At 67.5% G+C, this 111061-nt stretch carries 113 protein-coding genes and 2 other RNA genes (2 of these 115 running past the window's edge); 72 read left to right on the top strand and 43 right to left on the bottom strand.

What is annotated here, in order from left to right:
- Window positions 1-802, bottom strand: partial view of a LysR family transcriptional regulator gene (locus AC3WLC_RS26025; RefSeq protein WP_493686803.1) — the 5' portion only. 134 nt of this gene lie to the left of the window's left edge; only the first 802 of its 936 coding nucleotides appear in the window; the start codon lies at window positions 800-802; the stop codon falls past the left edge of the window.
- 117 nt (window positions 803-919) lie between these two features.
- Here AC3WLC_RS26025 and AC3WLC_RS26020 point away from each other — a divergent pair, with 117 nt between their 5' ends.
- Window positions 920-2119 (top strand): MFS transporter, encoded by a 1200-nt coding sequence (locus AC3WLC_RS26020; RefSeq protein WP_493686802.1) that lies wholly within the window; start codon window positions 920-922, stop codon window positions 2117-2119.
- Window positions 2120-2318: 199 nt separating this feature from the next.
- Here the strand turns inward: AC3WLC_RS26020 and AC3WLC_RS26015 are convergent, their stop codons facing one another.
- From AC3WLC_RS26015 to gstA, 4 genes are all read right to left on the bottom strand, one after another.
- Complete coding sequence (locus tag AC3WLC_RS26015) at window positions 2319-2783, bottom strand: hypothetical protein (protein ID WP_493686801.1); 465 nt, start codon at window positions 2781-2783, stop codon at window positions 2319-2321.
- Between the two features lie 178 nt (window positions 2784-2961).
- A complete protein-coding gene (locus tag AC3WLC_RS26010; protein ID WP_493686800.1) occupies window positions 2962-4671 on the bottom strand; it encodes a Na/Pi cotransporter family protein in 1710 nt (569 codons plus the stop codon).
- Window positions 4672-4913: 242 nt separating this feature from the next.
- Window positions 4914-5297, bottom strand: coding sequence for a nuclear transport factor 2 family protein (locus AC3WLC_RS26005; protein ID WP_493686799.1), 384 nt, complete (start codon window positions 5295-5297; stop codon window positions 4914-4916).
- A gap of 4 nt (window positions 5298-5301) precedes the next feature.
- Window positions 5302-5913: a glutathione transferase GstA gene (gene gstA, locus AC3WLC_RS26000; RefSeq protein WP_493686798.1), complete on the bottom strand. Its 612-nt coding sequence runs from the start codon at window positions 5911-5913 to the stop codon at window positions 5302-5304.
- 122 nt (window positions 5914-6035) lie between these two features.
- On the opposite strand from gstA, the gene AC3WLC_RS25995 reads away from it, so the two are divergent.
- Window positions 6036-6401 (top strand): winged helix-turn-helix transcriptional regulator, encoded by a 366-nt coding sequence (locus tag AC3WLC_RS25995; RefSeq protein WP_493686797.1) that lies wholly within the window; start codon window positions 6036-6038, stop codon window positions 6399-6401.
- A 57-nt stretch (window positions 6402-6458) separates the two neighbouring features.
- Here the strand turns inward: AC3WLC_RS25995 and AC3WLC_RS25990 are convergent, their stop codons facing one another.
- Both AC3WLC_RS25990 and AC3WLC_RS25985 read right to left on the bottom strand, forming a co-directional pair.
- Window positions 6459-6929, bottom strand: a complete 471-nt coding sequence (locus tag AC3WLC_RS25990; protein WP_493686796.1) for a VOC family protein — start codon at window positions 6927-6929, stop codon at window positions 6459-6461.
- A gap of 153 nt (window positions 6930-7082) precedes the next feature.
- Window positions 7083-7415, bottom strand: coding sequence for a hypothetical protein (locus AC3WLC_RS25985; protein WP_493686795.1), 333 nt, complete (start codon window positions 7413-7415; stop codon window positions 7083-7085).
- A 316-nt stretch (window positions 7416-7731) separates the two neighbouring features.
- Between AC3WLC_RS25985 and AC3WLC_RS25980 the strand changes: the two genes are divergently transcribed.
- Both AC3WLC_RS25980 and AC3WLC_RS25975 read left to right on the top strand, forming a co-directional pair.
- A complete protein-coding gene (locus AC3WLC_RS25980; protein ID WP_493686794.1) occupies window positions 7732-8205 on the top strand; it encodes a hypothetical protein in 474 nt (157 codons plus the stop codon).
- A 52-nt stretch (window positions 8206-8257) separates the two neighbouring features.
- Complete coding sequence (locus AC3WLC_RS25975; protein WP_493686793.1) at window positions 8258-8698, top strand: hypothetical protein; 441 nt, start codon at window positions 8258-8260, stop codon at window positions 8696-8698.
- A 33-nt stretch (window positions 8699-8731) separates the two neighbouring features.
- On the opposite strand, the gene AC3WLC_RS25970 is transcribed toward AC3WLC_RS25975, so the two are convergent.
- The 7 genes from AC3WLC_RS25970 to AC3WLC_RS25940 form a co-directional block, all read right to left on the bottom strand.
- Window positions 8732-9688 (bottom strand): diguanylate cyclase domain-containing protein, encoded by a 957-nt coding sequence (locus AC3WLC_RS25970; protein WP_493686792.1) that lies wholly within the window; start codon window positions 9686-9688, stop codon window positions 8732-8734.
- A 90-nt stretch (window positions 9689-9778) separates the two neighbouring features.
- Window positions 9779-11011, bottom strand: a complete 1233-nt coding sequence (locus AC3WLC_RS25965) for an ABC transporter permease (RefSeq protein WP_493686791.1) — start codon at window positions 11009-11011, stop codon at window positions 9779-9781.
- Window positions 11008-11757, bottom strand: a complete 750-nt coding sequence (locus AC3WLC_RS25960) for an ABC transporter ATP-binding protein (RefSeq protein ID WP_493686790.1) — start codon at window positions 11755-11757, stop codon at window positions 11008-11010. The genes AC3WLC_RS25965 and AC3WLC_RS25960 overlap by 4 nt, the downstream gene beginning before the upstream one ends.
- Window positions 11758-11767: 10 nt before the next feature.
- Window positions 11768-13441: a hypothetical protein gene (locus AC3WLC_RS25955; RefSeq protein ID WP_493686789.1), complete on the bottom strand. Its 1674-nt coding sequence runs from the start codon at window positions 13439-13441 to the stop codon at window positions 11768-11770.
- A 125-nt stretch (window positions 13442-13566) separates the two neighbouring features.
- Entirely contained in the window at window positions 13567-14355 is a 789-nt protein-coding gene (locus tag AC3WLC_RS25950; protein WP_493686788.1) for an N-acetylmuramoyl-L-alanine amidase, read from the bottom strand.
- Window positions 14352-15098, bottom strand: coding sequence for a TerB family tellurite resistance protein (locus tag AC3WLC_RS25945; protein WP_493686787.1), 747 nt, complete (start codon window positions 15096-15098; stop codon window positions 14352-14354). Before AC3WLC_RS25945 ends, AC3WLC_RS25950 begins: the two co-directional genes overlap by 4 nt.
- 55 nt (window positions 15099-15153) lie before the next feature.
- Window positions 15154-15456, bottom strand: coding sequence for a YMGG-like glycine zipper-containing protein (locus AC3WLC_RS25940; protein WP_493686786.1), 303 nt, complete (start codon window positions 15454-15456; stop codon window positions 15154-15156).
- 314 nt (window positions 15457-15770) lie between these two features.
- On the opposite strand from AC3WLC_RS25940, the gene AC3WLC_RS25935 reads away from it, so the two are divergent.
- Window positions 15771-16436: a lytic transglycosylase domain-containing protein gene (locus AC3WLC_RS25935; RefSeq protein WP_493686785.1), complete on the top strand. Its 666-nt coding sequence runs from the start codon at window positions 15771-15773 to the stop codon at window positions 16434-16436.
- A gap of 154 nt (window positions 16437-16590) precedes the next feature.
- Window positions 16591-16997, top strand: an RNA gene (gene rnpB / locus AC3WLC_RS25930) — RNase P RNA component class A.
- 47 nt (window positions 16998-17044) lie between these two features.
- Here rnpB and AC3WLC_RS25925 read toward each other — a convergent pair.
- Together AC3WLC_RS25925 and AC3WLC_RS25920 are read right to left on the bottom strand one after the other, a co-directional pair.
- The gene (locus tag AC3WLC_RS25925) at window positions 17045-17998 is read right to left on the bottom strand and encodes an MBL fold metallo-hydrolase (protein ID WP_493686784.1); all 954 of its coding nucleotides are present in this window, start codon (window positions 17996-17998) and stop codon (window positions 17045-17047) included.
- Window positions 17999-18118: 120 nt separating this feature from the next.
- On the bottom strand, window positions 18119-18544 hold the full coding sequence (locus AC3WLC_RS25920; protein ID WP_493686783.1) for an organic hydroperoxide resistance protein: 426 nt from the start codon (window positions 18542-18544) through the stop codon (window positions 18119-18121).
- Window positions 18545-18774: 230 nt separating this feature from the next.
- Between AC3WLC_RS25920 and AC3WLC_RS25915 the strand changes: the two genes are divergently transcribed.
- The 16 genes from AC3WLC_RS25915 to murB all read left to right on the top strand — a co-directional run bounded on the left by AC3WLC_RS25915 (window position 18775) and on the right by murB (window position 34904).
- Window positions 18775-19239, top strand: coding sequence for a MarR family winged helix-turn-helix transcriptional regulator (locus tag AC3WLC_RS25915; RefSeq protein WP_493686782.1), 465 nt, complete (start codon window positions 18775-18777; stop codon window positions 19237-19239).
- Between the two features lie 385 nt (window positions 19240-19624).
- On the top strand, window positions 19625-20080 hold the full coding sequence (locus AC3WLC_RS25910; RefSeq protein WP_152013021.1) for a division/cell wall cluster transcriptional repressor MraZ: 456 nt from the start codon (window positions 19625-19627) through the stop codon (window positions 20078-20080).
- On the top strand, window positions 20077-21081 hold the full coding sequence (gene rsmH / locus AC3WLC_RS25905) for a 16S rRNA (cytosine(1402)-N(4))-methyltransferase RsmH (protein ID WP_493686781.1): 1005 nt from the start codon (window positions 20077-20079) through the stop codon (window positions 21079-21081). The genes AC3WLC_RS25910 and rsmH overlap by 4 nt, the downstream gene beginning before the upstream one ends.
- Before the next feature lie 2 nt (window positions 21082-21083).
- Window positions 21084-21473 (top strand): cell division protein FtsL, encoded by a 390-nt coding sequence (gene ftsL / locus AC3WLC_RS25900; RefSeq protein WP_493686780.1) that lies wholly within the window; start codon window positions 21084-21086, stop codon window positions 21471-21473.
- A complete protein-coding gene (locus tag AC3WLC_RS25895; protein WP_493686779.1) occupies window positions 21470-23263 on the top strand; it encodes a peptidoglycan D,D-transpeptidase FtsI family protein in 1794 nt (597 codons plus the stop codon). The genes ftsL and AC3WLC_RS25895 overlap by 4 nt, the downstream gene beginning before the upstream one ends.
- 137 nt (window positions 23264-23400) lie before the next feature.
- Window positions 23401-24873 carry a UDP-N-acetylmuramoyl-L-alanyl-D-glutamate--2,6-diaminopimelate ligase gene (locus tag AC3WLC_RS25890; protein WP_493686778.1) on the top strand — a complete coding sequence of 491 codons (1473 nt, stop codon included), beginning with the start codon at window positions 23401-23403 and terminating at the stop codon, window positions 24871-24873.
- The gene (locus AC3WLC_RS25885) at window positions 24870-26297 is read left to right on the top strand and encodes a UDP-N-acetylmuramoylalanyl-D-glutamyl-2,6-diaminopimelate--D-alanyl-D-alanine ligase (RefSeq protein ID WP_493686777.1); all 1428 of its coding nucleotides are present in this window, start codon (window positions 24870-24872) and stop codon (window positions 26295-26297) included. Before AC3WLC_RS25890 ends, AC3WLC_RS25885 begins: the two co-directional genes overlap by 4 nt.
- Window positions 26298-26314: 17 nt before the next feature.
- A complete protein-coding gene (gene mraY / locus AC3WLC_RS25880) occupies window positions 26315-27397 on the top strand; it encodes a phospho-N-acetylmuramoyl-pentapeptide-transferase (RefSeq protein ID WP_493686776.1) in 1083 nt (360 codons plus the stop codon).
- A 213-nt stretch (window positions 27398-27610) separates the two neighbouring features.
- Complete coding sequence (murD, locus tag AC3WLC_RS25875) at window positions 27611-29038, top strand: UDP-N-acetylmuramoyl-L-alanine--D-glutamate ligase (RefSeq protein ID WP_493686775.1); 1428 nt, start codon at window positions 27611-27613, stop codon at window positions 29036-29038.
- 54 nt (window positions 29039-29092) lie between these two features.
- Window positions 29093-29380 (top strand): type II toxin-antitoxin system RelE/ParE family toxin, encoded by a 288-nt coding sequence (locus tag AC3WLC_RS25870; RefSeq protein ID WP_493686774.1) that lies wholly within the window; start codon window positions 29093-29095, stop codon window positions 29378-29380.
- The gene (locus tag AC3WLC_RS25865) at window positions 29380-29682 is read left to right on the top strand and encodes a HigA family addiction module antitoxin (RefSeq protein WP_326875075.1); all 303 of its coding nucleotides are present in this window, start codon (window positions 29380-29382) and stop codon (window positions 29680-29682) included. Before AC3WLC_RS25870 ends, AC3WLC_RS25865 begins: the two co-directional genes overlap by 1 nt.
- Window positions 29683-29723: 41 nt before the next feature.
- Window positions 29724-30185: a cupin domain-containing protein gene (locus tag AC3WLC_RS25860; RefSeq protein ID WP_493686773.1), complete on the top strand. Its 462-nt coding sequence runs from the start codon at window positions 29724-29726 to the stop codon at window positions 30183-30185.
- 131 nt (window positions 30186-30316) lie between these two features.
- Window positions 30317-31456: an FtsW/RodA/SpoVE family cell cycle protein gene (locus AC3WLC_RS25855; RefSeq protein ID WP_493686772.1), complete on the top strand. Its 1140-nt coding sequence runs from the start codon at window positions 30317-30319 to the stop codon at window positions 31454-31456.
- On the top strand, window positions 31453-32550 hold the full coding sequence (gene murG / locus AC3WLC_RS25850; protein ID WP_493686771.1) for an undecaprenyldiphospho-muramoylpentapeptide beta-N-acetylglucosaminyltransferase: 1098 nt from the start codon (window positions 31453-31455) through the stop codon (window positions 32548-32550). Before AC3WLC_RS25855 ends, murG begins: the two co-directional genes overlap by 4 nt.
- A 21-nt stretch (window positions 32551-32571) precedes the next feature.
- Window positions 32572-33984 carry a UDP-N-acetylmuramate--L-alanine ligase gene (gene murC, locus AC3WLC_RS25845; protein ID WP_493686770.1) on the top strand — a complete coding sequence of 471 codons (1413 nt, stop codon included), beginning with the start codon at window positions 32572-32574 and terminating at the stop codon, window positions 33982-33984.
- On the top strand, window positions 33981-34904 hold the full coding sequence (murB, locus tag AC3WLC_RS25840) for a UDP-N-acetylmuramate dehydrogenase (protein ID WP_493686769.1): 924 nt from the start codon (window positions 33981-33983) through the stop codon (window positions 34902-34904). Before murC ends, murB begins: the two co-directional genes overlap by 4 nt.
- A 26-nt stretch (window positions 34905-34930) precedes the next feature.
- Here the strand turns inward: murB and modA are convergent, their stop codons facing one another.
- The 3 genes from modA to AC3WLC_RS25825 all read right to left on the bottom strand — a co-directional run bounded on the left by modA (window position 34931) and on the right by AC3WLC_RS25825 (window position 37370).
- Window positions 34931-35776, bottom strand: a complete 846-nt coding sequence (gene modA / locus AC3WLC_RS25835; RefSeq protein WP_493686768.1) for a molybdate ABC transporter substrate-binding protein — start codon at window positions 35774-35776, stop codon at window positions 34931-34933.
- Window positions 35777-35899: 123 nt separating this feature from the next.
- Entirely contained in the window at window positions 35900-36751 is an 852-nt protein-coding gene (locus tag AC3WLC_RS25830) for a DMT family transporter (protein WP_493686767.1), read from the bottom strand.
- A 34-nt stretch (window positions 36752-36785) separates the two neighbouring features.
- The gene (locus AC3WLC_RS25825; protein ID WP_493686766.1) at window positions 36786-37370 is read right to left on the bottom strand and encodes a nitroreductase family protein; all 585 of its coding nucleotides are present in this window, start codon (window positions 37368-37370) and stop codon (window positions 36786-36788) included.
- Window positions 37371-37483: 113 nt separating this feature from the next.
- Here AC3WLC_RS25825 and AC3WLC_RS25820 point away from each other — a divergent pair, with 113 nt between their 5' ends.
- The 8 genes from AC3WLC_RS25820 (at window position 37484) to recN (ending at window position 47231) form a co-directional block, all read left to right on the top strand.
- Window positions 37484-37999 carry a MarR family winged helix-turn-helix transcriptional regulator gene (locus AC3WLC_RS25820; protein WP_493686765.1) on the top strand — a complete coding sequence of 172 codons (516 nt, stop codon included), beginning with the start codon at window positions 37484-37486 and terminating at the stop codon, window positions 37997-37999.
- Between the two features lie 110 nt (window positions 38000-38109).
- Window positions 38110-39024, top strand: a complete 915-nt coding sequence (locus tag AC3WLC_RS25815) for a D-alanine--D-alanine ligase (protein WP_291671921.1) — start codon at window positions 38110-38112, stop codon at window positions 39022-39024.
- Window positions 39021-39956 (top strand): cell division protein FtsQ/DivIB, encoded by a 936-nt coding sequence (locus AC3WLC_RS25810; RefSeq protein WP_493686764.1) that lies wholly within the window; start codon window positions 39021-39023, stop codon window positions 39954-39956. The genes AC3WLC_RS25815 and AC3WLC_RS25810 overlap by 4 nt, the downstream gene beginning before the upstream one ends.
- The gene (gene ftsA, locus AC3WLC_RS25805; protein ID WP_346356535.1) at window positions 39953-41278 is read left to right on the top strand and encodes a cell division protein FtsA; all 1326 of its coding nucleotides are present in this window, start codon (window positions 39953-39955) and stop codon (window positions 41276-41278) included. Before AC3WLC_RS25810 ends, ftsA begins: the two co-directional genes overlap by 4 nt.
- A 130-nt stretch (window positions 41279-41408) precedes the next feature.
- Window positions 41409-43121, top strand: coding sequence for a cell division protein FtsZ (gene ftsZ / locus AC3WLC_RS25800; RefSeq protein ID WP_493686763.1), 1713 nt, complete (start codon window positions 41409-41411; stop codon window positions 43119-43121).
- Window positions 43122-43450: 329 nt separating this feature from the next.
- The gene (lpxC, locus tag AC3WLC_RS25795; RefSeq protein ID WP_493686762.1) at window positions 43451-44398 is read left to right on the top strand and encodes a UDP-3-O-acyl-N-acetylglucosamine deacetylase; all 948 of its coding nucleotides are present in this window, start codon (window positions 43451-43453) and stop codon (window positions 44396-44398) included.
- 168 nt (window positions 44399-44566) lie between these two features.
- Window positions 44567-45481: an outer membrane protein assembly factor BamD gene (locus tag AC3WLC_RS25790; RefSeq protein ID WP_493686761.1), complete on the top strand. Its 915-nt coding sequence runs from the start codon at window positions 44567-44569 to the stop codon at window positions 45479-45481.
- Between the two features lie 61 nt (window positions 45482-45542).
- On the top strand, window positions 45543-47231 hold the full coding sequence (gene recN / locus AC3WLC_RS25785) for a DNA repair protein RecN (protein ID WP_493686760.1): 1689 nt from the start codon (window positions 45543-45545) through the stop codon (window positions 47229-47231).
- A gap of 5 nt (window positions 47232-47236) precedes the next feature.
- On the opposite strand, the gene aidB is transcribed toward recN, so the two are convergent.
- Entirely contained in the window at window positions 47237-48055 is an 819-nt protein-coding gene (aidB, locus tag AC3WLC_RS25780) for an AidB family quorum-quenching N-acyl homoserine lactonase (protein WP_493686759.1), read from the bottom strand.
- A gap of 232 nt (window positions 48056-48287) precedes the next feature.
- On the opposite strand from aidB, the gene AC3WLC_RS25775 reads away from it, so the two are divergent.
- The 6 genes from AC3WLC_RS25775 to AC3WLC_RS25750 all read left to right on the top strand — a co-directional run bounded on the left by AC3WLC_RS25775 (window position 48288) and on the right by AC3WLC_RS25750 (window position 54387).
- Complete coding sequence (locus AC3WLC_RS25775; protein WP_493686758.1) at window positions 48288-50342, top strand: DEAD/DEAH box helicase; 2055 nt, start codon at window positions 48288-48290, stop codon at window positions 50340-50342.
- 82 nt (window positions 50343-50424) lie between these two features.
- Complete coding sequence (locus AC3WLC_RS25770; RefSeq protein WP_493686757.1) at window positions 50425-50781, top strand: type II toxin-antitoxin system RelE/ParE family toxin; 357 nt, start codon at window positions 50425-50427, stop codon at window positions 50779-50781.
- Window position 50782: 1 nt separating this feature from the next.
- A complete protein-coding gene (locus AC3WLC_RS25765) occupies window positions 50783-51073 on the top strand; it encodes a helix-turn-helix domain-containing protein (RefSeq protein WP_493686756.1) in 291 nt (96 codons plus the stop codon).
- A 362-nt stretch (window positions 51074-51435) separates the two neighbouring features.
- Window positions 51436-52662: an ABC transporter substrate-binding protein gene (locus AC3WLC_RS25760; RefSeq protein ID WP_493686755.1), complete on the top strand. Its 1227-nt coding sequence runs from the start codon at window positions 51436-51438 to the stop codon at window positions 52660-52662.
- Window positions 52663-52717: 55 nt separating this feature from the next.
- The gene (locus AC3WLC_RS25755; protein ID WP_493686754.1) at window positions 52718-53587 is read left to right on the top strand and encodes a carbohydrate ABC transporter permease; all 870 of its coding nucleotides are present in this window, start codon (window positions 52718-52720) and stop codon (window positions 53585-53587) included.
- On the top strand, window positions 53584-54387 hold the full coding sequence (locus AC3WLC_RS25750; protein WP_493686753.1) for a carbohydrate ABC transporter permease: 804 nt from the start codon (window positions 53584-53586) through the stop codon (window positions 54385-54387). The genes AC3WLC_RS25755 and AC3WLC_RS25750 overlap by 4 nt, the downstream gene beginning before the upstream one ends.
- A 124-nt stretch (window positions 54388-54511) precedes the next feature.
- Here the strand turns inward: AC3WLC_RS25750 and AC3WLC_RS25745 are convergent, their stop codons facing one another.
- Window positions 54512-55291: a DUF2189 domain-containing protein gene (locus AC3WLC_RS25745; protein WP_493687151.1), complete on the bottom strand. Its 780-nt coding sequence runs from the start codon at window positions 55289-55291 to the stop codon at window positions 54512-54514.
- 221 nt (window positions 55292-55512) lie between these two features.
- Between AC3WLC_RS25745 and ligA the strand changes: the two genes are divergently transcribed.
- Window positions 55513-57663, top strand: a complete 2151-nt coding sequence (gene ligA / locus AC3WLC_RS25740) for an NAD-dependent DNA ligase LigA (RefSeq protein ID WP_493686752.1) — start codon at window positions 55513-55515, stop codon at window positions 57661-57663.
- Window positions 57664-57773: 110 nt separating this feature from the next.
- On the opposite strand, the gene pepT is transcribed toward ligA, so the two are convergent.
- Entirely contained in the window at window positions 57774-59003 is a 1230-nt protein-coding gene (gene pepT / locus AC3WLC_RS25735; RefSeq protein ID WP_493687150.1) for a peptidase T, read from the bottom strand.
- Window positions 58978-60048, bottom strand: a complete 1071-nt coding sequence (locus tag AC3WLC_RS25730; protein WP_493686751.1) for an AraC family transcriptional regulator — start codon at window positions 60046-60048, stop codon at window positions 58978-58980. Before AC3WLC_RS25730 ends, pepT begins: the two co-directional genes overlap by 26 nt.
- A 72-nt stretch (window positions 60049-60120) precedes the next feature.
- Between AC3WLC_RS25730 and AC3WLC_RS25725 the strand changes: the two genes are divergently transcribed.
- The 5 genes from AC3WLC_RS25725 (at window position 60121) to AC3WLC_RS25705 (ending at window position 64281) form a co-directional block, all read left to right on the top strand.
- Window positions 60121-61332 (top strand): MFS transporter, encoded by a 1212-nt coding sequence (locus AC3WLC_RS25725; protein WP_493686750.1) that lies wholly within the window; start codon window positions 60121-60123, stop codon window positions 61330-61332.
- 85 nt (window positions 61333-61417) lie between these two features.
- Window positions 61418-62281 (top strand): AraC family ligand binding domain-containing protein, encoded by an 864-nt coding sequence (locus AC3WLC_RS25720; protein WP_493686749.1) that lies wholly within the window; start codon window positions 61418-61420, stop codon window positions 62279-62281.
- A 10-nt stretch (window positions 62282-62291) separates the two neighbouring features.
- On the top strand, window positions 62292-63002 hold the full coding sequence (locus tag AC3WLC_RS25715; protein ID WP_493686748.1) for an AzlC family ABC transporter permease: 711 nt from the start codon (window positions 62292-62294) through the stop codon (window positions 63000-63002).
- A complete protein-coding gene (locus AC3WLC_RS25710) occupies window positions 62999-63298 on the top strand; it encodes an AzlD family protein (RefSeq protein ID WP_493686747.1) in 300 nt (99 codons plus the stop codon). Before AC3WLC_RS25715 ends, AC3WLC_RS25710 begins: the two co-directional genes overlap by 4 nt.
- Window positions 63299-63318: 20 nt before the next feature.
- Window positions 63319-64281 carry a PLP-dependent cysteine synthase family protein gene (locus AC3WLC_RS25705; RefSeq protein ID WP_493686746.1) on the top strand — a complete coding sequence of 321 codons (963 nt, stop codon included), beginning with the start codon at window positions 63319-63321 and terminating at the stop codon, window positions 64279-64281.
- A 195-nt stretch (window positions 64282-64476) separates the two neighbouring features.
- Here the strand turns inward: AC3WLC_RS25705 and AC3WLC_RS25700 are convergent, their stop codons facing one another.
- Complete coding sequence (locus AC3WLC_RS25700; protein WP_493686745.1) at window positions 64477-66309, bottom strand: aminopeptidase P family protein; 1833 nt, start codon at window positions 66307-66309, stop codon at window positions 64477-64479.
- 304 nt (window positions 66310-66613) lie between these two features.
- On the opposite strand from AC3WLC_RS25700, the gene AC3WLC_RS25695 reads away from it, so the two are divergent.
- Both AC3WLC_RS25695 and AC3WLC_RS25690 read left to right on the top strand, forming a co-directional pair.
- The gene (locus tag AC3WLC_RS25695) at window positions 66614-66859 is read left to right on the top strand and encodes a hypothetical protein (protein ID WP_493686744.1); all 246 of its coding nucleotides are present in this window, start codon (window positions 66614-66616) and stop codon (window positions 66857-66859) included.
- A 58-nt stretch (window positions 66860-66917) separates the two neighbouring features.
- The gene (locus AC3WLC_RS25690) at window positions 66918-67046 is read left to right on the top strand and encodes a hypothetical protein (protein ID WP_493686743.1); all 129 of its coding nucleotides are present in this window, start codon (window positions 66918-66920) and stop codon (window positions 67044-67046) included.
- A 46-nt stretch (window positions 67047-67092) separates the two neighbouring features.
- Here the strand turns inward: AC3WLC_RS25690 and AC3WLC_RS25685 are convergent, their stop codons facing one another.
- A complete protein-coding gene (locus AC3WLC_RS25685; RefSeq protein WP_493686742.1) occupies window positions 67093-68040 on the bottom strand; it encodes a 50S ribosomal protein L11 methyltransferase in 948 nt (315 codons plus the stop codon).
- Window positions 68041-68190: 150 nt separating this feature from the next.
- Between AC3WLC_RS25685 and AC3WLC_RS25680 the strand changes: the two genes are divergently transcribed.
- Window positions 68191-68682 (top strand): RICIN domain-containing protein, encoded by a 492-nt coding sequence (locus AC3WLC_RS25680; RefSeq protein WP_493686741.1) that lies wholly within the window; start codon window positions 68191-68193, stop codon window positions 68680-68682.
- 135 nt (window positions 68683-68817) lie between these two features.
- On the opposite strand, the gene AC3WLC_RS25675 is transcribed toward AC3WLC_RS25680, so the two are convergent.
- Complete coding sequence (locus tag AC3WLC_RS25675) at window positions 68818-69573, bottom strand: SDR family oxidoreductase (protein ID WP_493686740.1); 756 nt, start codon at window positions 69571-69573, stop codon at window positions 68818-68820.
- Between the two features lie 124 nt (window positions 69574-69697).
- Here AC3WLC_RS25675 and AC3WLC_RS25670 point away from each other — a divergent pair, with 124 nt between their 5' ends.
- Window positions 69698-70093, top strand: coding sequence for a winged helix-turn-helix transcriptional regulator (locus tag AC3WLC_RS25670; protein WP_493687149.1), 396 nt, complete (start codon window positions 69698-69700; stop codon window positions 70091-70093).
- Between the two features lie 29 nt (window positions 70094-70122).
- Here AC3WLC_RS25670 and AC3WLC_RS25665 read toward each other — a convergent pair whose 3' ends face one another.
- From AC3WLC_RS25665 to AC3WLC_RS25640, 6 genes are all read right to left on the bottom strand, one after another.
- Window positions 70123-70611 carry a hypothetical protein gene (locus tag AC3WLC_RS25665; RefSeq protein ID WP_493686739.1) on the bottom strand — a complete coding sequence of 163 codons (489 nt, stop codon included), beginning with the start codon at window positions 70609-70611 and terminating at the stop codon, window positions 70123-70125.
- Window positions 70612-70734: 123 nt separating this feature from the next.
- Entirely contained in the window at window positions 70735-71319 is a 585-nt protein-coding gene (locus AC3WLC_RS25660; protein ID WP_493686738.1) for a TetR/AcrR family transcriptional regulator, read from the bottom strand.
- 100 nt (window positions 71320-71419) lie between these two features.
- Window positions 71420-71839 (bottom strand): GNAT family N-acetyltransferase, encoded by a 420-nt coding sequence (locus AC3WLC_RS25655; RefSeq protein ID WP_493686737.1) that lies wholly within the window; start codon window positions 71837-71839, stop codon window positions 71420-71422.
- 114 nt (window positions 71840-71953) lie between these two features.
- On the bottom strand, window positions 71954-72124 hold the full coding sequence (locus tag AC3WLC_RS25650; protein ID WP_493686736.1) for a hypothetical protein: 171 nt from the start codon (window positions 72122-72124) through the stop codon (window positions 71954-71956).
- A gap of 189 nt (window positions 72125-72313) precedes the next feature.
- On the bottom strand, window positions 72314-74686 hold the full coding sequence (locus AC3WLC_RS25645; protein ID WP_493686735.1) for an ATP-dependent helicase: 2373 nt from the start codon (window positions 74684-74686) through the stop codon (window positions 72314-72316).
- 132 nt (window positions 74687-74818) lie between these two features.
- The gene (locus AC3WLC_RS25640; RefSeq protein WP_493686734.1) at window positions 74819-75745 is read right to left on the bottom strand and encodes an alpha/beta hydrolase; all 927 of its coding nucleotides are present in this window, start codon (window positions 75743-75745) and stop codon (window positions 74819-74821) included.
- 152 nt (window positions 75746-75897) lie between these two features.
- Between AC3WLC_RS25640 and AC3WLC_RS25635 the strand changes: the two genes are divergently transcribed.
- Both AC3WLC_RS25635 and AC3WLC_RS25630 read left to right on the top strand, forming a co-directional pair.
- Window positions 75898-77538, top strand: coding sequence for an acyl-CoA dehydrogenase family protein (locus AC3WLC_RS25635; protein WP_493686733.1), 1641 nt, complete (start codon window positions 75898-75900; stop codon window positions 77536-77538).
- A 116-nt stretch (window positions 77539-77654) separates the two neighbouring features.
- Complete coding sequence (locus tag AC3WLC_RS25630; RefSeq protein ID WP_493686732.1) at window positions 77655-79682, top strand: PAS domain-containing protein; 2028 nt, start codon at window positions 77655-77657, stop codon at window positions 79680-79682.
- 21 nt (window positions 79683-79703) lie between these two features.
- Here the strand turns inward: AC3WLC_RS25630 and msrB are convergent, their stop codons facing one another.
- On the bottom strand, window positions 79704-80135 hold the full coding sequence (gene msrB / locus AC3WLC_RS25625; RefSeq protein WP_493687148.1) for a peptide-methionine (R)-S-oxide reductase MsrB: 432 nt from the start codon (window positions 80133-80135) through the stop codon (window positions 79704-79706).
- A gap of 216 nt (window positions 80136-80351) precedes the next feature.
- On the opposite strand from msrB, the gene AC3WLC_RS25620 reads away from it, so the two are divergent.
- The 4 genes from AC3WLC_RS25620 (at window position 80352) to AC3WLC_RS25605 (ending at window position 83804) form a co-directional block, all read left to right on the top strand.
- On the top strand, window positions 80352-81602 hold the full coding sequence (locus AC3WLC_RS25620; RefSeq protein ID WP_493686731.1) for a BtaA family protein: 1251 nt from the start codon (window positions 80352-80354) through the stop codon (window positions 81600-81602).
- The gene (locus tag AC3WLC_RS25615; protein ID WP_493686730.1) at window positions 81599-82264 is read left to right on the top strand and encodes a class I SAM-dependent methyltransferase; all 666 of its coding nucleotides are present in this window, start codon (window positions 81599-81601) and stop codon (window positions 82262-82264) included. Before AC3WLC_RS25620 ends, AC3WLC_RS25615 begins: the two co-directional genes overlap by 4 nt.
- A gap of 46 nt (window positions 82265-82310) precedes the next feature.
- Entirely contained in the window at window positions 82311-83111 is an 801-nt protein-coding gene (locus AC3WLC_RS25610; protein ID WP_493686729.1) for an ion channel, read from the top strand.
- A gap of 99 nt (window positions 83112-83210) precedes the next feature.
- Window positions 83211-83804 (top strand): YdeI/OmpD-associated family protein, encoded by a 594-nt coding sequence (locus tag AC3WLC_RS25605; protein WP_493686728.1) that lies wholly within the window; start codon window positions 83211-83213, stop codon window positions 83802-83804.
- 21 nt (window positions 83805-83825) lie between these two features.
- On the opposite strand, the gene AC3WLC_RS25600 is transcribed toward AC3WLC_RS25605, so the two are convergent.
- Window positions 83826-84392: a thioesterase family protein gene (locus AC3WLC_RS25600; protein ID WP_346359452.1), complete on the bottom strand. Its 567-nt coding sequence runs from the start codon at window positions 84390-84392 to the stop codon at window positions 83826-83828.
- 152 nt (window positions 84393-84544) lie between these two features.
- Between AC3WLC_RS25600 and AC3WLC_RS25595 the strand changes: the two genes are divergently transcribed.
- Window positions 84545-85984, top strand: coding sequence for an FAD-binding oxidoreductase (locus tag AC3WLC_RS25595; protein WP_493687147.1), 1440 nt, complete (start codon window positions 84545-84547; stop codon window positions 85982-85984).
- Between the two features lie 96 nt (window positions 85985-86080).
- Entirely contained in the window at window positions 86081-89833 is a 3753-nt protein-coding gene (locus AC3WLC_RS25590) for an AsmA family protein (protein ID WP_493686727.1), read from the top strand.
- Window positions 89834-89927: 94 nt separating this feature from the next.
- Here AC3WLC_RS25590 and AC3WLC_RS25585 read toward each other — a convergent pair whose 3' ends face one another.
- Window positions 89928-90536, bottom strand: coding sequence for a LysE/ArgO family amino acid transporter (locus tag AC3WLC_RS25585; RefSeq protein WP_493686726.1), 609 nt, complete (start codon window positions 90534-90536; stop codon window positions 89928-89930).
- Window positions 90537-90629: 93 nt separating this feature from the next.
- Between AC3WLC_RS25585 and AC3WLC_RS25580 the strand changes: the two genes are divergently transcribed.
- Entirely contained in the window at window positions 90630-91538 is a 909-nt protein-coding gene (locus tag AC3WLC_RS25580; protein ID WP_493686725.1) for a LysR family transcriptional regulator ArgP, read from the top strand.
- Here the strand turns inward: AC3WLC_RS25580 and AC3WLC_RS25575 are convergent.
- The 6 genes from AC3WLC_RS25575 to AC3WLC_RS25550 all read right to left on the bottom strand — a co-directional run bounded on the left by AC3WLC_RS25575 (window position 91522) and on the right by AC3WLC_RS25550 (window position 94913).
- A complete protein-coding gene (locus AC3WLC_RS25575; RefSeq protein WP_454024400.1) occupies window positions 91522-91764 on the bottom strand; it encodes a ribbon-helix-helix domain-containing protein in 243 nt (80 codons plus the stop codon). The two genes, AC3WLC_RS25580 and AC3WLC_RS25575, sit on opposite strands and share 17 nt — an antisense overlap.
- A complete protein-coding gene (locus AC3WLC_RS25570) occupies window positions 91761-91961 on the bottom strand; it encodes a DUF4169 family protein (protein ID WP_493686724.1) in 201 nt (66 codons plus the stop codon). The genes AC3WLC_RS25575 and AC3WLC_RS25570 overlap by 4 nt, the downstream gene beginning before the upstream one ends.
- A 4-nt stretch (window positions 91962-91965) precedes the next feature.
- Window positions 91966-93360 carry a class II fumarate hydratase gene (gene fumC, locus AC3WLC_RS25565; RefSeq protein ID WP_493686723.1) on the bottom strand — a complete coding sequence of 465 codons (1395 nt, stop codon included), beginning with the start codon at window positions 93358-93360 and terminating at the stop codon, window positions 91966-91968.
- An 18-nt stretch (window positions 93361-93378) separates the two neighbouring features.
- Window positions 93379-93981, bottom strand: a complete 603-nt coding sequence (locus AC3WLC_RS25560) for an SspB family protein (RefSeq protein WP_493686722.1) — start codon at window positions 93979-93981, stop codon at window positions 93379-93381.
- Window positions 93982-94141: 160 nt separating this feature from the next.
- Window positions 94142-94526, bottom strand: a transfer-messenger RNA (tmRNA) gene (ssrA, locus tag AC3WLC_RS25555).
- Window positions 94527-94616: 90 nt separating this feature from the next.
- Entirely contained in the window at window positions 94617-94913 is a 297-nt protein-coding gene (locus tag AC3WLC_RS25550; protein ID WP_493686721.1) for a PepSY domain-containing protein, read from the bottom strand.
- 295 nt (window positions 94914-95208) lie between these two features.
- On the opposite strand from AC3WLC_RS25550, the gene AC3WLC_RS25545 reads away from it, so the two are divergent.
- From AC3WLC_RS25545 to AC3WLC_RS25510, 8 genes are all read left to right on the top strand, one after another.
- Window positions 95209-96003: a thymidylate synthase gene (locus tag AC3WLC_RS25545; RefSeq protein ID WP_493686720.1), complete on the top strand. Its 795-nt coding sequence runs from the start codon at window positions 95209-95211 to the stop codon at window positions 96001-96003.
- Complete coding sequence (locus AC3WLC_RS25540; RefSeq protein ID WP_493686719.1) at window positions 96000-96482, top strand: GNAT family N-acetyltransferase; 483 nt, start codon at window positions 96000-96002, stop codon at window positions 96480-96482. The genes AC3WLC_RS25545 and AC3WLC_RS25540 overlap by 4 nt, the downstream gene beginning before the upstream one ends.
- A gap of 4 nt (window positions 96483-96486) precedes the next feature.
- Complete coding sequence (locus AC3WLC_RS25535) at window positions 96487-97002, top strand: dihydrofolate reductase (RefSeq protein WP_493686718.1); 516 nt, start codon at window positions 96487-96489, stop codon at window positions 97000-97002.
- Between the two features lie 169 nt (window positions 97003-97171).
- Window positions 97172-98365 carry an FtsH protease activity modulator HflK gene (hflK, locus tag AC3WLC_RS25530; RefSeq protein WP_493686717.1) on the top strand — a complete coding sequence of 398 codons (1194 nt, stop codon included), beginning with the start codon at window positions 97172-97174 and terminating at the stop codon, window positions 98363-98365.
- Window positions 98362-99288, top strand: a complete 927-nt coding sequence (hflC, locus tag AC3WLC_RS25525; protein ID WP_493686716.1) for a protease modulator HflC — start codon at window positions 98362-98364, stop codon at window positions 99286-99288. The genes hflK and hflC overlap by 4 nt, the downstream gene beginning before the upstream one ends.
- Before the next feature lie 25 nt (window positions 99289-99313).
- Complete coding sequence (locus tag AC3WLC_RS25520) at window positions 99314-99499, top strand: DUF2065 domain-containing protein (protein WP_346363073.1); 186 nt, start codon at window positions 99314-99316, stop codon at window positions 99497-99499.
- A 247-nt stretch (window positions 99500-99746) separates the two neighbouring features.
- A complete protein-coding gene (locus AC3WLC_RS25515) occupies window positions 99747-101285 on the top strand; it encodes a DegQ family serine endoprotease (protein ID WP_493686715.1) in 1539 nt (512 codons plus the stop codon).
- A 139-nt stretch (window positions 101286-101424) separates the two neighbouring features.
- Entirely contained in the window at window positions 101425-101766 is a 342-nt protein-coding gene (locus tag AC3WLC_RS25510; RefSeq protein WP_493686714.1) for a DHCW motif cupin fold protein, read from the top strand.
- A gap of 3 nt (window positions 101767-101769) precedes the next feature.
- Here AC3WLC_RS25510 and serB read toward each other — a convergent pair whose 3' ends face one another.
- Complete coding sequence (gene serB, locus AC3WLC_RS25505) at window positions 101770-102660, bottom strand: phosphoserine phosphatase SerB (protein ID WP_493686713.1); 891 nt, start codon at window positions 102658-102660, stop codon at window positions 101770-101772.
- Here serB and miaA point away from each other — a divergent pair.
- The 9 genes from miaA to AC3WLC_RS25460 all read left to right on the top strand — a co-directional run bounded on the left by miaA (window position 102628) and on the right by AC3WLC_RS25460 (window position 110926).
- The gene (gene miaA / locus AC3WLC_RS25500) at window positions 102628-103611 is read left to right on the top strand and encodes a tRNA (adenosine(37)-N6)-dimethylallyltransferase MiaA (protein WP_493686712.1); all 984 of its coding nucleotides are present in this window, start codon (window positions 102628-102630) and stop codon (window positions 103609-103611) included. The genes serB and miaA overlap by 33 nt on opposite strands.
- A 222-nt stretch (window positions 103612-103833) precedes the next feature.
- Window positions 103834-105597, top strand: a complete 1764-nt coding sequence (locus AC3WLC_RS25495) for an acetolactate synthase 3 large subunit (protein WP_493686711.1) — start codon at window positions 103834-103836, stop codon at window positions 105595-105597.
- Window positions 105598-105734: 137 nt separating this feature from the next.
- Entirely contained in the window at window positions 105735-106442 is a 708-nt protein-coding gene (locus tag AC3WLC_RS25490) for an aspartate/glutamate racemase family protein (protein WP_493686710.1), read from the top strand.
- A gap of 103 nt (window positions 106443-106545) precedes the next feature.
- Window positions 106546-107259 (top strand): glutathione S-transferase family protein, encoded by a 714-nt coding sequence (locus AC3WLC_RS25485; RefSeq protein ID WP_493686709.1) that lies wholly within the window; start codon window positions 106546-106548, stop codon window positions 107257-107259.
- Window positions 107256-107792 carry an acetolactate synthase small subunit gene (gene ilvN, locus AC3WLC_RS25480; protein ID WP_110489027.1) on the top strand — a complete coding sequence of 179 codons (537 nt, stop codon included), beginning with the start codon at window positions 107256-107258 and terminating at the stop codon, window positions 107790-107792. The genes AC3WLC_RS25485 and ilvN overlap by 4 nt, the downstream gene beginning before the upstream one ends.
- Before the next feature lie 20 nt (window positions 107793-107812).
- A complete protein-coding gene (locus AC3WLC_RS25475; RefSeq protein ID WP_493686708.1) occupies window positions 107813-109087 on the top strand; it encodes an FAD-dependent oxidoreductase in 1275 nt (424 codons plus the stop codon).
- Entirely contained in the window at window positions 109084-109302 is a 219-nt protein-coding gene (locus AC3WLC_RS25470) for a hypothetical protein (RefSeq protein ID WP_493686707.1), read from the top strand. Before AC3WLC_RS25475 ends, AC3WLC_RS25470 begins: the two co-directional genes overlap by 4 nt.
- A gap of 67 nt (window positions 109303-109369) precedes the next feature.
- Window positions 109370-110107, top strand: a complete 738-nt coding sequence (locus AC3WLC_RS25465; protein WP_493686706.1) for a helix-turn-helix domain-containing protein — start codon at window positions 109370-109372, stop codon at window positions 110105-110107.
- Between the two features lie 99 nt (window positions 110108-110206).
- A complete protein-coding gene (locus AC3WLC_RS25460) occupies window positions 110207-110926 on the top strand; it encodes a haloacid dehalogenase type II (RefSeq protein WP_493686705.1) in 720 nt (239 codons plus the stop codon).
- A gap of 6 nt (window positions 110927-110932) precedes the next feature.
- Here AC3WLC_RS25460 and AC3WLC_RS25455 read toward each other — a convergent pair whose 3' ends face one another.
- On the bottom strand, window positions 110933-111061 hold the end of the coding sequence (locus AC3WLC_RS25455; RefSeq protein ID WP_493686704.1) for a DUF924 family protein. The gene runs 426 nt beyond the window's last position; the window shows 129 of its 555 coding nt (coding positions 427-555); its start codon lies beyond the right edge, outside the window — the gene reads right to left on this strand; its stop codon occupies window positions 110933-110935.

The following is a 111061-nucleotide window of genomic DNA, read 5'->3' as shown; positions in this document are numbered from 1 at the left end:
TGATCTTGGTCTGCACCTCGACATAGCCAGCGAGGATGCGGACGAGCGAGCCGCGCTGCAGGTGCTCGGCGACGGACAGGTCGGGAACGCAGGCGATGCCGAGCCCGCTTTCGGCGAGGCCGATCTGCGCTTCGAGCGCGTTCGTCACTACGCTGGGCTGGATTTCGACCTGCGCGGGCTTGCCGCCTCTGGACAGTGGCCATTGGTGGAGCTTGCCCGTATTGGCGTAGCGATAGACGAGGCAGGTGTGCCGGGCGAGGTCTTCCGGCGCCTCCGGCGTGCCCATCCGGCGGAAATAGTCGGGTGAGCCGACCAGCGCCTGGCTGAAATGGCCGAGCGTGCGGGTCATCAGCCGGGAATCGGCATGCTCGCCGGTGCGGAGCACGACATCGAAGCCTTCGCCGATGACGTCGACCACCCGGTCGGTGGCATCGAGCTCGAGCTCGATCTCCGGGTGGCGCCGCTTGAAGGCTGCGAGCTTGGCCATCGGGATCATGCTCATCGACGGCAGGCTGACGCGTAGCTTGCCTTGCGGCGTCGCCCGGCTGCGCGACAATTCGAGCTCGGCGGCTTCGTATTCGCAGAGGATGCGCCGGCAGCGTTCGAGGAACATCGCCCCCTCCGGCGTCAGCGTTACGCTGCGGGTCGAGCGGTGGAACAGCCTGGCGCCGAGCCGCTCTTCCAGCCGCGCCACGGCCTTGCTGACGGCCGAGGCGGAGATGCCGAGCTTGCGGCCGGCCTCGGTGAACCCATCGGCTTCTGCCGCATGCACAAAGGCGAAGAGCGCTCCGAGACTGTCCATGCGGCGGTCACCCAGTCATGACGAGAATGTCCAAAGTGTCGTGAGTTGTGTCCTGTTTTTCGCTCATTGGGAACCAGCTACCTCAAGCGCCGACCCATCTTCGAAGGCGCTACAGCCATGACATCAGCGACAGATACGATCTCGACCGGCACGAGCGAGGCGAGGCTGCCCCTAGGGGGCTTGCTGGCGCTCGCCATGGCGGCCTTCATCACCCTCCTGACCGAAATCCTGCCATCGGGGCTGCTCCCGCAAATGGCGGGGAGCCTCGGACGATCCGAGGCGCTGATCGGCCAGCTCGTCACCGCCTATGCGGTCGGCTCGCTCGTCTCCGCCATTCCTCTGACGATCGCCACGCAGAGCTGGCGGCGGCGCACATTGCTGCTGCTCGCCATTGGCGGCTTTGCCGTCGTCAACACGGTGACCGCCATCTCCGAGAGCTATGCCGTCACGCTGATCGCCCGTTTCGTCGCGGGCATGAGCGCGGGGCTGCTCTGGGCGCTGGCGGCCGGTTATGCAGCGCGCATGGTGCCGGACCATCTGCAGGGCCGCGCGATCGCCATCGCCATGGTCGGCGCGCCGCTCGCCCTCTCGCTCGGCATCCCAACGGGAACCTTCCTCGGCACGCTGCTGGGCTGGCGCTGGACCTTCGGCGTGATGAGCGGGCTGACCGTGCTGCTCGTCGCCTGGGTGCTGGCCAAGGTGCCCGATTTCCCTGGCCAGAAGCGGGGCCAGGAATTCGGACTGAAGGCGGTGTTCACGCTGCCGGGCGTACGGCCGGTCCTGTTCGTGGTCTTCGCCTATGTGCTCGCCCACAACACGCTCTACACCTTTATCGCGCCCTTCCTTGAGCCGGCCGGCCTCAAGGAACGGACCGATGTCGTGCTGCTGGTCTTCGGCCTGGCCTCCTTGCTCGGCATCTGGATCACCGGCGCCCTGATCGATCGCTGGCTGCGCGAGTTGGTCCTGGCGAGCGTCGCGCTGTTCGGCCTCTCTGCATTGGCGCTCGGGATCGCAGGGACCGCGCCCGCGGTGATCTATGGCGCAGTCGCTGCCTGGGGGCTGGCCTTCGGCGGGGCAGGGACGCTGTTCCAGACTGCTTCCGCCAAGGCTGCCGGCAAAGCCGCCGACGTCGCCCAGTCGATGCTGGTGACGACGTGGAACCTCGCCATCGCCGGCGGCGGCATCCTCGGCGGGCTGCTGCTGAGCGGGTTCGGCGTTGCGCCATTCCCGTGGGTGCTGGCGGCGTTGCTGATCGCCACATTCGCGGTCGTGTGGGCCGCGAAGCGCCACGGCTTTCGTGCGGCCACGACCAGATGACCCCATTGGTGTCGTGAAAGGGCAGGCGCGCGGAACCCTCTCCTGTAAGGAGAGGGCAGGGTGAGGTGTAGGCCGCCTGACCAACTCCGCGAGCGCCAACCGCGCGGTCGAGTTCAAGCCAACGTTTTCAGTCCGAACACCTCACCCCTGCCCCTCTCCTTCCAGGAGAGGGGTTCCCGCGCACTTGAAATGAAGCTGCTCACCCGCCGCAGCGCTGCGCCAGCACGGCAAAGCCCTTCTGTCCGGTGGCGAGCGGGAAGTTCTGCGTCTCACCCTCGACGCGCAAGGTGAGGCTCTTGCCCTTGCGCAGCACTGCCTGGAGTGCTGGCGACAACGTCGTCGTCGCCTCGAAATGGTTGCCCATCTCGTCGCTGATCAGCTTCATGCTGACGTCGGCCTGTCCGCCGCTCGAGGAGAATTTGGCGGTGGTGACGGCGTTGTCCTTCATGCCTTCCTTGAAGAACGGGATCCGCACGGTCAGGCTCTTGCTGGCGAAGTCGCAGGAGAAGAACAGGCGCTGGTCGTCGCTCTCCGGCATCTCATAGGCGACGACGATTCCATCCGCATCCTGCCGGACGCCCCAGGTCAGGCCGTCATCGGCGAGAGCGGCGGCTGTCTGCAGCGCCAAAGCGGGTGCCAGGAGAAAAATCGCCTTCGACGTCATGTAGCTGTCCTCGTATCCGGTCGTCGCCGCGCTCTTGCGCAGAGCAGGCACCAATTCGCGTATTGCACTGCCATTGCGGCTGCTTGGTTTCACCTGCAATCGCGACAAAAAGTTGAGCGGAAAAAACAAACAGGCCGCCCGGAGGCGGCCTGTCCACAATCTGGGTATGGCGACCTGTTCAGGCCGGCACGGCGGCGGTGCCGAAACCGCCGACTTCGCGGCTTTGCGAGCTGGTTTCCGAGACCGGCACGACACGCGAGACGGAGCGGCGCTCGGCGTCGATGCGCTCGATCAGGAAGAAGGCGCGTTCGGCCGAGCCGAGCAGCGCCAGGATCGCGCCGCGCTCGACCCAGGGCAGCTCCGCACCGAGGCGCAGGCAGCGCTCGCGGACCGCGGACAGGGCGGCGATGCGCGGCTCCGCCTGCGCGGAGACGAGCGGCATATCCGGCCCGGCCGGGACGATGGCGCGCATCGCCTCGGCGACCTGGTCGACGATGCTGTCGACGACCTCGCGGCCGGGCTGGCCGAAGGGCTGGCGCTCGATGCGGCGGGCGATCTGGTAGAGGGTCTCGCCGAGGCTGGCGGTGAAGTCCTCTTCCTCGATCAGGCTCGCGACGAGATCGGCGCGGGCATAGGGCATCTCCGGCGTGAACATGCCGGAGGTGTAGGCGCGGATGTCGCGATTGAGGACGTCGATCGCGGCGTAGTGCTCCTCGCTCTTCTGCGGCGCGTCGGGCTTGTTGCGGGCGATGTCGAGGAAGAGCTGGGCGGCCTGGAGATAGCGCCCGGTCTCCTTCTGGATGTTGCCGACGGCATGGGCGTGGTCGGTCGCCCTGGCGAGGAAGCGCGGAGCCGAATAGTCCTCGATATCGTCGGCCGAGGAGGCGCCGACGCGGGAGAGAACCCGCTCGAACACGCCCACGAAGGGGAAGAGCAGGACGGTGTTGAAGATATTGAAGAAGGTCGAATAGAGGCCGATCGCGACGGGAACGAGGGGGAAGGTCTCCTTGCCGTCCTTGACGACCGGGATGCCGGGATTGCCGCCGAACCACTGCATCGCCCAGGTCAGCACGTCCATCGAGACGAAGAACAGCGGGATCGTGACGGCGACGCCGATGATGTTGAAGGATATATGGGCGTAGGCGGCGCGCTTGGCGTTCTTGGAGAGGTTGAGCGAGGCCATCCAGGAGGTGATGGTGGTGCCGAGATCGGCGCCGAGCGAGAAGGCGACGGCAGTCTTCCAGTCGAGGATGCCGGCCGCGCCGAGGCCCATGACGATGCCGATCGTCGCCGAGGAGGAGTGGATCATCGCGGTGATGCCGGCGGCGATCAGCACGCAATAGATCAGGTTGAGATAGGTGTCGGCCTTGAGCGAGGAGATGACGCTCATCACCTCGGGCATCGCGCGCAGCGGACGCAGGCCGCCGGTCATCAGGTTGAGGCCGTAGAAGATCAGCGCGAAGCCCATGCAGGCGAGGGCGATGTTCTTGACCTTGTCGGTCTTGGCGAAGATGTGGACCAGCGCGAAGATGCCGGCGAGCAAGAGGCCGAGCGGGCCGAGCGGCAGGGCGATCAGGCCGTTGCCCAGCGTCGTGCCGATATTGGCGCCCATGATCACCGAGATCGCGGGCCGCAGGCCGATGACGCCGGCATTGACGAGACCGACGACCATCACGGTCATCGCGGTCGAGGACTGGATCACGCCGGTGATGAAGGTGCCGGCCATGACGCCCTTGACCGGGGTGCCGGCGATCTTGGCGAGCAGCGCCCGCATCTTGTTGACGGCGAGATTCTGGATGCCGTTGCTCATGAATTCGAGGCCGAGCATGAAGATGCCCAGGCCGCCGATCACAGGCACGATCACCTGCGTGAAAATGTCGACTTGCATGCTCTCGACTCCGACAAGGGTGCGCGGTCGCGTCTGCGGCCGGGTCGAGGCGGCACGGCGCGCATCTGCACGCAGGTCCGGCACCGGACGCGCGCGCTTCTCCGTGCCGGTTTCCCCACCTGGCTGCCGGGAGTCCTAGGCAGGTCGTACGACATTCGGGTGACTATGCGTCACAAGGCTGGCGGAGCCGCTGCCCAGCTGTCGGCGTCAAGTTTCGCCGACGGCCGTGCCTCTCAACCCCTTCAGGTGGCTGCCGGATCGAGGTCGAAATGGAAGACCTTGGCGATCAGGCGCCAGCGCCCATCCAGCTTGATGAAGCTGAGCAGGTCGATGAAGCGCTTCGGCCCGATCGCGCATTCGACCCGGGCCAGCGCCGTGACCGGCCCGGCGAACTCGATCGAGAGGATGCGGTCGCGGCGCGCTTCGCCCCGACTGGCAGGCGAGGGCCGCTTCGCCACCATCGGCAGGTACTCCGCCATGGTGAGATGGGTCAGGCTGCCCTCCGTGCCGCAGGCGTAGATCGCCTGCGGGTGGAAGAGCTGCCCGAGCCTGTCGGCGTCGCTGTGGTGGAGCCCGTCGAAATAGTCGCCGAGCGCCGCGACGATCTCGGCAAAGCGCGGTTCCATGGCCCTATTTCACCAGGCCTTCGGCCTTCATCGCGGCCTGTACCGTCGCGCGCTCCGCGACGCGGGCCATCAAGGCCTGGACCTTCGGCCAACGGTCGAGTGGGAAGCCGACATGGCCGCCCCAGTTCGCCACGGTGAACAGATAGCCGTCGGCGACGCTGAAACGCTCACCCAACAGATAGGAGCGGCCATCGGCGAGCTTCGCCTCGACGTTGTCGAAACGGCGTGAAAGCTTTTGCTTGGCAGCCTCTCTGCTCGCCTCGCTGTCTGTGGTGTTGAACAGCGGGCTGAAGCCCTTGTGCAGTTCGGACGAGACGAAGTTGAGCTCTTCCTGCAGCCGCGCGCGGGCGAGCGTGCCGGCTTTCGGTGCGATCTCCGCTTCCGGCTTCAGATCGGCGATGTACTGCACGATCGCGGCGCCCTCGGTGAGCACTTCGCCGTTGTCGAGTTCCAACGCCGGGACATAGCCGCGCGGATTGACGGTGGTGAAGTCAGCGCCGGTCTCGGTTGTCTTGGTCTTGGTATCGACCTTCTCGAGCGCAAAGGGCAGGCCGGCCTCGCGCAGCGCGATATGCGGCGAAAGCGAGCAGGCGCCGGGGGCGTAGTAGAGTTTCATGCTGATCCGTCTCCGTGTTGGCGGGCGGCTCAGGGGTAGGAGGCGAGATAACTTTTGTATACTGGGTAACTTGTTGTTACTGAATTTTCCGGTATCCTCGCGGTAACCGGAGAATCCCCTTCATGGCGTTGAAGATACGGAAGAATCGGGCGAAAAACCCTCCGCCGACCTGCGCGGTCGGCACCTGCATGCAGGTGCTCGGCAAGGCCTGGACGCCGAACGTGATCTGGTATCTGAGCGCCGGGCCACGCCGCTTCGGCGAGCTGCGGCATGACATGCCGCTGATCTCGGCCAAGATGCTGAGCGAGCGCCTGCGCGATCTCGAGAACAAGGGTGTGGTCGAGCGGTGCGTCGTGCCGAGTTCGCCGCCATCGGCCGAGTACGGGCTGACCGAACTCGGCCTCGAGCTGATGCCGGCGATCGAGGCGATCGTCGCAGTCGGCAAGCGCCTGAAGGAGCGCATGCGGCAGGCGGCAGAAGCCGCCTGAGGTTTCTTTGGTGTAATTCCGGACGCGAAACCGCTTCGCCCCTTCGCTGGAATGGCGTTAGCCTTCTGCGGCTGCTTCCAGCGCGGCGATGTCGAGCTTGACCATCTTCAGCATCGCCTCGGCGACGCGCCTGGCCTTGGCGCGATCGGGATCGCGCGTCAGCTCGCCCAGCCGCTTCGGCGAGATCTGCCAGGACACGCCCCAGCGATCTTTCAGCCAGCCGCACTGCTCGAACTTGCCGCCTTCGCCGAGCGCCTCCCAGAGCCGGTCGATCTCGGCCTGGGTGTCGCATTCCACGACGATCGAGAAGGTGTGGTTGAAGGTGTCGGAGCGCCAGGCCTCGAAGGCCTGGTAGCGCTGGCCGCCAATGGTGAAGGCGGCGATCTTGACACTGCCGGCCGGCCCGCTGGGCGATTCCGCCGGCAAGGCGCTGGTCCATTCCAGCGCGGAATTCGGGATCAGCGAGGTGTAGAGGCTGATCGCAGCCTCCATGTCCTTGTCGAACCAGAGATTCTGGGTGACCTTCATCGCTATGCTCCTTGCTGCCTCATCAGACCAGATGATGGCCTGTCGCCTCAAGGACGAAGGAGGACGGAAGGTTCCGACAGAGGGCGTGCTTTTTTGTGAAGAGGGCGTTTGCCGGCAGAACGGCCCCGCGTTCCGGCGAGGCCGCTGCCCGGGTCACCAGCGGTCGTAGCGCGGGCGGCCGTAGCCGTCGCCATAGCCGCGCCGGTAACCGTAACCGTCCCTGTAGCCGCCATAGCCGCGTCCGTAGCCGCGACCGTAACCGCCGCCATAGCCACCGCCACGCCCGTAGCGCTGGCGATCGATATTGTCCTGGATCATCTGCATCCGCCGCAGCTTGGCGTCGCTGGCGGTGAACTCGGCGGGCAGCTTGTCGAGCTGCTGCGCGATCGTCGGCGCGAGCGCTCCATCATGAGTGGCGGCCGGCGCGGCACTGACCGCAGTGAAAGAGCCCATGAACAGGGCTGCCGCGATCACGAGATGTCGCATGAGGTGTCTCCTGGTTAGCCGAGGCGATCATCGCCTATGCGATTGCAACGCCACCTGAACGGAAATGTTCGCTGATGTTCAGCGAGCGGGGCCGAGCCGCCACTTCGGGCAGGCGCGAGGCTGTCAGCCGGAGCTGTCCCGCCGGGGGGAGGTTGGTCAAAGAAGGTTGCGGAAAGATTGCCGGGCCTGTGGTGGGGCTTTGGCGCAGCCTCGGAAACCGTGATGTCAGCGAAAGGTCGACAGCGGTCCTATTCCCCTTCGCGGCTTGTGCTAGAACAGGTCAACTATGGAGGATCATGTGTCGCGGAGAGAGGTATTGGTCCTCATTGTCGGCTTGGTGATCTTCTGCGGGCTTGGCTTTGTTGGGCCTACAGAGGTGCGCGCACAAAACCCGCACGATTACGCACTTCACAAAGCCATCGTGGCGGCTCAGAGTAAAATAGCGGCGGCAGCTAGAAACGGTGATGACGACGCTCTCGGAATCACCTACCATAATTCGATGATTGAGCTTTTTCTTTATAAGAAGAAGTATAATATCTCGGATGGGGTAGCGCAAAATCCTTGCCAAAGATCATATGAAGAGCTTTCCGCATCCGCGATGTTTCTTTCGAGTTACATTCGGCCAAGTCGACAGATTTCGGGGCCGGCAGATAGGGCCGGGGACGGGCGCGAAGCGGACAAGTGGTGGGATAGCCATAAGGAAGCCCTTGTTGAGTGCGAACGCCTCCTCAAGCTTCCTCAATCACCAGCCGCCGGACCGGATCGCTTAACGAGCATCGTTTCGCGCTAAGGTGTCCGCTACGGGTCGGAAGCGGGCGCGCGATCAGAGTATAATCCAGCCCATGATCGACAGGGACGCTCGCGATCGCGCTGCCGCATTGGTCGAAGGCTTCTGGAGCGGAACGACCACGAACAGGCAGCTGGAAGCCGCCTGGCCAAGCGGCGAAGACCGAGGGCTCGACGCGGTCTTCGATTTCGTCTGGGGCCTCTATGACGACTTCAAGGAGCATGCCGCTCGCGAGGCCGATCGCGCCAATCCAAAGCTCAACGATCTGATTGCGAATTGCGTCCGCTTCCTCCAGTCGGATGAGCCTTACACATGGCCCCATTCCGGCAGCGTGCCGGGCGGTGGGCGGTATCCCCGCTGGGCAGTCCGGGCCTCTTGCGGCCTGCTCGGTCTCTGGAACAGGGCCGCAGCCGTGCGGGAGGAGAGATATTGGCGCGATATGCGCGCGCATGGCGATGTGACCGCCTGGCCCTTCAGGATGTCTCAGGCCGGCTAGGAGCCACGAGCCAGCGCTCCTTGCGCTACTCGCTCAGACCACGTGCATCTCGCCGGCGCGGACCATCGCGACGTCGCCCGCGACCTCCACGGGATCGCCAAACAGGCGCAGGCAGTTGCGGCCGGCGGCTTTGGCGACGTAGAGCGCCGAATCCGCCTCGGCGAAGCGCCGCTCGGGATCGTGCAGCAGGCCAGGCCGCAGGATGGTGGCGCCGATCGAGGCGCTGACCTCGATGGTCGTGCCGCGCCAGACGACCGGGCGCGACAGCGCCGCTTGCGCCTGCTCCAGCCGGTGCAGCAGATAGGGGCGGCCGGCGGCGGAGCAGATGAGCAGGCCGAATTCGTCGCCGCCGATGCGGGCAATGATCGCGGCGTCGCTGAGCGTGCTCTCCAGCCGCATGGCGATCTGGCGCAGGCATTCGTCGCCGGCGGCATGGCCGAGCCGGTCGTTGATCGGCTTGAGATTGTCGAGATCGACGATGGCGAGCAGGCCGAGCGCGCAGGCGTCGCCGGTGTGGCGGCGGAGATCCGTGAGCTGCATCTCGAAGGCGCGGCGATTGGCGAGGCCGGTCAGCGGGTCGCTATAGGCGAGCCGCCGCAGGCCCATCCACATGTCCTTCTCGCCGGTGATGTCCTGCTTGGCGCCATGGATGCGGGCCGGCCGGCCATGCTCGTGCGTGACCGAGGCGGAGAGGCGCATCCAGCGCTCGGCGCCGCTGGCGGTGCAGATGCGGGCGTCCATGACGAAGCCCTGGCCGCTGGCGATCAGCCGGCCGCGCAGGCGCTCCATCTCGGCGCGGGATTCGTCATGGTAGAGCTCGACGATCGAGCGGCGGTTGATGACGCAGCCGCGCTGCAGGCCGAACAGGTCGTAGATGCCGTCGGTCCAGCTCAGGCGCGTATCGGCGAGCCGGCATTCCCAGGCGCCGATGCAGGCCATCAATGCGGCCTGGTCGTAGAGGCGCCTGGCTTCGGCGTCGGAAAGCGACATGGTCTGGCCCTATGCGCTCGCCCGGTGATCGGTTGAGTCCGGTGACGCTAGGGCCGAAGAGTTAACGAAGCTTACCGCGTGGGCAGGTTCTCACTCGCGCCGGAGCGCCTCGATCGGGTCGAGCCGCGCCGCCTGCCTTGCCGGGTAGAAGCCGAAGAAGACGCCGATCAGTCCGGAGACGCCGACGGCGATCAGGATGGTCTGCGGCGAGATCACGAAGGGCCAGCCGGCAAAGCGCGCGATCGCGGTGGCGGCCCCGATGCCGAGCGCGATGCCGACGGCGCCGCCGATCGTCGCCAGCGTCGTCGCCTCGATCAGGAACTGCGAGAGCACGTCGCGCTGGCGGGCGCCGACGGCGAGCCTGAGGCCGATCTCGCGGGTGCGCTCGGTCACCGAGACCAGCATGATGTTCATGATGCCGATGCCGCCGACCAGCAGCGAGACGCCGGCGACGGCGGCGAGCAGCCAGGACAGGGTGCTGGCGGCGGCTGTCGCGGTGTTGGCGATCTCGGTCAGGTTGCGGACGATGAAGTCGTCCTCCTGGTCCTCTGTCAGCCGGTGGCGCTGGCGCAGGAGCGCGCGCGTCTGCTCGATGCCGGGATTGATCGCCTCCTCGCTGGCGAACTTGACCATGATGGTCTGCACCGAGCGGTCGCGGGCATAGTTGCGGCCGACGATGCGGCGCCGGCCGGTGTCGAGCGGCACGAAGATGACGTCGTCCTGGTCCTGGCCGAGCGCCGATTGGCCCTTGCCCGACATCACGCCGATGACCTTGAACGGCACGTTGCGGATACGGAACATCTGGCCGAGCGGATCGCTCTCGCCGAACAGGTTCTTCGCCACGGTCTGGCCGATGATGGCGACGATCTCGCCGCGGCGCAGTTCCTCCGGCTCGAATAGCCGCCCTTCGGCGAGGCCCCATTCGCGGGCGGTGAAGAAATCGAGATCGGTCGCGGTGATCGTCGTCGACCAGTTGGTGCCGGCGTAGACGGCCTGGGCGCGGGTGGTGATCACCGAGGCCGAGGCGACGACGTCCTCGACCTCGGCCAAGACGGCTTTTGCGTCCTCGTCGGTCAGGGTCGAGGAGGCGCCGGCGCCCAGCCGCACGCCGCCCTGGGTGACGTTGCCGGCCTGGATGATGGCGAGATTGGCGCCGAGCGACTTGATCTGGCTGTCGACGCGTTCGCGGGCGCCCGAGCCGATCGCGACCATGGCGATGACGGCGGCGACGCCGATGATGATGCCGAGCATGGTCAGCGCCGAGCGCAGCGCGTTGGCGCCGATGGCGGAGAGGGCCGAGCGGATGGCTTCGATGAGGCTCATTCGGCGGCCTCCGGCAGCGGGGCGGCGCTGTCATGCGCGGCGAGCGCCGCGCGAGCGTCGGCCGGCTCCTGGCGGGTGTCGGCGATGACATGGCCGTCGCGAAAGCGCACGACGCGGCGGGCATGGCGGGCGACCTCGGCGTCGTGCGTCACCAGCACGACGGTGACGCCTTCGCGGTTGAGGTCCTGGAAGAGGGCAAGGATTTCCAGCGCGGTACGGCTGTCGAGCGCGCCGGTCGGCTCGTCGGCAAGGAGGAGGCGCGGCTGGTTGACCAGCGCGCGGGCGATGGCGACACGCTGCTGCTGGCCGCCGGAGAGCTGCATCGGGCGATGGTGGGCGCGGTCGGCGAGGCCGACGCGGGCGAGGGCATTGAGCGCGCGTTCGCGCCGCGACTTGCCGTCGAGCCCGGCATAGACCATCGGCAATTCGACATTAGCGCAGGCATCGACGCGCGGCAGCAGGTTGAACTGCTGGAAGACGAAGCCGAGCTTGCGGTTGCGCAAGGTCGCGAGGCCGTCGCTGGAGAGCGTCTCGACTGCGACGCCGTCGAGCCGGTAATGCCCGCCGGTCGGCCGGTCGAGGCAGCCGACCAGATTCATGAAGGTCGACTTGCCCGAGCCGGATGGGCCCATCACCGCGACGAGTTCGCCCGCCTCGATGTCGAGCGAGACCCCGGCGAGCGCGGTGACGCGGCCGGAGTCGAGATCGTAGACCCGAGAGAGATCGCGCACCTCGATCAGGGCCATGGCAACGACCTCAGAACAGCCGCGGGCCGCGCGGGGCCGGGCCGCGGCTGGTGGAGGCGGGCTCGGCATTGCGCGGGCCGCCGCCGATCACGACCTCGACGCCCTCGGCGATGCCGGCCACCGGCAAGACCTGCGTGAAGGCGCCGTCGCTCGGGCCAAGCCGGATCGCGACCGGCTTGGGCTGACCCTCGCCGTCGAGCACGTAGACGCGCCCCGGGGTGACATCGCTCTGCGCCGCCGGGCGGCCTTCCTGCATCAGCGCCTCGAATTTGGCGCGGCGCTCGGGATCGAGCACGGCGGCGATCTTGGTGCGGACTTCGGTGCGGGCAGCGCGGAAGGCGACGCGGCGTTCCTCCTCGGAGAGGCCGGCCATGGCCTGACGGTTGCCGGCGCGCTGCTCGGACATGATCGCGGCGATCGCCTGCTTCTGCTCGGGCGTCGGCTGGACCTCCTCCTCGATGCGCTCGCGCAGGGCACCGGCAGCGCGCGCGCCACCTCCGCCTCCGCTGCGACCGGCTTGCGCCTCGGCCGGCGCTGCTGCGGGCAGGGCGGTCGGCCCTCCGAGCGGGCGGAAGCGCAGGGCGGCATTGGGCACGCGCAGCACGTCCTGCCGGTCGTCGGTGACGATCTGGAGGTTGGCGGTCATGCCCGGCAGGAGCGCGAGATCGCGGTTCGCGACCCTGACCACGCCGGTATAGGTGACGACGTTCTGGATGGTCTGGGCGCCCAGACGGACCATCTGCACCTTCCCCTGGAAAGTGCGGTTCGGATAGGCGTTGACGCTGAACGAGACGTCCTGGTCGACCTTGAGCCGACCGACATCGGCCTCGTCGATATTGGCGTAGATGTCGATGGTGCGCAGGTCCTGCGCGATCTGGAACAGCACCGGCGCCGAGAGCGAGGCGGCGACCGTCTGGCCGAGATCGACCTGGCGCTGGACGACGACGCCGTCGACCGGCGAGCGGATGTCGGTGCGTTCGAGATCGATCAGGATGTCCTTGAGCTTGGCGTCGCGCTGGGAAATCGCAGCCTCGCCGGACTGGACCTGGCCCTCCGCCAAGGCGATGTCGGCGTCGAGCCCGCCGATCTCGGCCTTGAGCGAGGCGATCTGCGCCTCGTTCGAGGCGAGGGTCGCGGTCTGGATCTCGACCTGGGTGCGGGCGCTGTCGAGGCCCTGCTGCGCGCCGGCACCGCGCGTGAACAATTCGTTCTGGCGATCGAAGGTGCGCCTGGCGTCGGCGAGCTGGGCGCGGGTGCGGTCGCGCTGCGCTTCGAGATCGTTGACGGTCGAGTTCGCCTTGGTCCGCGCCACCTTGGCCCGATCGAGCTGGGCGCGCTTGACGACGAGGTCGGCCCTGGCCTGCTGCAAATCTGCGGCGGCGGCATCGCGGCGGGTCTTGATCTGGTCGCTGTTGAGGCGGGCGACGACCTGGCCGGCCTTCACCTGCGAATTATAGTCGGCGAGGATCTCGACGATCTGGCCGGAGAGCTGCGAGCCGACCACGACGGTCGTCATCGGGGTCAGCGTGCCGGTGGCGCGGACGGAAGCGGTGATCCGGCCGCGGTCGATCGCGGCGGTGCGGTAGGGCGTATCGTTGGCGGCGCCGCCGGTCGGCCGCAGCGCGAAATAGCCGGCTGCCAGCGCGCCCGCGCCGACCACCGCACCGATTGCCCAGAGACGCACGTCCGTTCACCCTCCGAGGCCGGGAACAATCCCAGCCTTCCATTGCCGCACATCATGCCAGATTCAGGCGGGTGAGACGAGTTAACTCGCTGCAATGTTGCGGAAAGCTTGCCGGATGCGGGGATTCAGCCCGTCCGGGCGTCCTGGGTCAGCGCCAGGAGGTCACGCAGCGTGGTGATGGTCGAGCCGTCGGCGACGCCGTCGACCTTGTCCGGCCGCCAATGGCGCTGGAAGGCAGCGACGACCGCCTCGAAACGCTCGTCATAAGTGCCGTCGACCGCAACGCCGTAACCGAGCATGGCGAACATCGCCTGCAGCGCCTCGACCGGCGGGCCGGCATCGCCGCGGGCGAAGAAGCGGCCGCCCTTGATCGGCGCCGGCAGGGTCCAGAGGCCGACGCCGCCCTCGGCGAAACGGCGCCAGGGGAATTTCTCGCCGGGATCGATCTTGCGGCCTGGGGCGATGTCGGAATGGGCGAGCACGCGCTCGGGCGGAATCTGCCAGCGCTCGCAGATGTCGCGGCAAAGGTTCAGCGTCGCGGCGATCTGTGCTTCGGGAAAATCGGGCAAGCCGGCGGGATGGCCGGGATGGGCGATCTCGATGCCGATCGAGGCCGAGTTGAGATCGGTCTCGCCGGCCCAGTGCGAGGCGCCGGCATGCCAGGCCCGGCGCTCCTCCGGCACGAGCTGGAGGGTGTGGCCGTTCTCGAAGACGAAATAATGCGAGGAGACCTGCGAGGCCGGATTGCACAGCCACTGCAGCGCTTCTCCGGCATCGGCCATGCCGGTGTAGTGCAGGATCAGCGTGTCCGGGCGGCGTCCAGTCGCGCCGTCGCGGAACTTGCGCTCGCCATGGTTGGGCGAGGGGAAGACCTTGGCGGCGAAGCGGCTGTCGGGTGCGAGGGTGAGGCTCACGCCGGCTCCGGTTCTCTGCGGCCGATGCCGCGTTCCTTCTCGATCGCGTCCCAGGCGGCGTTGATGGAGGCAAGACGGCGCGTCGCGATACAGACCGCTTCTTCGGGCAGGCCGCGGGCGATCTCGCGATCGGGATGGTTCTCCAGGACGAGGCGGCGATGCAGCTGCTTGAGCTCGCCGTCGCTCATCTCGCGGCTGGCGCCGAGCACGAGATAGGGATCGTCGCGGCGGCGCAGGTGCCGCGCCTCGATGCGGGCGAAGCCGGCCTCGTCGATGGCGAAAATCGTGGCGACGTCGCGCAGATAGGCGTGCTCGCGCTCATGGATCGCGCCGTCGGCGGCGGCGATCAGGAACAGACCGTCGAGCACGTCCTCGAGCAAGGCCGGTTCGTCGCGGAAGGCCTCGGCGATCTGCTGGGCATAGGCCTCGAAGCCGGCGCTGGTCTGCTTGGCGAGGTCGAACAGGCGCTCGACCTGGGCCTTCTGCTCCTCCGGCACCTCGACGATGCGCTCGAAGGCGGCGATCTCCTCACGCGTCACCACCCCGTCGGCGCGCGCCATCTTGGCGGCGAGCGCGACGAGGCCGGTGGTGAAGATCAACTGCTTGGGGGCAGGGCCGAAGAGCGCGCCCTCCCGGTCGATCAGGACGTGCCCTGCGAGCGCGCCGACGAGCGCGCCAAGCGGCCCGCCCAGCGCGAAGCCCAGGCCACCGCCGCCCAGAAGCCCCCAGAATGATGAGGTCATCGTTCATCCAGCCACGGCCGGATCGGCCGCGGCTCCTGCGTAGAATGCAACCGGCTCAGCGGCAATACAGCTGGCCCCAGCGGTCGCGATAATAGCCATAGGGGCAGCCGCCGTAATAGCCGTCGTCATAGTAGTAGCCGCCGCGGCGATAGGGCGAGGTGGCCGAGCCGATGATGGCGCCGCTGGCGCCGCCGATCGCCGCTCCGGCGAGGGCTCCGCCGGCGCGGCCGGTGGCGAGCCCGCCGATGACGGCGCCCGTCGCAGCGCCGAGCACGGCACCGCCGCCGACGCGTTCCTCATGCGGCGTGCAGGCGCCCAGCGCCAGCCCGACGGCCGCCATTGCGATCAACTTCTTCATCTCGTTCCCCCTTCGCGGGTCGCATCCAGCAGCACGGTCTCGGCCGGAGCCGACTTTATTGCATTGCGACCGGTAATTGCGGTCGCAATGCGGCGATGATTTGGCCTGCCGCCATGACTGCGTCAACGCCCGCGAGGATGAATCGTTCCGCCGCTCAATACATGATAATTACTGCTTTCGGAGCGAGGCTAAAGTAATCGATCTTCTTTCGGAATCGATTGAAATTTGTTCGTATCGGCCAGATTGTCGTCACATTCATCTATCATTTCGCCGCACCGTTCTTGGCTCGTGCCGATAGATGAGGCTCCTCCTGCATGATGAAAATCTCTGGTAGCGGCTGCGCCGCCTTCGCGATTTGCCTGGCCTTTCTTCAACCCGCTTTTGCCCAGGTGAACGCCGAGACCGACGCCCGCGCCTTCATCGTGCGAGAGGCCGAAATCAGGCGCCAGGCCGCCGCTGCCGAGCAGGGCCAGGATTCGCAGAAGGCGACCCCGGAGACCGCCGAGACGAAGGGCGGGCGCAAGGCCTCGGCGAAGGCCGAGAGGGGCGTGCGCGAGGCCCGCAAGCCGCTCGCGGCGCCGGCCGGTTCGGAGGGCCTGCGTGCGCTGGTCGCCCGCCATGCCGCCGCCAATGGCGTGCCGTTCGCGCTGGCCGATGCCGTGGTCCGCGTCGAGAGCCGCTACAACCCGCGTGCCGCCCATGCCGGCAATTTCGGCCTGATGCAGATCCGCCACCAGACGGCGCGCGGCGTCGGCTATGCGGGCGGTGCTTCCGGTCTGCTCGATGCCGAGACCAATGCCCGCTACGGCATGAAATATCTCGGCCAGGCCTATCGCCTCGCCGGCGGCGACACCTGCCGCACCGTGATGAAGTACCAGAGCGGCCATCTCGCTAACCGCATGAGCGGCGCCAACCGCACCTATTGCGCCAAGGTCCGCAGCATCTCCGGCAGTGCGCACACCATCTCCGCCAGCAACTGATCTCGTATTCCGGCAGATCGCTTCGCGATGCCGGATTCATCCATCGTTGAAAATCAGGCACTTGCGTGATTTTCAACGAGCGGAACACGCAATCCCCTGACGGGATTGCGTATGTGCTTGACGGCTCCGGCCTTTCCAGCGCAGAGGGAGCCCGCCAGTCGGCCGGACGGCCGCTCCTGCTTCGGCAGGGGAGGAAAGTCCGGGCTCCACGGAAACACGGTGCCGGATAACGTCCGGCGGGGGCGACCCCAGGGAAAGCGCCACAGAGATCGAACCGCCGCGGGCTTCGGCACGTGGTAAGGGTGAAAAGGTGCGGTAAGAGCGCACCGCGGACCCGGCAACGGGGACGGCATGGCAAGCCCCACCGGGAGCAAAACCGAATAGGGACGATGCTCGCCCGCAAGGGAGGAGGGGCCGGTTTCCAGGTCCAGTCGTCCGGGTTGGTTGCTCGAGGCACGCAGCAATGCGCGTCCCAGAGGAATGGCCGTCACGTCGGGGGCAAGTTCCTGCGGGAGCCTGCTCCCGGCCGTCCAGAACCCGGCTTACAGGCCGGCTGGCACCCCTTCTGTTACGAAAAGGGCCGGGAGCGATCCCGGCCCTTTCGCTATTCAGAGCGTATAGCTCCATTCCGCCGTGGCGAAGCGATAGCCGTTGCCTTCCTTGCTCACCCTGCCGAAGCCGGGGAAGGGCATGTGCGCTCCGGTGAACACAAGCTTGTCCGCCGCCGCCATGTCGAGCACGCGCTGGCGCGAGGCCGCGGCCTGCTTGCCGTCGGTGTCGAAGACGAAGGTGATCTCGGGCTGGGCCGTCTGCAGCACGACATTGTGGATGCTGTCGCCGACGAGCAGGAGCTGCTGGTTGCCGGAGGAGAGCCGCAGGATGCTGTGGCCCGGCGTATGGCCGGGGGCGTGCTCCAGCGTCAGGCCGGGAGCGACCTCGCCCGCCTTCACCTTGCGGGTGCGGGCAGTATAGGGCGCGAGTGCGCCGCGGGCCGAGGCGAAGAACGGCTTGGCCTCGGCCGGCGCCTGGCTGAGGATGCCGTCATCGTGCCAGAAGGCGTATTCGGTTTCGTGGATGACGAGCTCGGCATTGGGGAAGCGCGCGGTCTTCTCGGCCGTCAGCAGGCCTTCGTGATGGTCGGGATGGGCATGGGTCAGGATGATCGTGTCGATCTGCGCCGGCTCGATGCCGGCGGCGCGCAGATTGGCCTCGGCCCGGCCCATGGTGTTGCCCATGCCGTTCCAGGCGCCCGAGCCGGAGTCGATCAGATAGGTTCGGTCCTTGCTGTTGACGACGAAGGCGTTGACCGAGGTCGGCAAGCTTTCGTCGAGACCGGCGCCGGCGACGAGCTGGCCGACAGTCGCCGGGTCGGCGCTGCTGAAGGATTTGGCGCCGAGCGGGACATAGCCGTCGAGGATCGCGGTGATCTCGAGATCGCCGAGCTTGCGGCGATAGATGCCCGGAACCTGGTTGCCGGAGAGGGGCGCGCGGGCTGTGGCCGGCAGAACGGGCGCGAGCGCAGTGGCGGCGGCCGCTGCGAGGAAATGGCGGCGATCGATCATGGGGATGTTCCAGAGGCTTTGAGGTTGAGGCTTCCGGAAACGAGGCTCGCTCCGGGCGGGCCAAATCGTCTCACGGCCGGAGGAATGTCCGGCCGTGAGGATCAGATGGGTTGCGTAGGGTCAGGCCGCAACCGTCAGCTGGACGTCGATGTTGCCCCGGGTCGCGTCCGAGTACGGGCAGACGATGTGGGCCTTCTGGACGAGGTCCTCGAGCTTGGCCTTGTCGATGCCGGGCGCCGAGATCGTCAGCTTGGCGGCGATGCCGAAACCCTTGCCGTCATCGCGCGGGCCGATGCCGACATCGGCGCTGACGCGGGCGTCGTCCGGGATCTTCACGCCCTCCTTGCCGGCGGCGAACTTCAGCGCGCCGAGGAAGCAGGCGGAGTAGCCCATGGCGAAGAGCTGCTCGGGATTGGTGCCGTCGCCGCCGCCGCCGCCGAGCTCCTTCGGGGTGTTCAGCACGACCTTGACGTTGCCGCTGTCGGTCGCGGCCTGGCCTTCGCGGCCGCCGGTGGCGGAACCATGGGCGGTGTAGAGGATCTTCATCTCTGCTCTCCTTGGTTGGCGGTCCATCCGCCGTGGTCGATGAGAATTAGATTGTGTACAATTGAATTGTCTGCAATTCACATTTCCGTGAACGAGGCGGTATTCGATGCGATGAGAGGGTATCTTGGATTCATCGCAGGGGAGACTGTTTCATGGGCGGGTTGTTCCGATCCGATCGGATCGCTCCCCCTGCCCACCGAGCCATGATGCGGGCAACAGGCGGCAAGGTCATGACGAAGGATGCGAAGGCGACGACGGTGCGCGGGCTCGACGAGCAGATCTGCTTTGCGGTCTATTCGGCCGCCCATGCCTTCAACCGGGCCTATCGGCCGTTCCTGGCCGAGCTCGGGCTAACCTATCCGCAATATCTGGTCATGCTGGTGCTGTGGGAGCAGGACGGCCAGAGCGTTAAGGCGATCGGCGAGCGATTGGGGCTCGACTCCGGCACGCTGACGCCGCTGCTGAAGCGCCTGGAGGGCAATGGCCTGATCCTGCGCAAGCGCGGCCGGGAGGATGAGCGCCAGGTGCTGGTCGAGCTGAGCGAGGCGGGCCAGCTCCTGCGTGAGAAGGCGGGTAGCGCACCCAATCCGGTGCCTTGCGCGGTCGAGGACAGCGGTGTCCCGGCGGGCCGTCTGCTCGGTGATGTCCAGGCTTTGCGCGAGGCGCTGCTGCGCCGGGCTACGGCCGAGGACTGAGGCCAGCAGGGCAGGGCCCAGCCGCCCCAAAAATATTTCCGCGCAGCTTGGTCCAGCCGGCCGGCTGAAGGAGCGCTACGCGCCGGCTTTCGCGCGCCAAAATCCTCGTGTTTACGGATAGTTAACCTTAACGGGCTGTGATGTCCGCAGGCTCGGGCAGACCCGCGTCCGCAGCGTTGGATCCGTTGACGCCCATATTGTCCCATGCTATCCCAAATCATCCCGTCGAGACCGACAGGCAAGCAGCAAGTCAGGGCCCGTGTGCCGCGCGGATCCTGGCTGACGGCCCCGCCATGTCGGGATCGGCGGGACTATCGATCGCCGGTTCCTGCCGGCTCGCTTCGCGCCCTGGCGGCGCGGCTGGAAGTCCGACCTGGAGGCGGCGTTGACGGACCGCTTCGTCTCCCATTTCACCAACAAGCTCGATGCCAAGGGGCGGGTCTCGATCCCGGCTCCGTTCCGCGCCGTGCTGGCGAAGGATGGCTACGAAGGGCTCTACGTCTATCCGGCGCTCGACCAGTTCAGTCTCGACTGCGGCGGCCATGCGCTGCGCGCGACGATCGACGAGATCCTGTCGCGCTTCTCGCCGTTCTCGGAGGAGTGGGAATCGCTCTCGACGGCGCTGAACGGCACCTCGGAAGTGTTGAAGGTCGACCCGGAAGGGCGGATCATGCTGAGCGAGACGCTGAAGGCGCATGCCGGCATCGGCGATACCGTCACCTTCGTCGGGCAGGGCCACAAGTTCCAGATCTGGGAGCCGGAGCGCTTCAAGGCGCATCTCGAGGAGGCCAGGGCGAAGCTGCGCGACGTCCGGCGGACATTGGGCGCGAGGCCGGCATGAGCAGCGAACCGCATATCCCAGTGCTGATGAACGAGGCGCTCGACGCGCTCGACCTGAAAGCAGGAGGCCGCTATCTCGACGGCACCTTCGGCGCCGGCGGCTATTCGCGCGCGCTCTTGGAGCGCGAGCCGAAGGCGACGCTGCTCGCACTCGACCGCGATCCGAGTGCGATCACCGGCGGTGCCGGCCTCGTCGCGGCGATGGGCGGGCGATTGACGCTGGCCGAAGCGCGCTTCGGCGCACTGGCCGAGGAGGCCGAGCGCTTCAAGATGACGCCGCTCGACGGCGTCGTGCTCGACATCGGCGTCTCCTCGATGCAGCTCGACCAGGCCCAGCGCGGTTTCTCGTTCCGCTATGACGGGCCGCTGGACATGCGGATGGAGGCGGGCGGCCAGAGCGCGGCCGAGCTCGTCAACGAGGCCGATGAGGGCGTGCTCGCCAACATCATCTATCACTATGGCGAGGAGCGCCGCTCGCGCGCCGTTGCCCGCGCCATCGTCGAGGCCCGGCGCAAGGCGCCGATCACGACGACCAAGCAGCTCGCCGATCTCGTCGCCGGCATCGTTCGGGGCGAGCCCGGCGGCGCCCATCCGGCGACGCGGACCTTCCAGGCGCTGCGCATCGCAGTCAACGACGAGCTCTGCGAGCTGGTCCGGGCGCTGCACGGCGCCGAGGCCGTACTCGGACCGGGCGGGCGGCTCTCGGTCGTGACCTTCCATTCGCTCGAGGACCGGATCGTCAAGCAGTTCTTCGCCGAGCGTTCGGGCAGGGCGCCGGGCGGCTCGCGCCACGCCCCGGCGACGGCTGCCCCGCAGGCGACGTTCAGGCTGGTGACCAAGGGGCCGGTCGCGCCATCCGAAGCCGAGACGAGAGCCAATCCGCGCGCCCGCTCGGCCAAGTTGCGCGCCGCCGAGCGCACCGAGGCGCCGCCGCGCGCGCCCGATCCCGACCTCGTCGAACTCGCCGTCGTTCCCGCGCCGCAAACCCGCCGGAGGAGCTGAGCGTGATCAAGCTCTTGCACATCATCGCCATCGGCGCGCTGGTCTCCTCGGCGCTCTATGCCTACTCGATCAAATACGAGACGACGCTGCAGGCCGAGCAGCTGCAGAAGCTCAAGGCCAAGGCCCAGCGCGAGCGTGAGGCGATCGCGGTGCTGAAGGCCGAATGGCAGTTCCTCAATCGCCCGGAGCGACTGCAGGCACTGGCCGACAAGCATCTCGACCTGCAGCCGTTGCAGACGAACCAGATCGTGCGCCTGTCCGACATCCCCAATCGCGGACCGAAGGTGGATTCGATCGGCCGCAAGCTCGAGGATCTCGGCCTCGGCCTGCCGACCGAGACCCCCAGGGACCGCAAGAGCAACACCGCGACGACGCCGGGAGCCCGCCCATGAGCCAGGAGCCCAACCAGCCGTCGGCGCCCGAGATCGCCGCCGCCCCGATCGCCCAACCCGAGGCCGTGAAGCGCAAATGGCGCTTCCGCACCGAGTGGCTGCGCGACATCTTCCGGATGAGCGGCGAGAAGAGCGAGCCGCGCGTCGGTCTCGTCATCCTCGGCTTCAGCGGCCTGTTCCTCGCGATCGTCGGCCGGCTCGTCATGCTCGGCGCCTTCCCGAGTGACCAGGTCGGCCTGCGCCGGGCGACCTCGAACGCGATCTCGGCGGCGCGGCCCGACATCCTCGACCGCAACGGCGTCCAGCTCGCCACCGACATCCGCACCGTCTCGGTCTTCGCCGAGCCGCGCAACATCCTCGACAAGGACGAGGCGACCGAGCTCCTCACCGCAGTCCTGCCCGATCTCAACGCCAAGGAGCTGCGCGACAAGCTCGGCACCAAGAAGGGGTTCGTCTGGGTCAAGCGCGAGATCACGCCGCGCCAGCAGGCCGAGGTGCACCGGCTCGGCATCCCCGGCGTCGGCTTCGTGCCGGAGAACAAGCGCGTCTATCCGAACGGCAATGTCGCGGCCCATGTGCTCGGCTTCGCCAATGTCGACAATATCGGCATCGCCGGCATCGAGAAGTACATCGACTCGCAAGGTCTGCAGGACCTGAACGGGGCGGGCTTCGCAGTGCAGGCCTCCGACCTCAAGCCGGTGCAGCTCTCGATCGACATGCGCGTCCAGCACCTGCTGCGCGACGAACTGGTCAAGGGCATCGAGAAATACCGGGCGATCGCGGCGGCCGGCGCCGTCATGGACGTCAACACCGGCGAGATGATCGCGCTGGTCTCGCTGCCCGATTTCGACCCCGGCAACCCGGTCGACGCGCTGGAGAAGGACCGGATCAACCGGATGAATGTCGGCGTCTACGAGATGGGCTCGACCTTCAAGGCGCTGACCATCGCGATGGCGCTCGATTCCGGCAAGGCCAACATCAATTCGAGCTATTCGACCGCCGGCGGCATGATGCGGTTCGGCCGCCAGGTCATCAAGGAATACCACGGCACCGGCCGCACCCTGACCGTGCCGGAAGTGTTCCTGCACTCGTCGAACATGGGCTCGATCAAGATGGCGCTCTCGGTCGGCGTCGAGGGCCACAAGGCGTTCCTGAAGAAGATGATGCAGCTCGACCGGATGACGACCGAGCTGCCGGAGAGCGCCTCGCCGATCGTCCCGCAGCGCTGGGGCGAGATCAACACGGCGACGATCGCCTTCGGACACGGCCTCGCGGTCGCGCCGATCCAGGCGCTGGCGGCGGTGGGCGCGCTGGTCAATGGCGGCTACCTGATCAAGCCGACCTTCCTGAAGCGCTCCGAGGAGGAGGCCAAGAAGGACGCGATCCGGGTGATCAAGCCGGAAACCTCCGAGGCGATGCGCTTCATCATGCGCATCAATGGCGAGAAGGGCTCGGCCCGCTTCGCCGACATTCCCGGCTACTTCGTCGGCGGCAAGACTGGCACTGCCGAAAAGGTCATCAACGGCCGCTACGCCAAGAACAAGAACTTCACCACCTTCACGGCGATCGCGCCCTCGGACAAGCCGCGCTACGTCTTCCTCGCCATCTATGACGAGCCAAAGGGCTATGCCGAGAGCGGCGGCTACTCGACCGCGGCCTGGAACGCCGGCAAGACCACCGGCAAGGTGATCGAGCGGGCCGCGCCGATCCTCGGCATGGCGCCGCGCTTCGAGCCGCCGCCGTCGCCGTTCCCGCTGATGGCCAAGCTCGGCGCCTGGGGCTCGCGGTAAGGGGGAGCCATGCTCGGGCCCGGCCCGAGCATCTCTGGACGGAAGGGAGCTTGATCCTGCATGAGCTTCTCGGGTCTACGCTCTGCTTCGCCCGAGACTGACGCGCGGGGTCCCGCGCCCGGCAAGGATATGCGCTTGTGACTGATACCGGCTTCAGCCTCGACCAGCTCTTCCCGGGAGCCTTCGCCGACGCAGGCGAGCGCCGCGTCGGCGGCGTCTCCTTCGACAGCCGCAAGGCCGCGCCCGGCGAAGCCTTCGTCGCGCTCGCCGGCGCCAAGGCCGATGGCGCGCGCTTCATCAGCGATGCAGTTCAACGTGGAGCGACTGCGATCGTATCGAGCGGGCAGCGTCCCGCCGATCTGCCCGCCGGGGTCGCTTACGCGCAGGTGGCAGATCCGCGTCTTGCCCTCTCGCTGGCTGCAGCCAAGGTGCATCCGCGCCAGCCCGGCACGGTCGTCGCCGTCACCGGCACCAGCGGCAAATCCTCGGTCGCCGAGTTCACCCGCCAGATCTTCATGGCACTCGGCCGCAAGGCGGCGAGCGTCGGCACGATCGGCATCGTCACCGAGGCCGGTGCCGATTACGGCTCGCTGACCACGCCGGACCCGGTCTCGCTGCACGCCTCGCTCGACCGGCTGGCGGGCGATGGCGTCACGCATCTTGCGATGGAAGCCTCCTCGCATGGGCTCGACCAGCACCGGCTCGACGGGGTCAGGCTTGCGGCTGGCGCCTTCCTCAATCTCGGCCGCGACCATCTCGACTACCATCCGAGCATCGAGGACTATCTTGCGGCCAAGCTGCGGCTCTGGACATTGCTGCCGGCCGGCGCGCCGGTGGTGATCAACCGCGACGAGCCCTATGCCGATAAGGCCGAGGCGGCGGCGAAGGCCGGTGGTCATCTCGTGATCGGCATCGGTCGCGGCGGCGATCGCCTGAAACTGCTCGACGTCGTCCGCGAGGGCTTTTCGCAGCGCCTGACGATCGACGTCGATGGCGTGACGACCGAAGTGCTGCTCCCGCTGGTCGGCGATTTCATGGCCGGCAATGCGCTGGTCGCAGCCGGGCTCGCGATCGCGACGGGCGAGGATGCGGCAGCTTCGGTGCGTGCCATCGCCGGCCTGCAAGGTGTTCCCGGCCGGCTGGAACGGGTCGGCGAACATAGTGGCGGACTTGTCGTCGTCGACTATGCCCACAAGCCCGATGCGCTCGCAGCCGTGCTGAAGACCTTGCGCCCTTACGCCAGCGGCCGGCTGATCTGCGTCTTCGGCTGCGGCGGCGACCGTGACCGTGGCAAGCGCCCGCTGATGGGTGGCATCGCCGCTGATGGCGCCGACATCGCCATCGTCACCGACGACAATCCGCGCAGCGAGGATCCCGCTGCGATCCGCGCCGAGGTGCTGGCCGCGGCGCCCGAGCGTCTCAAGGAGATTGGCGACCGGGCCGAGGCGATCGCGGCCGGTGTCACCATGCTGCAGCCTGGGGATGTCCTTGTCGTAGCCGGAAAAGGCCATGAAACTGGCCAGATCATCGGCGATCGGACGCTGCCGTTCTCGGACCATGAGGTGGTCCGCGAGGCGATCGCAGCCTTGGCTGGGGGAAGACTGGGATGACCACCGAACCGCTGTGGACCGGCGCGCGCCTGATCGAGGCGATGGGCGCCCGTTCGCAAGGGCCCGTGCCGGCCGCCGTGAACGGCGCTTCGATCGATACGCGCACGCTGGAACCCGGCGAGGCCTTCTTCGCCATCACCGGCGAGGCGCGCAACGGGCATGACTTCGTGGCGGCGGCGCTCGACAAGGGCGCGGCGCTCGCGGTGGTCGACGAGGCGCATGCTGGCGCCTTCCCGGCCAACGCGCCGCTCGCCATCGTTCCCGATGTTCTACGCGGCATGGAGCAGGCCGGCATGGCGCGCAGAGCCGAGCTCAGCGCCAAAGTCGTCGCCGTCACCGGCTCAGTCGGCAAGACCGGTACCAAGGAAGCGTTGCGCCTCGTGCTCTCGCGCCAGGGCAAGACCCATGCGCCGGTCGCCTCCTACAACAACCATTGGGGCGTGCCGCTCACCCTGACCCGGACGCCCCGCGACGTGCGCTACGGCGTTTACGAGATCGGCATGAACGCGCCCGGCGAGATCCTGCCGCTGGCGAAGATGGTCCAGCCCGATGTCGCGGTGATCACCACGATCCAGCCGGTGCACCTCGCCGCCTTCGAGTCGCTGGAGGGCATCGCCCGCGAGAAGGCGGCGATCTTCAATGGGTTGAAGGCGGGCGGCACCGCGATCATCAACGCCGACATCCCGCAGGCCGGCCTGCTGCGTGAGCTGGCGCTGGCAGCCGGGGCAGGGCGGGTCATCTCCTTCGGCGAGAGCGAAGCCGCGGATGTCCGGCTGATCGGCTGCTCCTTGAAGCCCGATGTCTCGACCGCCGAGGCCAATGTCATGGGCCGGCCGGTGACCTACAAGCTCGGCAGCCCGGGCAAGCATATCGTGCTCAACTCGCTCGCGGTGCTGGCGGCGGCCGAGGCGCTCGGCGCCGATCTCGCTCTGGCCGCGCTGGCGCTCGCCGATCTGGTGCCGCCATCGGGCCGTGGCGCCCGGCAGGTGCTGCATGCGCCGGCCGGTCCGTTCACGCTGATCGACGAGAGCTATAACGGCAACCCGGCCTCGATGCGGGCAGCGATCGAGAATCTCGGCCGCATGCCGGTGTCGGGCAGGGGGCGGCGCATCGCCGTGCTCGGCGACATGCTGGAGCTCGGCGAAACCGCACCGGAGCTGCACAAGGGGCTCGCCGACGCGGTCACCGGTAACGGCATCGACCTCGTCTTCGCCTGCGGTCCGCTGATGAGAACCCTCTACGACGCCTTGCCATCGCACCGCCGCGGCGCTTATGCCGCACAGGCGAGCAGCCTCGAGCCCTATGTGCTCGATGCGGTCCGCGCCGGCGACGTCGTCACGGTGAAGGGCTCGCTGGGTACGCGCATGGGGCCAATCGTCAAGGCGATGACGGCCCGTTTCCCGGTCGTCCAGGCCGACGACTGAGTAAGGAACAAGGTTCGATGCTGGTTTGGCTTGCCGAGTTCGCGGGATCGTTCCCGGTCCTCAACGTCTTCCGCTACATCACCTTCCGCGCCGGCGGGGCGACCGCGACGGCGCTGCTCTTCGTCTTTTTCTTCGGACCGGCGGCGATCTCCTGGCTCAGGATCAAGCAGGGCAAGGGCCAGCCGATCCGCACCGACGGGCCGGAATCGCATCTCGCCAAGCGCGGCACGCCGACCATGGGCGGCCTGATGATCCTGACCGGGCTGTTCGTCGCGACGCTGCTCTGGGGCAATCTGCGCAATCCTTATGTCTGGATCGTGCTCGGCGTCACCGCGAGCTATGGCGCGATCGGCTTCTATGACGACTTCCTCAAGGTGACGAAGCAGTCGCACAAGGGCTTCTCCAGCAAGGCGCGCCTCGGCCTCGAGATCGTCATCGCGCTCGCCGCCTGCACGGCGATCATGCAGGTCAGCCCGCCCGCGATCGCCAGCGGCTTCGCCCTGCCGTTCCTGAAGGAATGGATGATCCCGCTCGGCATCCTGTTCCCGGTGGTCACCGCCTTCGTCGTGGTCGGCGCCGGCAATTCGGTGAACCTGACCGACGGGCTTGACGGGCTCGCCATCGTTCCGGTGATGATCGCGGCCGGTACCTTCGGCTTCATCGCCTATCTCGCGGGTAACGCCATCTTCGCCAACTACCTGCAGATCCACCATGTGCCTGGTGTCGGCGAACTCGCCGTGATCTGCGGCGCCATGATGGGGGCGGGGCTCGGCTTCCTCTGGTTCAACGCGCCGCCGGCCCAGATCTTCATGGGCGACACCGGCTCGCTCGGCCTTGGCGGCATGCTCGGCACCATCGCGGTCGCGATCAAGCACGAGATCGTCCTCGCCATCGTCGGCGGCCTGTTCGTGGTCGAGGCGCTCTCGGTGATCATCCAGGTCGCGGTGTTCAAGCGCACCGGCAAGCGCGTCTTCCTGATGGCGCCGATCCACCACCATTTCGAGAAGCTGGGCTGGACCGAGCCGCAGGTGGTGATCCGCTTCTGGATCATCTCTGTGGTGCTGGCGCTGGTCGGCCTCGCCACGCTGAAGCTGCGTTGAGGCTGTATTGACATCTGTCGGATCGTTGTTGGTCGGACCCACTTTTGTCATTCCGGGGCTTCGCGTAGCGAAGAACCCGGAACCCACGGCTGGGCGAGGCGCCCGCGACTGGGCATTTGATATCTCACCCGGTCGTGGGTTCCGGGTTCGCGCCTGTGGCGCGCCCCGGAATGACAAAGGGGGCGTGCGCTGGCTTATGAAAGCGAGAAGACTATGACGCCCGTCACCGTTTTTGCCGGGCGCAAGGTCGCCCTGTTCGGCCTCGGTGGTTCGGGCCTGGTAACTGCGCGCTCGCTCGTCGCCGGCGGCGCCAAGGTCGCCTGCTGGGACGATAATCAGGCGAGCCGCGACAAGGCGGCGGCCGAGGGGCTCGACGTCGTCGATCTTACCAGCGCCGACTGGTCGGGCTTTGCCGCCTTCGTGCTCTCGCCCGGCGTGCCGCTGACCCATCCCGCGCCGCATTGGACGGTCGAGAAGGCGAAGGCTGCGAATGTCCCGGTGATCGGTGACATCGAACTGTTCTTCCTGGAGCGGGCGAAGATTGCGCCCGCCGCGCCGGTGATCTGCATCACCGGCACAAACGGCAAATCGACCACCACGGCTCTGATCGCCCATGTGCTCGAGGCCGCCGGCCGCGACGTGCAGATGGGCGGCAATATCGGCACCGCCGTGCTGGCGCTGGAGCCGCCGGCTCTCGATCGCATCCATGTCGTCGAGTGCTCGACCTTCCAGATCGACCTCGCCCCCTCGATCAAGCCGACGGTCGGCATCCAGATGAACCTGACGCCGGACCATCTCGACCGGCATGGCACCTTCGAGGCCTATGGCGCGATCAAGGAGCGGCTGGTCGCCGCCTCCGACATCGCCGTGATCGGCGTCGACGACGAGCCGTCGAAGCAGATGGCGCGCCGCCGCGCCGCTTCGGGCAAGCTTTTGGTCAAGATCAGCGGCGAGCAGCCGCTGGACGAAGGCGTCTTCGCTGGCGTCACCGCCAATGCCGGCCAGCTCGATACCCGTATCGTCGAGGTCAAGGACGGCAAGCCCAGGGTCGTCGCCAATCTCGCCGGTATCGGCAGCTTGCGCGGCAGCCACAATGCCCAGAACGCGGCGGCCGCCTTTGCCGCCTGCACAGCGCTTGGCCTGACAGCTGAGGAGATCGCCGCCGGCTTCAGGAGCTATCCCGGCCTGAAGCACCGGATGGAGGAGCTCGGCCGCATCGGCCGCGTCGTCTTCATCAACGATTCCAAGGCGACCAATGCCGACTCCACCGAGAAGGCGCTGACCTCCTTCCGCGAGATCTTCTGGATCCTCGGCGGCAAGGCCAAGGAGGGCGGCATCGAGTCGCTCAGGCGATATTTTCCCAACATCGCCTCCGCCTATCTGATCGGCGCGGCGAGCGACCTTTTCGCCGGGACGTTCGACGAAGACGGCCGCGTGACTTACGAGCGGAGCGGCACGCTCGACGTGGCGGTCGCTGCCGCGACGAAGGCGGCGCTGGCGCAGCAGGGGAGCGGCGAGATCGCCGTGCTGCTCTCGCCGGCCTGCGCGTCTTACGACCAGTTCCCGAATTTCGAGGTCCGGGGCGATGCTTTCCGGGCGCTGGTCAAGGCGCTGCCCGGTTTCGAGGCGGTCGGTCGATAACTTGACTGTCAAGTGACAATTGACGCGCGACGTGCTCCGCGCTAGTCTCCTCCGATGGAGATCGCGGGCATCAGGCACAAAGCGCTTCGACAGTTCGCAGAGACCGGGAAAAGCAAAGGCCTGCCCGGAAATCTCGTCGATCGGCTGCGGAACATGCTCGCCTATCTGGTTGCGATCGATGCTGCGGACGAGCTCAAGCACCCGCCCAATTACGGGGCTCATCAGCTCACGGGCGACCGAGCCGGCGAATGGTCACTCGTCGTGACGAAGAACTGGCGCATGACGTTTCGCGTCAATCAAGCTCTCGCGATCGAAGATATCGATCTGGAGGATTATCACTGATGGCCATCAAGCTTCATTCGAGCTTTGCCGTTCATCCCGGCGCGTGGCTGCGGACCGAAATCGTCGAGCCCTATGGCTTGAGCGTGACCGTCGCTGCCGAGAAGCTGGGCGTGACGCGACAGGCGATGAGCAACCTCCTCAACGGCAAGGCGGCCTTGTCGGCCGAGATGGCGATCCGCTTCGAAAAGGCATTCGGTGTCCGGGCTGAGACGATGCTGCGGATGCAGGCCGCCTATGATCTTGTCGAAGCCCGCGCCCATGAGGACGAGATCAAGGTGGAGCGCGTCGCAGCGCTGGCGTAGCCACCGGCTCCGCGGCGCTGCCAGGTATCCGGAGCATCCCCATGCCCAAGATCGACGTCGCAGCCGTTCCCGAGCGCAAGGGCTCGGGCTATCCGAAGCCGTTCGACGCTCCTTGCGCGAACCGCATCCGCAGGCGGCTCGGCAATGCCGGCGGCCTGACCGATTTCGGCGTCAACCTGATGCGGCTGCCGCCGGGCGGCTGGTCGAGCCAGCGCCACTGGCATTCGCATGAGGACGAGTTCGTCTATCTGCTCGAAGGCGAGCTGGTGCTGGTCGAGGACGAGGGCGAGACCGTGCTGCGCGCCGGCGACTGCGCCGCCTTCGCCAAGAACAGCGGCAACGGCCATCACATGATCAACCGCTCGGACAAAGTCGCCGTCTATCTCGAAGTCGGCAGCCGCTCTCCCGACGACGTGATCACCTGTTCCGATATCGACATGATGAGCCCGAGCAGCGACGGGCGTTTCCTGCACAAGGATGGAAGCCCCTATTCCGAAGGCTGAGAAGCCCGTTGGCAGGCGCGTCCGACCGCCGGCAAAGCTCGACTCGGAATCAATCGGTTAACCATTCATTGACAGAGTGATTCGCCGGAGCGGGCGCCTCGATCTGCCCGCCCGTACGGAGCCTTTGAACGATGGTCTCGCGCGCAGAACCGAGCCTGAGCGGCCGCTGGTGGTGGTCGATCGACCGCATCATCCTGACGACGCTGGTGGCGCTGATGGTCTCCGGCGTTGTGCTGCTGATGGCGGGCGGGCCGCCGGTCGCCGAGCGCCTCGGCCTGTCGACCTTCCATTTCGTCAACCGCCAGGTGGTCTATCTCCTGGTCGCGCTGGCGATCTTCCTCTCGACCTCGCTGCTGGCGCCGCGCCAGGTGCGGCGGATTGCGCTGATCATCTTCCTGTTTTCGCTCGCCGGCGTGGTCGCCACGCTGTTCTTCGGCGTCGAGGTCAAGGGCGCCAAGCGCTGGTTGACGCTCGGGCCGCTCGGCTCGATCCAGCCTTCCGAATTCGTCAAGCCGGCCTTCGTCGTGCTCGCCGCCTGGGCTTTCGCCGAAGGGCATCGCCGGCCCGAGCTGCCGGGCACGATCATCGCCTTCCTGCTGCTGCCGATCACGATCGTGCCGCTCGTGCTGCAGCCGGATTTCGGCCAGACCATCCTGATCACCCTGGTCTGGGCCGGGCTGTTCTTCGTCGCCGGGCTGCACTGGTTCTGGGTGATGGGGCTTGGCGGCATCGGCGCGGTCGGCCTGTTCATAGCCTATGAGCTGGTGCCGCACGTGCGCGCCCGTATCGAGCGCTTCATGGACAAGGGCTCCGGCGACACCTTCCAGGTCGACACAGCGCTGGAAAGCTTCGCGCAGGGCGGCTGGTTCGGGAAGGGCCCGGGCGAGGGCACGGTCAAGCGCATCCTGCCGGACGCCCATACCGACTTCATCTTCGCGGTGACGGCCGAGGAGTTCGGCATCGTCGTCTGCATGGTGCTGGTGCTGCTGTTCGCGATCATCGTCCTCAGGGCGCTATTCGTGGCGCAGCGCGCCGAGGACCCGTTCGTGCGCCTCGGCGTCACCGGGCTTGCTCTGCTGTTCGGCATCCAGGCCGCGATCAACATGATGGTGAACCTGCACATGATGCCGGCCAAGGGCATGACCTTGCCGTTCATCTCCTATGGCGGCTCCTCGCTGATCTCGCTGGCGCTCGGCACCGGTTTCCTGCTGGCGCTGACTCGCAAGCGGCCGCGCTCGGAGAGCCTCAACGGGACGGGGCGGCGCTCGTGAGCACTGGGCAGGCACCGCTCGTCGTGCTCGCCGCCGGCGGCACGGGCGGACATCTCTTTCCTGCGGAGGCGCTGAGCCATGCTTTGCACCGCGCCGGCGCCAGGGTCGCGCTGATCACCGATACGCGGGCCGCCGAATACGCCGGCAACTTCCCGGCGGAATCGATCCATGCGGTGCCGGCGGCGACGCCGTCGGGCAAGTCGCCGGTCGCGATGGCGAAGGCGGCGCTGGTGCTGCTGAAGGGTGGGCTCGCTGCGCGTCAGGCAATCAAGCAGCTCGGGCCGGCGATCGTCGTCGGCTTCGGCGGCTATCCGACGGTGCCGCCGGTCTTCGCGGCGGCGCTGATGGGCGTGCCGACGCTTCTGCACGAGCAGAACGCGGTGATCGGGCGGGCCAATCGCTTCCTCGCCAGCCGGGTCAAGGCGATCGCCACCGGCTTCGCCGAGGTCGGCGGGCTGACGCCGGAGCAGGCCAAGAAATGCACGCAGGTCGGCAATCCCGTGCGGCCGGCGGTGATCGAGGCGACCTCGCCCTATGCCGAGCCGGAGGGGCGGCTCAATCTGCTCGTCTTCGGCGGCAGCCAGGGCGCGCGGGTGATGGCCGACATCGTACCGCCGGCGATCCAGCTGCTCTCAGCCGAGGAGCGCTCCCGCCTGTCGATCGTCCAGCAGGCGCGGGCCGAGGACGACGAGCGTGTCAGGAAGATCTATTCCTCGCTCGGCATCAAATTCGAACTGGCACCCTTCTTCAAGGATCTGCCGGCGCGGATGGCGGCATCGCAGCTGGTGATCGGGCGCTCGGGCGCCTCGACAGTCGCCGAGCTCACGGTGATCGGCCGTCCGTCGCTATTGGTGCCGCTGCCGGGCTCGCTCGACCAGGACCAGGCCGCCAATGCCGGCGTGCTCGCCAGGGCCGGCGGCGCCATGATGATCCTGCAGAATGATTTCTCGCCGCGGCGCCTCGCCGCCGAGCTTTCCACGCTGCTTGCCGAGCCGCACCGCTTGACGGCGATGGCTCAGGCGGCCAAGAGCGCGGGCATACCGGATGCGGCCGACCGCCTGGCGCGGCTCGTGCTGCAGACCGCCCAAGGCTGAACTGTTCAGGACGTATCCATCATGAAGCTGCCGCCGAAGCTCGGCTCCATCCATTTCGTCGGCATTGGCGGCATCGGCATGTCCGGCATCGCCGAAGTCCTGCACAATCTCGGCTACAAGGTGCAGGGCTCGGACGCCTCCGACGGCGCCAACGTCAAGCGCCTGGCCGAGAAGGGCATCACCACCTTCGTCGGCCACAAGGCCGAGAACATCGGCGAGGCCGAGGTCGTCGTGGTCTCGACCGCGATCAAGCGCGACAATCCCGAATTGATGGCGGCGCGCGAAAAGCGCCTGCCGGTGGTGCGCCGCGCCGAGATGCTGGCCGAGCTGATGCGGCTGAAGAGCTGCGTCGCCATTGCCGGTACCCATGGCAAGACGACCACGACCTCGCTGGTTGCGACCCTGCTCGAGAAGGGCGGGCTCGACCCGACCGTGATCAATGGCGGCATCATCAACGCCTACGGCACCAATGCCCGCATGGGCGAGAGCGACTGGATGGTGGTCGAGGCCGACGAGTCGGACGGCACCTTCCTGAAGCTCCCCGCCGACGTCGCGATCGTCACCAATATCGATCCCGAGCATCTCGACCATTTCGGCACCTTCGACGCGATCAAGGCGGCGTTCCGCTCCTTCGTTGAGAACCTGCCGTTCTACGGCTTCGCGGTGATGTGTATCGACCACCCGACGGTGCAGGGCCTCGTCGGCCAGATCACCGACCGCCGCGTCGTCACCTATGGCGAGAACCCGCAGGCCGATTTCCGCCTGATCGACATCGACCTCTCCGGCGGGCAGGCGAAGTTCACGCTGCTCATCCGCGACCGCAAGACCGGCCGTGACGAGGTGGTCCGCGATCTCCTGATGCCGATGCCCGGCCATCACAACGCGCTCAACGCCACGGCGGCGATCGCGGTCGCCTATGACCTCGGCATTCCCGTGCCGCGCATCCGCGAGGCGCTCGCCGGCTTCGGAGGCGTCAAGCGCCGCTTCACCAAGACCGGCGAGTGGAACGGCGCGCTGATCTTCGACGATTACGGTCATCACCCGGTCGAGATCGCCGCCGTGCTCAAGGCGGCGCGCGCCTCGACCAAGGGCAAGGTCATCGCGGTGATGCAGCCGCATCGCTACAGCCGCCTGTCGAGCCTGTTCGCCGACTTCGCCGCCTGCTTCAACGACGCCGACACGGTGATCATCGCCGACACCTATGCGGCCGGCGAGCAGCCGATCGCGGGGGCGGACCGCGATTCGCTGGTGGCGGCGATCAAGGCACGCGGCCATCGTCACACGCTGCCGCTCGAATCCCCCGACAAGCTTGCCGGCATGGTCGCCGAGCTGGCCGGGCCGGGCGATTACGTGGTCTGCCTCGGGGCGGGGAATATCACGCAGTGGGCTTATGCCCTGCCGGGGGAATTGGCGGCGCTGGGGGCGAAGCAGTGAGCTTCGCCGACATCACCCCCGACCTCCGCGCCGCCGCCCCAGAGCTGCGCGGGCGGCTGCTCGCCAATCAGGAGATGGCGGGGCTGACCTGGTTCCGCGTCGGCGGGCCGGCGCAGGTCCTGTTCACCCCGGCCGACGAGGCCGATCTGGCCTACCTGCTCGGCGGGCTGCCGGCCGAGATCCCGGTCACGGTGGTCGGGCTCGGCTCGAACCTGATCGTGCGCGATGGCGGCATTCCCGGCGTGGTCATTCGCCTCGCCGGCAAGGCCTTCGGCGAGATCGTCCGCGAGGATGGCGACCGGTTGCGTGCCGGCACGGCTGTTCCTGACGTGAAGGTGGCGCGGGCCGCGGCCGATGCCTCGCTCGACGGGCTCGCCTTCTATCGTGGCATTCCCGGCTGCATCGGCGGAGCGCTCAGGATGAACGCCGGTGCGCATGGCGGCGAGACCACCGACGTGCTGGTCGAGGCGCGCGGCGTCACCCGCAAGGGCGAGATCGTGACGCTGTCGCATGCCGATATGGGCTTCAGCTATCGGAACAGCACGGCGCCGACCGACATCATCTTCACCTCGGCGCTGTTCCAGGGGCGGCCCGGTGACCAGGCGGCGATCCTTGCCGAGATGGACCGGGTGACTTCGGCGCGCGAGGCGGCTCAGCCGATCAAGGAGCGCACCGGCGGCTCGACCTTCAAGAACCCGGAAGGCGGCAAGGCCTGGCAATTGATCGACGCGGCCGGCTGCCGCGGGCTGCGCATCGGCGGAGCGCAGGTCTCCGAGATGCACTGCAACTTTCTGATCAACACCGGCGGCGCAAGCGCCGCCGATATCGAGGGGCTGGGCGAAGAGGTCCGCCGCCGGGTCAAGGACAACTCAGGCTACGAGCTGCACTGGGAGATCAAGCGGTTCGGCGTCGCGGCCTGAGCGGGCCGTCCTGCAGAACCGAACTCCTAGGGCTTCACGTCCTCGGGAAGTGCGACGGGCTTGAAGCCGTTTCGCGCCAGCACGCTCTGTCCCTTGGGCGACATGATGGTGAGGGCGAGCCGCATCGCATCCGGCGTGTCACTCACGACGGCAAGGCCATATTCCGGCCCGACCTCCAGATCGGAGGGGAAAGGGACCATGCTCAGCTCGCTGCTCAGCTTGGCGTAGCGACGCTGGCCGGAGCAGTAGACGATTGCGAGGTCGACGCCGCGCGCATCGAGCGCATCGAGCACATAGTCGCCTGATTTTGGCGCCGGAGCACCAGGCGGGTTGTCGAGCACGACCATCCGGCGCTCCAGCGAGGCGCGCGCTCCGGGACGCTGCCGCTCCAAGACATCGACGAGACGCACGGTGTAGTCGCCCAGCGGATCGATCCGTGGTGGCGAGACCCCGACCTTGACGTCCTCCTTGAGCAGGGCGTCGAGCGCACCTGCGCTCTGCACGGCGCCCATGCGCGTGGGAACGAGCAGGCACAGGGCGTTGCGGGCGAACATCACCATGGATCTGGCTCGCCCATCCGTGACGAGCTTGCGAGGATGGCCGATATCGGCCGAGGTGAAGACATCGACGGCCTCGCCGGCTTCGATCCTCTCGCGCATGCGTCCGGATGCAGCGAACTGCGTCCGCACGGTGAGCTTGTGCTCGGCTTTGAACAGCTCCGCCATTTCCGTCATCGCCTCGCGCAAGCTGCCGGCGCCGTAGAGCACGAGATCGCGCTCCTGCGCCGATGCGCCAGGAGCGGGGCCAATCGAAAGGGGCAGAATGAGCGCCGCGGCGGCAAACCGCCCGGAGAAGGCATGAGCGCGAGTCAACCGATCGATCCTTTTCGTCTCGCGGCGGCTGCCGGTCCATGGGAGCCGCGAACGCGTGCCGTACGCTATATTCATTTAGATACAGCGCAATGCGGCCTGGACGACAATGTGGAAAGCGGAAGCCTATCGCCGCGACAGCATGATGCCGGCGACGGTCGAGCCGAAGATAATGGCGATGCCGAGCCATTGCTGGGCGTTGAACCACTCGTTGAGCAACGCGGCGCCGAGGAAGGTCGCGACCAGCGGGCTGAGCAGGCTCAGGAACGCGACGCCGGTGCCGATCGCGGCGATGCCGCGGACCCAGAGCCAATAGGCGAAGGCGGTGCCGATCACGACGAGATAGCTCAGGCCGACGAGGTTGCGGACGGTCGGCATGGGCGGCAGGCCCTCGACCAGAAGCGCGACCGGCAGGAGCAGGAGCCCGCCGAGGGTGAGTTGCCAGGCGGCGAGCGCCAGCGGCGTGCCGACCTTGCCCCAGCGCTCGATCAGCACCGTGCCGGTCGCCATCGAGGCAGCGCCGACGAGCGCCGCGGCGACGCCGATCGCATCGAGCTTCACGCTATCGTCGATCACCAAGAGGCCGACGCCGACCGTGCCGGCGAGCGCGGCGAGGACCTGCCCAAGACGCGGGCGGCGCAGCAGCAATGGCCAGGCGAGGAAAGCGACGATCAGCGGCTGCATCGAGCCCAGCGTCGCGGCGAGCCCGCCGGGCAGACGCGAGGCGCTGAGGAAGAGCATGCCGAAGAACAGGCCGATATTGGCGAAGCCGATGATGGCGAGCGGCAGGAGCTTGTCGCGCGGCGGCAGGCCGGGGCCGAGCAGCATCAGGAGGATGCCGGCGGGCAGGGCGCGCAGCGCCCCGACCAGCAGCGGATGCTCGACGGGAAGCGTCTGGGTGAAGACGACATAGGTCGTGCCCCAGAGAATGGGCGCCAGGATCGTCGCGAACAGGATGCGGGTCTTGCTGTCGGCCATGGCCGTGACCTTTCGGGATGAACAGTTACGGCACTCAGGCCGGGAAGGAGCCGGGGAAGGCGGTTTCCGCCAGGGGACGCCGTGGGCTCGGCCATTCGCGGTCGCGCAGTTGCGGCGGCAGGGTCTCTGGATCGGCCCGACGGCCGAGCGCGACGGCGATCTCGATGCGGAAACGGGGCGGCACCGCAAGCGCCTCGCGGGCCGCTTCGAACTCGAGGCCGGCCATGGCATGGGCGTGATAACCGAGCCGGACGGCCTGCAGGGCGATGTGCGACCAGGCGGCGCCGGTGTCGAAACTACGGATCGGCGAGGCCTGCGGCGTCTGGGCAGCGTCGTCGGAGCCGGTATCCGACAGCACGAAGATGAGCGCGGAGGCGGAACCCGCCCAGCTCTGGTTGAAGCTGTCGAGCAGCGAGACAAAGCGCTGCCAATGCGCATCGCTGCGCTGCGCATAGAGGAAGCGCCAAGGCTGCTCGTTATAGGCCGAGGGCGCCCAGCGGGCGGCTTCCAGAATGGTCAGCAGCGCCTCGGCAGGCATTGCCTCCGGATGGAAAGCGCGCGGCGACCAGCGTTCAATGAAGATCGGGTCGATCGGGAATGCGGCAGTTCTGTCCGTCATCGTCTTGCTCTCGGCCGGTTTGCGGCAGCGGTGGGCGGCTGCTAAGGTTTGTCCGAAGTCTGATAATTCGATATCGAATTATTTGATGTAGGATAATTAGGTGCGGGATTTCCATGAGTCAAGCTGACGAGGCCGGGCAGGGCGGCCCGCTCGATTCGATCCTCACGCAATGGCGGCGCGCCCGGCCGGATATCGATCCCGGCCCGATGGCGGTCTGCGGCGCGATCTGGCGGGCGGCGGAGCGGGTTCGCCTCGGCGTCGGGCGCAATCTTGTCGGTGAGGAGCTCGATTTCGCCGGCTTCGACGTGCTGATGACCCTGCGCCGCCAGGGAGAGCGCGGCGGCTCGCTGACCCCGTCCGAGCTCGCCAAGGACATGATGCTCTCGACCTCGGCGATGACGAATCGGCTCGACCGGCTGGAGAAGCGCGGGCTGATCGCAAGGCAGGCCGATCCACAGGACCGGCGCAGCCTGCGCATCGTGCTGACGCCGGAGGGATTTGCGCTGATCGAGCGGCTGGTGGTCTCGCATGTGGCGACGGAAGCGGCTCTGATTTCGGCGCTCAGCCCGGCTGAGCATGAGCTGCTCAAGGCCCTGTTGGCCAAGGTCGCGGCCGGTGAGGGGGAGTGAGTCCGGCGTGCAACAGCCGGCTCGTCATTAACCGGCGGGGTGCATCGTTAACGCGCCGTTAACCATCTCGGATCAGGTTCGGACCCAGGAGTTCGGTGTCAGGAACCTTGATGAGCAAGCATGTCGCAGTGCTGATGGGCGGGTGGTCCGTCGAGCGTGAGGTCAGCCTCAGCAGCGGCGCGGCGTGTGCTCGGGCGCTGGAAGGCGTTGGCTATCGCGTCACGCGCGTCGAGGTTAACCGCGACGTTGCCGAGGTGCTGGCGAAGCTGAAGCCCGACGTCGCTTTCAACGCCCTGCACGGCCGCTACGGCGAGGACGGCACCATCCAGGGCGTGCTCGAGATCCTCGGCATCCCCTATACCCATTCCGGCGTGCTCGCCTCCTCGCTCGCCATCCGCAAGGACAAGGCCAAGATGGTCGTCGCGGCCGCCGGCGTGCCGGTGGCGAAGGGCGTGACCGTCTCGCGCTTCGAGGCGGCCAAGCGCCATGCCCTGCCGCCGCCCTATGTGATCAAGCCGATCGACGAAGGATCCTCCGTCGGGGTGGTGATCGTTAAGAAAGGCCGCGAGCATCCGCCCCAGGAGATCGCCCGGCCGGACTGGCCCTGCGGCGAGACCATGCTGGCCGAAACCTTCATCGCCGGGCGCGAACTGACCTGTGCGGTGATGGACGGCAAGTCCTTGGGGGTAACAGAGATTCGGGCGGCGACGGGCGAGTTCTACGACTACGACGCCAAATATGCCAAAGGCGGTTCAATCCACATCTGCCCGGCGCAAATTTTACCGAATCTTTACCGCCAAATCGAAGAGTGTGCGTTAACGGCGCATCAAGCAATCGGGTGCCGCGGCGTCAGCCGTTCAGACTTCCGCTACGACGACGAGAGCGACACGCTCGTCTGGCTGGAGGTCAACACGCAGCCCGGCATGACCGAAACCAGCCTTGTGCCTGAATTAGCCGCCCATGCGGGCATGAACTTCGGTGAGCTCGTCAAATGGATCGTCGAGGACGCCTCCTTGAATCGGTGAAGGTGGAACCGGTGTTCGCCGGCGCCAACCTGCCGATGCGCGTGACGGGGCCGCAGCTCCTCGTCGGCGAGCGCTCGCGCCGCTGGTTCCGCGGCTCGCGCCGCAGCGCCGTCGCGGTGCCGCTGGCCGAGCGGCTGCCGAGCGGTCTCGGCTCCTTCCTGGCGATCGGCTTCCTCGTGCTCACGGGCGTGAGTGGCGCGATCCTAGGCGGCCATTACGAGACCTTCCGCGAGAACTACGGCGAGCCCAAGCATGCGCTGGCCCGGCTCGTCGGGCTCGGCATCGATCGCATCACCATCTCGGGCCTGAACGGATTGTCCGAGATCGAGGTGCTGGTCGCCGCCGGCATCGATCCCAAGATCTCGCTCGCCTTCTTCGACGCCGACGAGGCGCGCAAGCGCCTGGAGGCGACGCCGATGATCCGCGAGGCCTCGGTCCGCAAGCTCTATCCCGGCGAGATCTCGATCAGCCTGACCGAGCGCGAGCCCTATGCGCTCTGGCAGGTCAAAGGCGACCTCTTCCTGATCGCGCAGGACGGCACGGTGATCGACAAGATGGACGATGGCCGCTTCGCCTATCTGCCGCTGGTCGTCGGGCCCGACGCCAACAAGCGGGCCAAGGAATACATCACGCTGCTCGGCGATGCCGGTTCCTTCGCCTCGCGCATCCGCGCCGGCAGCCTCGTCGCCGGCCGGCGCTGGAATCTCAAGCTCGACACCGGCGCCGACATCAGGCTGCCGGAGCAGGGCGCCGGCGCCGCGCTGAAGCGCCTGGCCAGCCTCGAACAGGACTTCCGAATCAGCGAGAAGGATCTGATCGCCATCGACATGCGCCAGCCTGACCGGGTGACCATGCGCCTGACCGAAGAGGCCGCGACGACGCGGTTCGAGCAGCTCAAGAGCAAGACCAAGAAGAAAGGCGGCGAGGCATGAGCTTGACCTCGCAAGGCCTGACCCCGCGGATGCGTCCATTGTCGTCGCGCAAGAGCGCGACCTTGTCGATTCTGGACATCGGCACGAGCAAGGTCGTCTGCCTGATTGCCGAGTTGAATCCGGCCGAGGCGAACGAGCGGCTGCGCGGGCGCACCCATGTCGCGCGCATCATCGGCATCGGCCACCAGCGCTCGCTCGGCCTCAAGGGCGGGGCGATCATCGATCTGGAAAGCGCCGAGCGCGCCATCCGCGCCGCCGTTGACGCGGCCGAGCGCATGGCCAAGGTCGAGGTCCAGTCGGTCATCGTCAACCTGACCGGCGGCCGGCTGAACTCGCAGCACTACCAGGCCAGCGTCGACCTGCGCGGCGGCTCGGTCGGCGACTCCGATGTGAAGCGCGTGCTCGCCGCGGCGGCGACCCATGCGATCCGCCCGGGCAAGGCGGTGATGCATGCGCTGCCGACCGGCTACGCGCTCGACGGCTCGCCCGGCGTGCTCGATCCGCGCGGCCTGATCGGCGGCTCGCTCTCGGTCGACATGCATGTCGTCGCGGCGGAAGCGGCGGCGGCGCGCAACGTCATGCTCGCGGTCGAGCGCTGCCATCTCGAGGTCGAGGCGGTGGTCGCGACGCCCTATGCGGCGGGCCTGTCCGTGCTGGTCGACGACGAGGCCGAGATGGGCGTCGTCGTGGTCGACATGGGCGGCGGCACGACCTCGCTCGGCGTCTTCTCGGGCGGTCATCTCACTCATGCCGACGCGGTCGCGGTCGGCGGCAACCACATCACCATGGACGTGGCGCGCGGGCTCTCGACCCGCGTCTCCGCCGCCGAGCGGCTGAAGACGCTGCACGGCTCGGCGATCGCCAGCCCCTCCGACGAGCGCGACATGATCGCGGTGCCGCAGGTCGACGACGACGAGCGCGACATGCCGAACCATCTGTCGAAGTCGCATCTGGTCCGGATCATCAAGCCGCGCGTCGAGGAGATCCTCGAACTGGTGCGCGACCGGCTGAAGGCCGCCGGCTTCTCGGCCGAGGCCGGACGGCGCGTCGTCCTGACCGGCGGCGCCTGCCAGCTCACCGGCATGCCGGAAGTGGCGCGGCGCGTGCTCGGCGGCCAGGTCCGCACCGGGCGTCCGCTCGGGATCAAGGGTTTGCCGGAAGCGGGCAAGGGCCCGTCCTTCGCGGCGGCGGTCGGCCTGCTGGTCTATCCGCAAGTCGCGCATGTCGAACATTTCGAGCCGCGGGCAGGGGCGTCCTTCTTCGCCCATGCGACCGACGGCTACTTCTCCCGCGTCGGCCGCTGGCTGCGCGAGAGCTTCTGAGTGTTGCGGCCCGCGGCGCCGAGAGGCGAGGCGGACCGGGGTGAGTACGAGCAGAGCGGGGCTTAAGGCCCCTGGCGTGGAAGACGGGACGGCCCGCCAGGAGCCGGACAAGACAGTGAAAGAGGCAATCATGGCGATGAACCTGCAAGCCCCGGACATCCGGGAACTGAAGCCCCGGATCACCGTGTTCGGTGTCGGCGGCGCCGGCGGCAATGCCGTGAACAACATGATCGAGGCCGGTCTGGACGGTGTCGACTTCGTCTGCGCCAACACCGATGCCCAGGCGCTCGCCCTGTCGCGCGCCCCGCGCATCATCCAGATGGGCCTCCAGGTCACCGAGGGCCTCGGCGCCGGCTCGCAGCCGGAAGTCGGCCGCGCGGCCGCCGAGGAGGTGATCGACGAGATCCGCGATCATCTCGCCGGCGCCCACATGGTCTTCATCACCGCCGGCATGGGCGGCGGCACCGGCACCGGTGCTGCCCCCGCGATCGCCCGCGTCGCCCGCGACATGGGCATCCTCACCGTCGGCGTCGTCACCAAGCCGTTCCAGTTCGAGGGCATGCGCCGGATGCGCATGGCTGAGGCCGGCATCGGCGAGCTGACCGAGACGGTCGACACGCTGATCGTCATCCCGAACCAGAACCTGTTCCGCGTCGCCAACGAGAACACCGGCTTCGCCGACGCCTTCGGCATGGCCGACCAGGTGCTCTACTCCGGCGTCGCCTGCATCACCGACCTGATGGTCCGTCCCGGCCTGATCAACCTCGACTTCGCCGACGTCCGCGCCGTGATGCGCGGCATGGGCAAGGCGATGATGGGCACCGGCGAGGCCCAGGGCGAGAAGCGCGCGCTCTCGGCCGCCCAGGCCGCGATCAACAACCCGCTGCTCGACGACGTCTCGATGAAGGGCGCGCGCGGCCTGCTGATCTCGATCACCGGCGGGCGCGACATGAAGCTCTACGAGGTCGACGAAGCCGCCACCCGCATCCGCGAGGAGGTCGATTCCGAGGCCAACATCATCGTCGGCGCCACCTTCGACGAGGCGCTGGAAGGCACGATGCGCGTTTCGGTGGTCGCCACCGGCATCGACAAGCCGATGACTGCCCAGGGCGAGCTTGACCCGACCGAGGCCCGGATCGCCGAGGTCGCCGAGCGGCTGAAGGCCGAGGCGCGGCTGCGTTCGGCCGTGCCGAACATCCGCACCTCCGCCGCCGTGCCTGCCCCGGCGCCGATGCCGATGCCGGCTCCCGTCGCCGAGGCCGTGATGCCGGAGCCGGTCCGCGCCCACGCGCCGGCCCCGCAGAGCTTCGCCGCCGATGTCCGCATCGAGCCGGCCCAGCCGCGCCCCGCCATGGTCGCTCCGCCGGTCGTCGAGGCGCCGGTCGCTGAGACCTTCGTGCCGCATCACGAGGACAGCTTCATCCCGCCGATGCCCGAGCGCGCCGTGATCCGCCCGACCCGCATGCCGCGCGTCGAGGACCTGCCACTGCCGGCCCAGCACCAGATCGCGCAGAGCCGCGGCGCGGTGCAAGCTCCCGCTCCGGCCTCGGTCGAGCAGAAGCGGATGTCGCTGATGCAGCGCCTCGCCTCGGTCGGCTTCGGCCGCAAGGAGGATGAGCACGAGGTTCCGATGGCGCCGCCGGCTCCGGCCCCGCGCCAGGCTCCGCCGGCCCCGGCCGCCGGTCCCAGCGCCGCCCATGCCGAGTTCATGCGCCGCCCGCCGGCGCCTGCGACCCGGCCGGCCCAGGGCCAGCTCGACCAGCTCGGCCGCGCTGCCCCGGCCCGCAACTCGGAAGAAGATCAGCTCGAAATCCCGGCCTTCCTGCGCCGCCAGTCGAACTGAGCTTTCGAACTGAGGTTTTCTCACCGGTTCAACCGGTTTAACAAAAGGCCCGGCGGCGCTGTCCGCCGGGCCTTTTTTAACGTCTGAAAAACCATATACATCAAGTAGATGGTTAAGGTTTTCTGGCTTTGTAACCTCTGTTACAGAGCGAAAGAAAGCGTGATTTTGAAGCCAATGCGCCTGCGCGTATCTTGCAGCGCATCACCGGGTAAGGGGATTCGGGATTAATCCCGAGTTCGCTGCACATCAGGGAACCGCGTCGATCGTCGAAAAGGTTGCGCCGCAAGGCGCTGGCCCGGGGATCGTCGCGCTCAAGACGGATACTGAGTATGATGGCTGAACGGCAGACGACCCTACGCTCGCCCGTGACCCTGCAAGGCATCGGCGTTCACTCCGGGGCTCCCGCCTGCCTGACTCTGCGGCCCTCCACTGCGAATTCCGGCGTCGTCTTCCTGCGCAAGGGCCTCGACGGCGGCCATGAGCAGCTGATCCACGCCCGCCACAACAAGGTCAGCGCCACCGAGCTCTGCACGGTGATCGGCGACCAGACCTCCGGTTCCGTCGCCACGATCGAGCATCTGATGTCGGCCTGCGCCGGCCTCGGCCTCGACAACGTGCTGGTCGAGATCGACGGCCCTGAGATGCCGATCATGGACGGCAGCGCCGCCGAGTTCGTTGCCGCCATCGAGTCGACCGGTCTCGTCGCGCTCGGCGCCACCCGCCGCTACCTCAAGGTCCTGCGCCCGGTGCGGATCGAGAACGGCCGCGCCTTCGCCGAGCTGGCGCCGTCCGAGAACGGCTTCCGTCTCGATGTCGAGATTGATTTCGACACCCCGGCCATCGGCCGCCAGCGCAAGATCTTCGATCTCGACCCCGAGGCCTATGCCCGCGAGATCTCCCGCGCCCGCACCTTCGGCTTCATGCGCGATGTCGAGCAGCTCTGGAAAGCGGGCTTCGCGCTCGGCGCCTCGCTCGACAACACCGTCGCGATCGGCGACGACAAGGTGATCAACCCCGAAGGCCTGCGCTACGCCGACGAGTTCGTGCGCCACAAGGTCCTCGATGCGGTGGGCGACCTCGCGCTCGCCGGCTATCCGATCCTCGGCGAATTCCGCTCCTATTGCGGCGGTCACCGTATGAATGTCCGCATCCTCGAGGCCCTGTTCGCCGACCGCGCCAATTACGCGATCGTCGAGGCGCAGCCGGTCTTCGCCCACCATGCGGTGCAGATGGCGGCCGGCCCGGTGCCTGCCGCGCTCGCGCCCGACCTGCACTGAGCAGGGTATTACGCGACGCCACGCCTTGCATTCGCCGGCTTCCTGTTGGAAACGGCGAACGCACTGCATGAAGCGCCCGTCACGCTTGGCGAAAAGGCTGCTTCTGAGCTAAAGCCATTTCGCGCGCTCTTACCGAAGGGCGTCACAAGGACGGATGAAGTGAGCGTCATGCGGCTGAAGACAATCAACTCCGGCGAATCGACGAGCGGCGGCAAGCGCCTCGCGCTGGCTTTCGCCCTCGCGGCCGCGCTCGGCGGCTGCGACACGATGAGCGCGCTCAACCCGTTCGACCGGCCCGAGGTCTACAAGCCCGAGGTCACGCCGGAGGTTCCGGCCGACAAGCTCTACAATGAGGGCCTCGCCCGTCTCCAGAACGGCGACACCGAGGGCGCGAACAAGAAGTTCGACGAGATCGACAAGCAGGCGCCGTTCTCACCCTATTCGAAGCGCGGCCTGATCATGACCGCCTACGCGAATTACGAGGCGGCGAAATACGACGACGCGATCAACGCCTCGAAGCGCTTCCTGGCGCAGAATCCGGCGAGCCCGGACGCGGCCTATGCGCAGTACATCCTGGCGATGTCCTATTACAACCAGATCCCCGACGCGACGCGCGACCAGGAGCGCACCGACCAGGCGCTGCGCGCGATGCAGGAGCTGCTCGACCGGTATCCTAAGTCGGAATACGTGCTCGACGTGCGCGAGAAGATGCTGGTCGCGCGCGACCAGCTCGCCGGCAAGGAGATGAATGTCGGCCGCTTCTATCTCGAGAAGCGCAACTACACCGGCGCCGTCGGCCGCTTCCGCGACGTCATCACCAAGTACCAGACCACGCGCCATGTCGAGGAAGCGCTGATGCGCCTGACCGAGGCCTATATGGCGCTCGGCATCACCAACGAGGCGCAGACCGCCGCCGCGGTGCTCGGCCACAACTTCCCTGACAGCCCGTGGTACAAGGACGCCTATACGCTCCTGGAGAGCGGCGGCCTGCAGCCGCGCGAGGATCGCGGCTCCTATATCAGCCGGGCCTTCAACGGCTTCACGCGCGCGGTCGTCGGGCTGACCGGTCTCGGCCGCCTGTAAGGCGGTTTTGCCGGTGCCCCGGCGAGGTCATCCGCAACCGGCACAAGGGTGCTGAGCCGCCATGCTCGCCCAGCTCTCGATCCGTGACATCGTTCTGATCGACCGGCTCGACCTGGGCTTCGAGGACGGGCTCAGCGTGCTGACCGGCGAAACCGGCGCCGGCAAGTCGATCCTGCTCGACGGCTTCGCGCTGGCGCTGGGCGCCCGCGGTGATGGCGGCCTCGTGCGCCATGGTGAGACGCAAGGCCAGGTCAGCGCCGTCTTCGACCTGGCGATGTCGCATCCGGCGCGGGCGCTCGCCCAGGCGCAGGAGATCGACACCGATGGCGACCTGATCCTGCGGCGCGTGCAATATGCCGATGGGCGCACTCGCGCCTTCGTCAACGACCAGCCGGTCAGCGTCCAGATCCTGCGCATGATCGGCGCGGCCCTGGTCGAGATCCATGGCCAGCATGACGACCGGGCGCTGACCGATCCTGCTCAGCACCGCACTATCCTCGACGGTTTCGGCGAGCTCACCGAGCAGTCGGCCGAGGTCGCCCGCGCCAGCGAGACCCTGAAGAAGGCGCGCCAGGCCCTGCAGAGCCAGCGCATCCGGGTCGAAACCGCACGCAAGGAGGCCGATTTCCTGCGCCACGCCGTGGCCGAGCTCGGCAAGCTCGCGCCCGAGCCCGGCGAGGAAGATGCGCTCGCCGCCAGGCGTCAGGGCATGATGTCGGCCGAGAAGGTGGCGCGTGATATCATCGAAGCGTTCGAAGCGGTGGGAGGGAATGCGTCCCCGGTCGCTGCCTTGTCCGGCGTGCTGCGCCGCCTGGAGCGACGCGCGAGCCAGGCGCCGGACCTGGTCGACCCGTCCATCGCCGCGCTGACCACGGCGGTGGTCGCGCTCGAAGAGGCCGGCGAAACCCTGCAGGCGGCGGTGCGTGCCGCCGAATTCGATCCGCGCCTGCTGGAGCGCGTCGAGGAGCGGCTATTCGCCCTGCGTGCCGCGGCGCGCAAATTCGACGTCCCCGTCGATGCGCTGCCGGCGCTGGCCGAGACCATGGCAGCCGACCTTGCTGCGCTCGACGAGAGCGAGGGCTCGCTGAAGCGGCTGGAAGCTGAGCTTGCCGAGGCCGAGGCCGCCTATGTCGCGCTCGCGACAGCGCTCTCGGCCGGGCGCATCCGCGCGGCTTCGGCGCTCGATGCCGCGGTCAAGGCGGAGTTGCCGCCGCTCAAGCTGGAGCGGGCCCGGTTCATCACGCAGATCGACAGCGATCCCGACGCACGCGGGCCGGAAGGGCTCGACCGCGTCGAGTTCTGGGTCGAGACCAATCCGGGCACGCGGCCGGGGCCGATGATGAAGGTCGCCTCGGGCGGCGAGCTCTCGCGCTTCATGCTGGCGCTGAAGGTGGTGCTGGCCGAGCGCGGCTCCGCTCCGACCCTGGTCTTCGACGAGATCGACACCGGCGTCGGCGGCGCGGTGGCGGATGCGATCGGCGAGCGTCTGGCGCGACTGGCGGCGCGGGTGCAGGTGATCTCGGTGACGCATGCGCCGCAGGTTGCGGCCAAGGCCGGCCAGCATTTCCTGATCGCGAAGTCGGCTGATGGCGGGCAGGGGGCGGATGAGCGCACCGTCACCCGCGTCTCGCCCTTGCAGGATGGCACGCGGCGCGAGGAGATCGCCCGTATGCTAGCCGGCGCCTCGATCACCGAGGAGGCGCGCGCGGCCGCCGGCAAGCTGCTCGATGCGGCCGGGATGCGGGAGTAGCGGCGTCAGGCCGGGATCAGCTCGTATCCCGCGCCGCTCTCGATGACGCGCCTGAAGCCTTCGATGTGCCCGCCGGATACGATCCAGCCTTCCCTTGCACCGCTCGCGAGGATGGCGCGGCGGGAGGCGAGGGCGGTGGTGGCGTCGAAATCATAGACGAGGCCGATCCCCGGATCGGTGGCCTGCAGGTCGGAGAGATGCAGCGCGTCGCCCCAGAGCAGCAGGCTCTGTTCGCCCTCGATCAGGTAGCCGCTGTGACCGGCAGTGTGGCCGGGGAGGGGAATCAATGTGATGCCGGGCCGCACGGAGCCGGCCGGGACAGGGCGGATGCGGCCGGCATAGTGCGTCTTCACCGCCGCCGTGACGGCAAAGCCGCCCTGCCGGTTCTGCGGCGTCTGCGCGCGATTGGCCTCGTTCCCGAAGAAACCGAAGTCAGCCTCGGGCACGATGATCTTGGCCTTTGGGAAGCGGGCATGATCGCCATCGAACAGCCCGAGCGCATGGTCACCATGGAGATGCGTGATCAGCACACGCTCGACCTGTTCGGGAGCGATGCCCGCCTTGGCCATGGCGGCGGGTGCATGGCCCATCGCCTCGCCCCAGGACGGGCCGGTGCCGGCATCGATCAGGGTGATCCCGTCGGCGCCCTTGAGGGCGAAGCAGTTGACGGGGATGCTGACCTTCGGCTTGCCCCAGCGCGCCAGAGCTTCGTCGCGGACAGCTTCGCCTTCGGCATGGATCAGGACGTCGAGCGGCGCCTCGAAGACACCGTCGTCCAGGATGAGCACGTCGTAGGAACCGAAACGCTGCCAGGTCTCGCTCATCTCGCCGATCTCCACTTCGGTGACGCCTGCTTAGATCATGCGGCTCTTCCCGCCGGCAACGGAGCGGGCGGCATGGCCGGCATTCGCTGCCGCATAAGCGATGGGCCGATGCTCCATTCCCTTTTCCCGCGATTTCCTCTATGTGCAGCGCAATATCGCGGTGCCGCATCCGGCGCCGCCCCTCGTTCTGCGTGCTGCCGACCCGCCAGCTGCAATCTAAGGCCTGACATCGATGTCCTTCATCTCCACGAGTGCGCCGCTCGCGCGGGCGCTCGCCGACCGTAATTACAGCGAGCCGACTCCTGTCCAGGCCGCCGTGCTGGAAGAGGCCGCCGCCGGCCGCGACCTTCTGGTCTCCTCGCAGACCGGCTCGGGCAAGACGGTGGCCTATGGCCTCGCCCTCGGCGCCGACCTGATCGGCGAGGCCGAGGTCCTGCCGCGTGCAGGACTGCCGCTGGCGCTGATCGTCGCGCCGACGCGCGAGCTCGCCATGCAGGTTCAGCGCGAACTCGCCTGGCTCTATGGCGAGGCCAAGGCCCGGATCATCGCCTGCGTCGGCGGCATGGATCCGCGCCGCGAGGCGATGCTGCTGGCCGAGGGCGCGCATATCGTCGTCGGCACGCCCGGACGCCTGCGCGACCATCTCGACCGCGGCCAGCTCGACCTTTCGGCGCTTAAGGCGGTGGTGCTCGACGAGGCCGACGAGATGCTCGATCTCGGCTTCCGCGACGATCTCGAATTCATCCTGGAGGCCGCGCCGGAAGAGCGCCGCAGCCTGCTGTTCTCGGCGACGTTGCCCAAGGCGATCATCGCGCTCGCCAAGAGCTATCAGCGCGACGCGCTGCGCATCGAGGTCGCTGGTACCGAGGGTGGCCATGCCGACATCGAATATCGCGCCGTCCGCGTCTATCCGCGCGAGAGCGAGCTTGCCGTCGTCAATCTGCTGCGCTTCTACGATGCGCCTTGCGCTCTGGTGTTTTGCAATACCCGCAACGCCGTGCGCCATCTCGAAGCGGCGCTGCTGGAGCGCGGCTTCGCTGCCGTCTCGCTATCGGGCGAGCTCAGCCAGAGCGAGCGCAATTCGGCGCTGCAGGCGCTGCGCGACGGGCGGGCACGCATCTGCGTCGCGACCGACGTCGCCGCGCGCGGCATCGATCTGCCGGGGCTGACGCTGGTCGTCCACGCTGAGCTGCCGAACGATTCCGAGGTGATGCAGCATCGCAGCGGCCGCACCGGCCGGGCCGGCAAGAAGGGCATCAGCGCGCTGCTGGTGCCGCCCTCGCGTCGGCGCAAGGCGCAGATGCTGCTCGCCGGTGCCGGTGTCGAGGCCGAATGGGTCGCCGCCCCGACGCAGGACGAGATCCGCGCGCTCGACCAGGAGCGCATGCTGCAGGACCCGCTGCTCTCGGGCGAAGCAGGAGAGGACGATGCCGGCATGATCGGCGCGCTGCTGGCCGGGCGCTCGGCGGAGCAGCTGGCGGCGGCACTGGCGCGGGTCTACCGTTCGCGCCTGCCGGCGACGGAAGAGGTCGGCGATCCCAATTTCAGCCATGAGGAACGTCGCCCCGCCCGCAGCACCGACGATTATGCGCAGAAGCGCACGCCCGGTGAGCGCGAGCGTGGCGAACGCTCCGGCCCGCGCGGCGAGACCGTCTGGTTCCGCCTGAGCACCGGCCGCAAGGACGGCGCCGATCCGCGCAAGCTGCTGCCAATGATCTGCCGTCGCGGCCAGATCACCCGCGACGAGGTTGGCGCGATCCGCATCTTCGATCGCGAGACCAAGGTCGAGATCGACGCGGAGGTCGCCGAGCGCTTCGCCGAGCTGACGCGCGTGCCCGATCGCGATCGGATCACGATCGAGCAGGTCGCCGGCGAAGGCGAACGCCGGGCGGCCAAGCCCTTCGGCGAGAAGGCGAGCCATGCGCCGCGCAGCGCCCACCCGGCGCGCGACGAGCGTTCGAGCGAGCGCAAGCCCTATGAGGGCAAGCGCAAGCCGTTCGGCGCCAAGCCCTACGACCCGACGCGGCGCGACCGCGAGCCGGTCTATGAGGAGACCGCGATCCTGCGGCCCGAGCGACCGTCCTTCGACAAGAAGGGCGAACAGGGCGGCAAGCCGCCGTTCGCCGGCAAGTTCAAGGGCGGCAAGAAGCCGTTCGGCGCGCCGCATGGCGGCGAGCGTCCGGGCGCCGGGGATGGCCGGCCTGCCGGCAAAAGCTTCGGCGGGAAGAAGCCGTTCGGGGCGAAGAAGCCCTTCACCGGCAAGAAGCCGCGTCGCGACGATCGCTAGTCATTCCGTTGTCCTTGGTCGGCCAAGGGATACGGTAGCATGAAGGGCTGGATTTTTATACGGCAATGCCGTATAAGGTCGCATGCACGGCGTCCTGCTGACTTCGGTGTTCGAGAGACAGGCCAAGGCGGCAGGGCTGGACGATGACGAGGTTCAGGAGATCGCCGTTGCAATTGCGAGCGATCCCCGCGGCGGAGAGCTGATGGTCGGGACCGGCGGCGCGCGCAAGATGCGCCATGCCGGCCGTGGCGAAGGAAAGAGCGGAGGCTACCGCACGATCCATTATTTCGGAGGCGACGACGTGCCGGTCTTCCTGCTGGCGCTGATCGACAAGGGCAAGCGCGCCAATCTCAGCAAGGCCGAGCGGAACGAGCTTGCGAAGGTGCTGCCGAAGATCGCGGAAGCCTACAGGGCGCAGGCGAAGACAGGAGGCCAGTGACATGACGAAGTTCGGCCAGGAACTGCTGGAGAGCGCCAACGAGGCGCTGGCAATTGCGCAGGGAACTGCAAAGGCGACCCGCACGGTCACTGTGGAGGCGGTCGACGTGGCCGCGATTCGCAAGCGCCTTGGACTGTCTCAGGACGCCTTCGCGAAGAAGTTCGGCCTCAGCGCCGCCACGCTTCGCGATTGGGAGCAGGGACGCCGGCAGATGGACCGCACGGCACGGGCATTCCTCAAAGTGATCGACCGGGCGCCGGAGGCTGTGGAGAAGGCACTGAAAGCGGCATGATCATGGTCCGTTGAGACAGCGACCGACACCATGCTCTCGATTGGCTCGATTAAGCCTGGTGTTTGGTCCTGTCACAACGGCGCGCAGGACGCGCGATCGGTCAACGCAGCCCGAGGAAGGACAGGATCGCCAGGACGACGACGACCAGGCCGACCAAGTAGATGATGTTGTTCATGGCGGAACCCCCCGCTGGTTGTTCGGTGCCGCACTTTCACGGCTGACGCGGCACTTCGTAGCGCCGCAGCATCAATCGAACGCAGCGCCGCGCGGGATTGTTCCAAAATCGTCGTATATCTGTTGCACTCGCCAGCCATCCGCTCCCACAATGCCCGGCCGGGCAGAGACCCGGACGGGGGATCGCAATGAGGACGATGGGTAAGGCGCTCGGCGCCGTGTTGATGTTGGCCGGGCTCGTTCTGCCCGCCGCCGCGCAGGACCGGCTGGTGATCGCCGGGCGCGATGCCGGCTTCGCGCCGGCGCTGGCCAAGATGGTCGAGCTCTACCAGGCCAAGAATCCGAGCGTGAAGATCGAGCGGCTCGAGCTCGGCGGCGGCCCGCTCTATGAGCGCCTCGCCGTCGGCGCGCGCGAGAAGACCGCGGCGACCGACGTCGCCATGCTCGACGACATCTGGGCGCCGGAATTCATGGCGCGCGGCTGGCTCACCGATCTCGACACCGTCGGCGGCCTGCCGGGCGAGTTCGTCAAGTCGGCGATGGACGTCTCGAAGCACAACGGCAAGCTCTATGCGGCGCCGTTCGTCGGCAACATCGCGATGTTCGCCTATCGCAAGGACCTGCTCGCCAAGCACGGCTTCGAGCGGCCCAAGACCTGGAGCGATGTCGTCAAGGCGGCGCAGGCGATCCAGTCCAAGGAAGAGGGCGTCTCCGGCCTCGTCTTCCGCGGCATCAAGGGCAACCCGATCGTCACCTCCTTCCTGCCGGTGCTGTGGGCCTATGGCGGCGACGTGGTGAGCGCCGACGGCAAGGCGGTGCTCGACACGCCCGAGGCCGAGAAGGCGCTGACCCAGTTCCTGTCGTTCAAGGCGCTCGCGCCGAAGGGCGTCGAGACCTACAACGCCACCGAACTGCGCGATGCGATCCAGCAGGGCCGCGCCGCGATCGCGGTCGAGATGTGGTCGTCCTGGGCCGGCACGCTCGACGGCAACGCTTCCAAGGTTGCGAACCAGGTCGAGGTCGTCGCTACCCCGGGCGAGGTCAAGGGACCGGCGCCGATGCTGGGCGCCTGGCTTCTCGGCATTCCCGCGGATTCGCCGAACAAGGCGCGCGCCGCCGACTTCATCCGCTTCGTCACCAGCCCCGAGAACCAGAAGCTGATCGCGCTCGAGACCGGCAACCCGCCGACCCTCGCCGCGCTGTTCAACGACAAGGATCTCGTCGCCAAGTATCGCTGGTATCCGGCGCAGCTCGAGGCGCTGAACGTCGCCCAGGCTCGCCCGCGTATCAGCCAGTGGGCCCGCGTCGAGACCATTCTCGGCGACTATCTCCAGCTCGCCCTGATCGGCCAGATGCAGCCCAAGCAGGCGCTGACCGAGGCCAACGCCCAGATCGCCCGCGCCCTGTCGCGCTGATCCCTCACGCGGGCCGCCCCCTGCGAGGAGGCGGCCCGCTTTCCGTCTGGACATAATGACTGCTTCCCGCCGCCTGCTGCCCTGGCTCCTGCTGACGCCGGCGCTGCTGATCTTCGCCGGGCTGACGCTCTATCCGCTCGGGCGGACGCTGGCGCTCTCGCTGTTCGCCACCGATTACGGCTTCGAGAACGCCAAGTTCGTCGGGTTGGAAAATTTCGAGGAGCTCTGGGGCAGCCGCTTCTTCCGGCAGGCGGTGACCAACACCGTGCTGTTCACGGTGGTGTCGACCGTACTCGAGGTCGCTGCCGGGCTAGGGCTGGCGCTGCTGCTCGACCGCGCGTTTCCCGGCCGCACGCTGATCATGACGCTGCTGCTCGCACCATTCGTGCTCTCGACCATGGTGGTGACCGCGATCTGGCGAGCCTGGTTCCATTTCGATCTCGGCTTCCTCAACAACCTCCTGCGTACCGTGGGCCTGCCGGGCGTGCCCTGGCTGTTCGATCCCAATCTCGCGCTCTGGTCGATCGTGATGGTCGACGTCTGGCAGACCGCCCCCTTCGCCTTCCTGATCATCTTCGCCGGGCTCCGGCTGATCCCACAGGACGTCTACGAGGCGGCCCGTGTCGACGGCGCCGGGCCCTGGCGGCGCTTCCGCGACATGACGCTGCCGCTGCTCGCGCCCTATCTCTTCGTCGCGGCGCTGCTGCGCTCGGTCGACTCTTTCAAGCTGTTCGACAAGGTCTACGCCATGACCGGCGGCGGCCCAGGGCAGGCGACCGAGACCGTCTCGATGTTCGTTTACCGGCAAGGTTTCCGCTTCTTCGACATCGGCCTGGCCTCGGCGGCTGCGGTGGTGATGATCGCCGTCGCCGGCCTGCTCGCCGTCGTCTATGCGGCGTCGCTGCTCAAGGGGGCGGGCCGATGATCCGGATCATCGCAGCCTTCGGCCTTTGCGCGCTGTCGCTGATCCCGCTGGTCTGGATGGTCGCGACCTCGTTCAAGCCGCCGGCCGAATATGTCTCGACCTCGATCGCGCTCTGGCCGCAGGACCCGACGCTGACGCATTACCGCGTGCTGCTCGACGGTGGGATGTGGCGCCTCGGGCTCAACAGCATCGTGGTGGCGCTCGGCACGGTCGGCCTGTCGCTGCTAGCCGGGCTGCCGGCGGCCTATGCGCTGGCGCGCTTCGAGCTGCCCAGGCGCTTCGACATCGTCTTCCTCGGCTTTGTCTTGGTGATCAAGCTGGCGCCGCCGATCGCGCTCGCTATCCCGCTCTACCAGGTGCTGCGAGCACTCGGCCTGCTCGACACCCATCTCGGGCTGATCCTCGCCAACCAGATCCTGGCGCTGCCCTTCGCGATCTGGATGCTGCTCGGCTTCGTGCGCGACGTCCCCTATTCGTTCGAGGAGGCGGCGATGCTCGACGGCGCCGGCTTCCTGAAGCGGCTGCTGGAGATCGTCGTGCCGCTGCTGATGCCGGGGCTGGTCGCGACGGCGGTGTTCGTCGCGATCATGAGCTGGAACGAGTTCCTCTTCGCGCTGCTCTTCATCCAGACGCCGTCGAAATTCACGCTGCCGGCCTTCATCGCGACGCTGATCAACGAGGACGAGACCTTGTGGGGCAAGCTCTCGGCGATGGGGCTGATCGCCTCGCTGCCGGTGCTGTTCGCGGTCGGGCTGGTGCGGCGCGGGCTGACGCGCGAGGTGTCGGTCGATCAGCATTGAACAAGATCGTCATTCTCGGGCGAAGCGAAGCGCAGACCCGAGAATCTTGTGACGGTGAGGCGCCGATCAGCGCCTCACCCGGCCTGAGATGCTCGGGTCAAGCCCGAGCATGCCGTGGTAGCGCCTACCGCGGCACGACCTTGCGGTAGAGGTGCCAGCTGGCGTGGCCGAGGATCGGCATGACCAGGATCAGGCCGACCAGCACCGGCAGCGAGCCGAGCACCAGCAGCGCCGTGATCGTCATGGCCCAGTACAGCATGCCGCGCGGGCTCTTCTCGACCGCCGCCATCGAGGTTTTCACCGCGGTCGCCATGCTGACATGCCGGTCGAGCATCAGCGGGAAGGAGATCACCGTCATCGAGAACACCAGGATGGCGAAGAGCAGCCCGAGCGAGTTGCCGAGGATGATCATCGTCCAGCCATTTGCCGTGGTCAGCAGCGGCGTCATGAAGCTCTCGAAGGAATCGAGCGGGACGTCCCCCATCAGCCAGCGATAGACCAACCAGGCGCTGAACAGCCAGGCGAGGAAGACGCCCATCAGCAGCGCGCCGAGCGTCGCGATCTGGCCGATGCCGGGCGAATGCACGACGTCGAGCGCATGCTTCCAGGAGGTGTCCATGCCGGCTTCACGGCGGCGGCTGATCTCATAGAGGCCGATCGCCGCGAAGGGGCCGAGCAGGGCAAAGCCCGAGGCCAGCGGGAACAGCAGCGGGAAGATATTGTAGCTCACCGTCAGGCGGGCGAGCAGGATGCCGGCGATCGGATAGATCAGCGCGATGAAGAGCAGGTGGCTCGGTTGGGCGATGAAGTCGGCATAGCCCTGTCTGAGCGCATCCTTGATGTCGGAGATGCCGATCTCATTGACGGGCAAGGCATCGGCAGGCGCAGCATCGTTCGCCGCCATCGGGGGATGATGGATATGGGTATCGGCCATGGCGTTCTTCCCGGTTGCGGCCCGGTTCGCCTGGCGGTCCTGACGCGATCCTCCGGTCAAGACCTGCGAGGCGTCGAGCATCCATTTCAGCGGGGGAAGCCTACACCCGACGCGCTCCTGCCACAAATCGGCGTACCCAAATCGTGAAACAGGCGCTTCGCAGAGAACTCCCCCTGAACTAGAACTGCGCCATGTCTCAGACTGTTCCGACTCCCGTCGAAGATCTGACGCCCGAAGCCGCCCGCGCCGAGCATCAGGCGCTCGCGCCCGAGATCGCTGCCGCCAACGAGGCCTATCACAGCGACAGCGCGCCGATCATGGACGACGCGACCTTCGACGCGAAGTTCCGCCGGCTGACCGCGCTGGAAAGCGCCTTTCCGGAGCTGAAGGGGGCGGAGGCGCTATCCGACAAGGTCGGCGCCAAGCCGTCGGGCAAATTCGCCAAGATCCGGCACCGCGTGCCGATGCTCTCGCTCAACAACGCCTTCGCCGACGAGGACATCGCCGATTTCGTCACACGCGTGCGCACCTTCCTCGGCCGCAAGGACGACCAGCCGATCGCCTTCACTGCCGAGCCCAAGATCGACGGGCTCTCGCTCTCGTTGCGCTACGAAAACGGCGAGCTGGTCAGTGCTGCGACCCGCGGCGACGGCGAGGAGGGCGAGGACGTCACCGCCAATGCCCGCACGATTTCCGAGATTCCGCACCGGCTGAAGGGCAAGGACGTGCCCGACATCGCCGAGGTCCGCGGCGAGATCTATCTCGGCCATGCCGACTTCGCCGCGATCAACCAGCGCCAGCGTGAGAAGGAAGAGCGCGAATTCGCCAATCCGCGCAACGCCGCCGCCGGCTCGCTGCGCCAGCTCGACGTCTCGATCACGGCCTCGCGGCCGCTGCGTTTCTTCGCCTATGCCTGGGGCGAGATGCCGGTCCTGCCTGCGCCGACGCAGTTCGGCGTGGTCGAGGCCTTCGCGCGCTGGGGCTTCAGGACCAATCCACTGATGGCCCGCTGCGAGAGCGTCGAGGCGCTGCTGGCGCATTACCGGTCGATCGAGGCGCAACGCGCCACGCTCGGCTACGACATCGATGGCGTGGTCTACAAGGTCGACGATCTCGCGCTGCAGGCCAGGCTCGGCTTCGTGGCGCGGGCGCCGCGCTGGGCGATCGCGCACAAGTTCCCGGCTGAGCTTGCCACCACCGTTCTGGAGGCGATCGACATCCAGGTCGGGCGTACCGGGGCGCTGTCGCCGGTGGCACGGCTGAAGCCGGTGACGGTCGGCGGCGTCGTCGTCACCAACGCGACGCTGCACAACGAGGACTATATCCGCGGCTTCGATTCGAAGGGCCTGCCGATCCGCGACGGCAGCGACATCCGCATCGGCGACACCGTCACGGTGAAGCGCGCCGGCGACGTGATCCCACGCGTCGAGGCGGTCGACCTGGTCAAAAGGCCCGCCGACGCGCAGCCTTACGTCTTCCCGACGAGCTGCCCGGTTTGCGGCTCGGATGCGGTGCGCGAGCACAATCCGCGCTCGGGCAAGGAGGATGCGGTGCGCCGCTGCACCGGCGGGCTGATCTGCGAGGCGCAGGCGGTCGAGCGGCTCAAGCATTTCGTCTCGCGCGATGCGCTCGACATCGATGGGCTCGGCGACAAGCAGATCGAGTTCTTCCACGACGATCCCGACCTGCCGGTGAAGCAGCCGGCCGACATCTTCACGCTGGCGCAGCGTGATGCGGCCAACCTCAAGAAGCTGAAAGACAAGGAAGGCTTCGGCGCGACCAGCACCAAGAAGCTGTTCGAGGCGATCGACGACCGGAGGAAGCCCCCGCTCAATCGCTTCATCTTCGGGCTCGGCATCCGGCATATCGGCGAGACCAATGCGCGGCTGCTGGCGCGCCATTACGGCTCGTTCGAGGCGCTGCAGGCCGCCTGCCTCGCCGCCGAGAACCCGGAAAGCGAGGAGCGCGCGGCGCTCGACGCGATCGATGGCGTCGGCCCGACCGTGGTCGAGGCGCTGCTGCAGTTCTTCGCCGAGGAGCACAATCAGCAGATGCTTGCCCGGCTGCTGGGCGAGGTCGAGCCGCAGCCGCTGGAAGCGGTGGCCTCGTCCAGCCCGGTCGCCGGCCAGATCGTCGTCTTCACCGGCGCGCTGGAGCGGATGACCCGCGACGAGGCCAAGGCGATGGCCGAGCGGCTGGGGGCCAAGGTCGCCGGCTCGGTCTCCTCGAAGACCGATCTGCTGGTGGCGGGACCGGGTGCGGGTTCCAAGCTGAAGGATGCGGCCAAGCACGGCGTCAAGGTGATCGACGAGGCCGGCTGGTTCGAGCTGGTCGGGGGGTAGGTTCGTCGTCATGCTCGCCCTTGTGGCGAGCATCCACGTCTTGAACCCTGCGCTGCGCGAATGAAGACGTGGATGGTCGAGACAAGCCCGACCATGACGGAAAATGGCGGCTAGTTCCGCCCCGCTGCCAGCGTGCAGATCATCCGCGCGACCTCATAGGACTTCTCGAAGGCCGGGACCGGCAGGAACTCGTAGCGCGAGTGGAAGTTATAGGCGCCGGTGAAGAAATTCGGCGTCGGCAGGCCGCGGGCTGAGAGGGCAGCGCCGTCAGTGCCGCCGCGCATCGGGATCTGCTTCTTCCCGATCTGCAAGCGCTCCAGCGCGCCGAAGAGCAAGTCGACCGGGCGCTGGTCGTCACCCAGGCTGTCATGGATGTTGCCATAGGTATCGCTGACCACGCAGTCGACCCGGCCGGTCGGGTAGAGCGCGGCGATCTCCGTGGTGACCTCGCTGAAACGGCGCTTACGCGCTTCGAAGCGTTCCTTGTCGAAATCGCGGATCAGCGCGCCCAACCTGGCTTCGCTGGCATTGGCGGTGATGGCGTTGAACCAGACATAGCCCTCGCGACCCTCGGTATTCTCCGGCGTCTCTGCCCGGTCGAAGCGGCTGATGAAATCCTGCGCCATCAGCACCGGGTTCACCAGCACGCCCTTGGCCGACATCGGATGGGTGCTGACGCCGGTGAGGGTGATCTCCACAGCGGCGGCGTTGAAGTTCTCGATCACCACTTCGCCGAGCTCGCAGCAGTCGATCGTATAGGCGAAGTCGCAGGGGAAGCGGGCGAGGTCGATGACCTTGGCGCCGCGCAGGCCGATCTCCTCGTCCGGCACGAAGGCGACGGCGATGTCGCCATGCTGGTCCTGCGGGCTCAGATTGGCGAGCAGGGTCATGATCACGGTGATCGCCGCCTTGTTGTCGGCGCCGAGCACGCTGGTGCCGTCGCTGGCGATGATCTCGGCACCCTGCCAGTCGCGCAATTGCGGATGCTCGGCGACGCGCAACCAGATGTCCCGGTCGCGGTTGAGGCAGAGGTCCTCACCCTCGAAGCGCAGGAGCTGCGGACGGATATCGGGCGAGAGGCCGGCGTCGAAGGTGTCGAGATGGGCGATGAAGCCGATCCTGGGCGCATCCGGCACGGTGCCGCGCTTCAGCGCCGTGACGGTGGCGTGGTCGTCGATCGCGACATCGTCGAGGCCGAGCGTGCGCAGTTCGTCGGCCAGGAGTTCGGCGAGGTGCTGCTGGCCCGGCGTGCTCGGCAGCGTCGTCGCCTCGATGTCGCTCTGGCTGGAAACTGCGACATAGCGGAAGAAGCGCTCAATCAATTGCTGGCGGATGGTCATGGTCGTCCCGTCGAAGGCGTAGCGGTCCGTGATCGGCAAGGCGCCCCGAGGCGCTGCCAGCAGGAGAGGCATCGACCGGCCGCGTCGCGCGGATCGGCGGCTCGGCATTGCGGAAATGGCTCGGCGACTTGCCGATCACGCGCTTGAAAGCGCGGCTGAAGGACGCCTCCGAATCGTAGCCGAGGCGGCGCGCCACGGCCGAGATCCGCATCCGGTCGCGCTCCAGCCATTGCCGGGCCTGGTGCATCTGGACCTGCAGGACATAGCGGGCCGGGGTCTCGCCGACGACGCTGGCGAAGCGCTCTGCGAAGGCGGAGCGCGAGGCGTGCATCACCTTGGCGAGCGCATCGACCGTCCAGTCCTCGCTCGGGTTGAGATGGATCGCGGCGAGCACGCGGCCGATATCGGGATCGCGGGCGGCGGCGACCCAGCCGCTGGCGCTGCCGCAGCCGCGCTCGACCCAGGAGCGGATCAGGGCGGCGGCGACCACATCGGCCAGGCGGGTGAGGATGCCGCCGGCGCCGACGCGATCGAGCGCGAGTTCGCACGCCATGGTGGTCAGCAAAGCGGGAATGGCCGGCTCGGCCACAGCCATCTCATGCACCCACATCAGCTCCGGCATCATCCGCAGCATCGGGTGCTGGGCGTCGACGTTGAAGCAGAGGCTGGCGCTGAAGAACAAGGTCGCGTCGCCTTCTCCCGCCCCGCCGCGCGCCTCGGCGATCTCGCCGCAGCAGTGCTGGAAGGCGCAGTTGCCGTTGGGCTTCGCCGAGAGGCCGGGCTCGCTGGCAAGCGCATGCTCGACGCCGCGGGGCATCAGCACGGCATCGCCCTGTTCGAGCCGGCACCACTCGCCCTCGGGCGTGCGCAGCCAGCAGCCCCGCTCGGCCATGAAGTGCAGGCGCGCCGCCGGCTGAGCCGGAAACAGCAGGCACCAGGGCGTCGTCATCTCGTAGCGGGCGTAGTCTACGCCTTCGAGCCGGAGGCCGCGAAGCATCTCCGTCAGCGGGTCCGGTCCCGATCTTCTGGACGATTGGTCAAGCATACCGGGTTTTCTAGCATGGAAGCTCCAGGCGGTCACGCCTAACTCCGGTGTCCGATCTTCCTGGAGCGACCTATGTCGGATTCCTTGTCAGCTACAGCCGATGCCGAACTTGTCGGCATCGTGCCCGAAGAGCGCACGGCCGCCTGGCCTGCGGTCTTCGCCCTCTCCATGGGCGTGTTCGCGCTGGTCAGCGCCGAATTCCTGCCCGCCAGCGTTCTGACCTCGATCGCCGCCGATCTCTCGATCAGCGTCGGCGCCGCCGGGCAGACCGTCACCGTGACGTCGCTGGTCGGTGTCGCCGCCGCGATCTTCACGCCGATCGTCACCAGCCGCTTCGACCGGCGCCTGGTGCTGTGGTCGCTCTTGTCGCTGCTCGCTTTGTCGAGCCTGGTCACGGCGCTGGCCAACGGCTTTACCATGCTGCTGGCGGCGCGCTTCCTGCTCGGCCTTGCCCTCGGCGGCTTCTGGTCGATGGCGCCGGCGCTGACGCTGCGGCTGGTGCCGGCGCAGTCGGTACCGCGCGCGCTGGCACTGATCTCGGCCGGTGTCTCGGCCGCCTTCATCGGTGGCGGGCCGCTCGGAGCCTATCTCGATTCTCTGATAGGCTGGCGGGCGGTCTTTGGGCTCTCGGCTGCGCTCGCCGGCGTCGCCCTGCTGGCGTTGCTGGCGACGATGCCGGCCCTGCCGCCGCAGGCGGCCCCGCGGCTGGGCACGTTGGGAGTGCTGTTGTCGCGACCGAGCATTCGGCTGATGCTGATCTCGGTACTCGTCATCATCTCCGGGCAGTTCACCGGCTTCACCTATATCCGCCCCTTCCTCGAGCATGCGCCGCAGCTCGGCGTCGCGGCGATCACTGTCGTGCTGCTCGGCTACGGCCTCGGCAATGTCGTCGGCAATTTCGCCGGCGGCGCGGTGGCGGGGCGCGGCGTCAAGCTTGCGATCGTCTCCTTCGCGCTGGCGATCGGGGTGCTGGCGCTGGTCATGCTCCAGTTCGGCGCCTCGCCGATCGTGGCGGGGATCACGGTGGCACTCTGGGGCTTCGCCTTCGGTTTCGCGCCGGTCGGCTTCCAGACCTGGATGGTGCGCGTCGCGGCAGACCATGCCGAATCGGCGAGCGGGCTCGTGACGGCGGCCTTCCTGGTCGCGATCGCCAGCGGCGCGGTGCTGGGCGGCCTCCTGGTCAACCATGTCGGCGGCCTCGGCCCGATCGGTTACATGGCGGTGGCGACGCTCGCAGGCGCGCTCCTGGTGCTGGTCGCCGGCAAGGAGCCGCCGCGCCCCTGACTCCTGACAGATGGCGACGGTCGCGTGATCGTCGCCATCACTTTTCTTCAAGACATGAGGGCGCGGTTCCGCTCTATCTTGCGCCATGGATCTGATCAGCCAAGGCGACGCGTTGCAGGAGATGCCGCTCCGGGAGGGTGAGCACGCCCGCCTGTTCACGGCGGCGCGCTTCTCCGGGCTGGAGTGCCTGTCGGCGCGGTTCTCGACCCACACCTATTCGCCGCACGCCCACGAGACCTATGCGGTCGGCACGATCCTCTCCGGCTGTGAGCTCTGGCATGCGCGCGGCCGCACGCTCTTCGCGCGCACCGGCGATCTCGTCTTCAACCACCCGCTCGATGTCCATGACGGCGCGCCGAGCGAAGGCGGCTATCGCTACCGGATGACCTATCCGACGATCGAGCTGATGCGCGAGGTCGCGATCTCGCTGACCGGCGACGAGACGATCGGCACGCCCTTCTTTCCCGAGCCGACCGTGCAGGACCCGGAGGGCTCGGCCCTGTTCTCCGAGGCGCATCGCGCGCTGGAGGAGGGCGGCGATGGCCTCGCCGGCGAGGAAGGCCTGCTGCGCGCCTATGCCTGGTGCCTGTCGCGCCATGCCGATCTCACGATCCGTGAGATCGGGCGCGAGCGCGGCCCGATCGCGCAGGCCAGGGAACTGCTCGAGCAGCGCTATGACGAGGATCTGTCGCTGGCCGATCTCACCCAGCGCTCGGGTCTGCCGCGGCATCACCTGATCCGGGCCTTCCGGCGCGAGACCGGGCTGACGCCGCATGCCTATCTCGTCGATGTCCGCGTCCGCCGCGCCCGCGAGCGGCTGCGGCGCGGCGAATCCCCCGGCGCGGTCGCGGCCGCCACCGGGTTCTGTGACCAGGCGCATCTGACCCGCGCCTTCAAGGCGAGGCTTGGCGTGACGCCGGGCGTCTTCCGCGCCGCCCATCACGGCTGATGGACAAAGCATGAGTTGGAAAACAGAAGCCCGTGCCGGGCTGGGCGACATCTGGCCGGCGGCGCTGGCGGCCGTGCCGATCGGCCTGCTCTTTGGCGCCCTCGCCGCCGGCAAGGGCCTCTCGCCGTTCGAAGTCTTCCTGATGAGCGTCCTCGTCTTCGCCGGCGGGGCGCAGTTCGCCGCGGTCGAGCTCTGGACGCACCCGGCGCCACTTTTCGCGCTGGTGTTCTCGACGGCGCTGATCAATGCCCGCCATATCCTGATGAGCGCCTCGATCGCCCCGAAGCTCAAGGGCTTCTCGACCGCGCAGATCTTCGGCGGGCTCTATTACATGGCCGATGAGAACTGGGCGCTGGCCGAGAAGCGGGCGCGCAGCCATCCGGTCACGCCGGCCTATTGGTTCGCCATGGTCGTGCCCTTCGTCCTCGGCTGGCTGACGACCTCGACGACCGGTGCGATCATCGGCGCCGCGCTCGGCGATCCCAAGCGCTACGGCGCCGATTTCGCCTTCACCGCGCTGTTCATCGCGCTGACCGCTGCCTTCTGGAAGGGGCGCGTCACCGCCTGGACGGTGGCGGCTGCCGGTATCGCCTCGGCGCTGGCCTACAAGCTCGCCGGGCCGCCCTGGCATGTGCTGGCGGGCGCGCTCTGCGGCCTCGCCGCGGCTTGGATCGCCGCCGGCGACCTCGCTGACAAACCTGTCGAAAGCCCGGCCGAATGAGCCTCGATCCGATCAATCTCGCGGCCTTTGTCGGCATGGCGCTGGTGACCTATCTCACCCGCATCGCCGGCCTTGCCCTCGTCGGCCGCCTCAATCTCTCGCCGCGGGCGCAGGCCGCCTTCGACGCGATCCCGCCGGCCGTGTTGATCGCGGTGATTGCGCCGAGTGCGCTCGCGACCGGCTGGCCGGAGACTGTTGCCGCGCTGGTCTGCGGCCTCGCGGCGACGCGCCTGCCGTTGCTCGGCGTGGTTGGCGTCGGCGTCGCGACCGTGGTTGCCTTGCGCATGGTGGCCTGAAGCCGACCGGGAGGACATGCATGCGCCCCGTGATGGATTCGATCGTCGAGGCGATCGGCGACACGCCGCTGGTCCGGCTCGACCGGCTGACGCGGCATCTTGGCGTGAGCGGCACCATCCTCGCCAAGCTCGACTATCTCAATCCCGGCTTTTCGAAGAAGGACCGGGCGGCGCTCGGCATCATCGAGGAGGCGGAAGCGTCGGGCGCGCTGAGGCCCGGCCAGACCGTGGTCGAGCTGACCTCCGGCAATATGGGCACCGGGCTCGCGATCGTCTGCGGCATCAGGGGCTATCCCTTCATCGCCGTGATGTCGAAGGGCAATTCCGAAGAGCGCGCCCGGATGATGCGCGCGCTCGGGGCTGAGGTCGTATTGGTCGACCAGCTGCCCGGCTCGGTGCCAGGGCAGGTTTCGGGCGGCGATCTCGAACTCGTCGACCACGAGGCGAAGCGGATCACCAGGGAGCGCGGCGCCTTCCGCGCCGACCAATTCCATCGCGACGGCAACTGGCTGGCGCATTACCAGACGACCGGCCCGGAACTCTGGGAGCAGAGCGGCGGGACGATCGACGCCTTCGTCGATTTCATCGGCTCGGGCGGCAGCTATGCCGGGGTAACCAAGGCGCTGAAAGAGCGGAGCCCGGCTGTGCGCTGCTATGTGGTCGAGCCGGCTGGGGCCGCGGCTGCGGCGGGCGAGGCGGTGACAAGGCCTGATCATCCGATCCAGGGCGGCGGCTACGCGATGGCCGATCTCGCCTTCCTCAGGGATGTGCCGGTCGATGGCTATCTGCAGGTCACCGGCGAGGAAGCGCGCGAGACGACGCGTTTGCTGGCGCGGCTTGAGGGGATTTTCGGCGGGTTCTCGGCCGGGGCGAATGTCGCGGCGGCGGTTCAGCTGCTGCGTGGAGGCGAGGTTGGGAAGACGATTGCGGTCATCGTCTGCGATTCCGGGCTGAAGTATCTGTCGACCGATTTGTGGGGCTGAGCCCTAAGAGCACTTCGCTGCGAAGAAAAGCGCGGGGAACCCTCTCCTGGAAGGAGAGGGCAGGGTGAGGTGTAGGCCCTCTGACCAACTCCGCGAGCGCTTACCGCGCGGTTCAGTTCAGGCCAACGTTTTCAGTCCGAACACCTCACCCCTACCCCTCTCCTTCCAGGAGAGGGGATCCCGCGCCTTATCCTTTCACAACGGCAGACAGGCCCGCTCCAGCCAGGCTTTCGCCTCGCCTTCGACCAGCGGCGCGAGCTTGCTCCAGACCTCAGCATGATAGGCGTTGATCCAGGCTAGTTCGCCCTCATCGAGCAGCGAGAGATCGATCAGCGCGCGCTCATAGGGGCACCAGGTCACCGTCTCGAAGCCGTACATGGTGCGGTCGCCGCCGGGGATCTGGCGCTCCTCGACCACGATCAGGTTCTCGATGCGGATGCCGTAGGCGCCTTCCTTGTAGTAACCCGGCTCGTTGGAGAGGATCATGCCGGGTTCGAGCGGCGTGGTGCCGAGCTTGGAGAGGCGCTGCGGCCCCTCATGCACCGAGAGATAGCTGCCGACGCCATGGCCGGTGCCGTGGTCGAAATCGAGCCCGGCCTGCCAGAGCGGGGCGCGGGCGAAGGCGTCGAGCTGGGCGCCTGACGTCCCTTTCGGGAAGACCGCGCGCGAGATGGCGAGGTGGCCCTTGAGCACGCGGGTGTAGCGGTCGCGCATCTCGGCCGTGGGCTCGCCGACCGCCATGGTGCGGGTGATGTCGGTGGTGCCGTCCTCGTATTGCCCGCCTGAATCGACCAGGAAGATGCCGGGCTCGATCCTGCGGTTGCTCGACTCGGTGACGCGATAATGCGGCAGCGCCGCGTTCGGGCCGGCGCCGGCGATGGTGGTGAAGGAGACGTCGCGCAATTCGCCGGTCTTCAGCCGTTCGGCCTCCAGCGCCGCGACGGCGTCGATCTCGGTCAGGCCGCCCTTCGGCGCCTCGTGCGCCAGCCAGGACAGGAAGCGGACGATCGCCGCGCCGTCGCGCAGATGCGCCCGGCGGCTGCCGTCGAGCTCGGCTGCATTCTTCTTCGCCTTCATCAGCGCGACCGGGTCGGTGCCGGCTTCGGGCGTGCCGCCGGCATCGCGGATCAGCGTGGCCAGCGCCGAGGCCGCCGTGGTTGAATCGAGCCGGACCTTGGCCTTGGCGGCTCCGAGTGCCTTAAGCTGCTGCTCCAGTGCCTGGGGCGGGGCGATCTCGCCGAGCGCGCCGATGGCGTCGCCTGCCTCGTTGGTGATCTTCTCCGGCGCGAGGAATACGGTCGGGCGGCCTTCGCGCGGCACGATGGCGTAGCCGAGCGGCAATGGCGTGTGCTCGACATCGCCGCCGCGGATGTTGAAGACCCAGGCCAAAGCGTGCGGATCGGAGAGGACGAGCGCGTCGACCTTGGCCTTGGCGAGCTCCTGCTGGATGCGAGCGAGCTTGTCGGCGCTGCTTTCGCCGGCATAGGCGGCCGGATGCGCCTTGACCGGCGCGGTCGGCGGTGCCGGGCGGTCGCTCCAGAGCGCGTCGATCGGGTTCGGCGTCACCGGCACGAGCATGCCACCCGCCACCGAGACCGCCTTCTCCAGCTTGGCGACACCGTCGACGGTGTGAAGCCAGGGGTCGTAGCCGAGCTTGCCGCCGGCCGGCAGGTTGATCTCGACCCATTTGTCGAGCGGGGTCTCTTCCATCTTGGTCGGCGTCACGATGCTGGTGTCGGTCTGCGCGGCGGACTGGATGGTGTAGCGGCCATCGACGATCAGCGCCGCCTTGTCGGCGAGCACGACGGCATGGCCGGCCGAGCCGGTGAAACCGGTCAGCCAGGCGAGGCGCGCCATGTAGGCGGGAACGTACTCGCCCTGGTGCTCGTCGGCACGCGGGACGATGAAGCCGTCGAGGCCCTGCTTGGCCAAAGCGGCGCGCAAGGCCGCGACGCGCGGCGCGACCTGCGAGGGATCGCTCGGCTCGGAGAAGGACTGGAAGCGGCAGGTGGCGCGGGAATCGGTCATGTCGGGCTCGGCAAGGCGGGATTTGCGGCCACACTCGCCTCCGCGCGCGGGAAAGGCCAGTGCAAAACTGCGGTTTCGCCTCTGCTTTCGCAGCAGGCGCGCGGTGGCTCGCATTTGGGCGATCTGCCGCCTGGTTATGCGACTTGCGCAGTCGTTAACGGATTTCTTTTTCCGTCATGCGTTTTTTGCATGTTGTGCATATGCGAACATATCTTCTCGCAGGTGCGAAGACGGCCCACTTTAGTCGCATAAAGAGAACGAGGAAGCGACCGGGACTGTCCTTCGTGATCTGAGGAGAGACCCTATGACCTATGTGCTGAATTCCACCGACGTCCTTCCGGCCGCGACCCGCGCCGAGGCGACGGAGAACAAGACCGCCGGCCAGGGCTTCTGGCAGCGTCTCTACGCCGCGATGATCGAGAGCCGCCGCCGTTCGGCCCTGCGCGAGCTGCGCGCCCACAGCTATCTGGTGCGCGAGAGCGAGCTGGTGCTCGGCGGCTTCCCGCAGACGACGCTGAAAAGCGACGCCGAGCTGCCGTTCAACCGCTGACCGTCAAACGCCGCAGGCCGCGAAGCGCGCCGCGAGCAACCGAAAAGGAACCGAAATCATGATCGCCATCGTCAAGCACGCCTATGACCTGATCGTCGACAGCGCCAAGTTCGCTGCGGCCGTCTGGCATGATGCCCGCACCATGCAGGCGCAGGCCGAAGAGAAGTACGGCCACCTCGGCTTCTGAGCGCTATGGCGGCGTAACCCGCCGCCGTTCGTGTGAAGCAGTAGGCCTAGTAGAGGCGGCGCGGCCTGGCGGCTGCGCCGCCTCTTTTCATGACCAGCGTCGCCCAGCCCTCGCGCGAGGAGCGCTTCGCCAGCGCCAGCCCCTGATGGCGATAGGCCGAGACCACACCGGCGACATCCATCTCCAGAAGTCCCGACAGGATCACCGTGCCGTCGTCGGAGAGGGCGCGGGCGATCGCGGGCGCCAGCTTGCGCAGCGGGCCGGCGAGGATGTTGGCGAAGATCAGGTCGAAATGGCGCGGGCGGTCCGCCTTGGCATGGCGCAGGCCCGGCGCGACATAAAGATCGAGCGCCTGCGGGGCGTGGTTGACCCTCGCATTGTGGGCGGAGACCTCGATCGCGATCGCATCGATGTCGCCGGCGACGACCTTGCGCTTGACCTGCTTGGCGAGCGCCAGCGCCAGGATGCCGGTGCCGGTGCCGACATCGATGGCGTTCTTCGGCCTGCGCTTCTTCAGCTCGGCGTCGAGCGCCAGCAGGCAGCCGGCGGTAGTGCCGTGATGGCCGGTGCCGAAGGCGAGCGCCGCCGCGATCTCGATGGCGACGTCGTTGACCTTGACCGCGTCACGGTCATGCGAGCCATGGACGAGGACGCGGCCCGCGCGGACCGGCTGCAGGCCTTCCAGGCTGGCTGCGACCCAATCCTTCTGATTGACCGTGGCGAAGGGGGTTGCGTCGATGCTGTCGCCGACGATCGGGCGCAGCATGTCGCGCACCGCGTCCTCGTCGGGATGCGTGGCGAAATAGATCTCGACCTTCCAGGGCGCGTTCAGCGACAGGGTGGTGACGCCGCTCTCGACCTCGAAGGCGGAGACGGCGGTCTCGGTCGGGTCGAAGACCTCGCCCAGCAATTCGGTCAAGGCGCGCGCCTTGTCGCCGCTGGTTTCGAGTTCGAGGACGGTCGCGACCGTCGATGGCAGGAGGCCTTCGCGCATGGGCGCGGCTTAGCAGGGTGAGGGCAGCTTTACCACTGCGCGCGCCGGCTTATGTCAAATGCTATTGACCGGCACCGGTTTTCCCTATCGACGAGGTTTAGCGGCGTTTTCGCGCTGTCTCGACTGGCCTCGGAGGAGAAGGTGCCGCAGATGAAGCATGCCTGGATCGCTGCAATACCGCTGGCACTCTCGGCCTTGAGTTTCGCTATCCCTGCGCAAGCACAGGATTATCGCAAGCTGTCGACGCAATGGCAGGGCAAGGAGCGGCCGCTCGATATCGTCAATGGCGGCCGCCACAACAACATGGCCCACCTCGCCGATGCCGACGACGTCTCCGGCCAGAGCTGGCGCCTGCGCAAGGACGGCAATTCCTATCGTTTGACCACGGCCTTTCGCGGCGACGGCATGTGCCTCGACGTCAACAACGGCGGCTCGCTCAACAATTTCGTCAGCCTGCAGCCCTGCGGCAATTATTCCGGCCAGTTCTGGCGGATGCACAAGGACGGGCAGTGGTTCCGCCTGACCACCGAGTTCCGTGGCCGCAATATGTGCCTCGACATCGTCAATGGCGGCGCGCAGGACGGCATGGCGCAATTGACGCCCTGCGGCAATTTCTCCGGCCAGCTCTGGCGGCTGGATTGAGTTGCGGGCGCTTAGATCACCGCGCGTCCGATGGGACGCGATCACGGTGATCTGTCACTTTAGTTTGCAGCACCGGATTTTTCCGAAAAGTGGATTCCACTTTTCGGTCCGATGCTACTGCGCCCGCAACTCATGTCACCCGTGCTGCGCGGCGAGCTGGGCGAAGATCGCGTCGAGCTGGCCGTTCTCGGCGGCGAAGCGCAGCGGCTTGCAACGCTCGACGATGATCTCGCCCGAGGCGGGTGCGCTTTCGAGCAGCGCCATGACTTCGGCGACGAACTCGGCCAGCGGCATCGCGGCGGGATCGACTGCCTGCTGCGGGCCGAGCAGTTCGGTCTGGACGTAAGGCGGGGCGATCTCGATCACCTCGACCGCGGTCGCCTTGAGCTGTTCGCGCAGCGCCATCGACCAGGAATGGATCGCGGCCTTGGTCGCGCTATAGGTCGGCGTCGTCGCTAGCGGCACGAAGGCGAGGCCGGAGGAGACGGTCAGGATCGCCGCGCGCTCCTGCTTCAGCAGATGCGGCAGCAGTGCCGAAGTAAGCCGGATCGGCCCGAGCAGGTTGGTCGCGATCGTGTCCTCGGCGGTGGCGAGGAAATCGCCGGCCGCGACCGCCTCGCTGCGCATGATGCCGGCATTGTGGATGACGGCGTTGAGCGCCGGGAAGCTCTCGACCGCCTGCCGGGCGAAGGCGGCGACATCGTCCTTGTCCTGGATGTCGAGCAGGAGCGCTTCCATGCCCGGATTGGCCGAGGTCACCTCGTGGAGCAGCGCCTCGCGCCGGCCGGCGATGACGATCTGGTTGCCGGCCTTGTGCAGGGCTTCGGCCAGCGCCCAGCCAATGCCGGAGCCGCCGCCGGTGATGAGAATGGTGTTGCCGCTGATGTTCATCGCAAATCCCTTTCCTGGTTGCGAGACATCAGCTGGCGTCGCTACTCTCTGATAGAAAGAAGGCGCCCAAAAGTTAGATACGCACCAAAAGGAGAGTGTCGCAATGCACGCGATCCGCGAGGCGATGGCAGCGATGCACAAGCGCAGCGAGGAGATCCCGCCGGTCTCGAGGGCGGTGGAGTCGCTGGTGCGCCAGGTGATCGCGCAGGTCGCCGACAAATGGACGATGCTGGTGCTGGAGGCGCTGGAGGAGCACGGCACGCTGCGCTTCACCGAATGCGGGCGGATCGTCGGCGGTATCAGCCAGAAGATGCTGACCAAGACGCTGCGCGAGATGGAGCGCGACGGGCTGGTGGTGCGCACCGTCCACCCGGTGATCCCGCCGCATGTCGACTACACGCTGACCGAGCTCGGCCGTGAGCTCAGCGCGGCCTTCTGCGGGGTGTGGACCTGGGCCGAGACCTATCATGCCGAGGTCTCGGCGGCGCGGCGGGCCTTCAGGGAGCGGGAGGAGGGGTAAGGGCCGGCCGTCAGGCTGCACGCCTCGGCTCAAGCGGTGGCCGTCTTGCCCCTTCTGCGCAGGTAGATGATCTGCGCGGTCACGCCGACCACGAGCGCGGCGAGAATGCCGCCCTGCACGCCGAGAAGCAGCGGGGATTTCAGGTCGGTGACGAAGGGATGGCCGTCGGGGACGCGGCGCAGGATTTCCGTGGCGGTCGGCAGCATCAGCAGGAACACCGTCACGCTGAGCGTTATCGTCTCGACATAAGTCGCGAGCGCTCGGGAGACCGGCAGGCGGCCGATGGAATAGCCCAAAGCGAGAAGCAGAAGTGTCAGCGCGCCGATGACATAGCTCGCGGACTGATGGCCGACGAGGAAGACCGTGGCGGCGCCGATCATCATGGAGACCAGATAGAGCGTGCCCGCTGGCGAGCGCGGCACGATCCGGCCGTGGACCGCGAGCATGTAGGCTGCCGCCGGGATGGCGGGCAGGCTGCCGAGCGTATGCACCCAGCCGAGGGGCGAAATACCGAACATGGAGAAGTCCTTTCCTTGAGTGACGGACGGTTGCGAGGAAGCAGCACCGGAAGGCCGGGCAGTTCATCTATCTACTAGTTGGTAGGCTTGAATGTGATGGCTCTGCATCGCGGGGAGGCCTCTCTAGTTCTGGTTCGTGAGGCGCTTGAGAAACGGGCCGGTGACGACGCCGAACATCCTGGGATCGCCATAGGCGCGCGCCGAGAGCATCGCGCCGTGGACGCAGGCCATGAAGCCCTCTGCTTCGGCCTTGGCCGTGCCGGTGACATGCAGGGTGCCCTGCAGTGCCCCGCGTTCGAGAAGCGAGGTCAGCCAGCCGGAAAGTGTCCTGAAATGCGCGCGCACTTCCAGCGTGACCTCTTCGGGCAGCACCGGAATCTGGCTCGCGAGGAGGGCGCAGACGCAGAACGGGGCGCTGGCGTCGGCGATGCAGGCCTCCCAATAGCCGACATAGGCGCGCAATTGCTCGGCAGGCTCGGCGACCTGCCGTTCCAGCTCGGCAATCCCTGCCTCGGCCTCTTGGCGATAGCGGGCGACGAGCGTGCGGACGAGGTCGGACTTGCTCGGAAAATGGTGGTGGATGCTGGCGTTGCGGATGCCGACCACCTTGGCGATGTCGGCATAGCTGAAGCCGTTATAGCTGCCCTCGATCAGCAGCGACCGCGCAGAGCGCAGGATGTCGTCATAGGTTGTCGAGGAATTGGGCATTCGGTTTTCTACCTACTAGTAAGTAGGTTGGTCAAGGCGACGTGGGAGCTGGAGCGATCACGCCGTCGCGAGCCAGCGCGAAACGACGAGATCGTCGGCTTTACAGCGTCTTGGTCAGGAAGATCCGTGTCGAGCCGTCGCGCGGCGCGACCTCGCCGAGAACCTGCCAGCCATGGCGCTTGTAGAACTCCGGCGCCTGGAAGCTGACGGTGTAGAGCACGCCGGCGCCGCAGCCGCGGGCCCGCGCCTCGTCCTCGGCCATCGTCAGGACACGGCTGCCGAGACCGGAGCGGCGCAGCTCCTTCGGCAGATAGAACAGGTCGATGAACAGCAGGCCCATCGAGGTCCGCCCGACCAGGCCGCCGAGCGGGGTTCCGTCCGGGCCGTTGATCGCGATGGCGAGCGGCTTGCGGTCGCGCGCACCGCCCATCTCGGCATTGTAGCTGCCGAGGCCGTCGGAGATCGCGGTTTGGAGGGCAGGGTCGATGCTGTCGGTCAGGCTGACGGTCACGTCAGACATGCGCTGAAGTCCTCAGCCGGTCGGAGAGGGCGCGAGATTATTCCGCCGCCGGCTGGAAGGCGAGGCGCGGCGCGGGAATGAGCGCCATGACGTCAATTCACTGGGTGTGCAGGATCAGCGCGCTGCCAAGCCTTCGCAGCGCAACTGGTCGCGGCCGGCCTCGTCGCGCCGACGATTGCCGTGCTGCATGTTCCTGTGATCGGCGCAGCAGCCATTTGCCTTGTGCGGCTTGCAGAGCAGGCAGCCGGCGCGGGCGCTCTTCGGGCGTTTGCGTTTGTGGTTCATGGCGACCTCTCCGCTGTGAGGTACCACAGGCGACCCTTATGGTCAGACTGATCAGCCGTCGTCCCGGGCGGAGCGCAGCGCAGACCCGGGACCCATTCCGGAACCTCATTCGGAAAGGCTCAGGCATGGATCCCGGATCGGCGCGGCTTCGCCGCTTGTCCGGGATGACACGCGTTGGGTGAAGGGTCGCTACCCCGCCTTCTGCACAAAGCTATCCAGCACCATCTTCCGGCCAGCCTTGTCGAAATCGACGGTCAGCTTGTTGCCGTCGACGCTGGCGACCGAGCCGGGGCCGAACTTGACGTGGAAGACGCGGGCGCCGGTGTCGAAGGCGGAGCTTCCCGTCGATTTCGCCGTCAGCTCGCCCTCGATCAGCATCGGGCCGCGCTGGCGCCCGCTGCCTGAGCCGAAGCCGCGCTGGCCGGAATCGGAGAAGCCCGAGCCGCCGCCTGAGTTGAACTTGGCCTTGTTCTCCTGGGCGCGCTGCCAGCCCGGCGTCTGGTAGGACGAGCCGAAGCTCTCCATGCGCTCGAAGCGCGAGGCGCCGTAGCCACCCTGGCTGTAGGCGGTCGGCGCCTGGACGACCTCGACATGGTCCTCGGGCAGTTCGTCGATGAAGCGCGACGGCAGGCTCGACTGCCAAAGGCCGTGGATGCGGCGGTTCGAGGCGAAATAGAGCTTCAGCCGCTTGCGGGCGCGGGTCAGGCCGACATGGGCGAGGCGACGCTCCTCTTCGAGGCCGGCGCGGCCGTTCTCGTCGAGGGCGCGCTGGCTCGGGAACAGGCCTTCCTCCCAGCCGGGCAGGAAGACGGTGTCGAATTCCAGCCCCTTGGCGGCGTGCAGCGTCATGATCGAAACACGGGCGCCGCCATCGCCGCTATCGGCGTCCATCACCAGCGAGACGTGCTCGAGGAAGGATGGCAGATCGGGGAACTCGTCGAGCGAACGGACCAGTTCCTTGAGGTTCTCGAGGCGCCCGGCGGCGTCGGCCGAGCGGTCCTTCTGCCACATCTCGGTGTAGCCGCTCTCTTCCAGCACCAGCTCGGCGAGTTCGCCCTGCTGCATCGCCTCGGCCTTGCCCTGCCAGCGGGCGAAGGCCTCGACCAGCTCGCGCAGCGTTGTGCGGGCCTTGGGCTTCAATTCCTCGGTCTCGACCACGGCTCGCGCCGATTGCATCAGCGAGAAGCCGGTCGCCCTGGCGTGGTTGTGCAGCAGCTGGATGGTGGCGTCGCCGAGGCCGCGCTTGGGAACGTTGACGATGCGCTCGAAGGCGAGGTCGTCGGTCGGGGAGACCACACAGCGCAGATAGGCCATGGCGTCGCGGATCTCGGCGCGCTCGTAGAAGCGCGGGCCGCCGATGACGCGATAGGGCACGCCGACATGGATGAGCCGCTCCTCCATCTCGCGCATCTGCGCGGAGATGCGGACGAGGATCGCGACTTCGGAGAGATTCTCGCCCTTGGACTGCATCGCCTCGATCTCGTCGGAGATCAGGCGGGCCTCCTCCTGGCTGTCCCAGGCGCCGGTGATGGTGACCTTCTCGCCGGCCTCGTCCTCGGTGCGCAGCGTCTTGCCGAGGCGGCCCTCGTTGCGCGCGATCAGCTTGGCGGCGGTGGCGAGGATATGGCCGGTCGAGCGGTAATTGCGCTCGAGGCGGACCACGGTCGCGCCGGGAAAATCGTGCTCGAAGCGCAGGATGTTGTCGACCTCGGCGCCGCGCCAGCCATAGATCGACTGGTCGTCGTCGCCGACGCAGGCTATGTTACGCCGGCCCTGCGCCAAGAGGCGCAGCCAGAGATACTGGGCGACGTTGGTGTCCTGGTACTCGTCGACGAGGATGTAGCGGAAGCGCTCGTGATAGCTCGCCAGCAGTTCCGGATGCTCGCGGAACAGCGTCAGGCAGTGCAGCAGCAGGTCGCCGAAATCGACGGCGTTCAGCGTCTTCAGCCGGTCCTGATAGGCGGCGTAGAGCTTGCCGCCCTTGCCGTTGGCGAAGACGCCGGATTCGCCCGGCGGCACGTCTTTCGGCGCAAGGCCGCGGTTCTTCCAGCTATCGATGAAGCCGGCCAGCATCCGGCCGGGCCAGCGCTTCTCGTCGATCCCCTCCGCCTGGATCACCTGCTTCATCAGGCGGATCTGGTCGTCGGTGTCGAGGATGGTGAAATCGGAGCGCAGATCGACCAGTTCGGCATGGCGGCGCAGCAGCTTGGCCGAGATCGAGTGGAAGGTGCCGAGCCAGGGCATGCCCTCGGCGACCGGGCCGACGAGATGGGCGACGCGCTCCTTCATCTCGCGTGCGGCCTTGTTGGTGAAGGTCACGGCGAGGATCTGCGAGGGATAGGCGCGGCCCGTCGAGATCAGATGGGCGATGCGGGTGGTGAGGACGCGGGTCTTGCCGGTACCGGCGCCGGCGAGCACCAAGACGGGGCCGTCGGTCGCCTCGACTGCCTGGCGCTGCTCCGGGTTGAGCCCTTGCAGATAGCCGGCCGCCGGCTGCGCTGCCGCGCGGGATGCGAGGCCGCCGGGACGGGGCAGGGGGGCGGAGGTGGCGTGGTCTGACACTGGCTTGGCTTTGGCCCGGCTTGGCGTGATCGTGATTCGTTCACGGTCAATATAGGGGCAGGCGTCATGGATTGCTCGCCGTCAGGAATGGTTTTCCGCGACGGCGAGCAGGCCATGATAAACCTGCCTGCGTCAGCGCGCTGGCAGGAGATATCGCAGCCCTTGCGTGAATCCGCGCGGGGCGACGGTGAGATGGTCTTCGTCGTTGAGAACCACCGATTTCAAGCTCAGGTTAGGATACTTCCGGTCCTTCAGTGCCTTCTCCAGAGCTTGGTTGTCGGCGACCATGTCGACGCTCTGATTGTAGCGCCGATCGCCTTTGCGCTGCGCCTCGTACTCGCCGACGTAAAGAAAAACCCTGGCCGGCAGATCGCGGTTCCTGGCGGCGTAGCTCGCCTCCAGGCCCAAAGTGTGGCGCTTGTCGTACCAGAGCGAGGGGCTGCCGAGGACGTAGCCGCTGAACAGGCTGGGCTCGGTGAATAGGATCTGCGCGCCGAGCAGGGAGCCATAGGAGTGCCCGAGAAAGAGCGCTCGGGCCGGATCGACGCGATAGCGGGCGGCGATGAACGGCTTCACCTGATCGCGCAGATAGGTCTGGTAGGCCTGCCCCTGGCCATGGATCGCGCCTGCTGGCGCGGTACTCGGTCCGTTCGGCGTCGGGGTGTAGTCGCGCCGGCGGCTGACGGCGCCGTCTTCGCCCTTGGCATAGGACAGGCCGACCAGGATGAACTCCTCGACCTTGGGGCCGTCGAGGTTCAGGCGGCGGTTGATCTGGCGGATGATCGGGAAGGCATAGTCGGCGTCGGTGACGTAGAGCACGGGATAGCGCCGTTGCGGCTCCTTCGCGTAGGAGGGCGGCAGGGCGACGAAGACCTGATAGGAGCGGCGCGAGACGGGGTCGGGCACGTCCCAGACCTCGCTGTCGGCGATCTCATAGGGCCGGCCTTCGCCGGGTTGTATCTTCGCAGCGGATTGGGGCTGGGCTTTTGCCGGAATGGCGGCAAGGCCGAAGCAGGCGGTCAGCGTGATGACCAGGGTACTCAGGACGCGTCGCAGCACGTGAAGGCTCTCCATGGGCTCGCGCCGATGACGGCGCGCGGCGAAGTGCCGGGGTAACTCGGGCGGCAATCGGGCGGGTTCGCAATTCCCGGCCATCAGCATAGTCTGCTGGTTAATGACGGGGGGCGGTTCGCGGATCGGAAGGGAAATCCATGGCCCAGGCATCGCACGCCCACCAGGTCACCAATCAGGTGCCGCCGCTGGCCGATTACGACGCCTATGCCGCCGATCCGGTATTGAAGGCGGCGATCGCGGCCTTCGATGCCGGCTGGGCCGATGAGCGGCTGCACGAGGCCGGGCGGACGGTCGGCGCGGCCGAGACGATCGAGATGGCGCGGCTCGCCAACCGGCACGGGCCGGAATTGCGCAGCCATGACCGCTTCGGCAACCGCATCGACCAGATCGAGTTCCACCCAGCCTGGCACGCGCTGATGGCCCGCGCGATCGGCCAGGAAACGCATGCTCTCGCCTGGAACCGGCCGGGGCCGGGGGCGCAGGTGGCGCGGGCCGCCCTGCAATATCTCTGGTATGGCTGCGAGAGCGGCATCTGCTGCCCGATCTCGATGACCTATTCTGCCATCCCGGTGCTGAAGCAGGATCGGGCGCGTTGGGCCGAATGGGGCGCGCTGATCTCCTCGAAAAACTACGACAAGAGCCAGGGGCCGGCCGCCGGCAAGCTAGGGGCGACCGTCGGCATGGCGATGACGGAGACGCAAGGCGGCTCGGACCTGCGCCAGACCCAGACCATCGCCTATGACAATCGCGACGGCACCTATTCGCTGCACGGTAGCAAATGGTTCTTCTCGGTGCCGCATTCCGACGTCTTCCTGACGCTGGCGCGCAATGAGGAGGGTATCTCCTGCTTCGTCGTGCCGGGCTGGCGGCCGGATGGCGAGCGCAACGGCATCGCGATCCAGCGCCTCAAGGACAAATGCGGCAACCGCTCGAATGCCTCCTCCGAGGTCGAGTTCCGCGGCGCCATCGGCCATATGCTAGGTGATCCCGGTCGGGGCCTGCGCACCGGCCTGTCGATGAACCACAATACCCGGCTCGACATCGCCGCGGCGTCCGCGGGGCTGATGCGGCAGGCGGTGATGCTCGCCGGCCATCACGCCCAGCACCGCACCGCCTTCCAGCGCCTGCTGATCGATCAGCCGATCATGCAGAACGTCCTCGCCGATCTCGCTATCGAGGCCGAGGCCGCCGCCTGGCTCGCCTTCCGGCTGTTCGCCGCGGTCGACCGGCAGGAACGGTCGGAAAGCGAGAAGCTGCTGGCGCGGATCGGCGCGCCGCTGGCGAAATACTGGGTGGCGAAGCGTACGCCGGCCGTCGTGGTCGAGGCTCTGGAGTGCCATGGCGGCAACGGCTTCATCGAGGACAACCCGATGGCGCGGCATTATCGCGAGGCGCCGCTGAACTCGGTCTGGGAGGGCTCGGGCAACGTCATCTGCCTCGACGTGCTGCGCTCGCTCGAGCGCGAGCCGGGCTCGCTGCAGGCCTTGCGGGCGGAGCTGCACGCGGTCTCCGGCCAGGACCGGCGCTATGATGCGGCGCTGCAGGCGCTGGACAACGACCTGCCCGATCTCATCCGCCATGAAGGCCAGGCGCGCCTGCTGACCGAGCGCCTGGCGCTGACGCTGCAGGGCGCGCTGCTGATCCGGCATGCGCCGCATGCGGTCGCCGACGCCTTCGTCGCGACGCGGCTCGGCGGGCACTGGTCCGGCCATTTCGGCGACCTGCCGCTGGCGGTCGATGCGGTGACGCTGGCACGCAGGGCGGTGCCGGAGGGCTGACACAGGGACAAAGCGATCTTTTCTCGTTTGCGCCGGCGTGCGAAGGAACCAGCAGCCGGCGCCGCGCATTGTGTCGTGTCGGAGCAGTTCAGCCCGACATTTGCGGAACGATCGACGTGCACAGCGACGCCGGCCTCATTTCCCCCATCCTGACGCAGATGTTCGAGCAGGCGCCGACCTTCATGGCACTGCTGCGCGGGCCGGAACACCGCTTCGATCTTGCCAATCCCAGCTATCTCAGATTGATCGGCGATCGCGAGATCGTCGGCCGCACCCTGGCGGAGGCGCTGCCGGACGCCGTTGCGCAGGGTGTCGTGGACATCCTCGACGATGTCTATCGCACCGGCGTGCCCTACACCGCGAATGGCGCACGCTTTCTGATTCAAGCCGAGCTCGGCGGGCCGAGCGAGGAGCGTTTCCTCGATTTCGTCTACCAGCCGCTGCGGGACGCCGACGGCAAGGTCAATGCCATCTTCGTCGAGGGCGCGGACGTCACCGAGCGGACCTTGTCGGAGCGGGCGAGGCGCGACAGCGAAGCGCTGTACAAGGGCCTGTTCGACGCGATCGATGAAGGTTTTTGCATCATCGAGTTCTTCGACGGGCCGCATGGTCCCGACAGCGACTACATCCACATCCAGGCCAATGCCGCCTACGAACGCCATGCGGGCATTCCGAACGTGGTCGGCCAGAAACTGCGCGAAATGGTGCCGGACGAGGCGGACGCCTGGGTGGCGCGCTATGGCGCCGTGCTGCGTACCGGCGAAGCGATCCGCTTCCAGCAGGAGCTGGTCGCGACTGCCCGCTATCTCGAACTCGCTGCGGTCCGCATCGAGCCGCCGAGCCGCAAGCAGGTCGCCGTCATCTTCCAGGACATCACCGCCCGCCGCCGCGCCGAGATTGCGTTGGCCGAACTCAACGCGACGCTCGAGCAGCAGGTCGAGCAGCGCTCGGCGGAGCTGCTGGCGGCCGAAGAGAGCTTGCGCCAGAGCCAGAAGATGGAGGCTGTCGGCCAGCTCACCGGGGGCATCGCCCACGACTTCAACAACATCCTCGCCGGCATTGGCGGTAGCCTCGAAATGGCCCAGGCGCGGATCGCGCAGGGCCGGATCGCCGATGTCGAGCGTTTCCTGACGGGCGCGAAGAGCGCGGTGCGGCGCGCCGCCAGCCTGACCGAGCGATTGCTCGCCTTCTCGCGGCGCCAGACACTCGATCCCAAACCGGTCAATGTGAACGGGCTGGTCAACGGCATGCTCGACCTGATCGCACGTAGCGTCGGCCCGACGATCGCGATCGAGGCCGTCGGCGCAGCCGGCCTATGGACGGTCCATGCCGATGCCGGGCAACTCGAGAACGCGCTGCTCAATCTCTGCATCAATTCGCGCGATGCCATGCCCGATGGCGGGAGGCTGACGATCGAGACGTCCAATCGCTGGATGGATGAGCGGGCGGCCCGGGCGCGCGACCTCAAGCCGGGGCAATATGTTTCACTCTGCGTCTCCGACACCGGCACCGGCATGACGTCGGACGTGGTCGAGCGCGCCTTCGACCCGTTCTTCACGACCAAGCCGATCGGGCAAGGTACCGGGCTCGGCCTGTCGATGGTCTATGGCTTCGCCGGGCAGTCCGGCGGTGCTGCACGGATTTATTCGGAGCCTGGCAAGGGCACGATGATCTGCATCTATCTGCCCCGCTACATGGGCGAAGTCGTCGAGCTCGGCGAGGCTGCCACGGACTCCATCAAGCCCGCGCCAGCGGCCGGCGGAGAGACGGTTCTCGTCGTCGATGACGAGCCATTGGTGCGGATGCTCGTTGTCGAGCAGCTCGAAGAGCTGGGCTACACCGTGATCGAGGTGGATGACGGCCCCTCGGCGATGAAGGTCATCGAGACGCAACAGCCGATCGACCTGCTCGTCACCGATGTCGGGCTGCCCCACGGCATGAACGGGCGCCAGCTTGCCGACGCGGCGCGTGTGCGCCGGCCGGGTCTCGAAGTGCTGTTCGTCACCGGCTATGCCGAGAATGCCGTGCTCAACCACGGCCATCTCGAACCGGGCATGCATATCATGACCAAGCCGTTCGAGATGGAGGCATTCGCGCGGCGCGTGCGCGGGCTGATCGACGGCCTCAGGCCGGGGAAGGCCTGAGGCGCCTTTCGGCGTTAGTGGTCAGGATTCCGGCGCGAAATCCATCGCCACGCCGTTGATGCAGTAGCGCAGGCCGGTCGGCGGCGGGCCGTCGGGGAAGACATGGCCGAGATGGCCGCCGCAATTGGCGCAATGCACCTCGACCCGGTGCATGCCGTAGCTGTAGTCCTCGCTCTCCTCGACCGCGCCTTCCAGCGGCTGGTCGAAGCTCGGCCAGCCGGTGCCGCTCTCGAACTTCTTGTGCGACCGGAACAGGGGCTGGCCGCAGCCGGCGCAGGAAAAGGTGCCGGCGCGCTTCTCGAAGTTCAGCGCGCAGGAGCCGGCCCGCTCGGTGCCATGGCCGCGCAGCACCTGGTACTGCTCCGGCGTCAGCTTCTGGCGCCACTCCGCATCGGTGAGCTGGAAGGGGAATTCGCGCTCTGCCGGCTTCCCCGTTTTGGCGAACATGTCCATCAGGCCCATGCAAGGCTCCTTTCCACCAGCTCGTGTTCGATTGTCGCGCGAGATATGGGGATTTGTCTTCCTGATTTCAGCCCCGCGCAACGTGTCCTGTTTCACATCCGCGTTCGGCGGCGACCGATCGCTTCTGTTGACGCCGGCCGCGTCACCCAACCGTCACGCGACTCCTCTAGTCGGCTCGCCATCGCAACGGGCGCGAACGAGGGCCTCGTGACGCAGACGATCCGCGCGGTGAAGCGCACGACGAACCTCGGGCTGACCACCGCCGTCCATCGCAGCAAGCCGCTCTCGCGTGCCGGCATGCTGGAGCGGATGTTCACGCTCGCCTTCTCCGGACTGGTCTATCCGCAGATCTGGGAGGACCCGGTCGTCGACATGGAGGCGCTGGCGCTGCAGCCCAGCGACCACCTCGTCGCGATCGCCTCGGGCTCCTGCAACATCCTGTCCTATCTCACTGCCGACCCCACGAAGATCAGCGCGATCGACCTCAACGGCGCCCATATCGCGCTCGGTCACCTCAAGCTCGCGGCGCTGGCCGAGATCGACGATCACGCGATCTTCCGCCGCTTCTTCGGGCAGGCGCAGTCCAAGGCCAATGTCGAGACCTACGACCGCCTGATCGCGCCGCGGCTGGATGCTGTCAGCCGCGCCTATTGGGAAGGGCGCAACCTCGCCGGCCGGCGCCGGATCGAGCTCTTCGCCCGCAACTTTTACCGCTACGGCCTGCTCGGCCGCTTCATCGGTACGGGCCACTTCCTCGCCCGGCGGCTCGGCTTCGATCCGCGCGTCATGCTGCAGGCCAAGACCATGGAGGAGCAACGGGCGCTGTTCGACCGGCACCTTGCTCCGGTCTTCGACAAAAAGCTGGTGCGCTGGCTGGTGCGCCAGCCGGCCTCGCTCTATGGGCTCGGCATCCCGCCGGCGCAGTACAAGGCGTTGGCCGCCGACGGCGATGCCGGCATCCGCGCCGTGCTGCGCCATCGGCTGGAGCGACTGGCCTGCGGTTTCGACCTGAAGACCAACTACTTCGCCTGGCAGGCCTTCGGCCGCGGCTACGGGCCGGAGCCGGACGCTGCAGTGCCGCCCTATCTGGAGCAGCGCAATTTCGAGACGGTGAGGGAGCGCGCCGGGCGCGTCTCCTATCATCAGAGCGCGATCACGGCATTCCTTGAGAAGCAGCCCGCCGAGAGCTGCAACGGCTTCGTGCTGCTTGATGCGCAGGACTGGATGAACGATGCCGATCTGACAGCCTTGTGGACGCAGATCACGCGCAGCGCCGCGCCCGGCGCCCGCGTCATTTTCCGCACCGCTGCCGATGAGCGTTTGCTGCCCGGCCGGGTGCCGGAGGCGATCCTGTCGCAATGGCACTATCAGGAGGAGCGCAGCCGCGAGCTCGGCGCCTGCGACCGTTCCTCGATCTACGGCGCCTTCCATCTCTATGTCCGTGGAGCGGCCGCGTGAGCGCGGTCGAGGGCAGGGGGGATGCCGCCGGCCTGATGGACCGGATGTACCGTTTTCAGCGGCACATCTACGACGCGACCCGCAAGTTCTACCTGCTCGGCCGCGACGGTCTGATCGCCGGCTTGAAGCCGCCGCCGGGCGGCGCGGTGTTGGAGATCGGCTGCGGCACCGGGCGTAACCTGATCAAGATCGCGCAACGCTATCCGCATGCGCGCTGCTACGGGCTCGACGTCTCGGAGGAGATGCTGCGCACCGCCCGCGAGCAGGTGGCGAAGGCGGGGCTGTCCGAACGCATCACCTTGGCGCAGGCCGATGCGACCAGTTTCGACCCGGAGGCGCTGTTCGGCCGGGCCGGTTTCGAGCGCGTGGTGATCTCCTACGCGCTCTCGATGATCCCGCCCTGGCGCGAGGCGCTGGCGCAGGCGATGCAGGTGGTCGCGCCAGGAGGTGCACTGCATATCGTCGACTTCGGCGACCAGGCGCATCTGCCCGGCCCGTTCAGGGCATTGCTGAACCGCTGGCTGGCGCTGTTCCATGTCACGCCGCGCCGGGATCTCGATGCGGTCGTGACCGAGCTCTGCGCCGAGACCGGGACCATTGGTGGCACGACGCGGCTGTTCGGCGGCTATAGCGTGCAGGCGGTCGCGATCAGGCCGGCCTGAGCGCCGGGGCTGGACGCCGTCGCCGCGACGCTGCTACGCCGATGGGATGAGTGCCGCCGCCGATCCCGACGATAGCAGCAGTAGACGCTCCGGGCTGCGCGACCGGCTTCGGCAGCTCTATCACGGCCGTACCCCGGCAGCGCTGCGCTTCCAGTTCGCGACGCTGGTCGTCGACCTGCTGATCATCGGCTTCTTCGTCGCGACGCCGATGCTGCGCGACCGGCCGGAATTCCTCTGGCTCGACTATGCCGTCGCGATCATCGTCGCCGCCGAGATCGCGGCGCGCTTCCTGGCGTCCTCGAACATGCTGCGGCTGCTGCGCCAGCCGACCATGCTGCTCGACCTCTTCATCCTGGCGACGCTGCTGGCGCCGCAATGGCTGGAGAATTTCGGCTTCCTGCGCATCCTTCGGCTCTGGTCGCTGTCGCAGCGCGGACTGATCTGGGCGCAACTGCGCGAGACGCGCTATCGCGACTGGGAGGATGTGGCGCGGGCGCTGGTCAACCTCGCGACCTTCCTCTTCGTCGTCAGCGGCTTCGTCTACACCTTCTTCTTCATGAGCCGGCCGGGGCTGGAGGGCTATGTCGAGGCGCTCTATTTCACCGTCACGACGGTGACGACGACCGGTTTCGGCGACATCACCCTGCCGGGCATCGCCGGCAAGCTGACCTCGATCGTGGTGATGATCACCGGCATCTCGCTGTTCGTGCGGCTGGCCCAGGCGGTGTTCCGGCCGCACAAGGTGACCTTTCCCTGTCCCGAATGCGCCCTGCAGCGGCACGACCCCGATGCCGTGCACTGCAAGGCCTGCGGCCACCGGCTGAAGATACCGGACGGCGACGATTGATCGGGAGGCCTTGGCATTCCGGTGCTGACATGGGCGGGCCAGATCGACGTCTAAGGGCGGGTTCGGCCTTTCGGCCAGAATGAGACTATTGGAGCAACGATGGCGCCGGTTGTGGTCGATCCCGACAAGGTCCGGGAATTCGAGGATGCCGCAGGCTTTTACAAATGGCTTGGCGAGCATCATGACCGTGCCGACGAGATCTGGATCAAGATCCACAAGCTCTCATCCGGCTTGCCGTCGATCACGCCCAAGGAGGCGATCGACGTCGTGCTCTGCTGGGGCTGGATCGATGGCGTCAAGAAGAGCCTCGACGAGCGCAGCTATCTGCAACGCTACACGGCGAGGACTGCCAAGAGCATCTGGAGCCAGATCAATGTCGACAATGTTGCCCGCCTGGTTACGGAGGGGCGCATGACCAGCCATGGCCTGGTGCAGGTCGATGCCGCCAAGGCCGATGGCCGCTGGGCCCGCGCCTATGGCGCCGGCCGAAACCTGAAGATCCCCGACGATCTCCAGGCCGCGATCGACGTGGAACCCCAGGCCAAGGAGATGCTCGCGAAGCTGAGCGCGCAGAACCGCTTCGCGCTGGCGTTCCGAGTGCACAATCTCAAGACGGAGGCCGGGCGGCGCAAGAAGATCGCGACCTTCGTCGAGATGCTCAAACGCGGCGAAACCATCTATCCGCAGCGCTGAAAGACTGGATAGCGAGCGCGGCTAGTGCCGCGTCTCCGTCTCGCGCTCGGCTTCCTGCACCGGCTCGCCGAGGGTGATCGCGCTTTTCTGCGGCATGCCGATCATGCGGCCGACCGTGGCCGGGCGCGGCATCTGCGCATGCGCCGCCTTCATGATCGCGAGATTGGCGAGGATGTCGGCCGGGAAGGGCGTGACCCTGCGGCTCACCATGTCGACATGCAGCGACAGGTTCTCGGAGGTCGCGGCGAGCCAGCCTTCGCTGGCATGGCGCATCTCGAGGTAATAATGCAGCCGCTTGTCGTCGAAGGCGATGAGTTGCGCGGTGACGCGGACCTGATCGCGCGCCGTCACCTCGCGCTTGTAGAGCACATGGCACTCGGCCGAGAAGAACGAGGCCTTGCGGGCCTCGACATAGTCCTGGTTCAGGCCGACCAGCGAGAAGACCTCGTCGACGGCGCGGTCGAACAGGACATGGTAATAGGCCATGTTGAGATGGCCGTTATAGTCGATCCAGTGTGGCTCGACCCGCATTGGGGACGAGACGAAGGGAGCGAAGAACAAGGCAGGCGTACGAATGTCGTCCGGCATCGGCTCCTCCTTTCGGTCTGTCTCTCGTCGATGCGTAGGCGGCTCTGCACCGCCGGCTCTTGCCGGCGCGGTCGCGGCGCGTGAAAACAACACGAGCCGCTGCTCTCAAGGCCGAACCATTCCAGACTAGGCGAAGTTCTCCAGCCATGACAATGCCTTCTACAGCTTCCGTGCCTCAAGCCACCCCTGCTCCTGCTGCAGAGCTGCCGCCGTCGCCGCAGGCCGTTGCCGCGCTGACGCAGGCGCTGGCGGCGTTGTTCGGCAACCGGCTCGTCACCAGCCTCGCGGTCCGGCAACAGCACGGCCATACCCTGACCTGGATTCCGAACCAGCCGCCGGACGCGGTTGTCTATCCCGAGAGCACCGAAGAGGTGGCTTCGATTGTGAAACTCTGCGCCCAGCACGGGGTTCCGGTGATCGCCTTCGGCACCGGCACCTCGCTGGAAGGCCATGTCAACGCGCCGTTCGGTGGCGTCTCAATCGACATGAGCCAGATGAAGCGGGTTGTCGCGGTGCATGCCGAGGATCTCGATTGCACCGTCGAGCCCGGCATCACCCGCAAGGAACTCAACGAGCATCTGCGCGACCAGGGCCTGTTCTTCCCGATCGATCCCGGCGCCGACGCCTCGATCGGCGGCATGGCGGCGACGCGCGCTTCCGGCACCAATGCCGTGCGCTACGGCACGATGAAGGACAATGTCATCGCGCTGACCGCGGTGATGGCCGACGGCTCGATCGTCAAGACGGCGAGCCGGGCGCGCAAGTCCTCGGCCGGCTACGACCTGACCCGCCTGCTCGTCGGCTCGGAAGGCACGCTCGGCATCATCACCGAGGTGACGCTGAAGCTGCACGGCATTCCCGAGGCGGTCTCGGCCGGCGTCTGCCCGTTCCCCTCGGTTAAGGCGGCCTGCGACGCGACGATCATGACGATCCAGTCCGGTCTGCCGGTGGCGCGGATCGAGCTGGTCGATGACGTGATGATGCGCGGCGTCAACCTGCACTCCAAGCTCGGCCTGCCGGAGACGACGATGCTGTTCGTCGAGTTCCATGGCTCGGAGGAGGGCGTGAAGGAGCAGGCCGAGCGCTTCGGCGAGATCGCAGCCGAATTCGGCGGCGGGCCGTTCGACTGGGCGACCAGACCGGAGGATCGCACGAAGCTGTGGCAGGCGCGGCACGACGCCTATTGGGCGGCGCGCGCGCTGCGGCCCGGGGCGGAATCGGTCGCGACCGATGTCTGCGTGCCGATCTCGCGGCTGGCCGAATGCGTCGACGAGACCAAGCGCGACATCGAGGCCTCCGGCCTGATCGCGCCGATCGTCGGCCATGTCGGCGACGGCAACTTCCACACGCAGCCTCTGGTCGATCTCGCCGATGCCGACGAGGTCGCGCGCTGCGAGGCCTTCATCGACCGGCTGGTCAAGCGGGCGCTCGCCATGGAGGGCACCTGCACCGGCGAGCACGGCGTCGGCCAGAAGAAGATGAAGTACCTCACGATCGAGCACAGCCCGGCGGCGCTCGCGGTGATGCGCCTGATCAAGCGCTCGCTCGACCCGCAGAACATCCTCAATCCCGGCAAGATCATCGCCTTGTGACATTCCGAACGGGGATCATTCGCAAGAATGTCGTGATCCTGCCGCGACTTGCGTGCATGATCGCGCCGTCGACATATCGAGGATTGATGCAAGAGCGTGCGTGAGGCCCTGACCTTACTGGCCGGGCTGCTCGTCGCGGCGTTGCTGGCCGCGCTGCTGGGGCCGGGTTTCGTCGATTGGCGCGAGTACAGGCCCCATTTCGAGCAGCGCATCAGCGCTGCGCTCGGCGTGGAGACGCGCGTCGCCGGCGGGATCGGGCTGCGGCTGCTGCCGTCGCCGCGATTGACGCTGGGCGAGGTGCACCTCGGCTCCAGCGAGAGTGGAGCGAGCAGCGCCGGCATCGAAAGACTGACGGCCGAGCTCGCCCTGGCGCCTCTCGCGCGCGGCGAGTTCAGGCTGGTCGAGGCCGAGGCCGACGGGCTGACGCTCAACCTCGTAGCCGACGAAAGCGGCGCCATCGCCCTGCCGGCCCGCCAGGGCACGGGCTTGCCGAGCGAGACGGCGATCGATCGGCTGGCGATCCGCCGTGCGGCCGTGATCTGGCGCGAGCCCGGCAAGCCGGCACAGACACTGGCGCCGATCTCGGTCGATGTCTCGGCTGTCGCGCTGCACGGGCCCTGGCGTGTAGAGGGCGAGATTGCCGGCTCGTCGCTGCGCTTTGCCACCGGCGCGATCGAGGCCGATGGGCGGCTGCGGACCAAGGCCTCCGTCACCGGCGAGCAGGCGCAGTTCAGCTTCGACGGCTCGCTGATCCTGGCTGGTGTCGAGCAGCGTGTCCGGCCTGGGCTTGAGGGCAGCTTCACCATGGCGCCAGGCGGTGCCGTCAGCCTGGCGGGGCGGGTGAGCGGCGACAGCCGGCGCCTCGATTTTGCCGGGCTTGCCGTCGAGATCGCCGGCGGCGCGGCGCGGCTGGAAGGCGAGGGCTCGTTCAACCCGAGCGACAGCACAGGCAGCGTCCAGCTCAAGGCGCGCCGGCTCGACGCCGACATGCTGAGCGAGGCTCTGGCCCAGCGGCCGGGCTATCAGCGCGCTTTGCAGGCCTTGCCAGGGCCGCTCGACCTTTCGCTGGAGCTCGACCAGATCGTCTGGCGCGGTGAGGATTTCAGCGGCTTTGCCCTGCGCGGTAAGCTCGATGGCGACGGGATCGAGGCAGGCAGCGCCACGGTCAGGATCGCCAATGCCACCCTCGACGCCCGCGGCGCGTTTGACGGCCAGGGTTTTCGCGGCACGGTCGAGGCGAAGGCACCGGATGCGCGCCGGGCGGCGCTGGCGCTGGCGCGGCTCGGCGTCGAGGCCGGATTGGCCGACAGCTTCGCGGCTTTGCGCAGCTTCGATGGCACGGCGGTGCTGGACTGGAGCAGCGAGCGTCTCGCGATCACACGCATGACCGCGCGGGCGGGCTCAGGCCCGCGTCTGGAAGGCTCCGGCGCGATCACGCCGGGTAGGCTCGACGCGAAGCTGACTCTCAACGGGCTCGACCTCTCCACCTTGCCGGCGGGCGACAGCCTGAATGCGCTCGCCGGTCGCCGCGACCTTGCGCTCGATCTCACCCTGAACGGCCTGCGCTATCGTTCGGCGCCACCCGGTTCGGCCCGGCTCGCCTTGACCCGGCAAGGCAGTGATTGGCGCCTCAGCCGCCTGGCGGTCGACGGCTTCGGCGGCGTCAAGGTCGAGGGCGAGGGCGCGCTGCTGCCGGGCGGCGGCGAGATTGCCGGGCGGGTCCGCGCGCCGCGCTTCGCTGCGCTGACGGCGCTGGCCGGGCCGCTGCTGCCCGAGGGTTTCCGGCGCGTGCTGCCGCGGATCGAGGACGGGCTCGCCGGCATCGATGCCGGCTTCAAGCTCGCGCGCGCTTCCAATGGCGAGACCAGCGTCGTGGCCGAGGGTTCGGCCCAGGCCGGGCGTCTCGCGCTCAACGGCAAGCTCGACGCGGCCGGGCAGTGGAGCGGCGGCGATGTGAAGCTCTCGCTCGACGACCGTCGCCGCGCCTTCGCCGCCTTCGGCCTGCCGCGCCCGGCACGCGGTGGCTCGGGCGAACTCTCGCTCGGCTTCGGTCCGAGCGGACCGGTCGGCTCGCTCGCAGGACCTGGGCTGATGCTGGTGCTGGAAGGCGCAGGCAATGCGGCGCGGCTCAGTCTGCAAGCCGACGGGCCGGATCAGGTCCTTCCGGACGGGTTGGCGCGACTGGTTCCGGACGGCGTTCTCGACGCTTCCGGGCGCGTCAGCTTCGGCGACGAGGCGCGGCTCGATGATCTCGTCGTCAATGCCGGCGGCAGGACCGCGCGCGGCGCGCTGAGCTTCTCAGCCGAGAACGGGATCGGCGGGCGGCTCGATCTGCCCTATCTGGCGCTGCAGCCAGCCCTCACGGCCGCGATCGGACAGGCCCAGCCGGTCGCCGGCAGCCAGTGGTCGCCGAGCCGTTTCCAGAATGCGACGGGGCTGGGCGAGGTCAGGCTCGCTCTTGCCGCCGAGCGGCTCGACCTGACCGACCGCATCGCCTTGAGCAAGGCGCGGCTCGATCTGGCAGCCGGGCCGGACGGGCTCGTCCTCGACAATCTCCGCGGCAGCCATGCCGGCGGCGAGGTCAGCGGGCGGCTCACGGCGCGTCGTGAGGGCGGGCTGGCGCAGATCAACGGCAAGCTCGGCCTCGCCGGGCTCGACCTCGCCGTACTGACCAAGGGTGCGCTGACCGGCAAGCTCTCGGGGAGCTTCGAGGCCGGCGGCTCGGGCGAAAGCCCGGCGCGGCTGATCGCAGCACTCGGTGGCGCTGGCTCGATCAGCGTTGCAGGCGCCGGCATGGCCCGCTTCGATCCCGCTGCGATCTCGAAGGTGATCGCAGCGACGGGGGACGACGCCTCCGAAAGCGAGACCGGGCGCCTGCAGGATAGGATCGGCGAGGCGTTGGAGAAGGCGAGCTGGCCGCTCGGCGACGTCACCATTCCCTTCACCCAGGCCGCCGGCGTGCTGCGCGTCTCGCCCGTCTCGGTCGAGCGTGCCGGTCTCAGGGCCGATGCGACCGGGCTGGTCGACTGGCGGGCGATGACCACCGATCTGCGCCTCAACCTGCGCCCCCTCGGTGCCGCGCCGAAGGGCTGGCCGGAGCAGATGCCACAGGTCGGCGTTGCCTGGCGCGGGCCGCTTGAGGCGCCGCGGCGCGAGACCGATGTCGGTGCGCTCTCCAATGTGGTGGCGGCGCGGGCTCTGGCGCGCGAGATCGAGCGGGTCGAGGCGTTCGAGGCCGATCAGCGCGAGCGGGCGATGCACATCCGCCGCCTGCGGGCCGAGCGCGAGCTGCGCGAGAACGAGCGCAAGCTCGCCGAATTCCTGAAGGCCGAGGAGGAGCGCCGCATCGCCGAGGAGAAGCGGGCGGAAGAGGCGCGCAAGGCCGAGGAGGCGAGAGTCGCCGAAGAGGCTCGCAGGGCGGAGGCGGCACGAAAGGCTGAGGAGGCGAGACTCGCCGAAGAAGCCCGCAAGGCAGAGATCGCGCGGCGCGCCGAGGAGGCGAAGCAAGCTGAGGAGGCACGTCGCGCGGAGATCGCCCGCAGGCTGGAAGAGGCGCGCATCGCCGAGGAGGCCCGCAAGGCCGAGATCGCGAAGCGGCAGGAGGAGACCCGCCGCGCCGAGGACGAGCGGCGCAAGGCCGAAGCCGAGGAGCGCGCAAGGCAGGCGGCGATCCGGGCCGCGATCGAAGGGCGGCCTGGGCCGATGATCCTGCAGGGCGCACCGCCCTCCTTTATCCCGGGCGATCCGCCGGGCTATGGCAGATCGCGCGGCGAAGCGCCGCCATTGCCGCCGCCGCTCGACATCCAGTCGGTGCCGCGGCCGCTGTCGCGGTCGCCGTTGCAGAACTGATTCAAGGCGCTGGCAAAGTGATTCAAGCGCGTGCGGGGCTGATTCAGTACTTGCTCGCAAACTGCTGATATGGCGTTATTTTTTGTCTTTCTGGTCAGCCGCCCCGCAGCAGCTTGAAGGCGATCGCCCACATGGTCGCGGCGACGATGCCGTCGAGGATGCGCCAGGATTTGGGATCGGCGAAAAGCGGGCGCAGCCAGCGGGCGCCATAGCCGAGCCCGAAGAAGAACAGGAATGAGGCGGTCATCGCGCCGGCGGCGAAGACCAGTTCTTGCCCCGGGAACTGGCTGGCGATGCTGCCGATCAGCAGCACCGTGTCGAGATAGACGTGCGGGTTGAGCCAGGTCAGCGCCGCACAGGTGACGAGGCTGGCGGACAGCGTCGTGCCGCCGGTGGTGCCGACGGCCAGCGCTTCGGATGAACGCAGGGCCGAGAGCAGGCTGCGCGCGCCATACCAGATCAGGAAGGCGGCACCGCCATAGCGCAGGGCCGGTTCGAGCATGGGCAACATCGCCGTTGCCTGCTTCAGCCCGACGACGCCGGCCAGGATCAGCACCGCATCCGAGAGCGCGCAAGTGAGGCAGACCGCGAAGACATGCTCGTTCCTGAGGCCCTGCCGCAGCACGAAGCTGTTCTGGGCGCCGATCGCGACGATCAGGCTGAGGCCCATGGTGAAGCCGGTGACATAGACGGAGAAGGGCATAGGTGGCGGTCCAGTTTCTACCGCTCCGCCTAGTCGCTCGCTTGGCCTTAGTGTAGTTAAACATCATTACGCCAATTAAGCAGAGCTAATGCGATGCTCGACTACCCCGCTTTGCAAGCGGTCTCCCTCGTGGTCCGGACAGGCAGTTTCGACAAGGCGGCGCAGGCGCTGAACGTCACGCCTTCGGCGGTCTCACAACGCGTTAAGCAGCTCGAAGAGCGGCTAGGGACTGTGCTGATCATCCGGGGCCAGCCCTGCACGGCGACCGAGCGCGGCGAATGGCTCTGCCGGCACATGGAGCAGGTCGGCCTGCTCGAAGGCGAGCTGATGACGCGGCTGCCGGCGCTGGCCGAGCCGGAGCAGCCACAGCAGCGCGTCACGCTGCGAGTAGCTGCCAATGCCGACAGCCTCGGGACCTGGTTTCTGCAGGCGGTGGCTGACTTTGCAGGCCGGAGCCCGCACCTCCTCGACATCGCCGTCGACGATCAGGAGCATACGGCCGACTGGCTGCGACAGGGGCGGGTGCTCGCCGCCGTTACTGCGCTGGACAAGCCGATCCAGGGCTGCCGCGTCATCCCGCTCGGCTCGCTGCGCTATCTCGCGACGGCGAGCCCGGGCTTCATGGCCCGCCATTTCGCTGACGGCGTGACGCTGGCCGCGCTGGCGCAGGCGCCGTCGCTGATCTTCAACCAGAAGGACCGCTTGCAGAGCCAGTGGATGGAGCTCGCCCTCGGAGAAAGTCCGGGTTATCCCGTGCATTGGGTGCCGTCGACGCACGGCTTCGTCGAGGCGTGCCTGCTCGGCATCGGCTGGAGCGCCAATCCCGAATTGCTGGTGCGGGAGCATCTCGATGCCGGCCGACTACGGGAGCTGATGCCCGGAACGGCGCTCGACACGCCGCTGTTCTGGCAGATCAACCGGGTCGCGGCGGATCGGCTGGCCGATCTGACGCGCGCCGTCGTCGAGACGGCGCGGCGCCTGCTGGTCAGTCCGCAGGTGTGAGCCTCGCGGCTTCGGTGCGCCCGCGATAATGGGCGAGCACGCGTAACCGCAGCGCCGAGGAGAGGTTGAGCTCGCCCCGGCCGGAGTCGACCTCCACCACCAAGCTGGCGATCGGCCGCTTCTCGGCCGCCGCGATCTCCTTCAGCGCCTCCCAGAACGGCTCCTCGAGCGAGACGCTGGTGCGGTGGCCGGCGATGGCGAGGGAGCGCTTACGCAGGCCGCTCACGCCTTGTCCTTGCCGTCGGGATCGTCGGAGAGGCGATGGCCGTCGAGGCGGCGCTCGGCGAGCGTCTTCTCCGCCTCGGTCAGCTTGCGCTCCGCCTTGGTCCGGCCGAACGCGATCCGGTTCTGCTCGGCCTGCGCCTCGGCGCTTGCCCGGTCACGGGCCTTGCGGGCGCGGCGGAGATTGACGACATCCCCCACGGCGTCAGCCCGGGCTGAGCATGTCTTCGGCGACGACGGTCTTGTCGAAGAGCTCGGCATCGACGCCGGCCTTCAGCGCTTCCTCGCGGAGCGTCGTGCCGTTGTGATGGGCCGCTTTGGCGATGCTCGCGGCCTTGTCGTAGCCGATCGCCGGAGCGAGCGCCGTCACCAGCATCAGCGAACGCGACAGCAGCTCAGTGAGGCGCTCGCGATTGGGCTCGATGCCCTCGACGCAATTGCTGCGGAAGCTGTCGGCCGCGTCTGCCAGGAGTCGCGCGGATTGCAAAAACGCCTGCGCGATCACCGGCTTGAAGACGTTGAGCTCGAAATGGCCCTGGCTGGCGGCGAAGGCGACGGTCGCCTGATTGCCGTGCACGCGGGTCGCGACCATGGTCAGCGCCTCGGCCTGGGTCGGGTTGACCTTGCCGGGCATGATCGAGGAGCCCGGCTCGTTTTCCGGCAGGCTGATCTCGCCGAGGCCCGAGCGCGGACCCGAGCCCATCAGGCGGATGTCGTTGGCGATCTTGAACAGGTCCATGGCGAGCGCGGTCAGCGCGCCATGGCTGTAGGAGATCGCGCCATGGCTGGCGAGCGCCTCGAACAGGTTGTCTGCGGTGCGGAAGGGCAGGCCGGTCAGCCTGGCGACCTCGGCCGAGAAAGCCCTCGCGAAATCGGGATGGGCGTTGAGGCCGGTGCCAACCGCGGTGCCGCCCTGGGCTAGGGCCAGCAGGCCGGGCAGGGTCTGCTCGATCCGGGCGATGCCGAGCTCGATCTGCGCGACATAGCCGGAGAATTCCTGGCCGAGGGTGACCGGGGTTGCGTCCTGGAGATGGGTGCGGCCGATCTTGACGAGGTCGGCGAAGGCTTTCGCCTTGGCGTCGAAGGCGTCCTTCAGCCGGCCGAGCGCCGGCACAAGCTCATTCGCGACGGCGAGCGCGGCCGCGATATGGATCGCGGTCGGGAAGCTGTCGTTGGAGGACTGCCCCTTGTTGACGTGGTCGTTGGCGTGGACCGGGCTCTTCTTGCCGAGGCCGGCGCCAAGGATCTCGTTGGCGCGGTTGGCCAGCACCTCGTTGACGTTCATGTTCGACTGGGTGCCGGAGCCGGTCTGCCAGACGACGAGCGGGAAATGCTCGTCGAACTTGCCGGACAGGGCTTCGTCAGCGGCCTGGACGATGGCCTTTTCGACCTTGGCGTCGAGCAGGCCGAGCTTCGCGTTGACGGTGGCGGCAGCCTTCTTGACCAGGACCAGCGCATGCACGACCGGCAGCGGCATGCGCTCTGCCGGTCCACCGATCTTGAAGTTCTGCAGCGAGCGCTGCGTCTGCGCCGCCCAATAGCGGTCGGCGGCGACATCGATCGGACCGAAGGAATCGGTCTCGCTGCGGAATCCGGTCATGATGGGAGTCCTTGGGTCTCAGGTCTTCTTGCGGAAGGCGTCGAGGCTGACGACCTGGGCGCCGCTTTCCTCCGCGGCCTCGTCCGCCTTGGCGTCGGCATCCGCCTCGGCTGCTTCCTTCTTCGCGCTCGCCGGCAGCGCCTTCTGGGCCGGCTTGGGCGGAAGCGCGAGCGGCGCGGCCGGTGCAACGCTGGGCTCGGAAGCGGCGCCGCGCGGCGCTTTCGCCGAGGCGGCGGGCTCGCTCGCCTGTGCCTCGCCGGCGGCTTCCTGCGTCTCGAACTTCAGGCCGAACTGGACGGACGGGTCGAAGAAGGTGGTGATCGCGTCATAGGGGATCAGCAGCCGCTCCGGCACGCCGGAGAAGGAGAGCCCGACCTCGAAGGCATGGTCGCTGACGTTGAGATCCCAGAACTGGTGCTGGAGTACTATCGTCATCTCGTCCGGATGCTTCTCGCGCAGGCGCTGCGACAGCCGCACGCCCGGCGCGGTGGTCCGGAAGGTGATGTAGAAATGATGGTCGCCCGGGAGCCCGTCGCGGCCCGCCTCGGACAGGATCTTGCGGACGACGCCCTTGAGCGCGTCCTGCACCATCAGGTCGTAGCGGAGAATATCCTTGGTCATCGGGTCCGGGTTCCGTTTCCGCTCCTCTAGATCACGCCGCGACCGGTGGGAAGCTCCCCGAAACGAAAAACGTGACCGATTCCATTAGTTTAGAGCAGTTCTTATACAAAGGAAGGGCCTCCTCTGCTGCTCCGCGCCGGCTGCCTGAGCCGGACAAAAAAGTGGAGGCTTCTGTTGCCAGGCGCCTCCGAGCCCCGCCTTACGCGGCTAAACGCAAGGGCTTTGGTTTGGGAACCAGCACCGCTTACGCGGCGACGGCAACCCGAGCATTGTTGTCGTTGGCAACTATGCAACGGCCCGATAACGGCGGAACCATGCCGGGCAAAAGAACAACCTTTACACCCTCGTCGATCCTATTTCGCCCCCGCCGCAGCCCTGCAACCGGTCGGCTGCAAGTTCCTGCTGCTTGCGCCGCAGGGCTGGGGTGGAGGCGCCGGGTACCGCCCCCGGGTCCGAAAGGCTTATTCCGAAGTTCGTTTATCGCCATAGCCGGTCTTGCGAACGGCAAGGGGAATATAGGCACTGACCGCGCGCGGGGAAAGAGAGCAGGAGGCCGTCCCGGCTAATTTCTGCGCAAGCATGAAAAAGCCGCGGGAAAATCCCGCGGCTTCGTGGTGTCTTCAACGAAAATGCAATCAGGGCGCTGCCGCGCCGCCGACCACGGTGCCGTCATAGGCATTGAGATCGAGCGTCACCTCGACACCGCCCTGGGCGCGCCCGGCGATCTCCCAGCGCCAGTCGGAGAGGGCGATCTCCTCGATATGGACGAGGCCGTGGCGGAAGGCGATCGAGCGCGCCTGGGACTCCGTGATCTTCGGCGCGGTGGCGGTCGCCGGGTTTTGAGGCTTAGCCTCGGCCGAGGCCGACGCCGAAGCATGCCCCGCAAGGCTCACTGCCAGAAGCAGTGCAGCCAGCATGGATAGTCTGGTCATGATACGGTCCACATCAACCGGGCGTTTGATGGAGCATCGGATCGTTCCGGAAACCGGAAGCCACCTTCGTCCGATACCCCAAGCGCAGGCCCGAAGCGCCCCTTCTGTTCATCAGCCATTCACATTGGGGCGGCGCTTCGGCATTGCAATATCCGGAGCGATCACGATTTATTTCGATGCCGTGACTTGGCCACGAGGGCTGCGTGAAAAGCGGTTGAGAGCTGCGGCGGGCGGGGAGCGCGCCGGCGCGGATGGCGCTAATGTCGCGGGCTTTTCAGATTCGAATTCGGGTTCAATGCACCAGTATCACGCCCTTCTGCAGCGCGTCCTCGACGAAGGCGTCCGCAAGGACGACCGGACCGGCACCGGCACGCTGGCTTTGTTCGGCCACCAGATGCGCTTCGACCTGTCGGAGGGCTTTCCGCTGGTCACGACCAAGAAGCTGCATCTGAAATCGATCATCCACGAGCTGATCTGGTTCCTGCGCGGCGACACCAATGTCCGCTATCTCCAGGAGAACGGCGTCACCATCTGGGACGAGTGGGCCGATGCGAATGGCGATCTCGGCCCGGTCTATGGCCGGCAATGGCGCTCCTGGCCGGCTCCGGACGGCAGTACGATCGACCAGATCGCCTGGCTGGTCGACGAGATCAAACGCAATCCCGATTCGCGCCGGCTCATCGTCTCGGCCTGGAATCCGGCCGACATCCCGAAGATGGCGCTGGCGCCGTGCCATTGCCTGTTCCAGTTCTTCGTCGTCGACGGGCGACTGTCCTGCCAGCTCTACCAGCGCTCGGCCGACGTCTTCCTCGGCGTGCCCTTCAACGTCGCGAGCTACGCGCTGCTGACCCATATGGTCGCGCAGGTCACTGGCCTTGCCGTCGGCGACTTTGTCCATTCCTTCGGCGACACGCATCTCTATCTCAACCATCTCGACCAGGCCCGCGAGCAGCTGTCGCGCACCCCGCGGGCGCTGCCGACGCTCAGGCTCAACCAGGCGGTGCGCAAGCTCGAGGATTTCCGCTTCGAGGACGTCGTGATCGAGGGCTACGACCCGCATCCGGCGATCAAGGCGCCGATCGCGGTATGACGCTGACGATCCGTCCCGCCCGGCCCGACGAGGCCGGGCTGGTGCTCTCCTTCGTGCGAGAACTCGCCGAATACGAGAAGCTGCTGCACGAGGTCGAGGCCAGCGAGGCCGACATGGCGGCGGCCCTGTTCGGGCCCGAGCCCAAGGTGTTCTGCGACATTGCCGAATGGGACGGGAAGCCGGCCGGCTTCGCGATCTGGTTCTACACCTATTCGACCTTCACCGGCCGGCACGGCATCTGGCTGGAGGACCTCTATGTCCGGCCCGACCAGCGCGGCCGCGGCATCGGCAAGGCGCTGATGGTGCGCCTCGCCAAGCGCTGCGTGGATGAAGGGCTGTCGCGCTTCGCCTGGTGGGTGCTGAACTGGAACGAGCCCTCGCGGGTGTTCTACCGCTCGATCGGCGCGGTGGCGCAGAGCGAATGGACGGTGAAGCGCGTGGACGGCGAGGCCCTGCGCAAGCTCGCCGGCGGAGGTTGAGCCGGTGGCCAAGCTCCCCGTCGTCCTGGTCGCGGCAATCGCCGACAATGGCGTGATCGGCCGCGACAACCAGCTGATCTGGCGACTGCGGACCGATCTGCGCCGCTTTCGCGAGCTCACCATGGGCTGCCCGATCATCATGGGGCGCAAGACCTTCCTGTCGATCGGCAAGCCCTTGCCCGGACGGCAGACCGTCGTCCTGTCGCGCGATCCAAATTTCCAGCCTGACGGCGTCTACGTCGTGCCGACGCTCGACCAGGCGCTGGAGACGGGGCAACGGCTCGGGCAGGCGATGGGCGCGCGCGCCGTCATCGTCGCCGGCGGCGGCGAGGTCTATGCGCAGGCACTGCCCTTTGCGGACCGGCTGGAGCTGACCTTCGTCCATGCCAGCCCCGAGGGCGATGCGCTCTTCCCGGCTTTCGATCGCGAAGCCTTCCGCGAGAGCGCCCGCAGCGAGCATCCCGCAGGCCCGGAAGACGAGTTCTCCTTCGCCTTCACGACGTTGGAACGGGCCTCCTGAGCGCTCAGGTGAGGAGACTGCGACGAAGGGTCTACGACCAAAGGCGCTTGCGTCGTTGACGAATCCATGGCCGATGCCCAATTCAACGCCCATTGCGCCTGATGGCGCTGACAGCGTTCAACCGTTCAGCTATGCACGGTCGAAGCAAAGAGTGAGGAACGGCTGAGGCATGCCTTGGAGTAACCAGAGCGGTGGAAGCGGCGGCAGTGGCGGCGGCGGTGGCGGTGGTCCTTGGGGCCAGCGTGGCGGCGGCGGCAACGGCGGCGGTCCCTGGGGCGGCGGCGGTCCTTCCGGCGGCAACACCCCTCCCGATCTCGAGGAGATCATCCGGCGCGGCCAGGACCGGCTCAAGAACTTCATGCCGGGCGGCAATCTCGGCGGCCGCGGGCTCCTGCTCGTCGGTCTTGGCCTGGTGCTGCTCTGGCTCGCCACCGGCGTCTACACGGTGCGACCCAACGAGGTCGGCCTCAACCTGATCTTCGGCAAATATGTCGGCAAGACCGGGCAGGGCCTGAACTACAACCTGCCTTATCCGATCGGCAGCGTGATCAAGCCGCAGGTGACCAACGTCATCACCACCGAGGTCGGCTTCCGCACGGTCGAATCGGCGCGGACCTCGCGCCAGACCGACATCCCCGAAGAAAGCCTGATGCTCACCGGCGACGAGAACATCGTCGACATCGACGTGATCGTGCAGTGGCAGATCGATCCGGGCGCGCCCGAGGCTTTCGTCTTCAACATCCAGGATCCGCCGGGCACGGTGAAGGCCGTGGCCGAGAGCGCGATGCGCGAGGTCATCGGCCGGCGCAACATCCAGCCGGTGCTGACCACCGACCGCGCCGCGATCGAGACCGAAGTGCGTCAGCTGATGCAGGACACGCTGAACACCTACCGGGCCGGCGTGCAGATCCGGTTGGTGCAGCTGCAGAAGGTCGACCCGCCGCAGCAGGTCATCGACGCCTTCCGCGACGTCCAGGCGGCGCGCGCCGACCAGGAGCGCCTGCGCAACCAGGCCGAGACCTATGCCAACCAGGTCGTGCCGGAGTCGCGTGGCCGCGCCGCGCAGCTGCTGCAGTCTGCCGAAGCCTTCAAGGACCAGACGGTCGCCGAGGCACTCGGCCAGATCAGCCGCTTCAACTCGGTCTATGAGCAATACAAGAATGCGCCCGCCGTCACGCGCGAGCGTCTCTTCCTCGAAACCATGGAGCGCGTCTTCGGCGGCATGGACAAGGTGATTCTCGACCAGAACGGCTCCGGCAACGGCGTCGTGCCCTATCTGCCGCTCGGGGAACTCGGCCAGCATCAGCAGCGCCGGCCGAACGGCCAGACCCAGGGCCAGGCTCAGCAGGGGACGACGCGATGAACGGCTTCTTCCGCGTTGCCGTGCTGGCGATCGTCGCCATCGTCGCGGTCGTTTTCTACGCCGCGACCTTCGTCGTCCAGCAGACCCAGTCGGCGATCGTGCTGCGCTTCGGCGCGGTGCGCAGCGTCGTCACCCAGCCGGGGCTCTATTTCAAGCTGCCGGCGCCGTTCGAGCAGGTCACCTTTCTCGACAACCGCATCCTCGATCTCGACCTGCCGTCGCAGGAAATCATCGCCTCGGACCAGAAGAGGCTCGTGGTCGACGCCTTCACGCGCTACCGGATCTCCGATCCGCTGCGCTTCTACCAGGCGGTCAACAACATCCCGCGCGCCAATTCGCAGCTCGCCTCGATCGTCAACGGTAACGTCCGCTCGGTCCTGGCCGAGGCGACGTTCACCTCGATGGTGCGCAACGACCGCTCGCGGCTGATGAACCGCATCCGCGACGACGTGAACCGCGAGGCAGGCCGGTTCGGCATGACCGTGGTCGACGTCCGGCTGCGCCGTGTCGACCTGCCGGCGGCCAACTCGCAGGCGGTGTTCCAGCGCATGCAGACCGAACGCCAGCGCGAGGCGGCGGAAGCGCGCGCTCTCGGCGGCCAGCAGTCGCAGGAGATTCGGGCGCGCGCCGAGCGCGACGCGATCATCATCGTCGCCGAGGCGCAGCGGAAATCCGACGAGATCCGCGGCCAGGGCGAGGGCGAGCGCAACCGCATCTTCGCCGAGGGCTTCGGCAAGGATCCGGAGTTCTTCGCCTTCTACCGCTCGATGCAGGCTTACGAAGCGAGCCTGAAGGCCGGCGATACGCGCATGCTGCTGACGCCGGACTCGCCGTTCTTCCGCTTCTTCAACGACCCGTCCGGCAAGCGCGCCGGAGCGGCAACAGATGCAGCCCCGGCGACGCCGGCGGCCCCGAAGCCCTGATCGATCCCATGACCGAGCGCTGCGCATGACAGATTTCCTCGCGGCGCTCGGCCTGGTCTTCGCCATCGAGGGACTGCTTTTCGCGTCGATACCGGAGATCGCCAAGGAGGCGCTGCGTAGCGCCTCCGAGACTCCGGCGGATCGCATGCGCCTGATCGGCATCGTCTCGGCGATCGTCGGCGTGGGCATGGTCTGGCTGGCGCGCAGCTGACGGCAACCGGATCCGCCCGGCTCGCGCTGCGAGACGGGCGGAACGGGCTCTGAGAGCCTCAAACGGAAGCCGCTCGGGTTCTGCCCGGGCTCCGGGCCATTTTCCGGCGATCACGGCATTATGACGCGATCTTGCGTCGCCCTTCCGCCGTATTTTGGCGTTCTTAAGTTGCGTTCGGATTCCGGCTGCGCTGCAATGCCGTCAAGGCGATCCTTGACGCGACATCATCATGATCATGAGGACATCGATGGCACTCACTCATTCCCATGCCTACCGCCTGGCGCGCATCGCGACGGTTGCCGGCATGGCATTCGCGACGGTGCCCGCCTTCGCTCAGTCGACGCCGGCGCCCGGCAACGTCCAGGCCGCGCCGCAGGCCCATGGCACCACGATCTCCTTGGCCGACCTCGCCGAGCGGGTGATGCCGGCTGTGGTCAACATCGCGGCGGTGACGACCAGCGAGACGCGCGGCCGCAACCTGCCGCAGCTGCCGCAGCTCGGCCCCGACACCCCGTTCGGCGACCTGTTCGAGGAATTCTTCAACCGCCGCGGCCGCGGCGGCGAGCAGGGCCAGAACCAGAACCAGCCGCCGCAGCAGCGCCGCTCGCAATCGGCGGGCTCAGGCTTCGTCGTCGACGCGTCCGGCCTCGTCGTGACCAACAACCACGTCATCGGTGACGCCAACGAGATCACCGTGGTGTTCAGTGACGGCCTGCGCCTCAAGGCCGAGGTCGTCGGCAAGGACACCAAGGTCGACCTCGCGCTGCTGCGCGTGAAGCACGACAAGCCGCTGCCCTTCGTCAAGTTCGGCGATTCCGACAAGATGCGGATCGGCGATCCCGTGATGGCGATCGGCAACCCGTTCGGCCTCGGCGGCTCGGTCTCGTCGGGCATCGTCTCGGCCCGCAACCGCGACATCAACCAGGGGCCCTACGACACCTACATCCAGACCGACGCGGCCATCAACAAGGGCAACTCGGGTGGCCCGCTGTTCAACATGGCCGGCGAGGTGATCGGCATCAACACCGCGATCCTGTCGCCGACCGGCGGCTCGGTCGGCATCGGCTTCGCCGTTCCGTCCTCGCTGGCGACCAATGTCGTCGACCAGCTCAAGGAGTTCGGCGAGACCCGCCGCGGCTGGCTCGGCGTGCGCATCCAGAATGTCGATGACGCGGCCGCCGAGGCGCTCGGACTCGGCACCGCCCGCGGCGCGCTGATCGCCGGGATCGACGAGAAGGGCCCAGCCAAGCCGGCCGGCCTCGAAGTCGGCGACGTGATCGTCAAGTTCGACGGCAAGGACGTGAAGGATTCGCGCGAGCTGCCGCGCATCGTTGCCGGCACCGCTGTCGGCAAGGACGTGCCGATCCAGGTGATGCGCAAGGGCAAGGAGCTGACCAAGTCGGTCAAGCTCGCCCGGCTCGAGGATGGCGAGAAGGTCCAGCAGGCCTCGGCCAACAAGCCCGCGGGCGAGGCCGCCAAGCCGGTGACCGCCTCGGCGCTCGGCTTGGAGTTCTCGGCCCAGAACGACGATCTGCGCAAGCGCTACTCGATCAAGGACGGGCTCAAGGGCGTCGTCATCACCAAGGTCGACGCCAACTCCAACGCCGCCGACAAGCGCATCCTCGTCGGTGAGCTGGTGGTCGAGGTCGGCCAGGAGCCGGTGAACTCGCCGGAGGACGTCACCAAGCGGCTCGACGCCCTCAAGAAGGAGGGCAAGAAGTCGGCCCTGCTGCTGGTCTCGAACGCCCAGGGCGAGGTCCGCTTCGTCGCGGTGACGATGAGCTGACCTTCTTGAGCATGGATCAAGGAAAGGCGGCCTGCGGGCCGCCTTTTTTATTGGGCGATGGCAGCGATCAGCATTTTGCATTGGCCGGGCGAGGGCAGGTCCGGCAGGGTCGCGGGGCACGCTTCCAGAAAGGCCGTCCATGCGCATGAGCGACATCCCCTTCGGCACGACCGACTGGTCGACCGTCGAGCCTGAATACTTCGCGGGAGAACAGGGGCAGGCGACCTGGCGCACGCGCCGCTTCGGGCCGGCGGACAACCCGATCCGGGTGCGCATGGTCGAGTACTCGCCCGGCTATGTCTCGGACCATTGGTGCGAGAAGGGGCATATCCTGCTCTGCCTCGAGGGCGAGCTGGAGACGACGTTGGCCGATGGTCGCGTCATGTGGTTGCGGGCCGGGATGAGCTACCAGGTCGCCGACAAGGCCGAGCCGCATCGCTCGCGCTCCTCGAACGGGGCGCGGCTGTTCATCGTCGATTGAGGCTCAATCCCTGACGATCTCGTCGCCGCTATAGCCTTGGGCGTAGAGCAAAGCGGTGAGGTCGGCATGGTCGAGGCGGGCATCGGCTGCGGCTGCCACCGCCGGCTTGGCGCGATAGGCGACGCCGAGCCCGGCTTCGCCCAGCATGGCGAGATCGTTGGCGCCGTCGCCGACGGCGAGCGTCGCCTCGTCCGGCAGGCCGAAGCGGGCGCGCAGTTCGACCAGCGCATCGAGCTTGGCCTGCTTGCCGAGGATCGGCTCGGCGACCACGCCGGAGAGCAGGTCGCCCTCGCTGAGCAGGATGTTGGAACGGTGCTCGTCGAAGCCGATCGTCCGGCTGATCGGGCCGGTGAAGACGGTGAAGCCACCCGAGACCAGCGCGGTGTAGCCGCCATGGGCGCGCATGGTGCGCACCAGGGCACTGCCGCCGGGCGTCAGCGTGATGCTCTGGGCGATGATCTCGTCGACGACGCCGAGCGCGATGCCCTTAAGGAGGCCGACGCGCTCGCGCAGCGCCGGCTCGAATTCGAGCTCGCCGCGCATGGCCCGCTCGGTGATGTCGGAGACCTTCTCTTTCAGGCCGACATAGGCCGCGAGCTCGTCGATGCACTCCTGGCCGATCATGGTCGAATCCATGTCGGCGAGGAACAGGCGCTTGCGGCGGGTGGCTGCCGGCTGGACGATGATGTCGACCGGGGCGCCAGCGAGGGCCTCGCGCAACGCCGCTTCGAGCTTGCGCGCATCGTCCACTTCCGCGAAGAGGTCGGCCGCGATCTCGCCGTCGAGGCGCTCGACCGTCGCCGGAGCGGGTGCGGCGGCGCGCAGGCGGGCGAGCAGGCCATCGTCGAGCAGGGCCTGACCATGGGCGGAGACGAAGGTGGCGACGAGCGTCATGACGGAGCCGGAAGCGAAGTGAAATACAGCGCGGTGCTCATCGCAGGTCCGACCGCGAGCGGCAAGTCAGCGCTGGCGGTCGAACTCGCCCGCCGTTTCGGCGGCGTCGTGGTCAATGCCGACTCGATGCAGGTCTATCGCGATCTCGAGGTCATCACGGCACGGCCGACGCCGGAGGAGATGGGCGAGGTGCCGCACCGGCTCTATGGCCACATAGACGGTGCGGTGAATCATTCGGCGGCGGCCTATGCGGCCGAGGTCACGGCGCTGCTCACGGAGCTGGCGGGGCAGGGAGCCCTGCCGGTGCTGGTCGGCGGTACCGGGCTCTATTTCAAGGCGCTGACCGAGGGGCTCTCCGATATTCCGCCCGTTCCCGAGGAGGTTCGCATCGCGTTCCGCGCTCGGGCGGAGCAGTGCGAGACCGGCGAGCTGCATGCCGAGCTTGCCGGCAAGGATCCGGAGATGGCGGCGCGCCTGCGGCCGAGCGATCGCCTGCGGGTGATGCGGGCGCTGGAGGTGTTCGAGGCGACCGGGCGTTCGCTGGCGAGCTTCCAGGGTTCGCGGCGGCCGGGGCCGCTGGCGGGGCAGGAGCTGCTGAAGCTCTTCCTTGCGCCGGAGCGGGAGCTGGTCCGTGCCCGGATCGATCGGCGTTTCGACATGATGATGGAGCAGGGCGCGCTCGACGAGGTCGCGGCCCTGCGCGAGCGCCGGCTCGATCCGCTGCTGCCGGTGATGCGCGCCCATGGCGTGCCGGGGCTGATCGCCTATCTCGACGGCCGGTTGTCGCTGGAGGAAGCGGTGGCGCGCGGCAAGGCCGATACACGCGCCTATGCCAAGCGCCAGGTGACCTGGTTCCGCCACCAGATGGAGGGCTGGACAGCGGCCGCGCCGGAGGACGGGCTGGACGTGGCGCTCGCGGCTTGCGCAAGCGGCGCTTCGATTGCCGGCTGAATCCTTACTTGACCATGCGGCGCTGCTCGTTTAGCGTCCGGCAACTTTCGTTTCGACAGGGCTGCGACATGCGCAAGCTTATTATCGTAGAGGTGCGCTGGTAGGGGCCGGTTTAACAACCGGGCGTCCCCGACGCCAGCGCACGCCCAGGCCCCTCCGAGGGCCTTTTTTATTGCCTTTTTCCGACCGACACCGACAGACAGACCTCCGCAGGAGACCGTTATGAGCGAGATGATGACCGGCGCCGAGATGGTCGTTCGCGCCCTCCAGGACCAGGGCGTGGAGCATCTCTTCGGCTATCCCGGCGGCGCGGTGCTGCCGATCTACGATGCGATCTTCCAGCAGGACAAGGTCAAGCACGTGCTCGTCCGCCACGAGCAGGGTGCGGTCCATGCCGCCGAGGGCTATGCCCGCTCGGCGCCGGGCAAGGTCGGCTGCGTCCTCGTCACCTCCGGCCCCGGCGCGACCAACGCCGTCACCGGCCTGACCGACGCGCTGCTGGATTCGATCCCGCTGGTCGTCATCACCGGCCAGGTCCCGACGCATCTGATCGGCTCGGACGCCTTCCAGGAATGCGACACGGTCGGCATCACCCGCTCCTGCACCAAGCACAACTACCTGGTGAAGAGCATCGCCGACCTGCCGCGCGTCCTGCACGAGGCCTTCTATGTCGCGGCCAATGGCCGGCCGGGCCCGGTCGTCATCGACATCCCCAAGGACATCCAGTTCGCGACCGGCGCCTATAGCCGCCCGCGCGACAACCAGCACAAGACCTACCGTCCCACGGTCAAGGGCGACCTGAACAAGATCAAGGCCGCGGTCGAGCTGATCGCCAAGGCGAAGAAGCCGATCTTCTACACCGGCGGCGGCGTCATCAATGCCGGCCCGCACGCCTCGGCGCTGCTGCGCGAGCTGGCGCGGCTGACCGGTTATCCGGTCACCTCGACGCTGATGGGGCTCGGCGCCTTCCCGGCTGCCGACAAGCAGTGGCTCGGCATGCTCGGCATGCACGGCACCTACGAGGCGAACCTCGCCATGCATGACTGCGACGTCATGATCAACATCGGCGCGCGCTTCGACGATCGCATCACCGGGCGTATCGACGGCTTCTCGCCGGGCTCGAAGAAGATCCACATCGACATCGATCCGTCCTCGATCAACAAGACGGTCAAGGTCGATATCGGCATCGTCGGCGACTGCGCCCATGTGCTCGAGGACATGGTCCGGATCTGGCGCGAGACGAGCCCGCAGATCGACAAGACCGCGCTCACCGCGTGGTGGACGCAGATCGACGCCTGGCGGGCGCGCAACAGCCTCGCCTACAAGCGCTCGGACACGATCATCAAGCCGCAATATGCGCTGGAGCGCCTCTATGCGCTGACCAAGGATCGCGACACCTACATCACGACCGAAGTCGGCCAGCACCAGATGTGGGCGGCGCAGTATCTGCGCTTCCAGGAGCCGAACCGCTGGATGACCTCGGGCGGCCTCGGGACCATGGGCTACGGCCTGCCGGCGGCTGTCGGCGTGCAGATGAAGCATCCCAAGGCGCTCGTCATCGACGTTGCCGGCGAGGCCTCGATCCTGATGAACATCCAGGAGATGTCGACGGCGGTGCAATACCGGCTGCCGGTCAAGGTCTTCATCCTCAACAACGAGTACATGGGCATGGTGCGCCAGTGGCAGGAACTGCTGCATGGCGGGCGCTATTCGGAGAGCTACTCGGCCTCGCTGCCGGACTTCGTCAAATTGGCGGAGGCCTATGGCGGGCACGGCATCCGCTGCTCCGACCCGGCCGATCTCGACCGCGCCATCATGGAGATGATCGAGACGCCCGGCCCGGTGATCTTCGACTGCCTGGTGGCGAAGGAAGAGAACTGCTTCCCGATGATTCCGTCGGGCAAGGCGCATAACGAGATGATCCTGCCGGACTTCGAAGGCGACACCGGCGAGATCATCGACGCCAAGGGCAAGCAGCTCGTTTGATGAAGTAACGTCATGCTCGGGCCTGGCCCGAGCATCTCAGGCAGGAAAGGCGCCAACCAGCGCCAACTCGTCAGGAGATTCTCGGGTCTGCGCTTCGCTGCGCCCGGGAATGACGGCCTCGGCTTTAGGGGGACCACATGGCGACCATCGGCCTGATCGGCGGAATGAGCTGGGAATCGACGGCGGTCTATTACCGGCTGTTGAACGAGGGCGTCCGGGCGCGCCAGGGCGGGCTGCATTCGGCCGATGTCCTGCTGCACTCCGTCGACTTCTCGCCGATCGCCGAGATGCAGGCGAGGGGCGACTGGGACCGGGCCGGGGCAGCGATGGCGTCGAGCGCGCGGAGGCTCGAGCAGGGCGGGGCGGTCTGCATCGTTCTCGCCACCAACACCATGCATAAGCTCGCCGACCACATCACCCAGGCGACGAACCTGCCCTTCCTGCATCTCGCCGACGTCACCGCCAAGGCGATCCGCAAGACCACGGCCCGCCGGCCGCTGCTGCTGGCGACGCGCTTCACCATGGAGCAGCGCTTCTATCGCGACCGGCTCGGCGCCTTCGGCGTCGAGGCGCTGGTGCCGGGCGAGGCGGAGCGGACGGACGTCCACCGCATCATCTATGAGGAGCTCTGCCGCGGGGTGGTCGAGCCGGCCTCGAAGGCGCGCTATCGCGAGATCGTCGCGCGGGCGGTGCGGGAAGAAGGCGCCGATGGCGTCATCCTCGGCTGCACCGAGATCGGGCTCCTGGTCTCGCAGGCCGATTTCGATATCCCGGCCTTCGACACCACGGCGCTGCATGTCGAGGCGGCGCTCGACTTCACCCTGGCGATGGAGCAGGCGGCGTGACCCGCCGATCGCCTGCTCTCATGAGTGAGATCACGAAAAGGCGCGGGATCGCCATCCCCCGCGCCGCTAGCGTCCGCGCTCCCCGCGACGGACGGAGCGCGCCATGAAGCTGATCATCGCCAACAAGACCCATTCTTCCTGGTCGCTGCGGCCCTGGCTCGTGCTCAAGCAGTTCGGCATCCCGTTCGAGGAGGTGCTGATCCCGTTCGGGCCGACCATGGACGATCCCGGCTGGAAGCGCGCTGTCGCCGACTACACGCCTGCCCGCAAGGTGCCCTCGCTGGTCGATGGCGCAATTGCCGTCTGGGATTCGCTCGCCATCATCGAGTACATCGCCGAGACCCATCCTGAGCTGCCGATCTGGCCGCGCGACAAGGCGGCCCGGGCGCTGGCTCGCTCGATCTCGGCCGAGATGCACTCCAGCTTCACCGCCTTGCGCGGTGCCTGCCCGATGAACCTCGCCTGGGTGCATCCAGCTCGCGATCGCGGCGAGGCGGTCGCGGCCGACATCGCCCGCATCACCGAGATCTGGCGCGATGCCCGCCAGCGCTTCGGGGCTGGTGGCGACTTTCTGTTCGGGGAATTCAGCGCGGCCGATGCGATGTTCGCGCCGGTGACAACCCGCTTCACCACCTATTCGATCGCGCTCGATCCGGTCAGCGCCGCCTATGTCGAGGCAGTACAGGCGACCGCCGGCTTCAAGACCTGGCGCGACGCCGCTTTGGCCGAGCCCTGGATTGTATCCGAGGACGAGGTCGATGAGCCGATCCAGACCGATTTCCGTCCAAATCTCAGCCGAAGCCGAGCCCAGACATGAACACGACGCATTATCCCAGCGCCCCGACCGCCCAGCCGATCGCCCGCCATACCCTGGCGGTGATCGTCGACAACGAACCGGGCGTTCTCGCCCGCATCGCTGGCCTGTTCTCGGGCCGCGGCTACAACATCGAGAGCCTCACCGTCTCCGAGACCGAGCACGAGAAGCACCTCTCGCGCATCACCGTCGTCACCTCCGGTACGGCGAACGTGATCGACCAGATCAAGGCGCATCTCGACCGGCTGGTGCCGGTGCATCGCGTCGTCGACCTGACCTTGCAGGGCGAGGCGATCGAGCGCGAGCTCTGCCTGGTCAAGGTCGTCGGCAAGGGCGACTACCGCGTCGAGGCGATGCGGCTCGCCGCCTCCTTCGGCGCGCGCACGCTCGATGCGACGCTGACCTCCTTCGTCTTCGAGCTCACCGGCGCGACCGAGGAGATCGAGCGCTTCATCAAGCTGATGACGGTGGTCGGCCTCACCGAAGTCTCGCGCACCGGCATCGCGGCGATGAGCCGCGGCGCGGAGGCGATGTAGCTCGCTAGATTGGTTGCGGCATGAGTCGCAGCCTAACGATCGCGATCATCGGGTGTGGAACCGCCGGGCTGGCGGCCGCACTGCTGCTCGAACGGGCCGGCCACGCTGTCACGCTGATCGAGCGCTTCGGCGAGCCGCAGCCGCTCGGCTCCGGCCTGATCCTGCAGCCGAGCGGGCTCGCGGTCCTCGAGGTGCTCGGCCTTGCCGCGCCGCTGATCGCCGCCGGCAGCCGGATCGACCGGGTGTTCGGCCTCAACGCGGTCACAGGCTCGGTGGTGCTCGACGTGCGCTATGCCGCGCTGAAGCGCGAGCGCTTCGGCGTCGGCATCCATCGCGCGGCGCTGTTCAAGGCGCTGTTCGCTTCCGTGCAGAAGCGGCCGATTGCCATCGAAACCGGAGTCGAGATCGGCGACATCGATCCCGCTGCCGACGGTAAGGTCTCGCTGGTTGCGGCGAGTGGCTGCCGCATCGGTCCGTTCGACTTCGTCGTCGATGCGTCCGGCACGCGCTCGGCCTTGCTCGGCCACGCCATTCGCCCTGCGACGCGCGTGCCGCTGAGCTATGGCGCGCTCTGGGCCAATGTCCCGCTGGGGGGCACCGGCTTCGACCGCCACGCACTCGAACAGCGCTATCGTCGCGCCAGCGTGATGGTCGGCGTGCTGCCGATCGGCCGCCAGGGTGGCGCGCCGGAGCCGCAGGCGGCGCTGTTCTGGAGCCTGAGAGCCGATGCGCTCGACGCCTGGCGCAGCGCCGGGCTGGCGGTCTGGAAAGCTGAGGTCGAGCGCGTCTGGCCGGCGACCGCGCCATTGCTCGCGCATATCGTCGCGCCCGAGCAACTGACCTTCGCGAACTATCGCCACCAGACGCTGCCACGACCTTACGGCCGGCGGATCGCTTTCATCGGCGACGCCGCCCATTCGACTAGCCCTCAGCTCGGACAGGGGGCGAACATGGCCCTGCTCGACGCCTATGCGCTCGCCGTGGCGCTGAGCGATGCCGCCGATCTCGACGCCGCGCTGCTTCGCTATGCGCAGCTTCGGCTCTGGCATGTCCGGCTCTACCAGGCGGCGAGCCGGATGTTCACGCCGTTCTACCAGTCGGACAGCGTAGTGCTGCCGCTGATCCGCGACCGGGTGGTACCGCCTTTGGCGCGGCTGCCGGGCATCGACCGGATTCTGGCGCTGCTGGTCTCCGGGCTGATCGGCGATCCCTTGCGGCGGCTGGGGTTGAAGGAGCCGGCGATTGCTGCTGAAAGCGATCGTCCGGCGCTCGCCGGGGAGGGGGCTGAGCGGTGACGATCGGACTGAATGAAATCTCGCTCGGCCTCGGCGCCATCGGCTTCGCCTGCTTCGCCTGGCCGATCTATCAGCGCCTGACCGGCCACGCCGAAGCCGAGCCGCTGGGCTCCGGCAAGAGCCTGCGCTCGCCGCTGTGGTGGGCCGGTTTCGTGCTGACGGTCGCTGCGATCTTCCTGCAGCGCATCGTGGCGCAACAGGCGGCCGGCGGCTGAGGGCTCTTGATCGCCTGCGCCGATCGGCGGCAAATGGGCGCTATGACCTCTTGCGCATGAGTGGATGATGTCGATCCATCTCGAACTCCGCAGCTATCGCGGCCGCGACCGCCACCGCCACGACTACAGCCAGATCCTGTTGCCGATGCAGGGCGCGATGCGGCTCGATGTCGAAGGGCATCGCAGCGTCGTCTCGAGCAACTGCGTCGCCATCATTCCGCGCGAGCACGAGCATGATTTCGTGCCGACCGCCGATTGCAGCATGCTCATCCTCGATGTCGAGGCGGGAGCCTTCGCCGGCGAGGCCGAGCCGGCCCTGTTGCGCGATCTCGTCCCGTCGTTGACTCGGGTCGAGCCCTGGCTGTGGCGGATGTTCCGCCAGCTCGGCGCCGAGGTCGAAGCCGGCGCCTGCCGGGCCGAGGATGCCGCCCGGATGGCGATGGCGGGGTTGCAACTGATCCAGCCGACCGTCACCCCCCGACCATTGTCGCGCGCGGAAGGCCGTGTGCTCGATGTCGCCCACGAGGGTGGGGCGGGCAGCATCGTTGAGATGGCGAGGGCCGCCGGCCTCGGCCAGAGCCGGTTCCATGCCCTGTTCCGCGCGACGACAGGCCAATCGCCGAAGCAATCGCAATTGACCCGGCTGTTCGACGCTGCCGCCGAGCAGTTGGTCGCAACAGCATTGCCGGTCTCCGAGATCGCCTATGGCCTCGGCTACCAGAACGCCTCGTCCTTCAACCGGCAGTTCAAGCGGCGCTTCGGCCTGACGCCGTCCGAGTTCCGTGCCGCGAGCCGGAGCCGATAAGCGCAGCTTCGGTCAAGTCGTTCGGAGCTTCGCCTCATCACGGCCGGGCGGGCGGTCGCTAAGGTCCATGCGACTTCGCATCCATGAGGACCAGCAGCGATGAAACTCACCGATTTCAAGGTTCTGACCTTCGACTGCTACGGCACGCTGATCGACTGGGAGACCGGGATCTGGAATGCGCTGCAGCCGCTGCTCAGCGCCGGCCGGCTCGATCTCGGCCGCGAGGAGGCGCTGGCGCGCTTCGGCAAGCTGGAGAGCGAAGTGGAGGAGGCGGGGCCGTCGCTGCGCTATTCCACGCTGCTCGCTGCCGTCCATGCCCGCCTCGCCAGGGATCTCGGCGTCAACATCCATGCCGACCTCAACGAGCGCTTCGGCGGCTCGGTGCCGGACTGGCCGGCCTTCCCGGATTCGGCCGAGGCGCTCGCCTATCTCAAGCGGCACTACAAGCTCGTCATCCTCTCCAATGTCGACCGCACGAGCTTCGCCGCCAGCAACCGCAAGCTCGGCATCACTTTCGATGCGATCTACACCGCCGAGGATATCGGTTCCTACAAGCCCGACCCGCGCAACTTCGCCTATCTGCTGGCGCATCTGGAGGCCGATCTCGGCCTCAAGCCCGGCGATGTCCTGCATACCGCGCAGAGCCTGTTCCACGACCATGTCCCAGCGGAACGCGTCGGGCTGGCGCGCGCCTGGATCGACCGGCGCTTCGGCATGGCGGGGAGCGGGGCAACGCAGATTCCGGCGAACCAGCCGAAGGTCGATTTCCACTTCAAGAGCATGGCCGAGCTGGCCGAGGCTCATCGGAAAACGGTCTAGGGCTGATCAGCCGCTGAAGCCGCCATCGTCGAGGAAGCGCTGCTCCTCGGCCGAGCTCTCTCGGCCGAGGACGGCGTTGCGGTGCGGAAAGCGGCCGAAGTCGCGGATGATGTCGCGATGGATGATGGCGTATTT

Source organism: Allobosea sp. GW821-FHT03A12, assembly GCF_058986765.1.
This window is presented reverse-complemented; position numbering and strand designations above follow the sequence as displayed.

Bases quoted from the DNA above. Each gene is read 5' to 3' on its own strand.
- ligA (WP_493686752.1), top strand. From the start codon at position 55,513: ATGTCTCAGACTGTTCCGACTCCCGTCGAAGATCTGACGCCCGAAGCC.
- AC3WLC_RS25960 (WP_493686790.1), bottom strand. From the start codon at position 11,757: ATGGCCCTGATCGAGGTGCGCGATCTCTCTCGGGTCTACGATCTCGAC.
- AC3WLC_RS25650 (WP_493686736.1), bottom strand. From the start codon at position 72,124: ATGAACCACAAACGCAAACGCCCGAAGAGCGCCCGCGCCGGCTGCCTG.
- AC3WLC_RS25885 (WP_493686777.1), top strand. From the start codon at position 24,870: ATGACCACCGAACCGCTGTGGACCGGCGCGCGCCTGATCGAGGCGATG.
- ftsA (WP_346356535.1), top strand. From the start codon at position 39,953: ATGAGCTTGACCTCGCAAGGCCTGACCCCGCGGATGCGTCCATTGTCG.
- AC3WLC_RS25520 (WP_346363073.1), top strand. From the start codon at position 99,314: ATGACAGATTTCCTCGCGGCGCTCGGCCTGGTCTTCGCCATCGAGGGA.
- AC3WLC_RS25860 (WP_493686773.1), top strand. From the start codon at position 29,724: ATGCCCAAGATCGACGTCGCAGCCGTTCCCGAGCGCAAGGGCTCGGGC.
- AC3WLC_RS25965 (WP_493686791.1), bottom strand. From the start codon at position 11,011: ATGAGCCTCATCGAAGCCATCCGCTCGGCCCTCTCCGCCATCGGCGCC.
- AC3WLC_RS25550 (WP_493686721.1), bottom strand. From the start codon at position 94,913: ATGACCAGACTATCCATGCTGGCTGCACTGCTTCTGGCAGTGAGCCTT.
- AC3WLC_RS25945 (WP_493686787.1), bottom strand. From the start codon at position 15,098: ATGACCTCATCATTCTGGGGGCTTCTGGGCGGCGGTGGCCTGGGCTTC.
- AC3WLC_RS25750 (WP_493686753.1), top strand. From the start codon at position 53,584: ATGATCCGGATCATCGCAGCCTTCGGCCTTTGCGCGCTGTCGCTGATC.
- AC3WLC_RS25975 (WP_493686793.1), top strand. From the start codon at position 8,258: ATGATCGACAGGGACGCTCGCGATCGCGCTGCCGCATTGGTCGAAGGC.
- AC3WLC_RS25725 (WP_493686750.1), top strand. From the start codon at position 60,121: ATGTCGGATTCCTTGTCAGCTACAGCCGATGCCGAACTTGTCGGCATC.
- AC3WLC_RS25865 (WP_326875075.1), top strand. From the start codon at position 29,380: ATGGCCATCAAGCTTCATTCGAGCTTTGCCGTTCATCCCGGCGCGTGG.
- AC3WLC_RS25495 (WP_493686711.1), top strand. From the start codon at position 103,834: ATGAGCGAGATGATGACCGGCGCCGAGATGGTCGTTCGCGCCCTCCAG.
- AC3WLC_RS25685 (WP_493686742.1), bottom strand. From the start codon at position 68,040: ATGCGCGAAGGCCTCCTGCCATCGACGGTCGCGACCGTCCTCGAACTC.
- pepT (WP_493687150.1), bottom strand. From the start codon at position 59,003: ATGACCATCCGCCAGCAATTGATTGAGCGCTTCTTCCGCTATGTCGCA.
- AC3WLC_RS25710 (WP_493686747.1), top strand. From the start codon at position 62,999: ATGAGCCTCGATCCGATCAATCTCGCGGCCTTTGTCGGCATGGCGCTG.
- AC3WLC_RS25770 (WP_493686757.1), top strand. From the start codon at position 50,425: ATGCACGGCGTCCTGCTGACTTCGGTGTTCGAGAGACAGGCCAAGGCG.
- AC3WLC_RS25915 (WP_493686782.1), top strand. From the start codon at position 18,775: ATGACGAAGGATGCGAAGGCGACGACGGTGCGCGGGCTCGACGAGCAG.
- AC3WLC_RS25940 (WP_493686786.1), bottom strand. From the start codon at position 15,456: ATGAAGAAGTTGATCGCAATGGCGGCCGTCGGGCTGGCGCTGGGCGCC.
- AC3WLC_RS26005 (WP_493686799.1), bottom strand. From the start codon at position 5,297: ATGGAACCGCGCTTTGCCGAGATCGTCGCGGCGCTCGGCGACTATTTC.
- AC3WLC_RS25690 (WP_493686743.1), top strand. From the start codon at position 66,918: ATGATCGCCATCGTCAAGCACGCCTATGACCTGATCGTCGACAGCGCC.
- AC3WLC_RS25730 (WP_493686751.1), bottom strand. From the start codon at position 60,048: ATGCTTGACCAATCGTCCAGAAGATCGGGACCGGACCCGCTGACGGAG.
- AC3WLC_RS25540 (WP_493686719.1), top strand. From the start codon at position 96,000: ATGACGCTGACGATCCGTCCCGCCCGGCCCGACGAGGCCGGGCTGGTG.
- mraY (WP_493686776.1), top strand. From the start codon at position 26,315: ATGCTGGTTTGGCTTGCCGAGTTCGCGGGATCGTTCCCGGTCCTCAAC.
- AC3WLC_RS25635 (WP_493686733.1), top strand. From the start codon at position 75,898: ATGGCCCAGGCATCGCACGCCCACCAGGTCACCAATCAGGTGCCGCCG.
- miaA (WP_493686712.1), top strand. From the start codon at position 102,628: ATGGGCGGAGACGAAGGTGGCGACGAGCGTCATGACGGAGCCGGAAGC.
- AC3WLC_RS25820 (WP_493686765.1), top strand. From the start codon at position 37,484: ATGAGTCAAGCTGACGAGGCCGGGCAGGGCGGCCCGCTCGATTCGATC.
- AC3WLC_RS25765 (WP_493686756.1), top strand. From the start codon at position 50,783: ATGACGAAGTTCGGCCAGGAACTGCTGGAGAGCGCCAACGAGGCGCTG.
- ftsZ (WP_493686763.1), top strand. From the start codon at position 41,409: ATGGCGATGAACCTGCAAGCCCCGGACATCCGGGAACTGAAGCCCCGG.
- AC3WLC_RS25790 (WP_493686761.1), top strand. From the start codon at position 44,567: ATGCGGCTGAAGACAATCAACTCCGGCGAATCGACGAGCGGCGGCAAG.
- AC3WLC_RS25720 (WP_493686749.1), top strand. From the start codon at position 61,418: ATGGATCTGATCAGCCAAGGCGACGCGTTGCAGGAGATGCCGCTCCGG.
- lpxC (WP_493686762.1), top strand. From the start codon at position 43,451: ATGATGGCTGAACGGCAGACGACCCTACGCTCGCCCGTGACCCTGCAA.
- murC (WP_493686770.1), top strand. From the start codon at position 32,572: ATGAAGCTGCCGCCGAAGCTCGGCTCCATCCATTTCGTCGGCATTGGC.
- AC3WLC_RS25995 (WP_493686797.1), top strand. From the start codon at position 6,036: ATGGCGTTGAAGATACGGAAGAATCGGGCGAAAAACCCTCCGCCGACC.
- AC3WLC_RS25815 (WP_291671921.1), top strand. From the start codon at position 38,110: ATGAGCAAGCATGTCGCAGTGCTGATGGGCGGGTGGTCCGTCGAGCGT.
- AC3WLC_RS25990 (WP_493686796.1), bottom strand. From the start codon at position 6,929: ATGAAGGTCACCCAGAATCTCTGGTTCGACAAGGACATGGAGGCTGCG.
- AC3WLC_RS25465 (WP_493686706.1), top strand. From the start codon at position 109,370: ATGTCGATCCATCTCGAACTCCGCAGCTATCGCGGCCGCGACCGCCAC.
- AC3WLC_RS25680 (WP_493686741.1), top strand. From the start codon at position 68,191: ATGAAGCATGCCTGGATCGCTGCAATACCGCTGGCACTCTCGGCCTTG.
- AC3WLC_RS25920 (WP_493686783.1), bottom strand. From the start codon at position 18,544: ATGAAGATCCTCTACACCGCCCATGGTTCCGCCACCGGCGGCCGCGAA.
- AC3WLC_RS25670 (WP_493687149.1), top strand. From the start codon at position 69,698: ATGGCAGCGATGCACAAGCGCAGCGAGGAGATCCCGCCGGTCTCGAGG.
- fumC (WP_493686723.1), bottom strand. From the start codon at position 93,360: ATGACCGGATTCCGCAGCGAGACCGATTCCTTCGGTCCGATCGATGTC.
- AC3WLC_RS25485 (WP_493686709.1), top strand. From the start codon at position 106,546: ATGAAGCTGATCATCGCCAACAAGACCCATTCTTCCTGGTCGCTGCGG.
- AC3WLC_RS26010 (WP_493686800.1), bottom strand. From the start codon at position 4,671: ATGCAAGTCGACATTTTCACGCAGGTGATCGTGCCTGTGATCGGCGGC.
- AC3WLC_RS25760 (WP_493686755.1), top strand. From the start codon at position 51,436: ATGAGGACGATGGGTAAGGCGCTCGGCGCCGTGTTGATGTTGGCCGGG.
- AC3WLC_RS25695 (WP_493686744.1), top strand. From the start codon at position 66,614: ATGACCTATGTGCTGAATTCCACCGACGTCCTTCCGGCCGCGACCCGC.
- AC3WLC_RS25660 (WP_493686738.1), bottom strand. From the start codon at position 71,319: ATGCCCAATTCCTCGACAACCTATGACGACATCCTGCGCTCTGCGCGG.
- AC3WLC_RS25895 (WP_493686779.1), top strand. From the start codon at position 21,470: ATGAGCCAGGAGCCCAACCAGCCGTCGGCGCCCGAGATCGCCGCCGCC.
- AC3WLC_RS25775 (WP_493686758.1), top strand. From the start codon at position 48,288: ATGTCCTTCATCTCCACGAGTGCGCCGCTCGCGCGGGCGCTCGCCGAC.
- AC3WLC_RS25700 (WP_493686745.1), bottom strand. From the start codon at position 66,309: ATGACCGATTCCCGCGCCACCTGCCGCTTCCAGTCCTTCTCCGAGCCG.
- AC3WLC_RS25605 (WP_493686728.1), top strand. From the start codon at position 83,211: ATGGCGCCGGTTGTGGTCGATCCCGACAAGGTCCGGGAATTCGAGGAT.
- AC3WLC_RS25935 (WP_493686785.1), top strand. From the start codon at position 15,771: ATGATGAAAATCTCTGGTAGCGGCTGCGCCGCCTTCGCGATTTGCCTG.
- AC3WLC_RS25560 (WP_493686722.1), bottom strand. From the start codon at position 93,981: ATGACCAAGGATATTCTCCGCTACGACCTGATGGTGCAGGACGCGCTC.
- AC3WLC_RS25600 (WP_346359452.1), bottom strand. From the start codon at position 84,392: ATGCCGGACGACATTCGTACGCCTGCCTTGTTCTTCGCTCCCTTCGTC.
- AC3WLC_RS25515 (WP_493686715.1), top strand. From the start codon at position 99,747: ATGGCACTCACTCATTCCCATGCCTACCGCCTGGCGCGCATCGCGACG.
- AC3WLC_RS25595 (WP_493687147.1), top strand. From the start codon at position 84,545: ATGCCTTCTACAGCTTCCGTGCCTCAAGCCACCCCTGCTCCTGCTGCA.
- AC3WLC_RS25715 (WP_493686748.1), top strand. From the start codon at position 62,292: ATGAGTTGGAAAACAGAAGCCCGTGCCGGGCTGGGCGACATCTGGCCG.
- AC3WLC_RS25870 (WP_493686774.1), top strand. From the start codon at position 29,093: ATGGAGATCGCGGGCATCAGGCACAAAGCGCTTCGACAGTTCGCAGAG.
- AC3WLC_RS25755 (WP_493686754.1), top strand. From the start codon at position 52,718: ATGACTGCTTCCCGCCGCCTGCTGCCCTGGCTCCTGCTGACGCCGGCG.
- msrB (WP_493687148.1), bottom strand. From the start codon at position 80,135: ATGGACATGTTCGCCAAAACGGGGAAGCCGGCAGAGCGCGAATTCCCC.
- recN (WP_493686760.1), top strand. From the start codon at position 45,543: ATGCTCGCCCAGCTCTCGATCCGTGACATCGTTCTGATCGACCGGCTC.
- ilvN (WP_110489027.1), top strand. From the start codon at position 107,256: ATGAACACGACGCATTATCCCAGCGCCCCGACCGCCCAGCCGATCGCC.
- hflC (WP_493686716.1), top strand. From the start codon at position 98,362: ATGAACGGCTTCTTCCGCGTTGCCGTGCTGGCGATCGTCGCCATCGTC.
- AC3WLC_RS25925 (WP_493686784.1), bottom strand. From the start codon at position 17,998: ATGATCGATCGCCGCCATTTCCTCGCAGCGGCCGCCGCCACTGCGCTC.
- AC3WLC_RS25665 (WP_493686739.1), bottom strand. From the start codon at position 70,611: ATGTTCGGTATTTCGCCCCTCGGCTGGGTGCATACGCTCGGCAGCCTG.
- AC3WLC_RS25745 (WP_493687151.1), bottom strand. From the start codon at position 55,291: ATGGCGGCGAACGATGCTGCGCCTGCCGATGCCTTGCCCGTCAATGAG.
- serB (WP_493686713.1), bottom strand. From the start codon at position 102,660: ATGACGCTCGTCGCCACCTTCGTCTCCGCCCATGGTCAGGCCCTGCTC.
- AC3WLC_RS25985 (WP_493686795.1), bottom strand. From the start codon at position 7,415: ATGCGACATCTCGTGATCGCGGCAGCCCTGTTCATGGGCTCTTTCACT.
- AC3WLC_RS25610 (WP_493686729.1), top strand. From the start codon at position 82,311: ATGAGTGCCGCCGCCGATCCCGACGATAGCAGCAGTAGACGCTCCGGG.
- AC3WLC_RS25970 (WP_493686792.1), bottom strand. From the start codon at position 9,688: ATGTCGCTTTCCGACGCCGAAGCCAGGCGCCTCTACGACCAGGCCGCA.
- rsmH (WP_493686781.1), top strand. From the start codon at position 20,077: ATGAGCAGCGAACCGCATATCCCAGTGCTGATGAACGAGGCGCTCGAC.
- AC3WLC_RS25705 (WP_493686746.1), top strand. From the start codon at position 63,319: ATGCGCCCCGTGATGGATTCGATCGTCGAGGCGATCGGCGACACGCCG.
- AC3WLC_RS25460 (WP_493686705.1), top strand. From the start codon at position 110,207: ATGAAACTCACCGATTTCAAGGTTCTGACCTTCGACTGCTACGGCACG.
- AC3WLC_RS25655 (WP_493686737.1), bottom strand. From the start codon at position 71,839: ATGTCTGACGTGACCGTCAGCCTGACCGACAGCATCGACCCTGCCCTC.
- AC3WLC_RS25855 (WP_493686772.1), top strand. From the start codon at position 30,317: ATGGTCTCGCGCGCAGAACCGAGCCTGAGCGGCCGCTGGTGGTGGTCG.
- AC3WLC_RS26015 (WP_493686801.1), bottom strand. From the start codon at position 2,783: ATGACGTCGAAGGCGATTTTTCTCCTGGCACCCGCTTTGGCGCTGCAG.
- aidB (WP_493686759.1), bottom strand. From the start codon at position 48,055: ATGAGCGAGACCTGGCAGCGTTTCGGTTCCTACGACGTGCTCATCCTG.
- hflK (WP_493686717.1), top strand. From the start codon at position 97,172: ATGCCTTGGAGTAACCAGAGCGGTGGAAGCGGCGGCAGTGGCGGCGGC.
- AC3WLC_RS25490 (WP_493686710.1), top strand. From the start codon at position 105,735: ATGGCGACCATCGGCCTGATCGGCGGAATGAGCTGGGAATCGACGGCG.
- AC3WLC_RS25675 (WP_493686740.1), bottom strand. From the start codon at position 69,573: ATGAACATCAGCGGCAACACCATTCTCATCACCGGCGGCGGCTCCGGC.
- murD (WP_493686775.1), top strand. From the start codon at position 27,611: ATGACGCCCGTCACCGTTTTTGCCGGGCGCAAGGTCGCCCTGTTCGGC.
- AC3WLC_RS25585 (WP_493686726.1), bottom strand. From the start codon at position 90,536: ATGCCCTTCTCCGTCTATGTCACCGGCTTCACCATGGGCCTCAGCCTG.
- AC3WLC_RS26020 (WP_493686802.1), top strand. From the start codon at position 920: ATGACATCAGCGACAGATACGATCTCGACCGGCACGAGCGAGGCGAGG.
- AC3WLC_RS25475 (WP_493686708.1), top strand. From the start codon at position 107,813: ATGAGTCGCAGCCTAACGATCGCGATCATCGGGTGTGGAACCGCCGGG.
- AC3WLC_RS25830 (WP_493686767.1), bottom strand. From the start codon at position 36,751: ATGGCCGACAGCAAGACCCGCATCCTGTTCGCGACGATCCTGGCGCCC.
- AC3WLC_RS25580 (WP_493686725.1), top strand. From the start codon at position 90,630: ATGCTCGACTACCCCGCTTTGCAAGCGGTCTCCCTCGTGGTCCGGACA.
- gstA (WP_493686798.1), bottom strand. From the start codon at position 5,913: ATGAAACTCTACTACGCCCCCGGCGCCTGCTCGCTTTCGCCGCATATC.
- AC3WLC_RS25545 (WP_493686720.1), top strand. From the start codon at position 95,209: ATGCACCAGTATCACGCCCTTCTGCAGCGCGTCCTCGACGAAGGCGTC.
- AC3WLC_RS25510 (WP_493686714.1), top strand. From the start codon at position 101,425: ATGCGCATGAGCGACATCCCCTTCGGCACGACCGACTGGTCGACCGTC.
- AC3WLC_RS25825 (WP_493686766.1), bottom strand. From the start codon at position 37,370: ATGACGGACAGAACTGCCGCATTCCCGATCGACCCGATCTTCATTGAA.